Below are 112,572 nucleotides of genomic sequence, written 5' to 3'. Positions count from 1 at the left end.
CGCCGGAGGAGGTGGTCGTCTCCGTCGGCAGGCCCGTGACCGGGTCGATGACGGTCTCGGTGCTGCTCGGCACGTTGAGGGCCGCGAGCAGCAGTCCGCGGGTGGCGGAGGCCTGCTGGACGGCGGTGTCCAGCTCGGCGAGGGCGTACGCCCCGGCACCGGCCCGGGGCGGCATCTGCTCGGCCAGCTCCTCGGCCAGCGCGTGGAGTTCGGTGATCGCCTCCGAGTACGCCTCATGCGCTTCGAGCGCGGTGCTCTTGCCGGTGAGGGCGGCCCGGCGCAGGGAGGCGATGGCGTCCAGGTCCTCGCGCAGGGAGGCGGGCGTGTCGGTGTCGGCCCGCAGCTCCTCCACCTGGCGGTCGACCCGGGCGCTGCGCTGCTCGGAGAGCGCCTTCGACTCGGGGCGGCCGGCGGCGATGTACGGGGTGACCTCGTCGCGTTCGTCGGCGAGGGAGTGGGCGAGGGTCAGCGCGCCCTGGGTCCGCTCGGCGAGCGTCACCAGTTCCTGGGAGTCGTGCAGTTGCCCCGAGGCGGCAACGACGGACGGGGCTCCGGCTCCGGCGACCGCGGCGGCCACGACCGCCACGGCGACGATGAGCCGGTTGCGTACGTGGGTGGGGCGGCCCTTGCCGACGGGAACCGCCGGCGGCGCCGGGGTGGAGGTGCCCGGGGTGCGCTCCGCGCTCCCCGCGGGGGCCGTCTGCTTGTCCTTGCGACGAGGCCGCGTCTTCTGCACCGGTGCTCGCATTCCTGACTCGTGTACCCGTGGGCGCGGGTGGCGCTCCGTCAACTGGCCGGCCGGCGCGTGCACCCTCCGCCACGCTCCGGGTTGCTCCCCGACCGCCGACTGCGCTTCGGACGGGGGCACCGCGTGAGCAGGGCAGGCCCGCCACCGGTCCCCGACCCTCCCAGTGCCGGTGGGCGGTGGGCGCGCATCATCCGACCCGCCACCCGAAGGAGTGAACCTCGGACGGGAGTTGGTGGGCAAGTTCCGGTGGCTCTTGCGACTCGCCCGCGCGGCGCGCCGGTTGGACGTCTGCGACGGGCGGTGGCACTATGTGCCGCCACGCGTTGACGGAGTGTCGTATTCCGCCCCAAAAGCGGCGGCTGACCTGCACCACAGCGTCGATTCCGGGAGATCCCGCGGAAGATGCCGACCTTTCGCGGACAGCGTGAAGGGGTCGTGCAGACTGGCTGGATGCGCACGGAACTCGTCTCGGAACCCGGACTCGCCGACCACCCCAACGAGGACTTCGCGAGCGTCGGACTACCGGCCTCGGGACAGGGTGGTTCGCTCGTCGTGCTGGACGGCGTGACGCCGCCGAGGAGCGAGACGGGTTGTCTGCATTCCGTACCGTGGTTCACCGCGCGCCTCGGCGGAGCACTGACCGAACTGACCGTTTCACTCCCGGATGTTCCCCTCGCCGAAGCCCTGTCCCGCGCCATCTCGCGTACCTCGGCGGCACACGCGGAAACCTGTGACCTTTCTCACCCGCGCACGCCGCAGGCAACCGTGGCGCTGGCCCGCTGGTCCCCCGCGTCCGTCGAGTACCTGGTCCTGTCCGACTCCGCCCTGCTGGTGGAGGCTCCCGACGGCACGGTCACGCCCGTCCTGGACGACCGGCTGGCCCGGCTGCCCCGCTCGGCCCTCGCCACGGACGCGCTGGTGGACGCCCATTACCGCAACAAGGAGGGCGGTTTCTTCACGGCCGCGGCCGACCCGTCGGTGGCGGCGCGGGCCGTGACGGGGGCGCTGCCGCGCTCCGAGGTGCGGACGCTGGCGGCGCTGACGGACGGGGCCGGGCGGTGGGTGGAGAAGTTCCGCGAGGGCGACTGGGCGGACTTCCTGGCGCTGGTGCGCAAGCAGGGCGCACAGGCTCTGGTGGACCGGGTGCGGGAGCTGGAGCGCGCGGACGCGGCGGGCTCGCGGACGTACCTGGGCCGCAGCAAGACGCACGACGACGCGACGGTGGCGTACGCGGAGCTCTAGAACGCGCGCGAGGGCGGCGGCGCTCGGCGGCGCTACCTCTCCATCCCCCGGTTCAGCTCGTGCAGCAGCCGGGCCAGTTCGGTCACCTCGCGCGGGTCCCAGTCGGCGAGCCGGCGGGCGTAGCGGGCGCGGCGGGCCTCGCGTACCCGGCCGACGCGGGCCTTGCCCTCCGGGGTCAGGGTGACCAGCCAGGCCCGGCCGTCGGCGGGGTCGGGCTCCCGGGCGACGAGGCCGAGTTCCTCCAGGGCGCGCAGCTGGCGCGACATCGTGGCCTTGCCGACGCCGATGTAGGCGGCGAGCTCCGTGGCCCGCTGGCCGCCGCACTCGCCGAGCCGCACGAGGAGACCGTACGCGGACGACTCCAGGTCGGGGTGGACCTCGCGGGCCATCTCGCCCTGGTTGGCCCGGGCCCGTCGCAGCAGCACCGTCAACTCCCGCTCGAGCGCCAGGAATTCGGGTTGGTTCACACCACTGCCGGACACCGCGGATTCGACTCCGCGACCGTCGCCGTTCCCGTCCTCGTGCACGTCAGCCCCTGCCTCGATTTTCCCGGTCCTGAAAGTTTCCGCCACGGGACGCCATCACCGCAGCTCGGCAAGTATTTCGCAGGCTTAGACCAACGGCAGCTCCCGACCCCTCTTCCCACCCGCCGTTCTACGTGCGTAGCGTTTCCCCGGGCCAGGCGGATGGCATGCGCACGCCACACCGGCACGTCCCGCCGGGTCCCTCCCCACCCGCGCATCCCCCACCGAGCACCACCGAGCCATCGGAGGCACGTCATGCTCGTGCACAGATCGGGATCGGCCCGCGGGCGGCGCTTCGCCGTCACCGGGATTCTGCTCGCCGCGTTCTCCCTGGTGTTCACCGTCCCCGCCCACTCCTCACCGGACGCCGACACCCCGCCCCGCGGCTCCGCCCACATGGGCATGGGCGTCGTGGAGCATGACGGGCGGCACGGCACGCCGGTACCGGGCGGCGCCACCCAGACGGAGGGCGTGGACGTCTCCAGCCACCAGGGCAACGTCGCCTGGTCGACCCTGTGGAACAGCGGGGTCAAGTGGGCCTACGTCAAGGCCACCGAGGGGACGTACTACGAGAACCCCTACTTCGCCCAGCAGTACAACGGCTCGTACAACGTCGGCATGATCCGCGGGGCGTACCACTTCGCCACGCCGGACACGACCAGCGGCGCCGCCCAGGCCAACTTCTTCGTCGACAACGGCGGCGGCTGGTCCCGCGACGGCAAGACGCTGCCGGGCGCGCTGGACATCGAGTGGAACCCGTACGGGGCCACCTGCTACGGCAAGACGCAGAGCCAGATGGTCTCCTGGATCCGCGACTTCCTGAACACCTACAAGGCCCGCACCGGCCGCGACGCCGTGATCTACACGGCGACCAGCTGGTGGACCCAGTGCACCGGCAACTACGGCGGTTTCGCGGCGAACAACCCGCTGTGGATCGCCCGCTACGCCTCGACGGTGGGGACACTGCCGGCGGGCTGGTCGTACTACACGATGTGGCAGTACACCTCGTCCGGGCCGACGGTCGGGGACCACAACAAGTTCAACGGGGCCCTGGACCGCGTCCAGGCTCTCGCGAACGGCTGACGCTCCCGGCGCGCACGGCGAGGGCCCGGACTCCGCGCGGAGTCCGGGCCCTTCCCTTCACTCGTCCGGCCACGCGTCCGTCACGCGGCGACCGGAACCTCCGGCTCCGCACCGCTCGTCGCGGGTGCGAGGGCCAGCTCGAGGACCTGCCGGACGTCGGTGACGGTGTGGACGTCGAGCTTGTCCAGCACCTCCGCCGGGACGTCGTCCAGGTCGGGCTCGTTGCGCTTGGGGATGATCACCGTGGTGACGCCCGCCCGGTGCGCCGCGAGCAGCTTCTGCTTGACCCCGCCGATCGGCAGCACGCGGCCGGTCAGCGACACCTCGCCGGTCATCGCCACGTCGGTGCGGACCAGCCGTCCGGAGAGCAGCGAGGCCAGCGCCGTGGTCATCGTGATGCCGGCGCTCGGGCCGTCCTTCGGCACCGCGCCCGCCGGGAAGTGGATGTGCACGCCCCGGTCCTTCAGGTCCGCCACCGGCAGCTCCAGCTCGGCGCCGCGGCTGCGCAGGAAGCTCAGCGCGATCTGCGCCGACTCCTTCATCACGTCGCCCAGCTGACCGGTCAGGGTCAGACCCGACGCGCCCGTCTCCGGGTCGGCCAGCGACGCCTCGACGTACAGGACGTCACCGCCCGCCCCGGTGACCGCGAGGCCCGTCGCGACACCCGGCACGGACGTGCGGCGCTCGGCCGGGTCCTGCGCGGACTCCGGCACGTGGTGCGGCCGTCCGATCAGGTCGCGCAGGTCGCCCTCGGTGACCGTGAAGGGCAGCTCCCGCTCCCCCAGTTCGTGCTGGGCCGCGACCTTGCGCAGCAGCCGGGCGATCGACCGCTCCAGGGTGCGCACGCCCGCCTCCCGGGTGTACTCCCCGGCCAGTTTGCGCAGCGCGCCCTCCTCGACCTTGACCTCGTCGCCGTCGAGCCCGGCCCGCTCCAGCTGGCGCGGGAGCAGGTGGTCGCGGGCGATGACGATCTTCTCGTCCTCGGTGTAGCCGTCGAGACGGACCAACTCCATGCGGTCGAGCAGGGCCTCCGGGATGGCCTCCAGGACGTTGGCGGTGGCGAGGAAGACCACGTCGGACAGGTCCAGCTCGACCTCCAGGTAGTGGTCCCGGAAGGTGTGGTTCTGCGCCGGGTCGAGGACTTCCAGCAGGGCGGCGGCCGGGTCGCCCCGGAAGTCCGAGCCCACCTTGTCGATCTCGTCGAGGAGGACGACCGGGTTCATGGAGCCCGCCTCCTTGATCGCCCGTACGATCCGGCCGGGCAGCGCGCCGACGTACGTACGCCGGTGGCCGCGGATCTCGGCCTCGTCGCGCACGCCGCCGAGGGCGACGCGGACGAACTTGCGGCCCATCGCGTGGGCGACGGACTCGCCGAGCGAGGTCTTGCCGACGCCGGGCGGGCCGACCAGGGCGAGCACGGCACCCCCGCGCCGCCCGCCGACCACGCCGAGGCCCCGGTCGACGCGCCGCTTGCGCACCGCCAGGTACTCGGTGATGCGCTCCTTCACGTCCTCCAGGCCCGCGTGCTCGGCGTCGAGCACCGCCTGGGCGCCCTGGATGTCGTAGGCGTCCTCCGTGCGCTCGTTCCACGGCATCTCCAGGACCGTGTCGAGCCAGGTGCGGATCCAGGAGCCCTCCGGCGACTGGTCGGAGGAGCGCTCCAGCTTGTCGACCTCCTTGAGCGCGGCCTCGCGGACCTTCTCGGGCAGGTCGGCGGCCTCCACGCGGGCGCGGTAGTCGTCGGACTCCTCGCCCTCCTGCTCGCCGTTGAGCTCACGCAGCTCCTTGCGCACGGCCTCCAACTGGCGGCGCAGCAGGAACTCGCGCTGCTGCTTGTCGACGCCCTCCTGGACGTCCTTGGCGATGGTCTCGGCGACGTCCTGTTCGGCGAGGTGGTCGCGCAGCTGACGGGTGGCGAGCTTCAGGCGCTCGACCGGGTCGGCGCTCTCCAGCAGCTCGACCTTCTGCTCGGTGGTGAGGAAGGGCGAGTAGCCGGAGTTGTCGGCGAGCGCGGAGACGTCCTCGATGGCCTGGACCCGGTCCACGACCTGCCAGGCGCCGCGCTTGCGCAGCCAGGCGGTGGCCAGCGCCTTGTACTCCTTCACCAGTTCGGTGACCTGGCCGGGCAGCGGGTCGGGCACGTTCTCCTCGACGCGCGTGCCCTCGACCCACAGGGCGGCGCCGGGGCCGGTGGTGCCGGCGCCGATGCTCACCCGGTGCCGGCCCCGGATCAGGGCGCCCGGGTCGCCGTCGGCGAGGCGGCCCACCTGCTCGACGGTGCCGAGGACGCCGGTCTTGGCGTAGGTGCCGTCGACGCGCGGGACGAGCAGGACCCGGGGCTTGCCGGGCTCGGACCTGGCGGCGGCCTGGGCCGCCTCCACCGCGGCCCGTACCTCGGCGTCGCTCAGGTCCAGGGGGACGACCATTCCGGGCAGGACCACTTCGTCGTCGAGCGGCAGCACGGGCAGGGTGAGCGGTGTGAAGGCGGCGGACTCAGCAGCCATGATCTCCCCTTCGGCAGTCAAGTTGAGTTACATCGACTCAATGAAAGAGAGTCCATGATTGTTCCCCAAGGCGTGTTCGCTCTGAGCGATCAAGCGCGGGCACCGCGTCTCTCCGGGGAGCACCGCCGGACCGTCCGGCATTCCTTTGCCAGGATGGGCCGATGCCCACCACTTCCCACGCCCCCTACGACACCCCCGAAGTCCTGGACCGTCGCGAGGGCCCGCACGGCGAGGTCGTCCTGCGCCGGCACGGGGCACTACTGCAGATCATCGCGAACGGCTGCTTCCTGATGGACACCTCCGACGGGCGCTCCGAGCGGCGGCTGGTCGACGCGGCGGCCGAGGCGCTCGCCGCCTCCGCCGGGCCGTCCGCGCCGCACCTGCTCATCGGCGGTCTCGGCGTCGGCTTCTCGCTCGCACACGCGGCCGCCGACCCGCGCTGGGGCCGGATCGCGGTCGTCGAACGCGAGCGCGCCATCATCGACTGGCACCGGGACGGCCCCCTGGCCGCACTGTCCGCCGAGGCACTGGCCGACCCCCGCGCGCAGATCGTCGAAGCGGACCTGGTGCGTTACGTCAATGAGACTTCCGACACGTACGACGCCCTCTGCCTCGACATCGACAACGGCCCCGCCTGGACCGTCACCGAGGACAACGACGGGCTGTACACACCGGCCGGACTGGCAGGCTGCGCACGGGTGTTGAGGCCCGGCGGGGTGCTTGCCGTATGGTCCGCCCAGCCCTCTCCGGAATTCGAAGAAACCTTGCGTAATGCCGGGTTCCAGCAGGTGCGTACCGAAGAGATCCCCGTTGCCCGGGGCGTTCCGGACGTCGTCCACCTCGCCGTCGGGCCTGGATAGCAAAGCCGCGGCCGATCCCCGTACGCTGCTGCCCTGACGCGGTCATTCAAGCGTCAATCGCAGTCATGCGCAGACAAGGGATCACCCCACTGATTCCGGTAAGCACACCTCAGGGGCGGGCGATGGAGCAGACACAGACCTCCCACAACGGCACGGCGACGGCGACCCAGGGCGCGCAGCGCCGGGTGCTGGTGGTCGAGGACGACCAGACGATCGTCGACGCCATCGCGACCCGCCTGCGCGCCGAGGGGTTCCTGGTGCAAACGGCGGGCGACGGTCCGGCCGCCGTCGACACGGCCGAGGCATGGCAGCCCGACCTGCTGATCCTCGACATCATGCTGCCGGGCTTCGACGGCCTGGAGGTCTGCCGGCGCGTGCAGGCCCAGCGCCCGGTGCCGGTGCTGATGCTCACCGCGCGGGACGACGAGACGGACATGCTGGTCGGGCTCGGCGTCGGCGCCGACGACTACATGACCAAGCCGTTCTCGATGCGCGAGCTGGCCGCGCGCGTGCACGTGCTGCTGCGCCGGGTGGAGCGGGCCGTGGTGGCCGCCTCCACGCCGCGCAGCGGCATCCTGCGCCTCGGTGAACTGGAGATCGACCACGCGCAGCGCCGCGTGCGGGTGCGCAGCGAGGACGTCCACCTCACGCCCACCGAGTTCGACCTGCTGGTCTGCCTGGCGAACACGCCCCGCGCGGTGCTCTCCCGGGAGCAGCTGCTGGCCGAGGTCTGGGACTGGGCGGACGCCTCCGGCACCCGGACCGTCGACAGCCACATCAAGGCGCTGCGCCGGAAGATCGGCGCCGAGCGCATCCGCACCGTGCACGGCGTCGGGTACGCGCTGGAGACGCCGACGCCATGAGCGAGGGACGGGAGGCCGCACGGAGGAGCCCCGGCCCCCGGAGCGCCGGGGAACCCTGGGGCGGCGTACGCCCGTTCTCGATCAAGACCAAGCTGGGCGCGCTGGTCGTCACGTCGGTGCTGATCACCACGGGTCTGTCGGTGATCGCGGTGCACACCAAGACGGAGCTGCGCTTCATCACGGTCTTCTCGATGATCGCCACGCTGCTGATCACCCAGTTCGTGGCGCACTCGCTGACCGCGCCGCTGGACGAGATGAACGCCGTGGCCCGGTCCATCTCGCACGGCGACTACACCCGCCGGGTCCGCGAGAACCGCCGCGACGAGCTGGGCGACCTGGCCGTCACCATCAACCGCATGGCCGACGACCTGGAGGCCCAGGACCTCCAGCGCAAGGAGCTGGTCGCGAACGTCTCGCACGAGCTGCGCACTCCCATCGCGGGCCTGCGCGCGGTGCTGGAGAACATCGTCGACGGGGTCACCGAGGCCGATCCGGAGACCATGCGCACGGCGCTCGGCCAGACGGAGCGGCTCGGCCGGCTGGTGGAGACGCTGCTCGACCTCTCCCGCCTGGACAACGGGGTCGTACCGCTGCGCAAGCGGCGCTTCGAGGTGTGGCCGTACCTGTCGGGCGTGCTGAAGGAGGCCAACATGGTCGCCTCCGCGCGGGCGGGCATCGCCACCGGTTCCGGCAGTCACACCCGCACCGACGTGCACCTGGCCCTGGACGTGTGCCCGTCCGACCTCACCGCCCACGCCGACCCCGAGCGCATCCACCAGGTCGTCGCCAACCTCATCGACAACGCGGTCAAGCACAGCCCGCCGCACGGCCGGGTGACGGTCCGGGCGCGGCGCGGGGAGCTGCCGGAGTCGCTGGAGCTGGAGGTCCTCGACGAGGGTCCCGGCATCCCGCGCTCGGAGTGGCGCCGGGTGTTCGAGCGGTTCAACCGGGGTTCGGTGTCCCGGCCGCACGGTCCGGGCAGCGACGGCGGCACCGGACTGGGCCTGGCGATCGCCCGCTGGGCGGTGGATCTGCACGGCGGCCGGATCGGTGTGGCCGAATCCGAGCGGGGATGCCGGATTCTCATCACTCTTCCGGGCCTGCCGTCGACTCCGAGTTGACGTAGGGTTCGAAACGGAGCGTCAAGATCCACTGGCGTCCGCGCTGACGGACACGTGTGATCAGGCACAGGCCCGCGCCTTCCCGGCGCCGGGTCGCGGTCTCCCCTTCCCGCACGCAACGGAACCTCGCTTGTTTCCCGCCATTTCCAGCGCCGAAACGCAGTCTGCGATGTGACTTACGCGACGATGAACGGGCCCGGTCTGACCTTCCGGGCCGGGGAGGCGTAGCCTTGATTCCCGCTGTCCACCATCTTGTGAAGCGGAAGAGGGCGGTTCTCGCCGTGTCGCCACAGTCCCCCAGTAACTCGAGCATCTCGACCGACACCGACCAAGCGGGCAACGCGGGCAAGAACCCCGCGGCCGCCTTCGGTGCCAACGAGTGGCTCGTCGACGAGATCTATCAGCAGTACCTCCAGGACCCGAACTCCGTGGACCGAGCCTGGTGGGACTTCTTCGCCGACTACAAGCCCGGAGCGGCCGCTGCCCAGCCCGCCCCCGGCGCCGCGGCCCCGGAGTCCGGCAGCGCCCCCCAGGCCGCCCCCGCGCCGCAGGCGCAGGCAGCAGCCCCGGCCGAGCCGAAGGCGGCCCCCCAGCCGGCCGCCCCCGCGAAGCCGGCCGCGCAGCCCGCCGCTGCCGCCCCCGCGGCTCCGGCCGCCCCGGCCGCGAAGCCCGCCGCCGCGCCGGCCAAGCCCGCCGCCAAGCCGCAGGCCAAGGCCGCCGCGCCCGCCGCGCCCGCCAAGGACGCCGACTCCGCGCCCGAGGGCCCGGAGCTGGTGACCCTGCGCGGCCCCGCCGCCGCGGTCGCGAAGAACATGAACGCCTCCCTGGAGCTGCCCACGGCCACGTCCGTGCGCGCGGTCCCGGTGAAGCTGCTGTTCGACAACCGCATCGTCATCAACAACCACCTCAAGCGCGCCCGGGGCGGGAAGATCTCCTTCACGCACCTGATCGGCTACGCGATGGTGCAGGCCATCAAGGCCATGCCGGCGATGAACTACGCGTTCGGCGAGAAGGACGGCAAGCCGACGCTGATCAAGCCGCCGCACGTCAACCTCGGCCTCGCCATCGACCTGGTCAAGCCCAACGGCGACCGCCAGCTGGTCGTCGCGGCGATCAAGAAGGCCGAGACCATGAACTTCTTCGAGTTCTGGCAGGCCTACGAGGACATCGTCCGCCGCGCCCGCGACGGCAAGCTGACGATGGACGACTTCACCGGCGTCACGGTCTCCCTGACCAACCCGGGCGGCCTCGGCACCGTCCACTCCGTGCCCCGCCTGATGCCCGGCCAGTCGGTCATCATGGGCGTCGGCTCCATGGACTACCCGGCGGAGTTCCAGGGCACCTCCCAGGACACCCTGAACAAGCTCGGCATCTCGAAGGTCATGACGCTCACGTCGACCTACGACCACCGGGTCATCCAGGGCGCCGCGTCCGGCGAGTTCCTCCGCCAGGTCGCCAACCTGCTGCTCGGCGAGAACGGCTTCTACGACGACATCTTCAAGGCGCTGCGCATCCCCTACGAGCCGGTCCGCTGGCTCAAGGACATCGACGCCTCGCACGACGACGACGTCACCAAGGCCGCCCGCGTCTTCGAGCTGATCCACTCCTACCGGGTCCGCGGCCACGTCATGGCCGACACCGACCCGCTGGAGTACCAGCAGCGCAAGCACCCCGACCTGGACATCACCGAGCACGGGCTTACCCTGTGGGACCTGGAGCGCGAGTTCGCCGTCGGCGGCTTCGCCGGCAAGTCCCTGATGAAGCTGCGCGACATCCTCGGCGTGCTGCGCGACTCGTACTGCCGCACCACCGGCATCGAGTTCATGCACATCCAGGACCCCAAGCAGCGCAAGTGGATCCAGGACCGCATCGAGCGCTCGCACACCAAGCCGGAGCGCGAGGAGCAGCTGCGCATCCTGCGCCGCCTGAACGCGGCGGAGGCCTTCGAGACCTTCCTGCAGACCAAGTACGTCGGCCAGAAGCGCTTCTCCCTGGAGGGCGGCGAGTCCGTCATCCCGCTGCTGGACGCGGTCATCGACTCGGCGGCCGAGTCCCGCCTGGACGAGGTCGTCATCGGCATGGCCCACCGAGGCCGGCTGAACGTCCTGGCCAACGTGGTCGGCAAGTCGTACGCGCAGATCTTCCGCGAGTTCGAGGGCAACCTCGACCCGAAGTCGATGCACGGCTCGGGCGACGTGAAGTACCACCTGGGCGCCGAGGGCACCTTCACCGGCCTGGACGGCGAGCAGATCAAGGTCTCGCTGGTCGCCAACCCCTCCCACCTGGAGGCGGTCGACCCGGTCCTGGAGGGCGTCGCCCGCGCCAAGCAGGACATCATCAACAAGGGCGGCACGGACTTCACCGTCCTGCCGGTGGCGATCCACGGCGACGCGGCCTTCGCGGGCCAGGGCGTGGTGGCCGAGACCCTGAACATGTCGCAGCTGCGCGGCTACCGCACCGGCGGCACGGTCCACGTCGTCATCAACAACCAGGTCGGCTTCACCGCCGCCCCGGAGTCCTCGCGCTCCTCGATGTACGCCACCGACGTGGCCCGCATGATCGAGGCCCCGATCTTCCACGTGAACGGCGACGACCCGGAGGCCTGCGTCCGCGTGGCGCGGCTCGCCTTCGAGTTCCGCCAGGCGTTCAACAAGGACGTGGTGATCGACCTCATCTGCTACCGCCGCCGCGGCCACAACGAGACCGACAACCCGGCCTTCACCCAGCCGCTGATGTACGACCTGATCGACAAGAAGCGCTCGGTGCGCAAGCTCTACACCGAGTCCCTCATCGGTCGCGGCGACATCACCCTGGAAGAGGCCGAGCAGGCGCTGCAGGACTACCAGGGCCAGCTGGAGAAGGTCTTCACCGAGGTCCGCGAGGCCGTCTCCCAGCCGGCCGCCGCGGAGCCCTCGGACCCGCAGGCCGAGTTCCCGGTGGCCGTGAACACCGCGGTCACCGCCGAGACGGTCAAGCGGATCGCCGAGTCCCAGGTCAACATCCCCGACCACATCACCGTGCACCCGCGGCTGCTGCCGCAGCTGCAGCGCCGCGCGGCGATGGTCGAGGACGGCACGATCGACTGGGGCATGGGCGAGACCCTCGCCGTCGGCTCGCTGCTCCTGGAAGGCGTCCCGGTCCGGCTGTCCGGCCAGGACTCGCAGCGCGGCACCTTCGGCCAGCGGCACGCGGTGGTCATCGACCGCGAGACGGGTGACGAGTTCACCCCGCTGCTGTACCTGTCCGAGGACCAGGCCCGGTACAACGTCTACAACTCCCTGCTCTCCGAGTACGCGGTGATGGGCTTCGAGTACGGCTACTCGCTGGCCCGCCCGGACGCGCTGGTGATGTGGGAGGCGCAGTTCGGCGACTTCGTCAACGGCGCGCAGACGGTCGTGGACGAGTTCATCTCGTCGGCCGAGCAGAAGTGGAACCAGACCTCCGGCGTCACCCTCCTGCTGCCGCACGGCTACGAGGGCCAGGGCCCGGACCACTCCTCGGCCCGCCCGGAGCGCTTCCTGCAGCTCTGCGCGCAGAACAACATGACGGTCGCGATGCCGACCCTGCCGTCGAACTACTTCCACCTCCTGCGGTGGCAGGTGCACAACCCGCACCACAAGCCGCTGGTCGTCTTCACCCCGAAGTCGATGCTGCGCCTGAAGGCCGCGGCCTCGAAGGCGGAGGAGTTCACGACGGGCCAGTTCCGCCCGGTCATCGGCGACGACTCGGTCGACCCGGCCGCCGTCAAGAAGGTCGTCTTCACCGCCGGCAAGGTCTACTACGACCTCGACGCCGAGCGGAAGAAGCGCGGTGTCACGGACACGGCCATCATCCGCATCGAGCGCCTCTACCCGCTGCCGGGTGCCGAGCTCCAGGCGGAGATCGCCAAGTACCCGAACGCCGAGAAGTACCTGTGGGCCCAGGAGGAGCCGGCGAACCAGGGTGCCTGGCCGTTCATCGCGCTCAACCTGATCGACCACCTGGACCTGGCGGTCGGCGCCGACGTCCCGCACGGCGAGCGCCTGCGCCGCATCTCGCGCCCGCACGGCTCGTCCCCGGCCGTCGGTTCCGCCAAGCGGCACCAGGCGGAGCAGGAGCAGCTGGTGCGCGAGGTGTTCGAGGCGTGAGCCGCTGACCGGCCTCGCCCACGCGCGAAGGGGCCCGGCCCCGAGTCCTCTCGACTCGGGGCCGGGCCCCTTTTCCGCGGTTCAGCCGAGGTAGGGCTCGAAGTCCCAGTACGGGCGGGTGCGCTGCCGGGCGGAGAGGGTGTGCGGGTGCTGGGCGCCCAGCGTCCGGGTCAGGGCCAGCAACGCGTCCTCCTCCAGCTTCGCCGCCTCCTCGTGTTCCCGGGCGGCCCGCAGATCGGCGGCCAGGGCCACCTGGCAGGACAGGGTCAGCGGGTGCTCGCCGCCCAGCGTGCGCCGGGTCCGGCGCACCGTGTCCCGGCCGAGTTCCACCGCGTCGGCGATCCGCCCGTTGAAGTTGCGCGCGCCGGTGGTGCACAGGGCGCAGCCGAGCACCCAGGGGTGGTCGGGGCCCAGGGTGGCGGTGAGTCCGGCCAGGGCCGCCTCGAACATCGACATGGCCTCGGCCCGCTCGCCGGCCGCCTGCATGATCAGCCCGGTGTTGGCGAGCATGCCGGTGGCGACGGGGTGAGCGGGCCCGAGCAGCGCCCGGTACCCGGCCTCGGCCTCCTCGATGAGCTCGCGGGCGTGACTGAGGTCGCCGTGTTCGCGGAGGTAGTTGCCGTAGTTGGTGAGGAAGGCGAGGGTGCGGTAGTGCTCACGTCCGTGGACCTGTGCCAGCTCGTCCAGCAGGCTCGCCATCTCGGGGCCGATGTCGTGCGTGGGCCCGCCCCCTCGGCGGCGGCTCATCACCAGTTGGGTGCGTGCTCCCAGGGTCTGCGGATGCTGCGGACCCAGCACCTGCAGGTGCAGCCGGACCGTCGGTTCCTGGCGTGCGAGCGCGTCCCGGTAGCGGCCGAGCAGCCGCAGGTCGTGCGTGACGGCGCTCGATGAGTTGAGCGTGCTGATGTGCCGGGCCCGCAGGACACTCTCGCGAATGCCGTAGTTCTCCAGGTCGAGTTCGTACGCCTCGGCGAACCGGCCGAGCAGGCGCAGGCTGACACCGAGGTTGTGCCGGGCGACCATCGTGGCGGTCTCGTTCGGGCCGAGCAGGCGGTCGGTGCCTTCCAGGACCTCGTGCTGCAAGGCGTATGCCTCGTCGTAGCGCCCCAGGTGGCGCAGGCAACTGGCCATCGCCCCCTGGGTGGTCAGCTCCGCCAGCGGGTTGGTGCCGGGCGCCGCCTGCAGCCGTTCCAGGACGGCTCGGTCGAGGTCGTACGCCTCCCGGAACCGGCCGCTGACCCGCACCATGGTGCTCTCCTCCCGCGTCAGGTCCAGCATCTGCGGGGACAGCGGGGGCAGGAACGCGGCCCAGCGCTCACGGGTCCGCCTGGCCAGGTTCAGACCGGTGGTGTACTCCCCGCTGCGGGAGCAGTAGCGCAGGCAGTTCAGCACGGTCTCCTGGACGCGGGGCCGGGTGCTTTCGAGCGCGCCCGAGGGCTCCAGGTGCGGCAGCAGTTCGGCGTACCGGGGCCAGTTCCGGCTGTCGTGGGGGTTCCCGGGGTCGGCTTCGGCCAGCAGGGTGCGCACCGCCCTGCGGTGGCTGTCGCGCTGATCGTCTCCGGTCAGCTTGGAGACGATGTCGTGGACGAGGCGGTGCATGTGCACCGACTCCTGGTGCGGGCCCATCTCCATGCCGGCCGGGCCCCGGGTCTCGCGGGTGAGGACCGAGTACTTCACCAGGGTGTCCAGCGCCCGGGACCAGGCGGGCAGGTCCGCCGTCATCCAGCGCAGGTTCTCGGGGAGATCGGCGTGCGGGTAGGCGCGGATCAGTCCGAGCGGGATACGCCCGGGGGCGAAGGAGGTGCACAGTCCCAGCACGTCGATGGCCTGCGGCTGGGCCCGGCGGAACCGGTTGAGCAGTATCGACCAGGAGGTCATGGAGGACTGGGGGAAGCCGTCGCCGGTGACGGGCTCGTCGACGGTGGAGAGCCGGCGCTCGCGCACCATCCGCAGGTACTCGGACACCTCCATGCCGGACTCGCCGAGCCAGGAGGCCGCCTGGACCAGCGGCAGCGGTACGTCACCGAACTCGGCGGCGACCTCCTCCGCCTCGGCGGCGTTGATGTGACCTGCCCTGCGCATCAGGTAGGCGACGGACTCGGCGCGCACGAAGCCGGGGACCTCCACGGCGTCCGTCCGCTCGCTCCAGGCCCGGTTGCGGGACGTGATCAGGACGTGGCCGGATCCCTGCGGGAGCAGGGAGTCGGCTCCGTCGGTGTCGTCCCAGCCGTCGAAGATCACCAACCACTTCTGGTACGGGTCACCGCGGCGCAGGGCGTTGCGGACCGCGCGGATGCGCTCGCCGGGTTCGCTGCCGCTGCGCAGACCGAGTTCGACCGCGAGTTCGCCGAAGCGGTCGCGCTGGATGTTGCGGTCGTCCGAGTTGACCCACCAGACCACGTCGTAGTCGGTGCTGAAACGGTGCGCGTACTCGGCGGCGAGCTGGGTCTTGCCGATGCCCGACATGCCCAGCAGCGTGCAGGCGGCCGCTCCGTGCTCGGCGTCCGCGAGGCGCTGGTGGATGGTGGTGAGCAGGTCGTCGCGGCCGGTGAAGCGCGGGTTGCGGCGCGGCACCTCGCCCCAGACGTCGCATCGCGTGTCGGGAAAGCGGACCCGGGTCGCCGGGTTCCGCGGGGTGGGCAGCGGCGCCAGACCCAGCCGGGCGAGCAGGCGCTCCTCGACGGCTTCCTCGCTCAGCCCCCACAGGCTGGCCGGTTCCAGTACGGCGGTGGCGGGCAGCAGCGGGCGGTTGGTGAGGTTGACGGCGGCGAAGCGGTCGGCGTGCGCGGCGACGAAGCCGCGCAGCGCGTCGTTCCACTCCCCCGCCGGGCGCGGACCGAGCTCGAAGAACCAGTCGTTGAGGACGAGAAGCACGCGTCCGCTGGACAGCAGCAGGTCACCGAGGGAGTCCTCCAGCGGGACCTCCCGCGGAGGGTCCCAGCGGTGAAGTGTGGCCCGGTGGCCGTGGCGTTCCAGGCACTGCTCGATCCACGCCGCCCATGAGCGGTGATAACCGGGGAAGACCACAAGAATGTGCTCGGAGGCCGTCGCACCGCCCCCGCCGGACCGCCGCTGTTCCGCCATCACCGCTCCCTGTCCCGCCGCGTCCGCCGCGCTCGCGCACACGCTAACGCAACGCGGTCACACTCGTGCGCTCCGTCATGTCGAGTTTCGGGCGGCCACACCGAGGCTCTCGTGGTGCCCGCGCATCTCCCGCACGAAACTCCGTCCCGCGCAGGTCAGTTCGTCGGATTCGCGCAGTACGGCCAAGGCTGCTCCGACCTGTTCCCGGTACCGCGCGAAACGCTCGGCGGCCCGCTGCCGCCACTCCTCGGGCACGGCGGCGGCGCGCTCCGCCCGCGACCACAGATCGAGCAGGGCCAGGTGGGCGTAAGCGCCCTGGAGCACCGCCGGGACGGGGCGGGGGTCCGGCCGCCACGCCACCTGGTGCAGGGTGCCGCCGGGACGGCACAGGCTCACGGCCTCGCCGAGGGCGGCCAGCTTGCTGTGGTGGGTCTCGTGCACCAGCGTCTCCGCCAGTTCCGGCGCGTCGGCGGGCATCTGGGTCAGCACGGCGCCCGGGGCGGCACGCAGTGTCGCGCCGGTCGGGATTCCCGCCCCGCGCCCGGTGGCGAGCGGTACCACGGAACGCACCAGCGCGTCCGTCTCGGTGACCCGCCCCGGGTCGGTCGCCGACAGCAGCGCGCGGGCCAGCCGCCACCGCCCCGCCCACGTGCGGTACTCGGTGCGGTCGCTGTCCGCCGCGGGAGCGGTCGCCCTGCCGATGCCCCGGGACGGCACCCGGTAGGGGTCGAGGTCGTCGAGGACCGTGTCACCGCCCGGCAGCTTCCGCAGCGCGCGCCAACCGCTTCCCTCCTCCTCCGGTCCCGGTGGCCCGGCGTCCGGCCCCGTCCGGCCGGTGCGCGGGTCCACGGCACCGGGGCCGGCATCCGCGGTGAGCCGCGGTGGCCCCGCGCCGCCGCTCGCCCGGGCCCACCCGGAGGTGCTGCGCAGCACGCCCAGGCCGGGCAGCGCCAGCAGGCCCGAAGGGGCCGTGAGCCTGCCGGACGGCGCCCGGCCGGACCGGACGGCGGCGGCGACCGCGACGCCCCGCAGGTGGGGCAGATGGGCCTCGAAGGCGGCCCCCGGCCGCGCGGCGAGGGCCTCCGTGAGCCAGGCGCCGACCGTGGGGTAGTCGAGGACGTCGCGCACCGCGGCGCCGTCGGCCCGTTCGGCACGCTCCAGCAGCGCCCAGTCGTCCTCGAAGTCCCGGTGCGCGGCAGGGGACAGCGAGGAGCTCTGCCGTTCGACCCGGACCAGGAGGGCTTTGAGGAGCAGCATGCGACGCGCGTGGATCGCGGCACGCAGTGCCGCCGTCGCGGCGGGCAGGGGGCGGGTCCTGGCGAGTGCGACGAAGACGTCGGGCGGTACGGACGCCGGAGTCATCCCCTGGACACCCGAGTCGGCGGGGACTCGGCGAGTTGGGCCGAAAACGTGCACTCCCCGGAGCCGTCCGGCATCAGCCGCTCGCTGTCACCGGAATGCCAGACCTGCTGGAACTCGTCGGAGCCCGCCAGCACCCGGTCGACGGCCGCGATGAGTTCCGGATCGTCCATGGCACGCAATGTCCGCAGGTCGGCATCGGTGAGACCGGGCAGCAGCACGGTCGGTCCGGCGCTCCCGCCGCGACCGGACGTTCCCATCCCCTGCTCCGCCACCCTCGGCTCCTCCCTGCCCACGTCCTGCCCCGTCCCCTCGCGATGGTTGCCCAGTTCTTCCCGACCGTCCGAAGACGGAAACCCTTTACGGATCAACTGCGCGCAAACTCAGCCCCGTTGACTTGCTCCTCCCAAGGATGCCAAGGGGGTGAGAGCCGCCTCCACTCCTCCTCGGGCACGGCCCGGGACGGGGCCGTGGGTGTCTGTCCCGCCGCGAGATCGCCCTCCGCACGGCGGGTCAGTTCCACGTCGTCCCAGTCGACCTCCCGCAAGGACCCGGTGAGCCGCTGCCACTGCTCCCGCGCCGCCCGGTAGGCCGCGCCGGCCGCGCTCGGCCGGCCCAGCAGCACCAGCACCGCCCCGCGCCCGTGCCGGGCCCGCGCCACCGTCACCGACCCCGGCCCGTCCGGGTACGCCTCCTGGGCCTCGCGCTCGGCGTTCTCGTACGCCTGCAGCGCCTCGAACAGCACGGGCGCCCCGGCCCGGTACCACCCTTCGAGCCGCACCCTGCCGAGCTGCAGCCAGGCCTCGGCCCGTACCCCCACGTCGGCCGCCGCCCGCACCGCCTGCCCCAGCAGGTGCCGGCTCTCGAACAGGTCCGGCAGGAAGCCGAGGTGGCGGAAGCGCTGGGCGAGGGCGCTGCCGACGAGTGCCTGCAGCCGTCCGCGCTGCGCGGATCGGGCGGGCAGGGCCTTCAGCGCCTCGCGCAGGACGTTCTCCGCGCGGTCCACCAGACCCGCGCCGTCCTTGCGGGAGGCGCGGCGCAGCAGCGACTCGCCCCAGGCCGTGAGGAGTTCGCAGCGTCGGGTGCTCTCGGCCGGGGCCAGCATGACGGCCGTCTCGTAGGCCGCGTCGGCCTCCCCCGGTTCGCCGGCCGTGTCGTGGAACGCGGCACGGGCGACGAGGCAGGGCAGTCTCAGGGCGGGGTCGTCGCCGGCGGCCCGCTCCGCCCGCAGCAGCGCTTCCCGTGTCGCCGCCTCGTCCGCTCCCGCGCCGCGCAGCGCCCGCACCAGGTCGAGCAGGGCCCGGCTGCGTACGGCGTGGGGGGCGCCTGAGTCGTCCAGCAGGGCGCAGGCCGGGCGCAGGTCGGCGGCGGCCTCGTCGTGGCGCCCCAGGTCCAGGAGGAGCCGGCCCCGGCGCAGCAGCCTGGCCCGGTGGACGGCGCGCCAGGTCTCGGCCTCCCGGTGGTCCGGGGCGGGCCCGGTCTCCGTGGCGGGCGCGGTGGCCCGGCGGGTGGCCTCGGGCCAGGGCGGCGTGTCGGGCGCCAGGACGGCGAGCGCGGTCGTGAGGTGGTCCGCGTCTTCGGTGACGCGCCACAACGCGTGCAGTCCGGCGGCCAGTTCGAGGGCGGACTCCGCTTGCGCGGGGCTCTGGTCGGGCGCCGAGCGGCGGGCGGCCGCCAGGTGCTCGGTGGCGGCGGTGAGGAGGTCCACCCGGCGCTCGTGGGCGCGGCCCGCGACCGTGTCGGCCTCGGCGCGCAGCACCCGGCCGAGGACCAGCCGGGCCCGTACGACGTCGCCCTCGTCGACCGTCGTGGCGTCGGTGCCGGTGGCGGCGCGTACCGCGGCCTCCGCGTGCTCCCTCGCCCGGTGCAGCACCTCGGGGTCGGCCAGCGTGCGCCACTGGCCGAGCAGCCGCTCGGCCTCCGTCAGGGGCTCGGGGGTGACCAACTCGGGCAGGTAGAAGCGCAGCACGCGGGCGGGGACGCGGGCGAAGAGTTCGGACTCGGGGGTGTCGCCGGCGGGCGGGCCGAAGCCGTCGTCGGTGACCGGCCCGGCGTCGTCGGCACCCGCGTCCTGGCCCGCGAGGCGGACCGCGGCCAGCGCGGCGAAGTTGCGGGTGCCCTTGCCGAAGCGGCGCTCCACGTACGCCGAGCAGTGCTTGAGGACGAGGCCGGCCGTGTCCTGGTCGAGGGTGCTGAGCAGCAGGTCCTGGACCCGCCCCGGGTAGGTGAAGCAGGGCTGTTCCTCGGTGCCCGGCAAGCGGCGCAGCAGTCCGCCCAGCAGGACCTCGGCCAGTTCCATGGGGCCGGTGTCGGGGAGCATGGCGCGCTGCACGAGTTGCATCACGGGAAGGGTGAGCGGCGCGGCGGCCAGGTACACGGCGAGGCGGAGGGCGCCGGGCGAGGCGGTCGCCCGGAACGCGCGCACGAGTTCGTCGTCGCCGCGCGGCACCCCGTCGGCCGGGGCCGCCGGTGCGGGGCGGTGCGCCGTCCTGGCCGCCCAGGCACGCTCCCTGGTGGGGCCCGTGCCGGCCAGCAGCCGCGCCCAGGTCTCGAACGCCTCGGGGGTCGGCTGGAGCACCGGTACGGCCGCGACGGGCGCGTCCGGCTCGTCCCACGGCTCCTCGTCCGGGTGGAAGGTGAGGCGCCCGCCGAGGTCGGCCGGGCGGACGAGCAGGCCCGGCTCAGCGGGCAGCGCCGTGCGGCCCCACAGCCGGGGCGGGAGGGGCTGGACGATGGCCAGGGGGGAGGAGCGCGGCCAGGACCGCAGGAGCCGTTGCGCCCCGCCGCTGTGCCACTGGGCGCCCACGCAATCGCTGATCAGCAGGGTGACGGAACGGCCCGAGGGATCGTGGAGTTCGTCCGGCGATCGCAGCCTGAGCGGCCTGCCGGGCTCGGCGGCCGGACCGATCGCCGGGTTCCCGGTGGCGTCGGCGTACAGGTGGTGGACCCGGACGGCGGCGAAGGCGCCGGACTGCCGGCAGGCCTGGCTCAGCTCCTCCGCCAGTTGTCCCCATACGGCCATGGTGGGGCCGGTGTCCATCAGGAGGTGGACGTCGCACCGGCGGCTGCGGCCCGGCCGCGGTACGGGCAGCAGGATCCCGCTCGCGGCGGCGCGCTCGGCCGTGGCCTCCTCGTCGACGCCGCCGTCGGCGGGCGGGGTGCCGGCGACCCGGTAGCGGCCGAGGGTACGCAGGGCCTTCTCCAGACCGAGGAGGCCGGGCAGCGCGTTGGCGGCGGGGGCGCGCACCGGGAAGGTGGCGTGGGCGCCACCGCCGTCCTGCGTCCGGCCGGTGGTGGCGGCGGCGCGCAGCGGCACCGGGGTGGACGCCCTTGTTCCGGGGGCGGTGGGCCCGGGGTCGGGCCGAGGCGTGCCGCGGTCGGTGGTGGCGGGTTCCCGGGGCTCCGGCGGCGGTGGGGCGACCTGCCCCGTCGCCTGCGCACCGGCCGGTTCGGAGCCGGGGCCGGTGAGGGGGTCACGGAGGGCGGCGTCGTGGGGCGGCGTCGCGCCGAGCCGTCGGGCCAGCCAGACGGCGTCCGCGACGTCCTCGGCGGTCACGTCGAGGCCGGCGCGGCGCAACCGGCCGATCAGCTCTTCCAGCGGCGCGCCCTGCATCGGGCCCTCACCTCGACCGGTCGAGCCGCTGCATGAGCATGTCCGCTATGCGCTCGCGGGTGAGCCGTTCCGCGTGGGGCGTGTGCTGGGTGAGGAAGAGGGCGTTGAGCAGTTGGTCGGCGGCCATCACCTCGCCGGGTTCGCGGTCGAGGAACCTGCCGATCAGGTCCTGCCCCGCCGCGACCCCTTCCTCGCCGAGGTGTGCCTCGACCATGGCGGTGAGCTGTTCCTCCCCCGGTGGCTCCAGTTCGAGCTGGACGCAGCGCCTCAGCAGCGGTGCGGGGAAGTCCCGTTCGCCGTTGGAGGTCAGGACGATCAGCGGGAATTCGGTGCAGGCGATCCGCCCGCCGTGGACGGCCACCCGGTCGCCGTCGTGCGACAGCACCTCGACGACGGGCTCCCGGTCGGCGACGCGTTCCAGCTCCGGGATGGCGAACTCGCCTTCCTCCAGCGTGTTCAGGAGGTCGTTGGGCAGGTCGAGGTCGCTCTTGTCGAGTTCGTCGATGAGCAGGACCCGGGGCAGTTCGGACGGCAGCAGGGCGGTGCCGAGCGGGCCGAGCCGGATGTACGCCCCGATGCCGGGGTCCCCGCTCTCGCCGTCCCGCCCGTCGCCGCGGGCGCGTTCCAACTGGACGTCCTGGAGCCGGCCGATCGCGTCGTAGCGGTACAGGCCGTCCTGCAGGGCGGTCCGGCTGACGATCGGCCAGCGCAGCACCCGGCCCAGCTTCAGCTCGTGGGCGACGGCGTAGGCGAGGGTGGACTTCCCGGTGCCGGGGTTGCCGGTGACGAGGAGCGGGCGGCGCAGGTACAGGGCCGCGTTGACTGCGTCGACCTCGGCGGGGCGGGGCGCGTAGTTCTCCACGGTACGGCGGCGGACGCCGAGCCTGCGGGCGCCGCTGGGGTCCTCCGACCCGGCCGGCGCGCCGTCCCGCGCCCGCGTGAAGTCCCGCCAGGGGGGCGGCTCCGGTAACCGCCGTACGCCGTCGTGCGGCTGACCCACGCCGCGGTAGATCCGCCAGTCGTTCACCATGGGCTCCTTCCGGCTCTGGTGATCTTGCAGCGGTCCGGGCCGTTCGCCTACGACGTTACCGTCCGGGCGCCCGGCCTGCCGAGTCTCCCGGACGCCCGCGCTTTCCCGATACCCGGACACGGGGCGATTCCAGACCTTGACACTCCGTCAGACGATCGGGGGGCCGGCCAATGGGGGCGGCCGCATCGCCTCCGTTCCGAACTGTGGCCGGTCCGGGGGGTCGTAGAGAACGGCGATTCTCCCCGTGAGTCCCTCGCTCTCGGCGATCTCGGGGTCCATGGCGCCGATCCGCAGGTCGCGCACGTGCCCGTGCAGGCCCTCTGCGCGGCCGGCGAGGGAGAGCAGGCGGGCCGCGCTCCGGTGGAACGCCCGGCACGCGGCATGGTCGTGGCCGTCCCGGCGCCACAGCACCAGCGGATGCCCGGCGGCGAGGGCGACGTCCATGGCCTCCCGCCCGGCGCCGCTGCCGACGGGCCCGCAGAAGACCGGGACGCAGCCGTCGCCGCTGCCCGACAGCCGCCGGAGGGTGCCGTACCTGCTCTCGCGGCGTCCGCCGGAGTGGTGCCCGGAGTCCGTCGACTCGCCGCGCAGCGGTATGCCGGAGAGGGGCCCGCGCGCGGCGGCCGTCCAGCGCCGGCGCCATTCCGGGATGGGGGGCCGGGCGTTGCGGCGGCGGTCGCGGAGGAGGACCGTACGGCGCAGTCCGAGCGGCATGGACTGCTCGTCGAAGAAGTCGGGGTCCTCGTACTCTTCGCCCGCACCGCTCCCGCCGTCCGCACCGTCGGTGACGAGCCGCCATTCGTCGATCGGTTCGTCGAGCAGGGCGCGGGGCAGGAACGCCTCGATCACCGCCAGGTGTTCGCCGCGGTCGCCCAGCCGCAGGGCTTCGGCCAGCGGCTCCCTGAGGTGCTCCTGGAGCTCGTGGCGCCGCACGCCGAGGTCGTTGCTGTAGACGGGGGTGACGTCACGGCCGTCGTAGAGGAGCCGCACGCTCAGCGGGTAGCGCTCCCCGTAGACCGGCTCGCCGATGTCGAGGAGGACGTCGGCTCCGGCGCCGGCCGGGGCCTCGCGCGCGAGGACGGGGCCCGCGGACCGGGCGGCGGCCGGCTCCCTCACGTCGGTCAGGAGCCGGTCGACGTCCTCGCGGATCGCGGGCTGGGCGTACAGGACGGCCTGTTCCGAGATCCACCGGGTGAAGTGCCGCAGCGGCTCCGGGTCGGTCTCTCCCGGCCGCTCCAGCGCCGCGTGCCGGACCACCTTGGCCGCGTACAGCAGTACCGCGTCGAGGTCGAGTTCGGGCCTGCTTCCCTTGTCGCCGAGGTCGCGCAGCCCGTGCAGCAGGGCCGCGCCCTCCCGCCAGGTGCGCAGGTCCTCGGGGAACGGGGAGCGGAAGTCCGACTGCACCACGCGGGCCTTGGCCTCCTGCACGAGGCCCGCGATCTCGCCGGGTCCGCCGGGTGGCGGCAACTGGGCGAGGTGGCCGTAGAGGTGGACGCGCTGGGCGGGGGTGAGTCCGGGGGTGCCGGGGTCGCGCAGCCCGGTCTGGACGCGCGTCCAGTCGGGGTCCGTCCCGGGGCGGTTGAAGCGCGCGAGGTGGTGCAGGTCGTGTTCGCGCAGGACGGTGTGGAGGATGTCGCCCCCGCGCATGTCGTGCAGCTTCCGCAGCGCGGTCATCGGGGTGGCGGCGCCCTCGGCGTGCCCTACGGACTGCTTGACGCCCTTGTTCATGGCGATGACGGAACCGTGGCGCAGGTCGACCACGGGGCCGCCCGACAGCCCCTCGACCGGCAGGCCGCCCGAGAGCAGCATGGCCGGTCCGTCCCAGCCGCTCGCCTCACCGACACGGTGCCGGATGCCCAGGGTGCCGGTCTGCCGCGACCAGCCGTGCAGTGAGACCGGGGCGGGCACGGCCGGGGTCCGGTCGCTCAGCCAGACGCACGGGGCGTCGTCCGCGCCGTGCACCCGCACCAGCGCGATGTCCGGGAACTCCCAGCGCCCGCGGCCCGCCTGTCCGGGCTCGGGCCGCGGCTTGGCGAGCACCACCTCGCCCGTGGTGGTGCCGCCCTGCCAGACGACCCCCACGGGGCCCCGACTCCGCCACACCTCCGCTCCCCCCTTCCCCACGACGTGGGCACAGGTCAACAGCCAGCCCGGCGCTATGAAGAATCCCGACCCCCAGTAGTCGCCACGCTCCGGTGCATACCCGTCACCCGGTGCGACGATGCGCGCGAGCGAGGGGCGCACCAGCTCTTCGAGGGCGCTCATTCGGCGCCGGAGGTCCGGGACCGGGACGGGACGCCGGCACCGCCCTCCGGCTCCGGCGCCGGTGCGCCGTCCCGCCGGGCCGGTTCGGTCCAGGTCAGCGACACGGTCAGCGAGGCGTTGCCACCGCCGCCCGCGATGGCGCCGACCACGGTGCCCGCCTGCGCCGACAGTTCGATGCCGAAGCCGACGGAGACCTCGACCGATTCCTGGGTGTCCAGTCCCGCGCGCAGGGAGCGCACGACGCCGCCGACCGTGTCGGCGAGGCCTCCCGCCATGTCTATGACGCGGTCGCGCACCCCGGTGTCCTCGAAACCGTCCCCGGTCACCGCGTCGTCGGTCGCGCTCACCCTTGCCCAGACGACGGTCCCGTCGTCGAGCCGTACCTGTTCGATTCCACCGGCCACGGCGCCCCCGTCCGTTCGCTTCCGGCTCCCCCGCCGCTGTGGAGGTGTCTTACCCCATCGGGGGGAGCAGACTAAACCCCGGTTCGCGCCCGGCGCGAGGGGACGGCCGGGTCGCCCGCCGGTTTCCGCCCCACCGGAGCGGCGCCCTGCTCCTGCGCCCTTCGCCCACCGGGGCCTGACTGCCCGCCCTCGCCCTCACTCGTCGTCGTCCTCGTCGTCCAGCCGGGCGAGCCAGGTGGCGAGGCGCTCGACGGGCACCTCGAAGTCGGGGTTGAGGTCGACGAACGTACGCAGTTGTTCGGCGAGCCACTCGAAGGTGACCTCCTCCTCGCCGCGCCGCTTCTCCAGTTCCTCGATGCCGCGGTCGGTGAAGTACATGTGGTGTTCTCCTGCGTGCGTCCGTGTTCCGAATCCGTCCCCAAGACTATGCAAACGGCGTCCCGCGGGCGCCGGGGGCGGTGGGGCCCGGCCCACGCCGGGCCGGGTCGCCGGCGCACCTCCGTCAGGGCCTCGGCGGTGCGGGCCGGACCAGGCCGAGCGCACCGCGGCAGGTCAGCACGGCGCCCAGCGCGGCCCAGCCGCCGCTGCGCCGCCGTGCGCCCCAGGCCATGAGCGGCACACCGGCCGCCACCTGGGCCAGTGCGAGCACACGGCGATCGGGCCGGTACGCGCACGGCAGCCGGAGGGCGCCGCGCCCTCGCGCCGGGCCGGCCCACCGGGCGTCGGGCAGGGCGCGGGCGCACTCGAGCAGCCGAGGGGCGGGGTGGCCGATGCCGAGTCCGGCCGGCAGCGAGACGCCCGCGCGCGTGAGCACCGCCAGCAGTCCCCGCAGCCTGGCACGGGCATCGGTCTCGCGGTCCGGCCGGGTCAGCCGGTCCAGTGACTGGAGGTCCAGTACGGGGTCCAGGCCGAGGCGGGCGGCGAAGGTGTGCATGGCCTCGTCCTCACCGGCCGGGGTGCCGTCCGCGAGCCACACGTAGCCGACGGGACGGCGGAAACCTGACGCGAGGGTGTAGCCGGCCCGGTCGGCGTCCCACCACAGGGCGAGTACGGGCCACGGGGCGCCGACGGCGAGCGCCGCGGCCCAGCCGGTGACCACGCGGTCGACGGGGTCCTCGCCGCGCTGCCAGGGCCGGCCCTCCGGGACGAGCACGCTCCACTTCTCCCCTGCCCGGACCAGTGGCATGCGCTCGCCCAGCAGCGGGGCCACGGCGGCGACGGAGTCCGGCTCGGCGCGGCACAGGAGCAGAGCACCGGGGGCGGCGCCGGAGCCGGGTGCGGATTCTTCCGCCTCTTCCGTCGACATGCTCACAAACTAGGTCAATCCCGCATCTTCGGCCGGTCACGGATCACTCGAGCGAGTGTCTTGACTTTCCGTTTCCGCGATATATCGTGAATAGAGAAGGACGCGATATGCCGCGTTCGGTCGAGGAGGTCTGCACCATGTCCGAGTGGTCCGTCGCGGAGCCCAGGAAGCTCACCTTCGACGAGTCCGTCAGCGAGCTCCAGGTGCGCATCGTCCATGGAACAGTGAACGTCGTGGGCACCGACGAGGGTTCCGCCCGCCTGGAGGTCTCGGAGATCGAGGGGCCGCCCCTGATCGTCACCCACCAGGACGGCGTCCTCACGGTCGCCTACGAGGACCTCCCCTGGAAGGGCTTCCTCAAGTGGCTCGACCGCAAGGGCTGGCGCCGCAACGCGGCGGTCTCCCTCGCTGTGCCCACCAGCACCCGCGTGGAGGTCGGGGTGGTCAGCGCGGCGGCCGTCGTCTCGGGGCTGGAGGGCCGTGCCGAGGTGAAGGGCGTCTCCGGGGACACCACGCTGGTGAGCCTCGCGGGCCCGGTCCGCGCCGACACCGTCTCGGGGAACGTGGAGGCGCAGGCCCTCGCCGGAGACCTGCGCTTCAATTCCGTTTCCGGTGACCTGACGGTGGTGGAGGCCGGTTCCTCCGTCCGGGCGGACTCGGTGAGCGGTTCGATGATCGTCGACCTGGACCCGGTGGGCGGTCCGACCGACATCAGCCTGAACAGCGTCTCGGGCGAGATCGCCATCCGGCTGCCCCAGCCGGCCGACGCGAAGGTGGAGGCCAACACGGCCAGCGGCAGCGTCTCCAGCGCTTTCGAGGACCTGCGGGTGACCGGCCAGTGGGGCGCCAAGCGGATCACCGGCCGGCTCGGCGCGGGCAACGGCCGGCTGAAGGCCACCACGATCTCCGGCTCCATCGCCCTGCTGCGCCGCCCGGCGGCGGAGGAGGGGCCGTGGGAAGAGGCCGCGCCGGCCCCCGGTCCGGGCCCGGCGGACGACGCGCAGGACGACTCGGGGGACAATTCCGCTTCCGGCCAGGACCACGGCACCACCGCCGCCCCGGCCGACGGCACGACCGACAAGAAGGTGCTCTGACATGCCCCCCGTCTTCGCCCACGGCCGCCTCCGCCTCTACCTCCTCAAGCTCCTGGACGAGGCGCCGCGCCACGGCTACGAGGTGATCCGGCTCCTCGAGGAGCGCTTCCAGGGCCTGTACGCACCGTCGGCGGGCACGGTGTACCCGCGCCTGGCCAAGCTGGAGGCCGAGGGCCTGGTCACCCACACCACCGAGGGCGGGCGCAAGGTGTACGCCATCACGGACGCCGGCCGCGCCGAGCTGTCCGACCGCAGCGGCGAACTGGCCGACCTGGAGCTGGAGATCCGCGAGTCGGTCGCCGAGCTCGCCGCCGAGATCCGGGCCGACGTGCGCGGCGCCGCGGGTGATCTGCGCCGCGAGATGCGGGCCGCGGCCAGCGCTGCACGCCGGGGCGCCGGCTCCGGGGCGCAGGGCGAGGGCGGCGGTTTCTCCACCGGTGCCGCGACCCCCGACGACAGTGAGGCCTGGCGCGCGGCCAAGGAGGAGATGCGGCGCGTCAAGCAGGAGTGGAAGGAGCAGGCCCGCCGCGCCAAGGACGAGAGCCGCCGCGCCCGCGAGGAGGCCCAGCGGGCCCGGCGCCAGGCCAAGGAGGCCCAGGAGCGGGCCCGGGCGCAGGCGCAGGAGGAAGTGCAGCGCATCGCCCAGCGAGTTCAGGAACAGGTGCAGGACCACTTCGCACGGGGTGACTGGCCGACCGGACTGCGCGAGGGCCTGAGCGAACTGGCCAGGGAGGTCGGTGACTTCGGCAAGGACTTCGGGAAGGAGTTCGGCCGGGACTGGGGTTTCGGCCGCTCCGACGCCGGGACGGCCACCCACCGGGCCGAGTACTCGTCCACGCCCGAGGACTTCCCCGCCGGTTACGAGCCCGCCTGGGCCCACGAGGACGCCGCGGAGTCCACCGGCGACCCCGCCCGCGACCTGGACCGGCTGCTCGACCGTTTCCGGGACGACATCCGGGACGCGGCCCGGGACCACGGGGTCACGGCCGACCAGCTCCGTGAGGCTCGCCGCCATCTCTCGACGGCCGCGGCCCACATCGGGGCGACACTGCGGACGCCCAAGTCCTGAACCCGGGCACGGCTCCCCCGGTGCGACACTGGGGGTGCCGCGTCGGGCTCCCCCGGTGCGACCCCGGAGGACTCTCGCCGGGGGGAGCCACGGGCAGCGCTCCGGAGGAGTCTCGTCGGGGGAGCCAAGGGCAGCGCCCGTCAGGCGCAGGCCTCCCCCGTGTCGCCACCCAGCACCCTGGTCAGCGACTCGTGCGTCACCCCGTGGTCGGCCAGCACCTCGGCGGGCACTCCGGGGCGGACGGTCAGGGCGAGGAGGATGTGCTCGTCCCCGATGCGCCGGTCGCGCCGGGCGACGGCGACCCGCAGGGCCTTTTCCAGCACCTCTTTGGCCCCCCTGCTGAAGCTGCGGTGTCCGGACCACCAGCGCGAGTCCTTCCGGTCGCCGGACATGGCGCCGACTCCATGGGCCTCCTCCACCCGGGCGACGATCTCGGAGACGTCGATCCCGAGACCGGCGAGGGCGTCGGTCTCGGCCTGCGACAGCCCCGCACGGCGCCGCGCCTCCGTCACTGCCTGCCGTACCGCGTCCCCCCGCCCTGCGACCCCCAGCGCCGCCAGCGCGAAGGATGCGCGGCTGCCCTCGCGGTCGAGCAGGGCGAGCAGCAGGTGCTCGGGGTCGACGGTCTGCGCCCGCGCCTCCTCGGCGTACCCGACGGCCCCCTGCACCACGTCTCGGGCGTCCTTCGTGAACCGCTCGAACATCAATGCCTCCCGTACTTCTTGTGCACGGCCTGCCTGCTGACCCCGAGTTCGGTGGCGATCTCCTGCCACGACCACCCCTGATTGCGCGCGCCGCGCACCTGCACCGCCTCCAGCTGCTCCAGCAGCCTGCGCAGTGCGGCGACGGCCCGCAGCCCGACCCGGGGATCGCGATCACCCGCGCGTGCGGCGAGATCGGTTGCTTCACTCATGCAGTCAACGTAGGTTGACACCCCGGAGTCTGTCAACACTGGTTGACACACTCCGGGGTGCGGGAGGCTCGCAGAACGCGTCAGGATCCGCTGAGCACGATCTTCCCGAACTGCTCGCCGGAAGCCATCCGCTCGAAGCCCTCGCGGGCGCGGTCCATCGGGAGCACCTCGTCGATGACCGGGCGGACACCCGTGGCGGCGCAGAAGGACAGCAGGTCCTCCAGCTCGTCCTTGGTGCCCATCGTGGAGCCGACGACCTTGAGCTCCAGGAAGAAGATGCGGGTCAGCTCGGCGTGCGAGGGCCGGTCACCGCTGGTGGCGCCGGAGATGACGAGGGTGCCGCCCGGCTTGAGCGACTTCACCGAGTGGGACCAGGTGGCGGCGCCCACGGTCTCGATGACCGCGTCGACCCGCTGCGGCAGCCGCGCGCCCGTCTCCACGGCCTCCACGGCGCCCAGCTCCAGCGCGCGCTTGCGCTTGGCCTCGTCCCGGCTGGTGGCGAAGACCCGCAGTCCCGCGGCCTTGCCGAGCACGATCGCGGCCGTCGCGACCCCGCCGCCGGCGCCCTGCACCAGCACCGAGTCACCCGGACGCACACCGGCGTTGGTGAACAGCATCCGGTACGCGGTCAGCCAGGCGGTCGGCAGACAGGCGGCCTCCTCGAAGGAGAGCTCCTTCGGCTTCGGCAGGATGTTCCAGGTCGGCACGGCGACCTGCTCGGCGAACGTCCCCTGGTAGCGCTCCGTGAGGATCGAGCGGGGCTCCTTCGGGCCGACGCCGTGGCCGGTCTGGCCGATCACGGAGTGCAGGACGACCTCGTTGCCGTCCTCGTCGACACCCGCGGCGTCACAGCCGAGGATCATCGGGAGCCGGTCCTCGGGGAGGCCGACGCCGCGCAGGGACCACAGGTCGTGATGGTTGAGGGAGGCGGCCCTGACATCGACGACGCTCCAGCCGGGGCGGGCCTCGGGAGCCGGGCGCTCTCCCAACTCCAGGCCGGTCAGCGGCTGGTCGCGGTCGATTCGGGCGGCGTAGACAGCGAACATGACCTTGACGATAGGTAACACCACCCGCCGACCGGAACCACGACGCCGTGTGACACACGCCCTCTTGCCTCCGGCCACCCCGGCTGCGGGCACCCCGCCCCACCACGACGCCGCCCAAGAAGCGAGCGGCCCCGCCCACCAGGGGACGAGGCCGCTCACCACAGGCAAGGCGTCACACGGTCACCGCCGCGCAACCCCCTCCGCACGGGCCGCCGCCGCCACCGCCGCCGTGACGGCCGGTGCCACGCGCTCGTCGAACGGGGACGGGATGACGTAGTCCGCGGCGAGGTCGTCGCCCACCACGGAGGCCAGCGCCTCGGCCGCCGCGAGCTTCATGCCCTCGGTGATCCGGGACGCCCGCACCTGCAGCGCGCCCGCGAAGATGCCCGGGAACGCCAGCACGTTGTTGATCTGGTTCGGGAAGTCCGACCGCCCCGTCGCCACGACCGCCGCGTACTTGTGCGCGACCTCCGGGTGCACCTCGGGGTTCGGGTTGGCCATCGCGAAGACGAAGGCACCCTTCGCCATCGAGGCGACCGCCGGCTCCGGCACCGTACCGCCGGAGACGCCGATGAAGACGTCGGCGCCCGCGAGGGCCGCCTCCAGCGAGCCGGACAGACCGGCCTTGTTGGTGAAGGAGGCCAGCTCCTGCTTGACCGGCGTCAGGTCGTCCCGGTCCGCCGAGACGACGCCCTTGCGGTCCGCGACCGCGACGTCCCCGATGCCGGCCTCGACCAGCATCTTGGCGATGGCGACACCGGCCGCGCCCGCGCCGGAGATGACCGCCCGCAGCTCGCCCAGCGTCCGCCCGCTCAGCCGCGCCGCGTTCCGCAGCGCCGCCAGCGTCACGACCGCCGTGCCGTGCTGGTCGTCGTGGAAGATCGGGATGTCGAGCCGCTCCTGGAGCTTGCGCTCGATCTCGAAGCACCGCGGCGCCGAGATGTCCTCCAGGTTCACTCCGCCGAAGGAGGGAGCGAGGCGCACCACCGTCTCGACGATCTCGTCGGCGTCCGTGCAGTCCAGCGCGATCGGAACCGCGTCCACACCGCCGAACTGCTTGAAGAGGATCGCCTTCCCTTCCATCACCGGAAGGGAGGCCTCGGGGCCGATGTCCCCGAGTCCCAGAACCGCCGTACCGTCCGTCACGACCGCCACGACCGAGGACTTCCACGTGTAGTCGTGGACGAGGTCGGGCTGCTCGGCGATCGCGCTGCACACTTTCGCGACGCCGGGCGTGTACGCCAGGGACAGGTCGTCCTTGTCGCGGACCGGCACGGTGGCCTGCACGGCCATCTTGCCGCCGCGGTGCAGCGCGAACGCCGGGTCGAAGGAGTCGAGGGGCTCCCCCGTCTCCTGCTCCGTACCGGCGTCGCTGTCGCTGCGAGGATTGACGATCTCCGCTGCCACTTTGTCTTACCCCTTAAGAGTTCATGGTTTGAGGGTTTGTCCACTCCTGGTGAGGAATGGGCGGGCACCGCGCAGGAGGATGGCCGACTGGGCCACAGGGAGGCCTGCGCGACGGGCGCGCCGCACACGCGCCCTGAGCCCCTGATGAGGGGTGTAAAGCACCTTCTTACCCGACGGACACCCCCCGCGACGAGTCGGATAAGCGCAAGCTCACATGTCGGACCCCGGACGCCGGATGCCGGTGACATGGCTCATAGCCAGGGATCAGGACAACTTCCCCAGACCTCTTGACAGGACTCCGCGGCAAGCACTCGAAAGCCCCACACACCGACGGACCGTCTCCCCATATCGGGGAATGCCGAAGATCTTTCGGCTGGAAGGGAAGATTCCCGTAAAGGTTCGGTCGTGATGTACCGACCTGGTGCGGTTCGGGGGGTCACCCGTTATCCGATTTTGACATGACGTCCCCCCTGAATGGCCGAGTCCGAATGGCAAGATGCCGTAATCACACGAGGTCGCGACACTCGAAGGCGTGTGCTCTCGTCGACCCACGACGCCTGCCGGTCCCCCGGCCGGCGTCCCGCTCCACCGGAACTCCACCGTCACCATCGGCATCTCCATTCATCCGCCGGAGGAACCACCATGACCGCAAGCTCCACCCGTCGTACGACCGCCGCGCATTCCCGGACAGCAGCGGTCGGTGCGATCGCGGTCGCAGGCGCCCTGCTGCTCACCGGATGCGGCGACCAGACCGAGAAGAGCGACTCCGGCAGCGACAACCAGTCCGCCGTGTCGGCCCCGCTGGCCGACAAGCTGCCGCAGGCCATTCGCGACAAGGGCGTCATCAAGGTCGGTTCCGACATCGCCTACGCCCCGGTCGAGTTCAAGGACAAGTCCGGCGAGACGGTCGGCATCGACCCCGATCTCGCGAACGCCATGGGCAAGCAGCTCGGTGTGACGTTCGAGTTCGAGAACGGCACCTTCGACACCCTGATCACCGGTCTGCGTTCCAAGCGCTACGACATCGCCATGTCCGCGATGACCGACACCAAGGACCGCCAGGAGGGCATCGACTCCGAGACCGGCAAGAAGGTCGGCCAGGGCGTCGACTTCGTGGACTACTTCACCGCCGGTGTCTCGATCTACACCAAGAAGGGTGACGACCAGGGCATCAAGACCTGGTCCGACCTGTGCGGCAAGAAGCTGGTCCTGCAGCGCGGCACGGTCTCCGAGGACCTCGCCAAGGCCGAGAACGAGAAGTGCCCGGCCGGCAAGAAGATCGCCATGGAGCCCTTCGACAACGACCAGCAGGCCCAGACCCGCCTGCGCGCGGGCGGCGCCGACGCCGGCTCCTCCGACTTCCCGGTCGCGGCCTACGCGGTGAAGACCTCGGGCGGCGGCAACGACTTCCAGCTCGTCGGCGAGCAGGTCGAGGCCGCCCCGTACGGCATCGCGGTGGCCAAGGACAACACCCAGCTCCGGGACGCCCTGAAGGCGGCGCTGGACGCGGTGATCGCCAACGGCGAGTACAAGAAGATCATGGACAAGTGGGGCGTGGCGGAAGGCGCCGTCACCGAGGCCACCATCAACGGCGGCAAGTGACCGCGCGCCGGGCGCTGAAAGGCAACATCCGTGACTGTTGACATCGACAAGACGGCGGGCGGACCGGCCGGCACGCCGCCCGCCGGGCCGGAGGCCATCAAGGCCATCCCGGTCCGGCACTACGGGCGGTACGTCTCCGCGGTCGTCGCGATCGCGCTGCTGGCCGCGGTCGTGTACGCGTTCTCCCAGGGCAAGATCAACTGGGGTGCGATCCCGGACTACTTCTTCGACGACCGTGTCCTGACCGGCATGGGCAAGACGCTGCTGATCACCGTCCTGGCCATGCTGATCGGCATCGTGGGCGGCATCCTGCTCGCCGTGATGCGGCTGTCGAAGAACCCGGTGACCTCGTCCATCGCGTGGTTCTACATCTGGTTCTTCCGCGGCACTCCGGTCCTGGTGCAGCTGGTCGTCTGGTTCAACCTGGGCCTGGTCTTCGAGTACATCAACCTGGGGCCGGTCTACCGCGACGAGTGGTCCGACTTCATGACGCCGTTCCTGACGGCGCTGCTCGGCCTCGGCCTCAACGAGGCCGCGTACATGGCGGAGATCTGCCGCGCCGGTCTGCTCGCGGTCGACGAGGGCCAGACCGAGGCGGCGCACGCGCTCGGCATGAGCCACACCAAGACGCTGCGCCGGATCGTGGTCCCGCAGGCGATGCGCGTGATCGTGCCGCCGACGGGCAACGAGGTCATCAACATGCTGAAGACGACCTCGCTGGTGTCGGTCGTCCAGTACGCCGAGTTGTTCCGGGTCGCCCAGGACATCGGCCAGACCTCCGGTGCCCCGGCCGAGATGCTGTTCCTGGCGGCGGCCTGGTACCTGCTGCTGACCTCCGTCTTCAGCGTCGGCCAGTACTACCTGGAGCGCTACTACGCGCGCGGCTCCAGCCGCAGCCTGCCGGCGACCCCGCTGCAGAAGATCAGGGCGAACCTGCTGTCCCTGTCGAACCGCTCCAGCACGACGGGAGGCACCGCATGACCGCCATGGTCAAGGCCGAGGGCGTCCACAAGTCCTTCGGCGCCGTCGAGGTCCTCAAGGGCATCGACCTGGAGGTGAAGCAGGGCGAGGTGTTCTGCCTCATCGGCCCCTCCGGCTCCGGCAAGTCCACCTTCCTCAGGTGTATCAACCACCTCGAGAAGATCAACGCCGGGCGTCTGTACGTCGACGGCGAGCTGGTCGGCTACCGCCAGAAGGGCGACAAGCTCTACGAGCTGAAGGACAGCGAGGTCGCGGTCAAGCGCCGGGACATCGGCATGGTCTTCCAGCGCTTCAACCTGTTCCCGCACATGACGGCCGTCGAGAACGTCATGGAGGCGCCGGTCCAGGTCAAGGGCGTCAGCAAGGCCCAGGCCAGGGAGCGCGCCACCGCCCTCCTGGAGCGCGTGGGCCTCGGCGACAAGGCCGGCAACTACCCCTCGCAGCTCTCCGGCGGCCAGCAGCAGCGCGTCGCCATCGCCCGGGCCCTGGCCATGGACCCGAAGCTGATGCTGTTCGACGAGCCGACCTCGGCCCTCGACCCCGAGCTGGTCGGCGACGTCCTCGACGTCATGCGGGACCTCGCCGAGTCGGGCATGACGATGGTCGTCGTCACCCACGAGATGGGCTTCGCCCGTGAGGTCGGCGACAGCCTCGTCTTCATGGACGGCGGCGTGGTCGTGGAATCGGGCAACCCGCGCGACGTCCTGACGGACCCGCAGCACGAGCGCACCAAGGCGTTCCTGTCCAAGGTCCTCTGAACACCCGCACGCACGCCGGAGGGGCGGTACGGACGTCCGTACCGCCCCTCCGGCCTGTCCGTGGGCTACTTCAGCGCCAGCAGCAGCGTGTCCGAAGGCGAGCACCACACCGGCCGCGCCTCGCCGAAGCCCTTCTCGCGCAGTACGCGCGCGTGCCACTGCGCCGAGGGCATGTCGCCGTCGGCGTGCTCGCCGTAGATCTCGAAGCGGCGGGCGGTGGGCCCGGCGAGCACCGGATCCTTGGCGGCGAGCTGCCACCACTCGGACCAGTCCAGCGCGCCCCCCGCCTTGGCGGCGTCCATCCGCGCGTGCCGCTGTGCGCGCTCGGCCGCGTTGATCCGGGGCGTCGTCTCGTCGATCATGTGGTCCGCGTTCATGAAGACACCACCGTCGCGGACGATCCCCGCGACCTGACCGTAGAGGGCCGCGAGGGGTTCGGCATGGAGCCAGTGCAGGGCCGTGGCGGTCAGTACGGCGTCGTAGGAGTCGTACGGCAGCTTCGCGGTCCAGTCGGGGTCCTTGAGGTCGGCGGTGACCAGGGAGACCCGTTCGTCGCCGGCGAAGGAGCCCTCGGCGATGGCCAGGAGCGCCGGGTCGAGGTCCACGCCGGTGCTGGTGGCCTCCGGGAAGCGGGCCAGCAGGCGGGCCGTGATGGTGCCGGTGCCGCAGGCGAGGTCGAGCACCCGGGGCGCGGGGCCCACCAGCGCCTCGACCATGTCCAGCATGATCCGGAAGCGTTCCTCCCGGTCGGGCATGTACCACTCCTGCTGCCGGTCCCAGCTCTCCTGCCAGGCCTGCCAGTCGGCGGCGGGTGTGGTGGCGGTGGTGATGTCCGCGTCCGTCATCGAGCCCCTCCATCGCGTGTCGTCACGTAATACCCTGGAAGCACGATCAGCCATTACCTGACCGCAGGCACGACCATAGAGCCCCTTCGTAAGGACTACAAGTGGAACTGGCCTATTACTCGGATTACGCCGTACGTCTCGTCAACACCGAGGAGCCGGCCCGGGGACAGGACTCCCTCACCTCGGTCGAGGCCGTCCGCGAACTCTTCGGCACCAACCAGTCGGCGGCCCGGCGCGCCACGGACGCGGACGTGACCCGCTTCCGCTCGGTCCGGGGACGGCTGCGCGCGGTCTTCGAGGCGGCCGACGGCGGCGACGAGACCCTCGCCGTGGACCTGCTGAACTCGCTCCTGCTGGAGTTCCCGGTGAGCCCGCAGATCTCCGGCCACGACCACCGCGACGACGACGGCAGCCCGCTGTGGCACATGCACCTGGCCGACCACCCGTCCAACGCGACCGCCGGTTTCGCCGCCATCGCGGCGATGGGCCTGGCCTTCCACCTCACCGAGTACGGCGTGGACCGCCTGGGCCTGTGCGAGGCGGCCCCCTGCCGCAACGCCTACCTCGACACCTCGACCAACCGCTCCCGGCGCTACTGCTCGGACCGCTGCGCCACCCGCGCCAACGTGGCGGCCTACCGCGCCCGCAAACGCCTGGAGGCCGACCGGTCCGCCGGCACCGGCCGGAGCGCGGACAGCGCCCAGCGGACCACGGCGAACGGCGAACGCTGACCGGGCTTCAGGGGCCGGTACCGCACCCGCACCCGCCCGAGCACGAGCTCCTCGGGCACGACCCCGTAGTCGGTGCTGTCCCCGCCCGCGAAGGCGTTGTCGCCGAGCACCCACCAGCCGGCCCCGCGCCGCTCGGCGGCCCGCTTGACCACGAGCAGGTCCTGCTGGAAGGGATGCCGCAGCACGACCACGTCGCCCGGCCTCACCCGCGCCCCCCAGTGCACGAGCAGCACGTCACCGTGGTGCAGCGTGGGCACCATCGACGGCCCGGTCACCTCGGCCGGCCCGAAGGGCAACGCCCCTCTCGCGCGTTCGGTCTCCTGCGACGACTGCTCCGGCATGACCCGGCACCTCCCCGGTCTTTCCTCCACCAGTCTCAGTCTCACCCCGGACTTTTGTCCTAAGCCCACGGGGGCACTCGCGAAAACGGGCCTCCCAGGGAGTAATGTCCCCCCTGAGAAGACGATCACGAGGAAGGAACGCTTCATGCTTTCCCGCCTGTTTGCCCCCAAGGTCACGGTCAGCGCCCACTGCGACCTGCCCTGCGGCGTGTACGACCCTGCCCAGGCCCGCATCGAGGCGGAGTCGGTGAAGGCCGTCCAGGAGAAGATGGCCGGCAACGACGACCCGCACTTCCAGGCCCGCGCCACGGTCATCAAGGAGCAGCGCGCCGAGCTCGCGAAGCACCACGTCTCCGTGCTGTGGAGCGACTACTTCAAGCCCCCGCACTTCGAGAAGTACCCGGAGCTGCACCAGCTGGTCAACGACACCCTCAAGGCCCTGTCGGCCGCCAAGGGTTCGACCGACCCGGCGACCGGCCAGAAGGCCCTGGACTACATCGCCCAGATCGACAAGATCTTCTGGGAGACCAAGAAGGCCTGACCCTCGTTCACGCCTTTGACCCGCGGTACCCCTTGCCGCACGGTTTTCAGATCCGCACCCGGTCCGCAGGCCGCCGAGCACGGCGCCGTCGCGGTCCGGGTGCGGTCGTGTCCGGCCTCAGACTCGCCTGAGACGGGAGACCAGGGCCCGGCGTGACCAGCCCGTCCTGCGCAGCCCCGCCCAGGCGCAGTAGGCGGCCACGGCCACCGCGAGCGCCGCGGCGCCGGGAGCGGAGGGGACGGCGTTCATCGCGGCGACGCCGATCACCACGGCGACCAGGCCGTCGAACTGCCACGCCAGGATCAGCAGGCCGGAGAGGTCGCCGAGCGGCGTGACCACCGGGAGCAGCAGCGACAGCGGCAGGTGCAGCTTCATCTCGCGCAGGAACCTCGCGCCGAGGACGAGCACCACCGACCCGGCGACGAGGAGCGCCGTCTCCGGCAGGCGCCCGCCGTACAGGGGCCACCGGGCCGCCACCGCCGCTCCGCCGCCCAGCAGGGTCCCGCCCGTCACGGCGACGACGGGCCAGAGCAGGGCACGGCCGAGCGCGCCGCCCCACCACTCGCCGAGCAGCGGAGCGAGCGTCAACTCGTCGCGCAGGCCGCGCCACGTCTCGCCCACCCATCCCGAGCCCAGGTACAGGCAGACGCATCCGGCCGTCCACAGCAGCGGGGCGAGACCGCCGTGCGCCCCGGCCGTCCCGAGGGTCAGCGCGGCGCCGCCGGCCGGCAGGAGCGCCGCGGCAGTGGCGGTCCGGCCGGGGGTGCGCAGGGCCCGGACCGCGCCCTGGTGCAGGGGCCCGCGCAGCCGGCCGTCGGGGCGGAGCAGTGCCGAGGTGAGTCCGCGCGGCTCCGGACGGTACAGGTCGAGCGCGTGATGCAGAGTGCCCGTCAGCACATAGGTCTGGGCCTGGGAGGCGCGTGCCGACTCGCGGGCGAGTCTGGCCAGGTCGACGGTGCGAACGGCCCGGAAGGCCGCCCGGCCCAGGCCCGCGGCGGCGGCCGCCGTGACGACCGCGACGAGCCAGAGCGCGCCCACGGCGTCCGGTGCGGTACGGCTCGTCACCCCCACGAGGAGCCCCGCGGCGCCTGTCGCGCAGGCGAGCGCGAGGTTGTCGAGGACCGTCCGCACCTGCCCCCAGAGCCACACCACGGCGCTGAGGGCACTGACGCCGGCCACCGCCGCGACCCCCTGAAGCGCGGTGTCGAGGTGGTCGAACAGGTCGGTCGTGAGGTAGGCCGCCGTGCAGACCGCCAGGAGCAGCGCGGTGCCCGCGTACGTCAGCCGACGGCGGGCGATCGTGCCGAGATAGCCCGTCGGGGGCAGGTCCGTGGACATGAACACGTGCAGCACGAAGGGCTGGAGCACCAACGGCCCCCAGAACCGCGCGGCGACCTGGGCGCCCCAGCACGCCGTCACCGCGAGCACGCAGGCCACGGGCGTCGCGTCGGTGGGAGTCCCCACGGAGACGGGCCCGGGCGAGTCGGCGGCGGCGAGCAGCGCCGGCACCAGGAAGAAGACGCCGAACAGCGCGACGAGGTAGACGGTGTACGCGCGTCCGCCCGCCGAGGCCCGGTCACCGCGGCGGGCGTACCGGTGCCGCACGGCGTGGACGCGGTCCCTGGCGTCGGCGTCGACGGTCACCGTCTCCTGCGCCGTCATCCCAGTTCCACACGGCCGTCGCAGGCGTCCACGAGGGCGGGTTCGTGGGTGGCGACGAGGAACGCGGTGCCCTCCCCGGCCCGCTCGGCGAGCAGGGTGGCCACCAGGTCGACGCGGTGCCCGTCCAGGTGCCGCTCCGGTTCGTCGAGCAGTACGACGCCGGAGGGCCGCACGAGGGTGAGCGCGAGGCTGAAGAGCTGGGACTGCCCGGACGAGACCTGGTGGGGAAACCGGTCCCCCAGGGACGACAGCCCCAGCCGTTCCATGATCCGCTCGGCGCGCTCGCCGGTCTCCGCGCTGTTGCCGTACCAGGAGGCCGCGACCAGCGTCACCTGCTCCCGCAGCGTCATGTCACGGGCCACGGGGATCGGTTCGACGAGTGAGGCCACCAGCCTGCGGTGCCGGGGCTCGGCCATGTCCACAGGTTCACCCGTCACGGTGACGGAACCCGCCGTGAGACCGCGGCTGCCCAGGAAGGCGCGCAGGAGGGTGGTCTTGCCCGTGCCGTTGCCGCCCGTGACGCACCACAGCTCGCCGGACGCCACCTCGAACGTCGTGGGGGCGAGCAGCATCGTGTCACCCAGCGTGACCGTCGCGCCGTCCGCCGCGAGTACGGGAACCACGGTCACTTCCGCTCCCGGACCACAGGCATTTCGCTGACGACCGAGCGCGGACCGCGGCGAGTACGCACCACGGCACACGCCGTCGCCGAAGCTCCGCGGGGACTGCGGGACCACATCGGTGACCTCGTATCCGCTGCCGGACATCGGCATGCCGGTGCCCAGCAGCACCGGGAGCCGTTCCGTTTCGCAGCACTCCGAGTGGGGCGGTTCACGCGCATCGCCGCGGCTCACGCCACATCGGCCACATCGTGGGTCCGTCCGGCAGGTCCAGGGCCCGGCCGGTGAACTCGAAGCCGAGCCGTTCGTACAGTTCCCGGCTGCGGCCGCTGCTCGCCTCCAGATAGGCGGGCAACCCCTCGCGGTCGCACCGGTCCAGGACCGACTCGATGAGCGCGGTGCCCAGCCCCTCGCCCTGCCGGTCGGGGGCGACGCCGATCATCCACAGGTACTCGTGGGCCCGGTCGGAGGGGTGGATGCCGTCCGTCAGCCGGGCTATCAGCTCCACCCGCTCGTTCTCCGGGTCGACGGCCTCGCGGACCAGGGCGGGGACGTCGTCCCCGCCGTCACCGGGCTCCTCGCCCAAGTCCCCGCCCCCGGGCACGGACAGCCAGAGCGCGCAGGCCGCGCCGTCCTCGGTGAGGTCGATACGCCCGTCTGCGAGCACGGCGTCGGTGAATGCGGCCATGAGCCGGTGGTGAGTCCGGCGTCGGTACTCCTCGCCGGGGAAGACCCAGCCGCTCACCGGATCGTCCTGGAACGCCTCGTCCAGCAGCCGGACGACCAGTTCCCGGTCGCTTTCCCGCGCCGTCCGGATCGCCACACCCATGCCACGCCCGCCCTTCCGCCTCAACCTCGTTCATGTGTACGGCGGTTGAGCCTATCCGCCGCCCCCGGCGGACGGTGGGGAGCGTTCCCGGACGAACGTCTTGAGGGCGGGCCCCGCACACCGTGGGGAAGTGCGGGACCCGCCGGGCCGGAGCCCTCGGCGGTGCGGCCGTACGTCGGTCAGGTCCGTACGGCCCTGTACGGGCTCCGGTGTCCTGCCGGGCCGCCCGGCGAACCGGAGCGCCGGACGGCCGGGGAGGATCAGGTGCTGCGCCGGGTCACGAACTCGGCCAGCGCGAGGAGGCCGCCCGCCGTCTCCGGGTCGGGCACGGCACGGGCCAGTTCCTGCATCGCCCGCGCCATGCGGTCGGCCGCCTGGGTCTGCGCCCAGTCCCGGCCGCCCGCCCGCTCCACGGCCAGCGCGCTGCGCTCCAGGTCCTCCTTGTCCTCGTCGTACGGTGCCGCGTAAAGCGCGGCGAGTTCGGCCGCGGCAGGGGTGCCGGAGGTGAGGGCGGCGACCACCGGCAGGGACTTCTTGCGGGCGGCCAGGTCCGCGCCGGCCGGCTTGCCGGTGCGGCGCGGGTCGCCCCATATGCCGATGACGTCGTCGATGAGCTGGAACGCCAGCCCGGCCTCCCGGCCGAAGGCGTCCAGGGCCTCCACGTCCCGGTCGGCGGCCCCGGCGTACAGTGCGCCCAGGGCGCAGGCGCATCCCAGCAGGGCGCCCGTCTTGGCCTCGGCCATGGCGAGCGTCTCGTCGAGGGTGACCTCGTCCGGGGCGCGCCGCTCCATGGCCGTGTCCGCGTGCTGGCCCTCGCAGAGTTCCATGACGCAGTCGGCGAGCCGGGCGGCGGCCGCCGCCGACGCCGGGTGCGGGTCCGCGGCGAGCAGCCGAAGGGCCAGCGCCTGGAGGGCGTCCCCGGCGAGGATCGCGTCGGCGTCGCCGAACACGGTCCACGCGGTGGGCCGGTGGCGCCGCGTGGTGTCACGGTCCATCACGTCGTCGTGGAGCAACGTGAAGTTGTGGACCAGCTCCACCGCCGCCGCGGCCGGCACCGCCGCCGCCCTGGCCGCGGGCCCACCGAGCGCGGCGGCCGAGGCGAGGACGAGCGCGGGACGGATCGCCTTGCCCGCGTTGCCCGCGGCGGGTGTGCCGTCCGCGTGCTGCCAGCCGAAGTGGTAGAGCGCGACCCGCCGCATCGACGCGGGCAGCGACGCGACGGCGGACCGCAGCCCGGGGTCGACCGACGCCCGGGACTCCCGCAGGAGCACCGCCGCCTCGTGTCCGTCGGACGGGCTGTCCGGTTCCTCGTCCCGCTGCGCTCCGATGCCCCCGTGCCTCTCCAGCGTGCCGGTGGGCCGGCTCGCTCCGGCGGTGCCGTGCGGAGCCTCCGTCATCGACTCACTTCCCCCCATGCGCCCGCGACCGTACCCCCGGGATCTACCCGCCCGGGCGGGCGGGAACACGGCGTACGGGAGAGCGGCGTCACCGCCAGCGGCCGATCTCGACGTTCTCCAGAACGCCGAGCGCGTCCGGTACGAGGACGGCGGCCGAGTAGTAGGCCGTGACCAGGTACTTGATGATGGCCTGCTCGTTGATGCCCATGAAGCGCACCGACAGACTCGGCTCGATCTCGTCGGGGATGCCGGTGGCCCGCAGGCCGATGACACCCTGGTCCTGCTCGCCGGTACGCATCGCGATGATCGACGTCGTACGGGCCTCGGTGACCGGGATCTTGTTGCACGGGTAGATGGGCACCCCGCGCCAGGTCGGGATGCGGTTGCCGGCGATGTCGATCGTCTCCGGCACCAGTCCGCGCCGGTTGAGCTCACGGCCGATCGCCGCGATGGCGCGCGGGTGGGCGAGGAGCAGCTTGGTGCCGCGCCGGCGGCTCAGCAGCTCGTCGAGGTCGTCCGGGCCGGGGACGCCGTCGTGCGGCTGGATCCGCTGGTCGTACTCGCAGTTGTGCAGCAGGCCGAACTCGCGGTTGTTGATGAGCTCGTGCTCCTGGCGTTCCTTCAACGCCTCGACGGTCAGCCGGATCTGCTGCTCCGTCTGGTTCATCGGCTGGTTGTAGAGGTCGGCCACGCGCGAGTGGATCCGCAGCACGGTCTGGGCGACGCTCAGCTCGTACTCACGGGGCCGTGCCTCGTAGTCGACGAAGGTGTGCGGGATGTCCGGCTCGCCGCTGTGTCCGGCGGAGAGGTCGATCGCCTTCTCGCCGTGCCTGTTGGTGGGCTGGTCGGGGAGCGAGCGGCGCTCCTCGAGGTGGGCGCGCAGGGAGTCCGAGCGCTCCGCGATCTGCTCCACCTCCTGGCGCGGCAGGACCAGCACCGTGCACGCGGTGACCGTGCGGGCGGTGTACTCCCAGATGGCGTCCCCGTCCAGCAGCGCCTCGTCGCCGAAGTAGGCGCCGTCGGCGAGGACGCCGAGCACCGCGTCGTCGCCGTAGGGGCCGGTGCCGACCTTCTCCACCTTGCCGTGGGCCAGCAGATACACCTCGTCGGCCTGGGCGCCGAACGAGGCGATCACCTCGCCGGGGCCGAACTCCCGCTGCGCACAGCGCTGCGCGAGCTCCGAGAGCACCTCCTCGTCCTCGTACGACCGCAGGGCCGGCAGTTCGCCCAGCTCCGCGGGGATGACCTCGACGCGGTCGCCGGTCTTGACGAACGTGACCCGGCCGTCGCCGACGGCGAAGGTCATGCGCCGGTTCACCCGGTACGTACCGCCCTGGATGTCGACCCAGGGAAGCGTGCGCAGCAGCCAGCGGGAGCTGATCTCCTGCATCTGAGGAACGGACTTGGTCGTGGTGGCCAGGTTCCGCGCGGCCGCCGTGCCGAGGCTCTGCTGCGGCCTGGTCTGCTCGGTGCGGACCTCTTCGCCTACCGACATAAGGAATTGCCCTCCCGGTCATGCCGGACGGCTGCGCCCGGCATCGATGTACGTGGGCCAGCCTTCCTCACGGAGCGTGCCGGTGCTATTACCCGAAAGAGCGGGAATGGATCACCGGCTGCCGGGGCAGACATCGGGACTTGTTCCGGCGTCTCGGCGACTTTTCGGGCGCGCGCCGGCGTCGGCCGGGGATGTCGGTCGGGACGAGAATGTCCGAAACGAATCGCACACGGCCCGAACAAGTCATAGGGAGCACTCCGTTTCGGTAGAAGCACCGTACGAGGCGGTCGCGCCGGGCGGTCGTCGCGCAGCGTGAAGGAGTCGGCCGTGGCCTCACCCATGTCCGCGAGCAGTTTCCTCAAGGCACTGAAGGCGGAGGGCCTCACCGTCGTCCAGGTCGGCGACTGGCGGGACCACAACCGCAACCACAAAGGCCCCTGGGGGCCCGTGCACGGCGTGATGATCCACCACACCGTCACCAAGGGCAGCGCGCGGACCGTGGAGATCTGCCGCAAGGGCTACGACGGGCTGCCCGGGCCGCTGTGCCACGGAGTCATCACCAAGGACGGCAAGGTCCACCTGGTCGGGTACGGCCGGGCCAACCACGCCGGGCTCGGCGACGACGACGTGCTGCGCGCGGTGATCGCGGAGAAGGCGCTGCCCAGGGACAACGAGGCGAACACCGACGGCAACCGGCACTTCTACGGTTTCGAGTGCGAGAACATGGGCGACGGCGAGGACCCCTGGCCGGCCGCGCAACTGGAGGCGATCGAGCGGGCCGCGGCCGCGGTCTGCCGGCATCACGGCTGGAACGAGCGGTCCGTCATCGGCCACCTGGAATGGCAGCCGGGAAAGGTGGACCCCCGGGGGTTCACGATGGCGTCGATGCGGTCGCGGATCCGCGACCGGCTGAAGTGACGGGTGCGCCGGTCGCGGGCGGCGTGACAATGGCGGGGTGCCCGGTACCGACACCTCCGACCTCGCCGCCCTGCGACCCCGCCTGCCCTCTCCGCTGCACGAGGTCTCCGACGAGCGGTTCGAACGGCACGGGGTGCGGCTGCTGCTGAAGCGCGACGACCTGATCCATCCGGAGCTGGTCGGCAACAAATGGCGCAAACTCGCGCCGAATCTCGCCACGGCGGCCGGCCGTACGGTCGTCACGTTCGGCGGCGCGTACTCCAACCATCTGCGTGCCACGGCAGCCGCCGGCCGACTGCTCGGACTGCCCACGGTGGGTGTGGTGCGCGGGCAGGAACTGGCCGGCCGGCCGCTCAACCCCTCACTGGCCCGGTGCGTGGCCGACGGCATGCGACTGCACTTCGTCGACCGCTCGACGTACCGCCGCAAGACGGAACCGGACGTCCTGGCGGCGCTCCTGCGCGCGGTCGCCGCCGAGGACGCGGTCGTCGTGCCCGAGGGCGGCAGCAACCCGGCGGCCGTGCGCGGCTGCCGGGCGCTCGGCGAGGAACTGGGCGAGCACGCCCACGTGGTCGCCCTCGCCTGCGGCACCGGCGGCACGCTCGCGGGGCTGGCCGCCGGTCTCCCCAGGGGGCGGCGGGCGCTGGGCATCCCCGTGCTCAAGGGCGGTTTCCTGGCCGACGACATACGGCGGCTCCAGGACCGCGCGTTCGGCGGCCCGCGCGGCGAGTGGAGCCTCGACGACCGCTTCCACGGCGGCGGCTACGCCCGCACCGGGCCCGGGCTCGACTCCTTCGCCGAGGACTTCGAACGCCGTCACGGCCTCCCCGTGGAGCGCATCTACGTCGCCAAGATGCTCCACGCCCTGGTCACCCTGGCCCAGGAGGGTGCCTTCGCACGCGGGGCGACCGTGGCCGCGGTCATCACCGGCCGCCCCTTCTCCTGACCCGGGACGCCCTGCCCGCCCGGCCCCGCGTGTGCTTCAGCGGGACGCCCGCCCCTGTCCTTCAGCGGGACGCCCGGGACGCCCTACGTCGTCTCCCGGTACGCCGCCGCCTCCTCCAGGTCCAGCCGGCGCAGCAGGGTCCGCAGCATCTCGTCGTCGATGTAGCGGCCGTCGCGGAGCCGGACGAAGACCTCGCGCTCGGCGCCGATCATCTCCCGGGACAGCCGCCGGTAGGTGTCGTCGACGGACTCGCCGGTGACCGGGTTGACCTGGCCGAGCCGTTCCCAGACGGCGTTGCGGCGGCGTTCCAGGACCGTGCGGAGGCGGTCGGCGAGGGGGGTAGGAAGGGCGTTGCGCTCGTCGGCGAGGAGGTCGTCCAGACGCTGCTCGGCGGCGCGGGAGGCCTGCGCCTGGGCGTTGGCCTCCGCGAGCGTCTCGGCCTGTACGTCGTGGTCGGGGAACTTCAGCAGGCGGATCAGCGGCGGCAGGGTGACGCCCTGGACCACCAGTGTGCCGATGACCGTGGTGAAGGTGAGGAACAGGATGAGGTTGCGCTCGGGGAAGGGCTCGCCGCCGTGCACGGTGAGCGGGATGGAGAAGGCGATGGCCAGCGAGACCACGCCCCGCATCCCGGCCCAGCCGATCACGAACGGCCCTTTCCAGGAAAGCTCCCCCTCTCTCGCGCGCACGCGTGCCGACAGGCGCGGCAGGTAGGTCGCCGGGAACACCCACACGAAGCGGGCCACGGCGACCACCAGGAAGACGGCGACCGCGTACCAGGCGGCGTCGACGCCCTCGTAGTCCCCGAGGCCATCGAGGACCACGGGCAGCTGGAGTCCGATGAGGGCGAACACCGAGGACTCCAGGACGAACGCGACCATCTTCCACACCGCGTCCTCCTGGAGGCGGGTGGCGAAATCGACCTCCCACGCGCGGTGTCCCAGACAGAGCGCCACGACCACCACCGCGAGCACCCCGGACGCGTGCACCTGCTCGGCGACCGCGTAGGCGGCGAACGGGATCAGCAGGGAGAGCGTGTTCTGGAGGAGGGCCTCCTTCACGTGCGTGCGCAGCCAGTGGATCGGCACCATCAGCACCAGGCCGACGCCGACGCCGCCGACCGCCGCGATCAGGAACTCGACGACCCCGCCGGCCCAGGTGGCGCCCTCGCCGACCGCCGCCGCGAGCGCCACCCGGAAGGCGGTGATCGCGGTGGCGTCGTTCACCAGGGACTCGCCCTGGAGGATCGTGGTGATCCGGTTCGGCAGCCCCACGCGGCGGGCCACCGCCGTGGCGGCGACGGCGTCGGGCGGCGCCACCACCGCGCCGAGCACCAGGGCCGCGGTGAGGGGCAGCCCCGGCACGATCAGGTACGCGGCGGCGCCGACGACGAAGGTCGCGAAGAGCACGTAGCCGACGGACAGCAGCGCCACGGGGCGCAACTGCGCCCGCAGGTCGAGGTAGGAGCTGTCGGTGGCCGCGGTGTGGAGCAGCGGGGGCAGCAGCAGCGGCAGGACGATGTGCGGGTCGAGGGTGTAGTCGGGCACGCCCGGCACGTAGCTCACCGCCAGGCCCACCGCCACCAGCAGCAGCGGTGCCGGCACCGGCAGCCGACGGCCCGCCGCGGCGATCGCGGCGCTGCCCGCCACCAGCAACAGCAGTGGCATCACGTCCATCGTCCTCGCCCGCCCTCGATTTCCGCGCGGTGATCCGCACACCCGTCGTAACCTGGCAATCATGAAACAGTGCACGCACGCCGACGCGCTGCCGCACCCGGAACCGGAGCCGCGCAGCGAGACCTGCCCGGAGTGTCTGGCCGAAGGCACGGACCCGGTGCAGCTGAGGCTGTGCCTCGTGTGCGGTCACGTCGGCTGCTGCGACTCCTCGCCGAGGCAGCACGCGACGGCGCACCACAAAGAGACCGGCCACCCGGTGATGCGCACCTTCGAGCCCGGCGAGAACTGGCGCTGGTGTTTCGTGGATCACGTACTCGTGTGACCTCGGTCGGGGACGGTTCGACCGTCTGAGGCCTGGGTACGTCAACCCGGCGCGCGCTCTTCCGATTTGAGCCCGACGAACCCCTAGCCACTGTACGTGTTCATGTGTTTACTATGAGTGACAGCAAGGGGTTGGGGTCTCGGGGACAGGAAAGTTCGGAGCGCGATAACGTCACCGCTGAACCACGTATCGCGTTACCCCGAGGGCGAGCCTCGGCCCTGTAACGCTTGTACCACCTTGGAGGTGAGGGTGTCCCAGAACGCAGGCGAGCCCGCGACCCAGGACTTCGTCGAAGTCCGGCTGCCGGCCGCGGGTGCCTACCTGTCGGTGCTGCGTACGGCCACGGCCGGCCTCGCGGCCCGTTTGGACTTCACCCTCGACGAGATCGAGGACCTGCGCATCGCAGTCGACGAGGCCTGCGCGATCCTGCTTCAGCAGGCCGTGCCCGGCTCGGTGCTCAGTTGTGTCTTCCGCCTCGTCGACGACTCGCTCGAGGTCACCGTCTCGGCGCCGACCACGGACGGCCACGCCCCCTCGCGAGACACCTTCGCCTGGACCGTGCTGTCCGCCCTCGCGGGCAAGGTCTCCTCCGCCGTGGACGAGGACAACACCGTTTCGATCAGCCTCTACAAACAGCGCGGCGCGGGACCCGGGCCGGCGTGAGGAACGGGGACGGGCCGGTGCGGGACGAAGAGCGCGGCACACGGGAGCGGCCGGCCGAGGGCACGCGTGCCGAGAACGAGACCCGACGCATGACGGACGGTATCGACGGCATCCCCGAGCAGGCCCGGCCGCATCCTCAGGACGAGGCCTCGCCCGAGGCCGTCGTCCCGGGCGACGGGCAGCGGACCGGGGACACCCCCGTCCGGCCCGTCCGAGCGGAGGCGAAGGCTCGGGAAAGGGCAACGGGCGGGACGATGAGCGAGCACGAGCGACACTCCGAGGACGACGCGCCGGGTGCACGGGGCACGCAGGGCACGCGCCACGACCCGCAGGACCGCAGCGGGGCGCGCCTGATGTTCGCCGAGCTGCGCACGCTGGAGAAGGACAGCCCCGAGTACGCGGAGCTGCGCAACCGGCTCGTCCGCATGCACCTCCCGCTCGTCGAGCACCTCGCGCGCCGCTTCCGCAACCGCGGCGAGCCCCTGGACGACCTCACCCAGGTCGCCACCATCGGACTGATCAAGTCGGTCGACCGCTTCGACCCGGACCGCGGGGTGGAGTTCTCCACGTACGCGACCCCGACGGTCGTCGGCGAGATCAAACGGCACTTCCGGGACAAGGGCTGGGCGGTACGGGTGCCGCGCCGGCTGCAGGAGCTGCGGCTGGCGCTGACGACGGCCACCGCGGAGCTCTCGCAGCTGCACGGCCGCTCCCCCACCGTCCACGAACTCGCCGAGAAGCTGTCGATCTCGGAGGAGGAGGTCCTGGAGGGCCTGGAGTCCGCCAACGCGTACTCCACGCTGTCCCTGGACGTCCCGGACACCGACGACGAGTCACCGGCGGTCGCGGACACCCTCGGCGCCGAGGACGAGGCCCTGGAGGGCGTCGAGTACCGCGAGTCCCTCAAGCCGCTGCTGGAGGACCTGCCGCCGCGGGAGAAGCGGATCCTGCTGCTGCGCTTCTTCGGCAACATGACCCAGTCGCAGATCGCGCAGGAGGTCGGCATCTCCCAGATGCACGTGTCGCGGCTGCTGGCGCGCACGCTGGCGCAGCTGCGGGAGAAGCTGCTGGTCGAGGAGTAGCCGCGACGCCGGGAGGGCCGCCCGGGCGGCGGTCGCGCCCACGCCCGTGCCGAGGATCGGTCGCCGGGCGGCGGCTACTTCTGCGCGTTGCCCGGTCCCCGGATGCCGAGGGCCTGGGTGGTCGCCGGGTTCACCAGCAGCACCAGCGCCGTGACCGCCACGACGGCGAGCACGATGCCCGCCGGAATGGCGACGCTGTCGGCGTTCAGCGCGTTGTAGGCCACGGGCAGCGCCATGATCTGCGTGATGATGGCGGGTCCCCGGCTCCAGGCCCGCCGCGCGAGCAGACCGCGGGCGGCGAGCAGCGGCAGCAGGGCGAGGACGATCAGGGTGACGCCGCCGGTGACGGCGGAGGTCCGGTCGTCGGGGTGGCCCGTGAGACCGCCCACGAGCATCCAGGCTCCGCCGACGACGAGCGCCAGCCCCTCCAGTGCGGCCAGAGCGGCCGCGGCGGTCAGCCGCCCGGGACGGGGGCCCGCCTCTTCGACGGCTTCGGGGGTGGGGTTCTGCTCACTGCTCACCCCAGAAGGGTAGCCCTCGGCACACCGGCGCCCGTGGGCGCGTCCCGCGCCGCGCTGCCGGCGGGCGCGCCCGGCCCGGCCACTCGCGTCCGCGGCCGCGGCGATCTCCCCCTCGGTCTGGGCCGGGTACCGCCCAGTAGGTACCCTGCACAGCATGCGTGCACTTCTCGTGGTCAATCCGGCGGCAACCACCACGAGCGCGCGCACGCGCGACGTGCTGATCCACGCGCTCGCCAGCGAGATGAAGCTGGAGGCGGTCACCACCGAGTACCGCGGCCACGCCCGGGACCTCGGCCGGCAGGCGGCGCAGAGCGACGACGTCGAGCTGGTGGTGGCCCTCGGCGGCGACGGCACGGTGAACGAGGTCGTCAACGGCCTGCTGCACGCCGGCCCCGACCCGGAGCACCTGCCCCGCCTCGCCGTGGTCCCCGGTGGATCCACCAACGTCTTCGCCCGCGCCCTCGGCCTGCCCAACCACGCGGTGGAGGCCACCGGCGCCCTGCTGGACGCGCTGCGCGACGGCAGCGAGCGGACCGTCGGACTCGGCCTGGCCTCGGGCACACCGGGCACGGAGGACGAGGCGGTGCCGTCCCGCTGGTTCACCTTCAACGCCGGCCTGGGCTTCGACGCGGGCGTGGTCGGCCGGGTCGAGCAGCACCGCGAACGCGGCAAGAAGTCGACGCACGCCCTCTACGTCCGCCAGGTGATGCGCGCGCTCATCGGGGAACCGCACCGACGCAACGGGACGATCACGCTGGAGCGGGCCGGCGAGGACCCGGTCACCGATCTGGTGCTGTCCATAGTCTCGAACACGTGCCCCTGGACGTTCCTCGGCAACCGCCCGATCTACGCGTCGCCCGAGGCCTCGTTCGACACCGCGCTCGACGTCTTCGGCCTCAGCCGCCTGTCGACGGCCGCGGTTGCCCGGTATGGCACCCAGTTGCTCACTTCGTCCCCCGAGCGCGGGCCCCGTGGCCGGCACGCCGTCTCCCTGCACGACCTGACCGACTTCACCTTGCATTCGAAGGTGCCGCTGCCCCTTCAGATGGACGGTGACCACCTGGGGCTGCGGACCAGCGTGACGTTCACAGGCGTACGCCGTGCACTGCGTGTGATTGTGTGAGCAGAAGGGGCTAAAGTCCTTTCACTCGAACGTTTAGACCAGGATCCACCCCCAGGAAGTACGGCTGTGACCTAGTCGACACCGACGAATCAAAAAAAACTTTCCGGAAGGGGTTGTATCCGCCGCCGAGGTTTGCGAGTCTCTTCTTGGCGATCGGGACGGCCCGCAAGACCGGCCTCCACAGATCACCGGAACCCCTCTTCAAATCACAGGACCACGCCGGGCAACCTGGCGGTAGGCCCTTCCCTTGTTGAGGGATTCGTGAAAGCGTTCACATTCACAAGCACCCTGCATGTAATACCAAGGAGAGGTAGCAGCCATGGACTGGCGTCACCGCGCCGTTTGCCGCGAGGAAGACCCCGAGCTCTTCTTCCCCATCGGCAACACCGGTCCCGCGCTGCTGCAGATCGAGGAAGCCAAGGCCGTCTGCCGTCGCTGCCCCGTCATGGAGCAGTGCCTGCAGTGGGCGCTCGAGTCCGGTCAGGACTCCGGCGTCTGGGGTGGTCTCAGCGAGGACGAGCGCCGCGCGATGAAGCGCCGTGCCGCCCGCAACCGGGCTCGTCAGGCCTCCGCCTGACCAGCCACCCCTGCTGACAGCCTGAGCTTGGCGGCGTGTACAGCGCGTACACAACCCCCGCTCCCGAGCCGCAGCGCGCAGTACCCCCGATGCGCATCGGACGATGGATCGCACGAGCACTGGCCCCGGACCTTCACCGGTCCGGGGCTTTTTGCTGTCCGGGCCTGTGAAGGTCCAGTCGCCGTACGGTCCGGTGAAGGCCCGATTGCTGTCCGGGCCGGTGCAGGTCTGGACCGGTGGAGGCCCGGACCGCGCCCTACTTCTGCGTGGGCACCGGGATGTCCAGGATCACCCGGGTACCGCGCTCGGGGGCGGGGACCATGTCGAAGCTGCCGCCGAGCTCGCCCTCGACCAGGGTGCGCACGATCTGCAGGCCGAGATTGCCGGAGCGGTGCGGGTCGAAGTCCTCGGGCAGACCGACGCCGTCGTCCTGGACGGTGACCAGGAGCCGGGCCTCCTTCGTGGTGCCGCCGCGGACGGCGGAGACCTCGACCGTGCCCGTGTCGCTCTCGCGGAAGCCGTGCTCCAGCGCGTTCTGCAGGACCTCGGTCAGCACCATCGACAGGGGGGTCGCGACCTCCGCGTCCAGGATGCCGAAGCGACCGGTGCGCCGGCCGGTGACCCGCCCCGGCGAGATCTCCGCCACCATGGCCAGCACACGGTCGGCGATCTCGTCGAACTCCACGCGCTCGTCCAGGTTCTGGGAGAGCGTCTCGTGCACGATCGCGATGGAGCCGACCCGGCGCACGGCCTCCTCCAGCGCCTCGCGGCCCCGGTCGGACTCGATCCGCCGCGCCTGGAGGCGGAGCAGGGCCGCCACTGTCTGGAGGTTGTTCTTCACCCGGTGGTGGATCTCCCGGATGGTGGCGTCCTTGGTGATCAACTCGCGTTCGCGGCGGCGCAGTTCCGTGACGTCGCGCAGCAGCACCAGTGAACCGATGCGCGTGCCCTTGGGCTTGAGCGGGATGGCGCGGAACTGGATGACCCCGTCGTGGGCCTCGATCTCGAACTCGCGGGGTGCCCATCCGCTGGCCACCTTGGCCAGCGCCTCGTCCACGGGTCCGCGGGACGGGGCCAGTTCGGCCGTGGTCCGGCCGAGGTGATGGCCCACCAGGTCGGCGGCGAGGCCCATGCGGTGGTAGGCGGACAGGGCGTTCGGTGAGGCGTACTGGACGATGCCGTCCCCGTCGACCCGGATCAGGCCGTCACCGACGCGGGGCGAGGCGTCCATGTCGACCTGCTGGTTCTCGAACGGGAAGGCACCGGCCGCGATCATCTGGGCGAGGTCGGAGGCGCTCTGCAGATACGTGAGTTCCAGGCGGCTCGGGGTCCGTACGGTGAGCAGGTTGGTGTTGCGGGCGATGACGCCCAGGACACGGCCCTGGCGGCGCACGGGGATGGACTCGACGCGGACCGGCACCTCCTCGCGCCACTCCGGATCGCCCTCGCGCACGATCCGGCCCTCGTCGAGGGCGGCGTCGAGCATGGGGCGCCGGCCGCGCGGGACGAGATGACCGACCATGTCGTCCTGGTACGAGGTCGGCCCGGTGTTGGGGCGCATCTGGGCGACGGAGACGTAGCGCGTGCCGTCACGGGTGGGGACCCACAGGACCAGATCGGCGAAGGAGAGGTCGGAGAGGAGCTGCCACTCCGACACCAGCAGATGGAGCCACTCGAGGTCGGAGTCGTCGAGCGCTGTGTGCTGGCGTACGAGTTCGTTCATGGAGGGCACGTGGCTGAGCGTACCTGGCGGTTCGGACGGCGATCGAGATCGGCCGGAGGCTCCGTGCGCGGTGCCGGCCCGGCGCGCTCACCGGCCTCGGAAACACCCGCGGGCCGCGGCGCCTGGGAGGGACCCTCAACCCTCCCGGCACCGCAGCCCGGAGCAACATCGGCCGTGGGGTGTGCGGTCCCGGTCGGCCGAAGGATGAGGAGCCGGGGCAGTCAGGGCAGAGAGCTCCGGATCCTCGGTCCGCCCTCCTGTGCGGGGAAGGCGGAAGTCTGTCGATCACTTCGCGCGAATCTCACGGTGAGTGCCTCAGTGGCCATTGTGGACTAGACCACTCATCGTGTCCATGCATGCGGTGGACGGTGTTTGCTGTTGTCGGGTCCGCTCCGCCGACCACTCGGGCGTCCGAGCGCCCGGCAGAAGCCTAACCCCGTTGGCTCAGACGCGGGGCCAGACGGCCAGGGCAATTTCCGCGAGTGCCTCCAGTTCCTCCCGGCTCGCGCCGTCGCGCGCCTGCTGGGACATGCCCTGGATCATGGCGCCGACGTACCGCGCCAGGGCGGCGGCATCGGTGTCCGGCGGCAGTACGCCCGCGGCGACGTCGGCAGCGATCCGGCTCTCGATCGCGGCGATGTTGGCGTTGCGCCGCCGGCGCAGGTCCTCCTCGACCTCGGCGGTGGAGCAGTTGGCGGCCGCGTGGATGACGAGGCAGCCGTGCGGCCGCCCGGGGGCCGTGTACTCGACCGCGGCCTCGCGCAGCATCCGGTCCACCCCCGCCCGGGCGGTGGGCTCCTCGGCGAGGGCACGCGTCCCGAAGGAGCCGTACCGGGCACCGTACTCCTGGACGACCTCCTCGAAGAGCGAGCGCTTGTCGCCGAAGGCGGCGTAGAGACTCGGCGCACCGATGTCCATGACGCGGGTGAGGTCGGAGACCGACGTGGCCTCGTAACCGTGCTCCCAGAACGCCATCAGCGCCTTCTCCAGGGCCGTCGCCCGGTCGAAGGAGCGGGGCCGGCCACGGGTCCTGCCCTTTCGGACCGGCACGCCCCCCTGCCCGCTCTTCTCACTGCTCACCATGGAGTGCATTTTATAGCGGGCGCTAGAGAAATGTCGTCGGCCTGTTGTACGGTCATTTCTGTAGCGACCGCTAGGGAATTGTGGAGGGGGCGCCGACATGGGCGTGCTTGCGGGCAGGACGGCTCTCGTCACGGGGGCGAGCAGGGGCATCGGGCGAGGGATCGCGGAGCGGCTGGGCCGCGACGGCGCGCGGGTCGCGGTGCACTACGGCAGGAACGGGGCCGCGGCGAGGGAGACGGTCGCCGCGATCGAGGCGGCGGGCGGCTCGGCGTTCGCGATCCGGGCCGACCTGCGGGCCCCCGGGGCGGCCGAGGCACTCTGGGAGGAGTTCGACCGGCACGCCGACGGAGTGGACGTCCTGGTGAACAACGCCGGGATCGGCAACACGCGCCCCATCGCCGAGATAGGCGAGGAGGAGTACGACGCGGTCTTCGCGGTCAACGTGAAGGCGCCCTTCTTCATCCTCAAGCACGGGATGGAGCGCCTGCGCGACCGCGGCCGGGTCGTCAACATCTCCTCGGGCCTGGCGCGTACCGCGGTGATGCCGGACAACGTGGCGTACGCGATGACCAAGGGCGCGTTGGACGTGCTCTCGCGCGACCTCTCCAAGGTCCTGGGCACCCGCGGCATCACGGTGAACTCGGTGGCGCCCGGGATCATCGAAACGGACAACACCGCCGAGCTGCTGCACGGGAGCGCGGACGGCTGGGACCGGGCGGCGGCGCTCTCCGCCCTGGGCGGGGTGGGGGCTCCGGCCGAGGTCGCCGACGTGGTCGCCTTCCTCGCCTCGCACGAGGGCCGGTGGGTCACGGGGAGCTGGGTGGACGCGACGGGAGGTTCCCTGACGTGACACCGGCGTGAGGCAGGCGTGAGGCAGGCGTGAGGCCGCCACCGGCCTGACCGTTCGACGCGCCCGCGGGGTCCAGCTCTGTTAGATTGGTCTAAACCACATAGCCAGTCCCGGACCCCGGGTTCGTCCTCTCTTCGAAACGGCAGGCCAGCGTGGAAGTTGTCATCGTTCCCGACGCCAGGGCAGGCGGCGAGCTCATCGCCGAGGCCATGGCGCAGCTGCTCCGGCGCAAGCCCGACGCCCTGCTCGGGGTGGCCACCGGCTCGACGCCGCTGCCGGTGTACGAGGCACTGGCGGCGAAGGTGCGCTCGGGCGCCGTGGACACCGCGCGGGCGCGGATCGCCCAGCTCGACGAGTACGTGGGGCTCCCGGCGGAGCACCCGGAGTCGTACCGCTCGGTGCTGCGGCGCGAGGTGCTCGAACCGCTGGGCATCGGCATGGACGCGTTCATGGGCCCCGACGGCACGGCGGCGGACGTGCAGGGTGCCTGCGAGGCGTACGACGAGGCGCTGGGCGCGGCCGGCGGGGTCGACCTCCAGCTGCTGGGGATCGGTACGGACGGGCACATCGGCTTCAACGAGCCGTGTTCCTCGCTCGCCTCCCGGACCCGGATCAAGACGCTCACCGAGCAGACCCGCGTCGACAACGCGCGCTTCTTCGACGGTGACATCGACCAGGTGCCGCACCACGTGATCACGCAGGGCATCGGCACCATCCTGGAGGCCAGGCACGTCGTGCTGCTCGCCACCGGCGAGGGCAAGGCGGACGCGGTGGCCGCGAGCGTGGAGGGCCCGGTCGCGGCCGTGTGCCCGGCGTCCGCGCTCCAGCTCCACCCGCACGCCACGGTCGTCGTCGACGAGGCCGCGGCCTCCAAGCTGAAGCTCGCCGACTACTTCCGGCACACGTACGCCCACAAGCCGGACTGGCAGGGCATCTGATCCGAGCCCGCGCGCGGTGCCTCACGGCTCCGTGCGGGAAGGGCGCCGCTCCCCCGCCGTCGGGGACGGCGCCCTTCGTCGTGCGTACCGCTGCCCGCCGTACGCACGGCGGCCCGCCCCGGACACCCCTCCCCACGCCGAAGGCGCCGACCTCCACAGCAGGAAGCCGGCGCCTTCGACGTACCGCTACACGCCCGCCACGGCCTCCGCCGCCGCCCGGCCGCAGACGCGGGCCGCGCCGTGGGTGGCCAGGTGGAGGGAGCCGCGGGGTTCGGCGCGGGGGACGCCCATCTCGACCACGATCGTGTCGGGACGGGCCGCCAGTACGGTGTCCAGGGCCGCCGCCATCCAGGGGTGCCGGTGCTCGTCGCGGACCACCGCGACGATCCGGCGCTTTCCGGCGGCGGCCAGCACCTCTCCCCCGGCGTCCGGGCCGGTGAAGCTGCCGGTCTCCGTCCCGGGCAGCAGACGGGAGAGCTCGGCGGCGATGCCCCAGGGCGTCTCGTCGCCGACCGCGATGTTCGCGACCGGGCTCAGCGCGGCGACGAACGGCGGCTCGGTGAGCGGCGTGAAGCCGTCGGCGCCGGTGAGCCGCAGGGCACGGCGGGCGGCGCGCAGGCCCACGTCGCCGTCGGCACCGTCCGCGACGCGGGCGGCGTCCGCCCGGTGCGCCGAGGTCCAGCGGGCCAGGGCACGGACGCGTTCGGCCGCGTCGGCCAGGCGCTCCTCGGCGAGTTCACCCGCGCGCACGGCCCCGACCAGGGCGTCGCACAGCCGCCGTACCGTGTCCTCGTCGGACAGGCCGCCGCCCACGCAGATCGCGTCGGCGCCGGCGGCGATGGCCAGCACGCTGCCGCGTTCGATGCCGTACGTGCCGGAGATGGCCCGCATCTCGATGCCGTCGGTGACGATCAGGCCCTCGTAGCCCAGTTCACCGCGGAGCAGGTCGGTCAGAATGCGCCGGGACAACGTTGCCGGTCGGTCCGGGTCCAGCGCCGGGGCCAGGATGTGAGCGCTCATCACCGCGCGGCTGCCGGCGGCGATGGCCGCGCGGAAGGGGACCAGGTCCCGTGCGGCCAGCACGTCGCCGTCCACGTCGATGCGCGGCACGGCGTGGTGGGAGTCGACGGCCGTGTCGCCGTGCCCGGGGAAGTGCTTGGTGCAGGCGGCCACTCCGGACGACTGGAGGCCGGTGACGTAGGCGGCGGTGTGCCGGGCGACGAGGTCGGTGCCGGAGCCGAAGGAGCGCACGCCGATGACCGGGTTGTCCGGGTTGGAGTTCACGTCGGCGGACGGGGCCCAGTTGAGGTTCACTCCGCACTCCGCGAGCCGGCGGCCCAGTTCCGCGGCCACCGCCCGGGTGAGCCCGACGTCGTCCACGGCGCCGAGGGCGAGGTTGCCGGGGAAGGAGGAGCCGGTGCGCACCTCCAGGCGGGTGACGTCGCCGCCCTCCTCGTCGATGGCGACGAGCACGTCCTCGCGTTCGGCGCGCAGCTGTGCGGTCAGCGCGGCCAACTGCTCGGCGCCGGCGACGTTGCGGCCGAACAGGCCGACGGAGGCCAGCCCTTCACCGAGGCGGCGCAGCAGCCAGTCGGGCGCGGCGGTGCCGGTGAAGCCGGGCTGGAGGACCGCGAGCGCGTCGCGCGTGAGGGTGTCGGTGGCCCGGGCGATGGTCGTCATCGGTGGCGTCATCCCTTCACGGCGCCGGAGGTGAGGCCGGCGGCCATCTTCTTCTGTACCAGCATGAAGAACGCGACGACCGGAATCGCGATCAGTGTCGAGGCGGCCATGAGCGCGCCGTAGTCGGTGCCGCGGTCGGTGGTGAAGTTCATGAGCCACACGTTGAGCGTGTACTTGTCGTTGTCCTGCAGCACGATGTAGGCGAGCAGGTACTCGTTCCACGCGTTGATCAGGGAGAAGATCGACGCCGCCGCCAGCCCGGGGGCGAGCAGCGGGAAGATGACCCGCCAGAAGGCGCCCATGCGGGAGCAGCCGTCCACCATCGCCGCCTCCTCCAGCTCCCTGGGGATGTTCACGACGAACCCGCGGATCATCCAGGTCGCGAACGGCAGCGTGGAGACGAGGTAGATGATGATCACGCCCCAGTACTCGTTGATCGCGCCGAGGTCGTTCAACTGGATGTAGAGGGGGATGAGCATGGTGGTCGGCGGCAGCAGCTGCACCAGGAGCAGCACGATCATGAAGACCTTGCGGCCGGCGAACCGGAAGCGCCCGATGGCGAAGGCCGCGATCGTGGAGAGGATCATCGCGCCGACGACCGCGGTCACACAGATGATGAGGCTGGACTGGATGGCGGTGCCGAAGTTGGGCGCGTCGATCGCCCGGGAGAAGTTGTCCAGGGTGAGGGAGGACGGCCACAGCGTCTGGTCGTAGGACCGGATCTCGTGGTTGGGGCGCAGGGCGCTGATCACCAGCCAGTACACCGGGAAGGCCATCACCACGAAGGAGACGAGTCCGACGAGGTTGTAGAAGTGCCGGCTGCGCTTCTTGCGGTCGGGCCGCAGGGCGGTGTCGAGCGCGGGCTCCGTCGCGCCCGGGGCGGTCGTGGCGGTGGTGGTGCTCACTCGACGTCTCCGATCTTGATCAGCTGGCGCAGGTAGTAGACGGCCACGCCGGACAGGAGCAGCACGGTGATCAGCGCGATGGCGGCGCCCTGGCTGAAGGAGTTCGACTCGAAGGCCTTCTCGTAGGAGTACAGGCCGAGCAGGTTGTACTCCGGCTCCGGCTTGTTGCCGCGCATCAGGAAGACCTGGCCGAAGACGTTGAAGTCCCAGATCACCGAGAGCGTGGCCACCATCTGGAAGACGGGCTTGATGACGGGCCAGGTGACGTAGCGGAAGACGCCCGTGCGTCCGGCGCCGTCGAGTTCCGCGGCCTCCTCCAGCTCGGCGGGCACCTGGGTGAGCGCCGCGTACAGGGTGACTGCCACGAAGGGCACCGCTCCCCACACCACCACGGCGCCGATCACGAGGAAGCCCTGCTTGGGGTCGAGGAACCAGTTGTGGCCCTGGAAGTCGAGACCGAGGTACTCGGTCAGCACCATGTTGGCGACGCCGTAGTCGGAGTCGGCGAACCAGCGGAAGATCGAGGTGGCCACGAGCAGCGGCAGCGACCAGGCGGCGATGAGCGCGCCGGTCAGCAGCAGCCGTACGGCCTTGGTCATGCGCTGCATGGAGTGGGCGAGGAAGAGCCCGATGGCCATGGTGGCGACGACGCACACGACCATGAACAGGACGGTGCGCCACAGGACGTCGTAGAACTCGCTCTCGCCGAGGATGTTGGTGAACTGCTCCAAGCCGACCCACTCGGCGGCCTGACCGGTCCACAGTTCCTTTCTGCCCACGTCCTGGAAGGACATGATCACTGTCTTGACCAGCGGCCAGACGAACACCGCGGCGAGTGCCACGACGGCCGGCGCGATCAGGAGATAGGGCAGCAGGGGCCCGTTCGTCCACCGGCTTCGCCGGGGTGCGGACGGTGCCGGGCCGTCACCGGCGGGTGGCCGCGGGGCGGGCACCTCCGGGCCGGCGGTCTTGATGTCGGCGGCACTCACTGTGCTGGCCTTCCGTTCGAAGGGTTCTGCATCGGAGCGGTGGCCGGTCCGCCGAAGGCGGCCGGCCACCCAACCGGCCCTGCCCGGCCGCGTGGCCGGACAAGGCACCGGAGGTCAACGGGAGTCGAGCGGGGAGGCTCAGGCGCTCTCGTTGATCAACGAGTTGATCTCCGCGTCGGCCGCCTTGGTGGCGTCGGCGACCGACTTGCCCTTGAGGATGTCGAGCAGCATCGTCTCGAGCGTTTCCTTCTTCTCGATCGCGGCCCAACCGGGGGCGATCGGGGTGAACCAGGCGTCGGGGACCGCGTTGGCGATCGGGGCCGTCTCCGGCTTGGCCTTCAGCGGCTCGAGCTGCTTGGTGTTGTTGGGCAGGATGTCCTTCTCGGCCAGCGCGGCCTGGGACTTCTCGTTGGTGAACATCGAGATCCAGTCCTGCGCCATGTCCTGCTGGTCGGACTTGGAGACGGTGGCCAGGTCGGACCCGCCGATGAAGGAGGGCAGGGTCTTGCCCTCCGGGCCGGGCATGCCCGCGACGCCGATCTTGCCTTCCAGCTTCGGGTTGCCGTTCGTCTTGGAGTCGACGACGCTGCCGGCCTCCCAGCCGTTGCCGTAGAGCAGGGCCGCCTTCTCGTTGGCCATGACGTTGGCGTGGTCCTGCTCGTCCTTGGTCTGGTCGCCGTTGTTGTACTTCTTGACCAGGTCGACGAAGTGCTGGATGCCCTTCTGGGCCTCCGGCGTGGACAGGGCGGCCTTCCACTCCTTGCCGCCCTCGTCGTACGTGGCGATCTCACCGCCGTACGCGGCGACGTAGGACATGGCGGCGTACCAGTAGCGGCCCGGCAGGTACAGCGAGGAGAAGGCGTTGTCCTTCTTGTACTTGTCCTGGACCTTGTCGAGGGCCTTGAGCAGGTCGGCCTCGGTCGTCGGCAGCTGGTCCGAACCGGTACCGGCCTTGAACATGTCCTTGTTGTAGATGGCGACGCGGGCACCGGCGTAGTACGGGACGCAGTACAGCTTGCCCTCGTACGAGCAGGTGTCCTTGAGACCCTCGATCCACGTGTCCGAGTTGTCGTACTTCTTGGCGTCGATCTCGCCGAGGGCACCGTTGAGGATGTAGGTCATCGTCTCGGTGTTGCCGAGCTCGACCACGTCGGGGAACGAGTCGCCGGACAGGGCGGCGTCGAGCTTCTTGGTCTTGTCCGCCCACTGCTGGTACTGGACGTTGACCTTGACCCCGGGGTACTTCTTGTTGAACTCGTCATTGGCCTGCTTGACCAGTTCGGGCCAGCTGCTCTGGGCGTCCACCATGAGCCAGACGGTGAGTTCGCCCTTGCGGTCCTTCGGGTCCTGCTTGGACGAGCCGTTGTCGTCGGAGCCCCCGCACGCCGCGATGGATGCCATCATGCCCGCGATACCGATCGCGGCTATCAGCTTGCGCTTCACGCCACCCTCCTCAGGGATGCCACAAACCCCCCTGCCTCCCTGCGGTTCGAGCGTGAACGCGTACCGCTCCTGGGGCCGGGACCTGGACCAATGGTGTAGACCAGTACGGGGAGCTTGGCCCAGACCAATAGGGCTGTCAAGGGTGTGCAACGGGGCTCCTCGCGTCCGTGATGGGACCGAGATATGCAGGGACCTTTCATTGCGCAAGCGGCAGATCGGGCGGACCGGGACCGGGTGTACCACTGCCCACCGAACGACGTGCCGGTACGGTCCCGAACGCGCGTACCAGCGCTGTCTGGCGGCGCTGTGGACTAGACCAACAACGGTCCCGGAGGTATACAGAGGGGATCACGGAGCGTGCCGGGCCCTACCGGCGCGAAGCCGTGCCACGATGTGAGCCGTGGCCGACAGGGATATCGGTCGCTTCGGCATCCGGAGCCGGGAAGGCAGAGCATGAGCACCGACGTCAGCAGTGCGGAGAACGAGGGTGGGACGACGGTCCGTACCGCGCGCGTGCCCAAGTACTACCGCCTGAAGAAGCACCTGCTCGACATGACCCGGACCCAGGCCCCGGGCACCCCCGTCCCGCCCGAGCGCACGCTGGCCGCGGAGTTCGACACCTCGCGCACCACCGTGCGCCAGGCCCTCCAGGAGCTGGTCGTCGAGGGCCGCCTGGAGCGCATCCAGGGCAAGGGCACCTTCGTCGCCAAGCCCAAGGTGTCGCAGGCCCTGCAACTCACCTCGTACACCGAGGACATGCGCGCCCAGGGCCTCGAACCCACCTCGCAGCTGCTGGACATCGGCTACATCACCGCCGACGACCGGCTCGCCGGGTTGCTGGACATCACGACCGGCGGGCGCGTGCTGCGCATCGAGCGGCTGCGCATGGCCAACGGCGAGCCGATGGCCATCGAGACCACCCACCTCAGCGCCAAGCGCTTTCCGGCCCTGCGCCGCTCCCTGGTGAAGTACACGTCCCTCTACACCGCCCTCGCCGAGGTGTACGACGTCCATCTCGCCGAGGCCGAGGAGACCATCGAGACCTCGCTGGCCACGCCGAGCGAGGCCGGCCTGCTCGGCACCGACGTCGGCCTGCCCATGCTGATGCTGTCCCGGCACTCGCAGGACCGGACCGGTCAGCCGGTGGAGTGGGTGCGCTCGGTCTACCGGGGCGACCGCTACAAGTTCGTCGCCCGCCTCAAGCGGCCCCAGGACTAGACCAAACCCTCCGCTGCGCGCCCCTGACATTGCGGTTGGGGACCGATATGCGGACGAGGGCTTCCGCCGTCCTGAACCCGTCACCTACATTTCGTGCGCACTGCACGAGGTGATCAGCGAGGGGACGGAGCCACCGCATGTCACAAGCCCCACCACAGAGCAGAGAACCGGTGGTGACGCCGGTGCGCGTCGTCATCGGCCTCTGCCTGCTCGCACCGTTCGTCGCCATGATCTGGGTCGGGTCGTACGCGAAGTCCGACCCCACCTTCATCGGCATCCCGTTCTTCTACTGGTACCAGATGGCGTGGGTACTCATCTCCACCGCGCTGACGATGATCGCCTACAAGCTGTGGCAGCGTGACCAGCGCGCCCGCCGGAAAGGCGGTTCGCAGTGAACGACGGCGTGAACGGCGTCGCACTCGCCGTCTTCATCTTCTTCTTCGTCCTCGTCACCGCCATGGGCTTCCTGGCCGCCCGCTGGCGCAAGGCCGAGAACGAGCACAGCCTCGACGAGTGGGGCCTCGGCGGCCGCTCCTTCGGTACCTGGGTCACCTGGTTCCTGCTGGGCGGCGACCTGTACACGGCGTACACCTTCGTGGCCGTCCCGGCGGCGATCTACGCGGCCGGCGCGGCCGGCTTCTTCGCGGTGCCGTACACGATCCTGGTCTACCCGCTGATCTTCACCTTCCTGCCCCGCCTGTGGTCGGTCTCCCACAAGCACGGGTACGTGACGACCTCGGACTTCGTGCGCGGCCGGTTCGGCTCGAAGGGGCTGTCGCTGGCGGTCGCGGTCACCGGCATCCTCGCCACGATGCCGTACATCGCGCTCCAGCTGGTCGGCATCCAGGCCGTGCTGGACGTGATGGGCGTCGGCGGCGGCGAGGACACCAACTGGTTCATCAAGGACCTGCCGCTGCTGATCGCCTTCGGTGTGCTGGCGGCGTACACCTACTCGTCGGGGCTGCGCGCGCCCGCGCTGATCGCGTTCGTCAAGGACACGCTGATCTACATCGTGATCGCGGTGGCGATCATCTACATCCCGATCAAGCTCGGCGGCTTCGACGACATCTTCGCCTCGGCGAACGACAAGTTCACCGAGTCGGGCAGCGGCGGACTGGTGCCGGACCACGGCGGCCAGTGGACGTACGCCACCCTGGCGCTCGGCTCGGCGCTCGCGCTCTTCATGTACCCGCACTCGATCACCGCGACGCTCTCCTCGCGCAGCCGTGAGGTGATCCGCCGCAACACCACCATTCTGCCGCTGTACTCCCTGATGCTGGGCCTGCTGGCGCTGCTGGGCTTCATGGCGATCGCGGCCGGGGTGAAGGTGGAGAACGGGCAGCTGGCGATCCCGCAGCTGTTCGAGAACATGTTCCCGGACTGGTTCGCGGGCGTGGCCTTCGCGGCGATCGGCATCGGCGCGCTGGTCCCGGCGGCGATCATGTCGATCGCGGCCGCGAACCTCTTCACCCGCAACATCTACAAGGACTTCATCAAGCCGGACGCCACCCCGGCCCAGGAGACCAAGGTCTCCAAGCTGGTGTCGCTGCTGGTGAAGGTGGGCGCGCTGGTCTTCGTCCTGGGCATGGACAAGACGGTCGCGATCAACTTCCAGCTGCTCGGCGGCATCTGGATCCTGCAGACCTTCCCGGCCCTGGTCGGCGGCCTGTTCACCCGCTGGTTCCACCGCTGGGCGCTGCTCGGCGGCTGGGCGGTCGGCATGGTCTACGGCACGGTCGCGGCGTACGGCGTGGCCTCGCCGACGCAGAAGCACTTCGGCGGCTCCTCCGACGAGATCCCCGGCATCGGCGAGATCGGCTACATCGGCCTCACCGCCTTCGTGCTGAACGTCCTGGTCACCGTCGTCCTGACCTTCGTCCTGCGGGCGGTCAAGGCACCCGACGGCGTCGACGAGACCAAGCCGAGCGACTACACGGCGGACGCGGGCGACCCCGGCGTCCAGGTGGAACTGCCGCCGGCCACGGCGGGCTCCTCGCACTGACCCCTGGTACGCGGCGGGCCGTCGGAGAAATCCGGCGGCCCGTTGTCGTACCCGTCCGGCACACTCGGCGACATGGACTTCGCTATCCGGCGGGCGGCCGCCGACGAGTACGAGACCCTTGGCGAGATCACCGCGCGGGCCTACCTCCAGGACGGACTCCTGGACTTCGGCGAGAGCGACGCGTACCTCGGCGAGCTGCGGAACGTGGCCCAGCGGGCGGCGGCCGCCGAGGTGCTGGCCGCCGTGGCGGACGGCCGGGTGCTCGGCGGCGTGACCTTCGTGCCGTCCGGCGGCCCCATGGCCGACATCGCCCGGCCCGGCGAGGCCGAGATACGCATGCTCGCCGTCGCTCGCGAGGCACGCGGACGCGGGGTCGGCGAGGCCCTGGTGCGGGCCTGTGTCGACCGCGCGCGGGCCGTCGAGGGCTGCGTGCGCGTCGTGCTGTCGACCCAGCGCACCATGCGCCCCGCCCACCGCCTCTACGAACGGCTGGGCTTCGTCCGCACCCCCGACCGCGACTGGAACCCGCTGCCGGAGCTGGACGACATCACGCTCCTCACCTACGAACTGACGCTCTGACACCGGCGCGACACGGCACCGGGCCACACCCCCGGACACCCCCGGGGACACAACAGCTGGGGGTGCTCGCCAAGCCCGGCACAAGATGTATGCTCATGCTCGCTGTCGCCGCAGGGGAATCCGGTGCGAATCCGGAACTGTCCCGCAACGGTGTACTTGCGTGCATCCGTACGTCTTCGCACGTGCGCGCACGCCTGTTCAGTCCGAGGACCTGCCGACAGTGCGCCCGGCCGCCCTGGCCCGGGCGCCATGACGTCCGGGCCTCGTGGAGTGGGCCGGTGGACGCGACGCCGTGCGCGCTCGTGAGCTGCCCCCTGCCCTCCGCCAGGCCCCGTGCCGAGCGAGGGAGTGCTCCACGTGACCATCGCGCCAGCCGATCCGGCTTCAGCGACCCCGGTGACGGCGACCGGGGAACCCGACGGACCCGGTGCCGCGCTGCTGCGGACCCTGACGGGCCTGACCGCCGACCTCCCCGACGCCGACCCCGGCCGGGTGGCCGCCGCCGCGCTGCGCGGCCGGTCCGCCCGCGCGGACGAGGCCGAGCTGCGCGAGCTCGCCACCGAGGCGGCGGCCGGGCTCATCTCCGAGGACCCGGTCTACTCGAGGCTCGCCGCCCGCCTGCTGACCATCGGCATCCGCGCCGAGGCCGCCTCGCAGGGCGTCACCTCCTTCAGCGCGTCGGTCGCCACCGGTCACCGCGAGGGCCTGATCGCCGACCGCACCGCCGAGTTCGTACGACTGCACGCCGACCGGCTGGACGCGCTCGTCGACCCGGCCGCCGACGACCGCTTCGGCTACTTCGGGCTGCGCACCGTGTACAGCCGCTACCTGCTCCGGCACCCGATCACCCGCAAGGTCGTCGAGACGCCCCAGCACTTCATGCTGCGCGTCGCCGCCGGACTCGCCGAGGACGACACCACACGGTCCGTGGACGAGGTGGCCGCGCTCTACGGACTGATGAGCCGCCTCGACTACCTGCCCTCCTCCCCCACCCTCTTCAACTCCGGCACCCGGCACCCCCAGATGTCGTCCTGCTACCTCCTGGACTCCCCGAAGGACGAGCTGGACTCCATCTACGACCGCTACCACCAGGTCGCCAACCTCTCCAAGCACGCCGGCGGCATCGGCATCGCCTACTCCCGCATCCGTTCCCGCGGTTCCCTGATCCGCGGCACCAACGGCCACTCCAACGGCATCGTCCCGTTCCTGAAGACGCTGGACGCCTCGGTCGCCGCCGTGAACCAGGGCGGCCGGCGCAAGGGCGCCGCGGCGGTCTACCTGGAGACCTGGCACGCGGACGTCGAGGAGTTCCTGGAGCTGCGGGACAACACCGGCGAGGACGCCCGCCGCACGCACAACCTCAACCTCGCGCACTGGGTGCCGGACGAGTTCATGCGCCGGGTGGACGCCGACGGACCGTGGTCGCTGTTCTCCCCGGCCGACGTACCCGAGCTGGTCGACCTGTGGGGCGAGGAGTTCGACGCCGCCTACCGCAAGGCCGAGGCGGCGGGGCTCGCCCGCAAGACGCTGCCCGCCCGCGAGCTGTACGGCCGGATGATGCGCACCCTCGCACAGACCGGCAACGGCTGGATGACCTTCAAGGACACCGCCAACCGCACCGCCAACCAGACCGCCGAGCCGGGCCACGTCGTCCACTCCTCCAACCTCTGCACGGAGATCCTGGAGGTCACGGACGACGGCGAGACGGCGGTCTGCAACCTCGGCTCGGTCAACCTCGGCGCGTTCGTCGACGCGGCCGGGGGCGACATCGACTGGGAGCGGCTGGACGCCACCGTCCGCACCGCCGTCACCTTCCTGGACCGGGTCGTCGACATCAACTTCTACCCGACCGAGCAGGCGGGCCGCTCCAACGCCCGCTGGCGCCCGGTGGGCCTCGGCGCGATGGGCCTCCAGGACGTCTTCTTCCGGCTCCGCCTGCCCTTCGACTCCCCCGAGGCCAAGGCCCTCTCCACCCGTATCGCCGAGCGGATCATGCTCGCCGCCTACGAGACCTCCGCCGACCTCGCCGAACGCAACGGCCCGCTGCCGGCCTGGGAGAAGACCCGCACCGCGCGGGGTGTGCTCCACCCCGACCACTACGGCGTCGAGCACACCTGGCCGGAGCGCTGGGCGGCCCTGCGCGAGCGCATCGCCGCGACCGGCCTGCGCAACTCCCTGCTCCTCGCGATCGCCCCGACGGCGACCATCGCCTCCATCGTGGGCGCCTACGAGTGCATCGAGCCGCAGGTGTCCAACCTGTTCAAGCGCGAGACGCTGTCCGGCGAGTTCCTCCAGGTCAACTCGTATCTGGTGGACGACCTCAAGCGGCTCGGCGTGTGGGACGCCCGCACCCGCGAGGCGCTGCGCGAGGCCAACGGGTCGGTGCAGGGCTTCACCTGGATCCCCGAGGACGTGCGCGCGCTGTACCGCACCGCCTGGGAGATCCCGCAGCGCGGCCTGATCGACATGGCCGCCGCCCGCACGCCGTACCTCGACCAGGCCCAGTCGCTGAACCTGTTCCTGGAGACGCCGACCATCGGGAAGCTCTCCTCGATGTACGCGTACGCCTGGAAGCAGGGCCTGAAGACCACGTACTACCTGCGCTCCCGCCCGGCGACCCGCATCGCCCGCGCGGCCGGCGCCCGAGCCACCGCCCCCGTGCAGCAGACCCCCGACCCCGAAGCGGTCGCCTGCTCCCTGGAAAACCCCGAGTCCTGCGAGGCCTGCCAGTAATGACCACCGAGACCCCTCAGACCCCCGCCACGAAGAACCTGCTCGACCCGGGCTTCGAGCTGACCCTGCGCCCCATGCGCTACCCCGACTTCTACGAGCGCTACCGGGACGCCATCAAGAACACCTGGCACGTCGAGGAGGTCGACCTCCACTCGGACGTCGCCGACCTCGCGAAGCTCAGCCCCGAGGAGCAGCACCTGATCGGGCGGCTGGTGGCCTTCTTCGCCACCGGCGACTCGATCGTCGCGAACAACCTGGTGCTCACCCTCTACAAGCACATCAACTCCCCCGAGGCGCGGCTGTACCTGTCCCGCCAGCTCTTCGAGGAGGCCGTGCACGTCCAGTTCTACCTGACGCTGCTGGACACCTACCTGCCCGATCCGGACGACCGCGCCGCCGCCTTCGCGGCCGTGGAGAACATCTCCTCGATCCGGGAGAAGGCCGAGTTCTGCTTCAAGTGGATGGACTCGGTCGAGTCGATCGACCGCCTGGAGACCCAGGCCGACCGCCGCCGTTTCCTGCTCAACCTCATCTGCTTCGCCGCGTGCATCGAGGGCCTGTTCTTCTACGGCGCCTTCGCCTACGTCTACTGGTTCCGCAGCCGGGGCCTGCTGCACGGCCTGGCCACCGGCACCAACTGGGTGTTCCGGGACGAGACGATGCACATGTCCTTCGCCTTCGACGTGGTCGACACCGTGCGCAAGGAGGAGCCGGAGCTGTTCGACGACCGGCTCCGGCAGGAGGTCACCGACATGCTGCGGGAGGCCGTCGAGGCCGAGCTGCAGTTCGCGCGCGACCTGTGCGGTGACGGCCTCCCGGGGATGAACACCGACTCGATGCGGCAGTACCTGGAGTGCGTGGCCGATCAACGCCTGACGCGGCTCGGCTTCGCCCCGGTGTACGGCTCCGAGAACCCCTTCTCCTTCATGGAGCTGCAGGGCGTTCAGGAGCTGACCAACTTCTTCGAGCGGCGCCCCTCGGCGTACCAGGTGGCGGTGGAGGGCACCGTCGACCTGGACGAGGACTTCTGAGTCTCCTTCCCGGTCCCCTCGCCCTCCTGGGCCTCCCTGATCTGACGGTCGATGCGCCGGTCGCGCACGATGCCGATCACCGAGGGGAGGACCATGAGGACCAGGAGTCCGAAGGTCACGAGCATTCCGATCAGGGCTTCGATCTGGTTTCCGGTCATGACACCACTGTCACGCCGGACACTCCTGACCGGGAGTGGCAGGACTGCCGTAGGGCCTCGATTTCCTGCCACTTCCGAGGCACACTGGCGGCATGCTGCGGAACGTGGCCGCCGTCCTGCTGGACGGCGTGCACCCCTTCGAACTCGGCGTCCTCTGCGAGGTCTTCGGCATCGACCGGACCGACGAGGGCCTGCCGAAGTACGACTTCGCGGTGGTGTCGGCGGAGGGCCCGACGCTGAACACCCACGTCGGCGGGCTCTCCGTCTCCACGCCGTACGGGCTGGACCGACTGGAGGAGGCCGACCTGATCGCCGTCCCGGCGGGCAGCGACTACGCGCGCCGGGATTACCCGCCCGAGCTGCTGGCCGGCCTGCGGCGGGCGGTGGACCGGGGCGCGCGGGTGCTGAGCGTGTGCTCCGGGGTGTTCGTGCTGGGCGCCGCCGGGCTGCTGGACGGGCGGCGCTGCGCGGTGCACTGGCACCACGCGGACGAGCTGGCCCGGCAGTACCCGACGGTGGCCGTCTCGCCGGACGTGCTCTACGTGGACGAGGATCCGGTGATCACCAGCGCCGGCACCGCCGCCGGCATCGACGCCTGTCTGCACATCGTGCGCAAGGAGCAGGGCCCGGAGGTGGCCAACAAGATCGCCCGGCGGATGGTCGTGCCGCCGCACCGGGACGGCGGCCAGGCCCAGTACATCGAACGGCCGCTGCCCCGCTCCTCCTGCGACACCGTCGGAGAGGTGCTGGCCTGGATGGAACAGCACCTCGACGAGGAGGTCACCGTCGACCAGCTCGCGGCCCGGGCGCACATGTCCCCGCGCACCTTCGCCCGCCGCTTCCAGCAGGAGACGGGTACGACTCCCTACCGCTGGATCCTGCGCCAGCGCGTACTGCTGGCCCAGCGGCTGCTGGAGGCGACGGACGAGACGATGGACACGATCGCCTGGCGCACCGGCTTCGGTACGGCGGCGGCCCTCAGGCACCAGTTCGTCAGGGCCCTGGGGACCACCCCGCACGCCTACCGGCGCACCTTCCGGGGGCCGGAGGCGGTCGGAGCGGCCTGAGCGTCACCGAGCCACGGGCCTGACCAGCAGGTCGTGCGGCCGGAGCGTGATGCCCACGCGGACCGCGTCGTTGGAGCCGGCCACCTGCTCGAAGCGGTACTTCGTGGCGAGCGCCGCCGTGATGAGGGTCAGCTGCGCCATGGAGAAGTGGTCACTGGGGCACTTCCGCTTGCCCGCGCTGAACGGCTTCATGGCGTATTTCGGCACATTCGCCGCGCGTTCCGGCAGCCACCGGTCCGGGTCGAACTCCAGGTTGTGGGCGTACGACTTCGGATCGCGTTGGATTGCGTACGGACTGTAGATGATGTCCGCCCCGGCCGGAATGCGATAGCCACCGAGTTCGGTCTCGACCACGGCGCGGCGCGTCAATACCCATACGGCGGGCCGCAGCCGCATGGCCTCCACGATGACATTGCCGGTGTGGGTGAGCTTGCGTACGTCCTCGAATGCCACAGGACGCCCGCCGGTGACCGCTTCGACTTCATCGCGTATGCGGTCGGCATGTTCCGGGTGGTCGGCAAGTGCCTGCAGCAACCACATGATCGTGGAAGCGATGGTTTCACTGCCTGGAGTGAGTATCGCGACCACTTGGTCGTGGATCTCCTGTTCCCCGATCGGATCGCCATTGTCGTCCTTCGCCTCCAGCAATGCCGTCAGCAAATCGTCCGGCTTTTGACCGCTTGCACGGCGCTCGGCGATGATCTCGTCGACCAACCGGTGCAGATCGGCCAGCGCGTCGTTGAAGGCGCGGTTGGCCGGAAGCGGCAGCCGGTACAGCGGCCCCAGCGGGACCACCATCCGCCGGTACATGCCCCGGAAGACGGTGGCGAGGGCGACGCACAGCCGCTCGGCCCGCTCGTCCATGTACTGGCCGCGCAGCAGGCAGCGGGCGGCGACCCGCACGGCGACGCGGAATGACTCGGAGGTGGCGTCGACGGTCCGCCCCGGCTGCCAGCGCTCGGTGAGCGCGTGCGCCTCCTCCTCCATGATCGGCCCGTAGGCGGGGATGGCGTCGAGCCGGAACGCCGGCTGGATGGTGCGCCGCTGACGGCGGTGGAGCGGGCCGTTGGCGGTCGCCACGCCCTCCTTGCCGAGCAGGCCCTCCAGCGACTCCCACAGCGGGCCGGCTATGTGGTAGTCGGGGCTCAGGGCCAGGGCGCCGGTGAGCTCCGGGGTGGTGACCGCGTAGACGGTCTTGGGGCCGAGCTTGATGCGAACGATGTCACCGTGGTCGCGCAGCTGGGACATGAAGGCCAGCGGGTCGCGGGCCAGCCGCCAGCCGTGGCCCAGGAGCGGGACGCCGCCGCCCGCGACGGGCGGCTCGCGCAGTTCCGGAGCCGGATCGGTCCGGGTCTCGGGGTTGACGGACTCGACGGTCATTTCTCACCTGCCGCTTCGTTGTTGACGTACGGGGGCGTGGACCGGTCGTCCCAGCTGTCGACCATGTACCGGCCGGACTCGTGGTGGAACCAGTAGACGGAACTGAACCAGTTCCGCATATTGCCGACGCTCGCCCGTACGGCGCCGCTCAGTTCCTTTCCGCGCACGGTTCCGTCGGCGAGCCCGTCGGCGAAACGTAACGCGTCCTGTTCCACGGCGAGGAATTCGGTAATGCATTCCTCGACGCGTCGCCTGACTTCCCCGACAGCTTCTTCGAGGGTCAGTCCGTGATGCGCGATGAGACTGATTCCGAGATTGTGCACCTCGTCGCCCGCTATTTCCTTGGGAAGCGAGCAGAGGTCGTTGTACCAGGCGGCGAATTCCTGACTCAGCAGTGCCGCCCGGCGATATGCCGGATGCTTTCGAACGGCGTCCGGCAGTTCGCACCCCGCGCTCGGCTCCAGCAGATCGGTCCAGATCCAGTGGGCGAACGTGAGCCGGCGCAGTTCGAGGTACTCCTCGACGCCGGGCACGATTCCGTGCGTGCGGTTGTGGAATTCGCGGTCGTACGCCTCGATCACCGCGTGGAAGTGCCGGGCGAACCGGGCGTTCCAGGCCGCCGGCGCCGGCAGGAAGGAGTACAACCGCCGCACACTGTCGGCGAACCCCGCTACCAGCGTGTCCTCGTGGTGCAGGTGGTCCCCGGGCGAGTCGAGTGCCGTGTGCAGTCGGTCCCGCAGCCGTCGCCAGGCGGCGGGCCGGCCGTGGACGATGTCCCGGTCGTGCCGGTCGTCCCAGACGAAGAACCACGCGCTGTAGTCCGCTATCGCCTGCATGACCTCGTCGGGGGCGCCCAGGTAGTACCCCGCCATGAGGTCGGTGTAGCACAGGCCATCGGCATATTCCTCGATCTTGTCCGCCGGCATGAGCCGTTTTTCGAGCAGCCAGGTTCGGGTGTTCTCCTGGAGCTTCGGCCAATACGGGTGCAGTTGCCGGGGAAATGCCGCCTCGATCACCGGGAGGCGGAGCGATGAAGGTACTGCGATCGCGGTCGGTGTCGCTGTGGTGCCCTGTGAGAAAGCGTGCACGGACAAACCCCTCTCAGCCGCCGGTGGCGCACCCCCCGCACCGAGCGGGGCGTGCGCCGTTGCGTATCCCCGCGCTTCCTATTCAGCACTACAACTGACCGTTCTGGGAACGGATTTGCTCTATTCGCTACCCCGGCGTGCCGGGATTCTCCTGGTGTGTGGCGGCTTTCGGCAAACGAACGGCGCCCGCCCGGGAGGAGGCCCGGGCGGGCGCCGTACGCACGCGGAGGGTGTGGCGGGTGATGCGCCGTCAGTCGTTGGCGACCACGGGGTAGCGCGGCTCGTTCTCGGCCATCTGCCGCAGCGCGTCCTTGCGTTCGCGCTTGGAGAGCCGGTCGATGTACAGGTACCCGTACAGGTGATCCGTCTCGTGCTGCAAACACCGTGCGAAGTACCCGGTGCCGCGCACGCGGATCGGGTTGCCCCGCTCGTCCTGGCCGGTCACCTCGGCGTAGTCGGGGCGGGCGAGCGGCGCATAGGCGGTCGGCACGGACAGGCAGCCCTCGTTGCTGTCGTCCAGGCTGCGCCGGTCGGCGGGGAGTTCGACGAGCTTCGGGTTGCAGACCACGCCGACGTGGCGGACGCCCTGGTCGTCGGGGCAGTCGTAGACGAAGACCTTCTTGGACACCCCGATCTGGTTCGCGGCCAGGCCCACGCCCTCGGCGGTGCGCTGGCTGGCGAACATGTCCGCGACCAGCTGCTGGAACTCGTCGCCGAAGTCGGTGACGTCCGCGCACTCCTTGTGCAGTACCGGGTTGCCGACCACCGTGATCGGCCGCGAGGTGCCGCGCTCACGCCAGGCGCTCTCGCGCTCCTCGCAGTCCTCGGTGTCGACGACGAACCCCTCGTCGTCGACGGGGAGCACGCCCGCGTGCTGCTGATCGGTGTCCTGCTGGGCCATGACCGACGTATGCCTTCCTCGTACAACCAAGGGGTGGTGCTGATGGGGACCGCTGCTGGAGTGTCCTGGTGGAGTCGTCCTGGTAAAGACTACGGGGCCGCTCAGCAGACCTCTTCCAGGTCCCGCCAGTCCCGGGAGTCGGGACTGTCCGCGACCCAGCCGTCCAGCAACCCCTTCACCAGCCCCGCCGGCGCGGCCACCCCGCACTCCCGCTCCGGCACCCACAGCTGCCCGTCGGTGCGGTGGCCGAGCGGCCCCGGATGACCGGGCTCACTGTGGTCGTGCGGGTCGAGGTGCTCGCCGTCGCCCTCGTCGGAGGGCATCCGGGACTCCGAGCACATCCGGCACAGCAGCCGCACGGACGACGACCAGTCCTCGGCGGCGAAACCGGCGTCAGCGGCGAGCTGCTCCAGGGCGTCCCGGTCGGACTCGGTGGCGGCCTCCAGGAGAACCACCCAGGTCGGCACGGGCGAGGGTGCCCACAGCTCGATCTCGTCGAAGACGGGGTAGGCGTGCCCGGCGGTGGTCGTCCGTTCCCCGTGCGGCACCCCGTCGTGCAGGACGACCTCGCCCCAGCGCCGGCCGGAGGACGGCAGCGGGATGGACAGCACCTCGATGCGGGCGGGGTCCAGCCGCCGCCCCCACACGACCTCGGCCTCCCCCTCCGGGGACAGCCGTACGGCCGCGCTGCCGAGGTCCATGCCGAGCGGCTCGCCGGCGGCGGTCGCGTCCCCGGGCGTGCGCAGCCCGTACGCCTGCCAGGCGCGGCGCGCCAGCGGCCAGTCCTGGAGGGCGGTCGCGGCGATGCCGACGTTCCACCAGTCGGGCGCGCCGGTGTCCCGGTCGAGCAGCGCCACGGCCCGCAGGCCCGCCGCTCTGGCCTGCTCCCAGTCGTGCCGGAACTTGTGCAGGAGCGCGAGGTTGAACCACGACTCCGACAGCCACGGTTCCAGGTCGGCGGCGCGCGTCAGCAGTGCGCCCGCGTCCTCGTAGCGACCGTCGCCGATCAGCGTGAACGCGCGGTCGGTGGCCTGCCGCCAGGAGGCGGAGGGCCGGTGCCGTCCCTTGCCGAAGATCCTCACGATTCCCGCCTGCCAGTTCCGTTCAGTGGGCTGGCTGTGCCTTTCGCGCCCCCGGACACCTTCTCCTTCGCATCCAACCACGTACGGCCACGAGGTCGCTCATTACCCATGGGTTACCCAGCCGCGGGCACGCTAAGGCTGCCTCGGGACAGCACTCGGGCCAGGGCTTCCACGACGTCGGGAGCGTAGTCGTCCGCGGGGGCCAGCCGCAGCTCCTCCAGTGCCGTGAGGCCGCCGCCCGGCCCCGCGCCCCGCGCCTTCTCCTCATAGGCGTTGACGGCGCGCACGATGCGCGCGGCGACCGGCTGCTCCCGGCAGGGGTCGGCCTGCCGCTCGACCACCACCGCGACCGCCGCGTCGACCCCGGTCTGGCGGACGACGGCTCCGCCGAGCAGTGCGATCCGCCGCTGTTCGGTGACGGGAAGGCCGGCGGTGGCTCCCGCCGGGACGGGGTCGACCAGGCTCAGCTGGCCGATGTCGTGCATGAGGGCCGCGTACTCCAGGACGGTCAGCTCGGTGCCGGACAACCCCAGGTCCCTGCCGACGGCGCGGCTGAGTTCGGCGACGCGGCGGGCGTGCCCGGCCGGGGTGTACCCGGCGATCTCGGTGGCCCGGGCCAGTGAGGCGATGGTCTGCCGGTAGGTGGCCCGGACCGCGGCGTAGCGCCGGTAGGACAGCTGGGTGAGCAGCAACGGCACGCTGAAGACGGGCAGCGCCCACAGTCCCGCGACGGCCACCGCGAGCGCCATCACCGCCCCGGTCGCGCAGACCGCGGAGGTGATGCCGACCATGCCGCGCAGTTCCTCGCGCAGCAGCGGGCCGAAGGGCCACCCGGTGCGGGCGTACGCGGGTACCGCCGCGAGCAGGGCGTCACACAGTGCGGTCAGGACGAGCAGCGCGATCAGCAGCAGCGCCTGGGCGGGGCCGCCCCAGTCGCGCCAGACGCCCTGGGCGGACAGCGGCTGGAAGCACACGGCGGCGAAGGCGACGGTGAGCACGCGCCGCGCCAGGTGGTCGAGCACGGGCCCGCCACCGCGCGCGATGTGCGGCACGCTGCCGAGCAGCGAGGCGGCGAGCACGACGGTGACGGTCTGGGCGACGCCGTGGTGGGTGGGCACCCCGGCGACCTGCCCGAGCAGCGCGTACGCCAGCGCCCCGGCGGCCGCGAGGGGCGCGGCCTCCCGGGTCTCGGCGCCGGTGCGCCGGGTGAGTTCGCCGAGGGCGACGAGGACGCCGAAGGCGAGCGCGACGGGCCGCTGGGCGAGCCCCGACCACAGCACCCAGGCGAGACAGGCGAACGCGAGGAGCCCGGCGCCGACGAGGATCAGGAGGGGCGGCGCCGGGCTGCGCGGGCGGGCGGGCGTCACGACGCCCCCTTGCCCACGCTGTCCCGTGCCTCCCCGGTCCGGCCCGCGGGCACTCCCGCGGGAAGCGGCGGTCCACCGTCGGACGTCACCGCCGGGTGCCAGCCGTGCCGTCCCAGGGCCCGGACCAGCGCCCCGACCATCCGCGGGTCGAACTGCGCCCCGGCGCACCGCTGGAGCTCCGCCACCGCCACCTCGACGGGACGCGCCCTGCTGTAGGAGCGGGTCGACGTCATCGCGTCGAAGGCGTCGGCGACGGCCACCACCCGGGCCGACTCGGGGATGCGGTCGCCTGCCAGCCCGTAGGGGTAGCCGCTGCCGTCCAGCCGTTCGTGGTGGTGGAGGACGGCGGCCCTGGCCTCGCCGAGGAAGCGGATGCCGCGCACCATCTCGTGCCCGTACTCGGGGTGCAGTTCGATCACCCGGCGCTCCTCGGGCGTCAGCGGTCCGTCCTTGCGCAGCAGCCGGGTGGGGACGCCGAGCTTGCCCACGTCGTGCAGGATCCCGGCGAAGCGGAGCGTCTCGACGCGCTCGTCGTCCATGCCCAGCTCGCGGGCGATCATCATCGAGGCGCGACCGACGCGCTCGCTGTGCCCGCGCGTGTAGCCGTCCTTGATGTCGACGGCCTGCACCAGTGCGCGGATGGTCGCCTGGTGCGCGGCCTGCTCCCGGTGGTACTGGGCGAACGCCCACCACGCCACGCACATCGGCAGCAGCACGAGGAGCGCGGCGACGGGACCGTACGGGCTGCGCCACAGGACGGCCATCATGAGCCCGGCGAGCCCGTGCACGGCGATCGGCCCGAGCGAGCGGGAGAGCAGCCCCCGCCACGCCCGCCGTGCCGGCACCCGGTCGGCCAGGTGCAGGATGCCGCCGTCCAGCAGGGTCAGCACCAGGCAGAACGCCAGTACCGCGGCCCCGGCCGGGACGAGCGCGTAGGGGAAGTCGGGGGCGGCGACCGCGTCCCGGCCGCCGCACTCCCAGTGCACCCGGGCGGCGGCCCACACGGCGAGCGTCAGTTGCGCGGCCCGCCAGACCCGCCGCAGTACGAAGGGCCGCTGTGCCACCGGTGACAGCAGCGCCCCTGGCAGAGCCACGAGCGCGGCGGCCGGCGGCGGCAGCAGGAACGCCCCGGCGAGCAGTACGGGGTAGCAGGTCCCGACGAAACGGGACCTGGCGACCAGTTCCGAACCCGCGTACAGCCCGGCGAGCAGGAGCACGGCCCACCAGGGGGTGTGTACGTCCGGCAGCGGGCACAGGCAGACCAGGGCGAGGAGGACGACCCCGGCGACGTACGCACGCGCCCGCACCGGTACCGCGTCCATGAGCCCCTCCCCGGCCATGCCAGTCAGGCTCCGGAGCCTAGGGCGGTGGCAGGGGGGCGCGGGCGGACAACCCGCGGATTAGCACGTTCGGGTGATGCGAGCCGTACGGCCGATACGGCCTCCGGATGCGCGGACCGGCGGCTCAGGACTCCTGGGGAGTCGGCGGCGCGGCCGTGACGTCGTGCTCGGGCACGGACTGCCCGGAGCGGATCAGATCGATCCGGCCCATGACCTTGGAACGCAGGTCACCCGGCACGTCGTCCTGTCCGCAGCACCGCTTGACCAGCTTCTTCACGGCCTGCTCCAGCCCGTACTTCTCCAGGCAGGGCGAGCACTCCTCGAAGTGGTGCTCGAACTTCACGCAGTCCGAGTCCGGCATCTCTCGGTCGAGGAACTCGTAGAGATGATCGAGGATTTCGCTGCAATCCGTCTCGTGCGGCTCTCCGCAGCTCATGACCCCGAGCCTTTCGCTTCGTTCGACTTGCCGGCGCCGGCCGGGACCAGGCCGCGGTCGCGGGCGTAGTCCTCCAGCATGCCGCGCAGCTGACGGCGTCCACGGTGCAGCCGGGACATCACCGTACCGATGGGTGTCCCCATGATGTCGGCGATCTCCTTGTAGGCAAACCCCTCGACGTCCGCCAGGTACACGGCGATACGGAACTCCTCGGGGATGGCCTGGAGGGCTTCCTTGACGTCCGAGTCGGGCAGGTGGTCGAGCGCCTGCGACTCCGCGGAGCGCAGACCCGTCGACATGTGCGACTCGGCACGCGCGAGCTGCCAGTCCTCGATCTCCTCGGCCGCGCTGCGCTGGGGTTCGCGCTGCTTCTTGCGGTACGAGTTGATGAAGGTGTTGGTGAGGATGCGGTACAGCCATGCCTTGAGGTTGGTGCCCTCGCGGAACTGGTGGAAGGACGCGTACGCCTTGGCGTAGGTCTCCTGCACCAGGTCCTCGGCGTCGGCCGGATTACGCGTCATGCGCAGCGCGGCCGAGTACATCTGGTCGAGGAACTCGAGCGCGTCCCGCTCGAAGCGCGCGCTGCGCTCCGCGGTCGACTCCGCGCCCGTTCCCCGGCCCTCGGGCTGCTCCGCCTGGCCGTGTTCGGTCCCTGCGTCGGTCCCAGTGACCGGACCCACCTCCTCCAAAGATGTCGCGAGACCGAGTCCGGCCCCACTCGAATCGGAGGATAGACGACGATCCGGTCCGCCCGCCGCCCGAATGGGCGCGGTCTTCGCCGCGTGCAGCACCGTCCAGTCCAGGTCGGCGCGGCTGCTGCGACTTGGGCAGAAGGCTGAAGCCATGCGGCGGACTTCCTCTCGTACGGCGTCGGTGCTGATTCTCAGCAACGTATGTCCGCCACAACAGTGGGCGCCCGCCGGTCATTCCCGGGCCGTCAGCCGAGTGAGCGGGTCCACTCCGCGACGCCTTCGGCGATCAGTTCCAGTGCCCTCTCCTGGCTGATCTCCGCCCGCTTGGGGACGGCGAAGCCGTGGTCGCCGTGCGGGATCTCGATCAGGTCGTACGTCTCCCCGGGGGCCTCGGGGAACTCCTCGGGCCGGCCGAAGGGGTCGTTGCCGCCCTGGACGACGAGTGTGGGGACGCCGGCGCCGAGCAGCTCGTCGGCGCGGGACTTCTCGGGCTTGCCCGGCGGGTGCAGCGGGAAGCTCAGGGCGAGCACGGCGTGGGCGCCCAGTTCGGCGGCCGTGCGGCAGGCGACGCGGGCGCCGGCGCTGCGTCCGCCGGAGATCACCGGCAGCCCGGGCGCCCGAAGCGCGGGCCAGAGTCCGCGCCAGCCGGTGTCCAGGGTCTTCGGCGCGGGCGCCAGCTTCTTGCCGGCCACCCGCCAGGGCTGCTCGACGAGGGCGACGGTCACTCCGTGCGCGGGCAGCGTCGCCGCCAGTGCCCGCAGGTCGCGCGCCTCGATGCCGCCGCCGGCGCCGTGGCTCGCGGCGAGGACGAGGCGGGGCTGCTCCGCCGGGTGCCAGGTGATGCGGGCGGGCCCGGCGCCGGTGTCGACGGTCTCGGTGGTCGTCTCGGTGTTCTCGCTGGTCACGTCAGAAGAGTGTGCCCTCTTCGGGCCCCTCCAGCTCCTTCAGCAGCTCCGGCCCGTTGTTGCGGACGTTGCTCACGGCCGTGGAGACCGGGAACGCCCGCATCAGTCCGGCGGGCGGGGGCGTGAGGAGGGAGGTCAGCTCGTCGGGGTCGGTGCGCGCGGGGTCGAGCCAGTCGTCCCAGCGGTCCGGCGTCAGCATCAGCGGCATCCGGGGGTGGATGTCGGCGAGGGCGTGCGGTCCGTCGGCCGGGGCGACCGCGAGCGGCGTGGTCTCGGCCTCCGTGGTGATCACCGAGCAGGTCACCCACCAGGCCTGCGGGTGGTCGTCCGGCAGGGTCCTGTCCCGCCAGAACTCGTACAGACCGGCCATCGCGAAGACCGATCCGTCGGCCGGGGTCACGAAGTACGGCTGCTTCCGCGGGCGCTTCTTGCGTCCCTCGACCTCCAGGTCGCGCTCCTGCTTGCCGGTGACCCACTCGTAGTAGCCGTCCGCGGGGAGGATGCAGCGCCGGGTGGCGAAGGCCCGGCGGAAGGAGGGCTTCTCGTGGACGGTCTCCGCGCGGGCGTTGATCATCCGGGCGCCGCCCTCGGGGGTCTTGGACCAGGACGGGACGAGACCCCACTTCAGTTTTCGCAGCTGGCGAACCGGCTTCGGGTCCTCCACGTCTTTCAGAGGACGGTCCAGGACGGCGTGGACCTCCTTGGTCGGGGCCACGTTGTAGTCGGGCTCCAAGGTCTCCTTGGGCTCCCACTTCTCGATTTCGAAGATTCCCGCGAGATCCTCGGGTCGACGACTCGCCGCATACCGTCCGCACATACGTGCCACACTGCCAGGCCCGCCCGTCTCCCTGCCACCACCCCCGACGAGGCGCTTCGCGCCGCACCCGCTGAACCGCGCTCACGAGGAGCCCGCACCGAACATGGACCACCTCGCATCGGCCTCGCTCGCCTCCCTCTGGGACGAGGTCTCCGGCACCCAGCCCGACCCCGACCTGTGGGTGGTGATCGCGACCCTGGTCGCCGCGCTCGCCGTCGTCGTGCCGCACGGGCTGTGGCGGATGGCGCGCAACGCCATCACCATCGCCCACGAGGGCGGCCACGGGCTGGTGGCACTGCTGACCGGGCGGACGCTGACCGGCATCACGCTGCACTCGGACACCAGCGGTCTCACCGTCAGCCGCGGCAAGCCGCACGGGCTCGGGATGATCCTCACGGCGGTGGCCGGCTACACCGCTCCCCCGCTGCTGGGCCTCGGCGGCGCCGCGCTGCTGGCCGCGGGGCGCATCACGCTGCTGCTGTGGCTGGCGACGGCGCTGCTCGTCGCGCTGCTGGTGATGGTCCGCAACGCGTACGGGGTGCTCACGGTGGTGCTGACCGGCGGCACGTTCGTCCTGGTGTCCTGGCTGGCGGGTCCGCAGGTGCAGGCGGCGTTCGCGTACGCGGTGGTGTGGTTCCTGCTGCTGGGCGGGGTGCGCCCGGCCTTCGAGCTGCAGGCCAAGCGGGCACGGGGCGGAGCCGGGGACTCGGACGCGGACCAGCTGGCCCGGCTGACGCACGCGCCGGCGGGCGTGTGGTTCTTCCTGTTCCACGCGGTGTCGCTGTGTTCGCTGATCGGCGGAGGGCGCTGGCTGCTGGAGCTGTGACGCACGGACCCATGCCGACGCATATATGCACGGCAAGTGCACAGTCGCGATTTCGGTCCGGTTTCGGCGCTTTTGATCAAGATCTCCGATCGTCCTCAGCCATTAAAGTGGGGCCCATGACCGTGAACCCCGCGCACACCGCCCTCTGGCCCGCCCCGCACGCGAGCGGAGCCGTCGACGCGACCGTCCACGTGCCCGGGTCGAAATCGGTCACCAACCGCGCCCTGGTGCTGGCCGCCCTGGCCTCCGAGCCCGGCTGGCTGCGCCGCCCGCTGCGCTCCCGCGACACCCTGCTGATGGCCGAGGCGCTGCGCGCGATGGGCGTCGAGATCGAGGAGGGCGTCGGCCCGGAGGGCACCGGCGAGTTCTGGCGGGTCATCCCGGCGGGCCTGCGCGGCCCGGCCACGGTCGACGTGGGCAACGCGGGCACGGTCATGCGCTTCCTGCCGCCGGTCGCCACGCTCGCCGACGGCGCCATCCGCTTCGACGGCGACCCCCGCTCGTACGAGCGCCCCCTGCACGGCGTGATCGACGCGCTGCGCGCCCTGGGCGCCCGCATCGACGACGACGCGCGCGGCGCGCTCCCGATGACCGTGCACGGCGGCGGCGCCCTGGAGGGCGGCCCGGTCGAGATCGACGCGTCGTCGTCCTCGCAGTTCGTCAGCGCCCTGCTGCTGTCCGGCCCGCGCTTCAACCAGGGGGTGGAGGTCCGCCACACCGGCTCCGCGCTGCCGTCCATGCCGCACATCCGGATGACCGTCGACATGCTGCGCTCGGTCGGCGCCCAGGTCGACACCCCGGAGTCCGGCGGCGAGCCGAACGTCTGGCGGGTGACGCCGGGAGCGCTGCTCGGCCGCGACCTCACGATCGAGCCGGACCTGTCCAACGCCCAGCCGTTCCTGGCGGCGGCCCTGGTGGCCGGCGGCAAGGTCGTGATCCCCGACTGGCCGTCCCGCACCACCCAGCCCGGCGACCGGCTCCGCGAGATCTTCACCGAGATGGGCGGTTCCTGCGAACTGACGGACTACGGTCTCGTCTTCACCGGTTCGGGCGCCGTGCACGGCATCGACGTGGACCTCGGCGAGGTCGGCGAGCTGACCCCGGGCATCGCGGCCGTCGCCGCTCTCGCGGACTCCCCGTCCACCCTGCGCGGGGTGGCGCACCTGCGGCTGCACGAGACGGACCGCCTGGCCGCGCTCACCAAGGAGATCAACGAGCTGGGCGGTGACGTCACCGAGACCGCCGACGGCCTGCACATCCGCCCGCGCCGCCTGCACGGCGGCGTCTTCCACACCTACGAGGACCACCGCATGGCCACCGCCGGAGCGATCATCGGCCTCGCGGTCGAGGGCGTGGAGATCGAGAACGTGGCGACGACCGCCAAGACCCTCCCCGAATTCCCCGACCTGTGGACCGGGATGCTCGGGGCGTAGGGACGGTTCGCCATGCGCCGCTACGGCAAGCACACCGACGAGGACGACATCCGCTCCCGCCCCAACCGCAAGGGCAACCGTCCGCGCACCCACACCCGCCCCAAGCACGAGGACGCCGCCGAGGGGCTGGTCCTCACCGTGGACCGGGGCCGGCTGACCTGCCTGGTCGAGGACCGGGTCGTCATGGCGATGAAGGCCCGGGAGCTGGGCCGCAAGGCGGCGATCGTCGGCGACCGGGTGGCGCTGGTCGGCGACCTGTCCGGCAAGAAGGACACGCTCGCCCGGATCGTGCGCATCGAGGAGCGCACGTCGGTACTGCGCCGTACGGCGGACGACGACGACCCGTACGAGCGCGTCGTCGTCGCCAACGCCGATCAGCTCGCCATCGTCACCGCCCTCGCCGACCCGGAGCCGCGCCCCCGCCTCATCGACCGCTGCCTGGTCGCGGCGTTCGACGGCGGCCTCACCCCGCTGCTGGTGATGACCAAGTCGGACCTCGCCCCGCCCGACGAACTCCTGGAGCTGTACGGCGCGTTGGACATCCCGTACGTCGTGACCAGCCGCGAGGAGCTGGAGAACGGCGCCGCGGCCGACCTCGTACGGCAACACCTGGACGGCAAGATCACGGCGTTCGTCGGCCACTCCGGTGTCGGCAAGACGACCCTCGTCAACACGCTGGTGCCCGAGGACCGCCGTCGCGTGACAGGTCACGTCAACGCGGTGACGGGCCGCGGCCGGCACACGACGACCTCGGCCCTGGCCCTCCCCCTGTCCTCCGAGACGGGCGGCTGGGTCGTGGACACCCCGGGCGTGCGGTCGTTCGGGCTCGCGCACGTCGACCCGTCCCGGGTGATCAACGCCTTCCCCGACCTCGTGCCGGGTACGGAGGGCTGCCCCCGCGCGTGCAGCCACGACGAGCCCGACTGCGCGCTGGACGCGTGGGTCGCCGAGGGGCACGCCGACCCGGCGCGGCTGTACTCGCTGCGCCGGCTGCTCTCCACCCGGGAGCGGACGGAGGGCGACTGACCTTCGCGTCGTTCGCCGTGCTGACCTTCGCGTTGTTTGCCGTGCGTCGGGACCGGTAAGGGCATAATCGCACCAAGCCGGTTCCAAGCCTGAGCAAAGCCGGACGCAGCGGTCACGGTACGACGGGACTACGGGAGGACATGACATGGCGTGGCTGCTGGTCATAGTGGCCGGGGTGCTCGAAACCGGATTCGCCGTCTGCCTGAAGCTGTCGCACGGCTTCACCCGCCTCTGGCCCACCATCGCCTTCTGCGTGTTCGCGCTGGGCAGCTTCGGTCTGCTGACGATGTCGCTGAAGAAGCTCGACGTCGGTCCCGCGTACGCGGTGTGGACCGGCATCGGTGCGGCCGGCACCGCCATCTACGGCATGGTCTTCCTCGGCGACCTGGTCTCCACGCTGAAGATCGTCTCGATCAGCCTGGTCATCATCGGCGTGATCGGGCTGCAGTTGTCGGGCTCGGCGCACTGACCCCTGGTCAGGACGCCGACCGGCGCGGCAGGACGGTGCGCACGAGTTCCGCGACCCCACCCTCTCCGGGCGGAGCCACGACGCAGGACAGGGCGAGGCGTACCGCGAGCTCGCAGGAGCGGGCCAGGTCCGGGGAGTCCGGTGACGGGGCGCCGTTCAGGGCGGCGACGGCACGGTCGCGGACCAGGGCGACGAAGTCACCGGGCGAGGGCAGTGGGCCGTCGGCCCGGCGCTGGGCCGGCACGACGGAGGCGGACGGCGCCGCCGTCAGGGGCGGGGAGGGCAGGCGCTCGCTCCAGCAGCCGGTGAGCATGGCCCGTACCAGGGCGTTGTCGCGGGCGGCGGAGACGGTCCATTCGGCGGTCGCGGTGAGCCGTTCGCGAGGGGTGCCCGGACCGTCACCGGCGAGCGCGCGCTCCACACCGGCCAGATACCCGTCCGCCTCCCTGCGGACGAGCGCCCGAGCGAGGCCCTCCTTGCTTCCGAACTCGTTGTAGAGCGTCTGCCGGGACACCCCGGCCGCCGCCGCCACGTCCACCATCCGCACGGCGGACCAGGGCCGACACGCCAGGGCCGTGCAAGCGGCATCGAGCAGGGACTCCCGGGCTGCAGGCACCATCGCCTCCTCGGGCCGAGCGGCTTCCCGCCAGATTTGACGGGTATGCGACCACTGTCAAGGCCCTTCGCACACTCCTGCGGGCAGCCATCCGACGTAGCTACCGGCAGTCGTGCTGACGTAGCTGCGGACAGTCGTGCCGCTGGGGCGGCACGGGTGGGCGGTGGGGGCACCTCCCGCTCGAGCGAAGCCGAGAGTGGGGGAGGCACCCCGCCACGCCGGGCCGCGACACCCACCCCCGCCCAGCACCCACGGACCCGCACCTCACCGGCGCCGAGTCACCGGCCCCGCCCTCACCTCCACGCACCCGCGCCCGCCACGCCCGCCAAACCCCTGGTAGCCCCGTGCCACCCCCGCCAGATACCGTGACCCGCATGCCCGACTACCTCGACGACCTCCGCCTCGCCCACGTCCTCGCGGACGCCGCCGACGCCGCGACGATGGACCGCTTCAAGGCCCTCGACCTCAAGGTCGAGACCAAGCCGGACATGACCCCGGTGAGTGAAGCGGACAAGGCCGCCGAGGAACTGATCCGCGGTCACCTCGCCCGTGCCCGCCCCCGCGACGCCGTCCTCGGCGAGGAGTACGGCACCGAGGGCACCGGCCCACGCCGCTGGATCATCGACCCCATCGACGGCACCAAGAACTACGTCCGCGGCGTCCCCGTCTGGGCCACCCTCATCGCCCTGATGGAGGCGGGCGAGGGGGGCTATCAGCCCGTCGTCGGCCTCGTCTCCGCCCCCGCCCTCGGCCGCCGCTGGTGGGCGGTGAAGGACCACGGCGCGTTCACCGGCCGCAGCCTGACCTCGGCCTCCCGGCTCCAGGTCTCCCAGGTCTCCGCACTCTCCGACGCCTCCTTCGCGTACTCCTCGCTCAGCGGCTGGGAGGAGCAGGGCCGGCTGGACGGCTTCCTCGACCTGACCCGCGAGGTCTGGCGCACCCGCGCGTACGGCGACTTCTGGCCGTACATGATGGTCGCCGAGGGCTCGGTCGACATCTGCGCCGAACCGGAGCTGTCCCTCTGGGACATGGCGGCGAACGCGATCATCGTCACCGAGGCGGGCGGCACCTTCACGGGCCTTGACGGCCGCCCCGGTCCGCACAGCGGCAACGCGGCGGCGTCGAACGGCCGCCTCCACGACGAGCTGCTCGGCTACCTCAACCAGCGCTACTGATACCCCTCAACGCGCTCCGCCCGCCCCCTTGTTGACCCGCCCTTTACCTGCCACTCTGAGAGTCCCCCCACTTGTGAACTTGTGAATCCATGAACTAACTCATGGATCACGGCAGGAGGTGGCTCCACCCATGCTCGTCCGAGAAGCCATGAGCACGGTCGTCCTCACCATCGGCCCGGCCCACACCCTCCGCCAGGCCGCCGCCCTGATGTCCGCGCGCCGCGTCGGCGCGGCGGTGGTCCACGACCCCGACGCCGGCGGCATCGGCATCCTCACCGAGCGCGACGTCCTGATCTCCGTGGGCCTCGGCCAGGACCCGGACACCGAGCGCGCCCACGCCCACACCACCACCGACGTCGTGTTCGCCGCGCCGTCCTGGACCGTGGAGGAGGCCGCACGGGCGATGGCGCACGGCGGCTTCCGCCACCTGATCGTCCTCGACCGCGGCGAGCCGGCCGGCATCGTCTCGGTCCGCGACATCATCCGCTGCTGGGCCCCGGCCCGGGAGAGGGCACAGCAAGTACCGGCCTGAGCCCGGCGCCCGGTCCCGGAACGCGAAACGGGCCGGACCCCCGTCCCCGGGGATCCGGCCCGCCGCCACGACAAGCGGTCCAGTGCTGGATGTGTCAGCCGCGCAGGGCCTGGACCGCGGCCTCCAGCCGCTTGCCGAAGTCACCGTCGGCCTGACGGAAGTTGTTGATCGCGCGCTCGATGATGTCCTCGCGCGAGACCTTGGAGATGGCGCCCGCCAGGTTGTCGATCAGGCGGCCCTTCTCCTCGTCCGTCATCAGCCGGTAGAGGTTGCCCGCCTGGACGAAGTCGTTGTCCTCGGCGTGCGACGGGGCCTCGGTCTCGCCGGTGACACCGGAGACCGCGACCGGCTGCCACAGCGCACGGTCCGTCTGGAACGGGCCGCCGAAGCTGTTCGGCTCGTAGTTCTTCGCTCCCTTGTGGCGGCCGTCGTACAGGTAGCCGTCACGGGAGTTGGTGCGCGCCTCGGTCGCGTGCGGACGGTTCACCGGCAGGTGGTCGGCGTTGATGCCGACGCGGTAGCGGTGGGCGTCGCCGTACGCGAAGAGACGGCCCTGGAGCATCTTGTCCGGGGACGGGCCGATGCCGGGCACGAAGTGCGCCGGGGAGAAGATCGACTGCTCGACCTCGGCGAAGATGTTCTCCGGGTTGCGGTTGAGCTCCAGCTTGCCGAACCAGACGATCGGGTAGTCCGCGTGCGGCCACACCTTGGTCAGGTCGAACGGGTTGAAGCGGTACGTCGCGGCCTCGGCGACGGGCATGATCTGCACGCCGACGGTCCAGGACGGGTAGTCACCGCGCTCGATGGCCTCGCGCAGGTCGCGCTGGTGGGAGTCGGGGTCCTCACCGGCGAGCTTGTCGGCCTCGGCCTGGGTGAGGCACTTGATGCCCTGGTCCGTCTTGAAGTGGTACTTGACCCAGAAGGCCTCGCCCGCCTCGTTGTTCCACTGGTAGGTGTGCGAACCGAAGCCGTCCATGTGGCGGTACGACGCCGGGATGCCGCGGTCACCGAACAGCCAGGTCACCTGGTGCGTCGACTCGGGCGACAGGCTCCAGAAGTCCCAGACGTTGTCCATCTCGGTCGAGCCCGTGTACGGGTCGCGCTTCTGCGTGTGGATGAAGTCGGGGAACTTGATGGCGTCCTTGATGAAGAACACCGGGGTGTTGTTGCCGACGAGGTCGTAGTTGCCCTCTTCGGTGTAGAACTTCAGCGCGAAGCCGCGCGGGTCGCGGACGGCGTCCGCCGCACCGAGGTTGCCGGCCACGGTGGAGAAGCGGAGGAAGGTCTCCGTCTCCTTGCCGACCTCGGAGAGGAACGCGGCGCGCGTGTACTTGGTGACATCGGCGGTGACCGTGAAGGTGCCGTAGGCACCGGCACCACGGGCGTGCACGACACGCTCCGGGATGCGCTCACGGTTGAAGTGGGCCAGCTTCTCCAGGAGGAGCTGGTCCTGGACGAGCACGGGGCCGCCGACGCCCGCAGTCTCACTGTTCTGATTGTCGGCTACCGGAGCACCGGCCTCCGTCGTAAGCGGTCCCTGAGTCACGTACGCCTCCTGCGCCAATCCTGCAAAACCTGTCCCTTGGCTAATGCCGTTCCCGATCCTACAATGGACAATGTCTAAGTCAAGTAAGACTCCAAAGTCACACCCGTTCGGGACCTGGTCCCCCTTGCTGTTAGGCTGGCCTGTATGAGTGACCTACTGGAACGGCTGCGTGGACGCGGATGGCGCATGACCGCGCAGCGGCGCGTGGTGGCCGAGGTCCTCGACGGCGAACACGTCCACCTGACGGCCGACGAGGTGCACGCCCGGGCCGTGGACAAGCTCCCCGAGATCTCCCGGGCGACCGTCTACAACACCCTCGGCGAGCTGGTCACCCTCGGTGAGGTGCTGGAAGTCGCGACGGACAAGCGCGCCAAGCGGTACGACCCGAACGCGCACCGGCCGCACCACCACCTGGTCTGCGCCCAGTGCGGCGCGATCCGCGACGTCCACCCGACCGGCAATCCGCTGGCCGACCTCCCCGACTCGGAGCGCTTCGGCTTCACCGTCTCGGACGTCGAGGTCACGTACCGCGGCACCTGCCCGAACTGCGCGGCGGCGTAGGGCCCACGACACTCGCGCGAAGCCCCGGCACCGATGGGTGCCGGGGCTTTCTCGTACCCTCGAGGGTCCGCTGCGGCCCAACGCGCCGAGGGCCGGAACCCTTTCGGATTCCGGCCCTCGGCCTTCAGTAGCGGGGACAGGATTTGAACCTGCGACCTCTGGGTTATGAGCCCAGCGAGCTACCGAGCTGCTCCACCCCGCGGCGATGAACGAAACATTACGTCAACCCGACGACCAGAAGCAAATCGCCCCCCACCCAGGTGCGGGCACCCGCCATGCCGCCGTAGCTGCGGGCAGTCGTGCCGCTGGGGCGGCACGGGTGGGCGCAGCGCCACCCCGCCACGCCGGGCCGCGACACCCACCCCGGGTCCACGCCCTCGCCGACGAGCCCACAACCCGCCTCAGCCCAGCGCAGCGTCAGGCCGACAACTCCTGCCGCAACGCGTCCCGCAACCGGGCCGCCCGCTCCCCCACTTCCCGCGGCCCCAGCGACACCGCCCGGTCCGCCCACCGCTGCCCCTCCGCCAGCTCCCCCCGGCGCGCGCACACCAGCGCCAACCGCAGCGCCGCCCGCCCGTGCCCGGCGTCGGCGGCCCGCCGCCACCACACGACGGCCTCCGGTTCGCTCCCCTCGCGGGCCAGCAGCAGCCCCAGATTGAAGGCACCGTTGCGCGACCCGGACTCGGCCGCCTCCCGGTACCACCGGGCCGCCTCCACCACGTCGCCCCGCGCCGCGGCCATCATCCCGACCCGCACCTGGGCCCGGCGGTGCCCCTGGGACGCCGCCCGCTCGTACCACTCCTCGCACTCGGACTTCTCCTGCGCCGGTTCACCGAGCTCGTGCTCGGGCGTCGGCGGCCGGCGTGCGTCGAGCACCGTCGCCAGCCGGTACGCGGCTTCCGCGCTGCCGCCGCCCGCCGCGCACCGCAGGAACCGTTCGGCCTCGCGCTCGTCACCGTCGCGCAGGCGCGCCATTCCCACCTGAAGCGCCGCTTCCGTGTGCCCGGCGGCGGCGGCCCGCTCGTACCAGCGCAGCGCCGCCCGCTCCTCGCCCCGTCCGGCGTGCAGGATGCCCAGGTTGAAGGCGGCGTCGACACTGCCTGCCTCGGCGGCCTTGGAGAACCAGGGCTCGGCACCCGTCTCGTCCCCGGCGCGCAGCAGCAGGATCGCGAGCGCGTTGGACGCCTCCCGGTGCCCGGCGTACGCGGCCCGCCGGTACCACTGCTCGGCCTGTGTGGTGCGGCCCTGGTCGGCGCAGAGGAGCCCGAGGTTGTACGCCCCGTTGTCGTCCCCGGCATCCATCGCGGCGCGGTACCAGCGCTCCGCGGTCTGGGTCTCGCCGCGCTCGGCGTGCAGCGCGCCCAGGGCGTTGGCGGCGTTGCCGTCACCGTCCTGGGCGGCCCGCAGCCACCACACGGCGGCGCTCTCGGTGTCGCCGGCGTCCCGCAGCAGGAAGCCGAGCGCGCAGGCGGCGCGGGCCTCGCCGTCCTTGGCGGACGTGAGGTACCAGCGACCGGCCTCCTTGAGCTCGCCCCGCTTCTCCAGGATCGTCCCGAGGTGCAGTGCGGCCCGCCGGTGGCCGCGTGCGGCGGCCTGGCGGTACCACTGCTCGGCCTCGTCGGCCGCGTCGGTGTCACCTTCGTCACGCTTCTGCCCGGCGCGCCGGTCCAGCGTCCGGGCCAGCCGGTACGCGGCCTCCCGGTGCCCGCGTTCGGCCGCGGCCCGCATCCACCGCTCGGCGCCCGCCTCGTCACCACGGTGTTCCAGCAGGTCGGCGAGTGCGTAGGCGCCGAGGACATGGCCCTGCTCGGCGGCCTGGCACAGCCAGTACTCGGCGGCGGGCTCGTCCCCGCGCTCGCGGAAGTGCCGCCCCAGCGCGTGGGCGGCCGGGGCGGAACCGGCGACGGCGGCGATCCGCCACCACCCTGCGGCCTCGTCGGCGTATCCACGCTGGTGCAGCAGGACACCCAGGTTGTTGGCGGCGGCCCGGTCACCGGCGGCGGTGGCGGCACGCAGATGGGACTCGGCTCCGTCGAAGTCGCCGCGACGCAGCAGCATCGCGCCGAGGACGCTCATCGCCTCGACGTCACCGGCTTCGGCGGCCAGCCGTCGGCGTACTTCCTCGGCGGCCTCGTCGGCGGCTTCCTGAGCCTCGTCCGTGGCCTCCTCCTGATCGGACGGCTGCGCAAAACGCCCTGTCCCGAACAGATTTGCCATGTCCCCCATAACGTCCATCGTCGCACCACCTGCAACCTGGGTACATCCGGTATACCGCAGCCAGTGAGGTCACTTCAGCGTTTTGTCGACATGCCCACAGGGAGACAAGTCAAACACAGATCCCCCCAACTTCCCCTGGCGGCGCGGCCGTCGACCTCACCGGCACATGCGTTCGCACACCACGAAGGCCCGGATCCCTTTCGGAATCCGGGCCTTCGTGGTCGTTCGCACAAAGCTCACGAACTTCAGTAGCGGGGACAGGATTTGAACCTGCGACCTCTGGGTTATGAGCCCAGCGAGCTACCGAGCTGCTCCACCCCGCGCCGTTGTGTTCACAACCCTAGCACGGCGCGGGATGGGCTCTGACCAGCTCTGACGGCCGGCTCGGAAAGGCGGTCAGCCGCTGCCCGAGCCCCCGCCGCCGGTATCGCCGGACGGCGTCGCGCTCGGATCGGCCTCGCCGTCCCCTGCCTTGTCCCCGCTCTTGTCGTCACCGTTCTTGCCGCCGGCGCCCTGGTCGGCCTTGGCCTGGGCGTCCTCGGCCCGCTTCAGCGCCTCCTCCAGATCCTTCTGCGCCTCGGCGTACGCGGCCAGGTCCTTCTGCTCCAGCGCCTTCTGGCCGGCGTCGAAGGCCTCCTGCGCGTCACTCAGCGCTTCCCGGACCGTCGGGTTGGTGGACGTCGGCGGTGGCTCGGTCGTGCCCTCGCCCTCGTCCGCCGGCGGATCGGTCTCGGCCGCCTGCGCTCCGAACACCTTGTTCAGGGCCTCGTCGAGGGTGTTCTCGAAGGCGGTGTTGCCCCCGTAGCTCACCAGCACCTTGCGCAGCAGCGGGTACTTGAGGTCGCCACCGCGCACGTAGACCGGTTCCACGTACAGCAGTCCCCCGTCGAGCGGCACCGTCAGCAGGTTGCCGTACTCGACCTCCGAGTCACCGCCTCTCAGGAGCCTGATGGACTCGGCGATGTCCTGTTCGGAGTTGAACTGGCTCTGCACCTGTTTGGGACCGTTGACGGTGGTGCTCGTCGGCAGTTTCAGGATTCTGATCTTGCCGTAGCCCTCCGTCCCCGCCTCTGCGTCGACCGCCATGAACGCGCTCAGGTTGTCGCGTCCGTTGGGCGTGAACGTCGTCGTCAGCGAGAACGCCTGCTGGTCCTGGTCGGGCATCTTCATGCTCAGGTAGTACGGCGGCACCGCGTCACCCGACTTGTTGGTCGGGTCGTCCGGCACCTGCCACACCTCACTGCCGCTGAGGAACGTGTTGGCGTCCTTCACGTGGTAGCGGGTGAGCAGCTCGCGCTGGACCTTGAACAGGTCCTGCGGATAGCGCAGGTGCGCCATCAGCTCGTCCGAGATCTCGCTCTTGTCCTGAACCGTGTTCGGGAAGGCCTTCATCCAGGTCTTGAGGACCGGGTCCTTCTCGTCCCACTGGTAGAGCTTGACGTCACCGCTGTACGCGTCGACGGTCGCCTTCACGGAGTTGCGGATGTAGTTGACCTGGTTCTGCTGGGCCACCACCGCACGTTGGTCGTTGGCCGCGGTGAGCGAGTCGGCGGTGGTGTCGCCGAGCGTCGTACGGGAGGCGTACGGGTAGCCGTTCGTCGTCGTGTACGCGTCGACGATCCACTGGATACGGCCGTCCACCACCGCCGGGTAGGCGTCACCGTCGATGGTCAGCCACGGGGCGACCGCCTCGACGCGCTCCTTGGGCGTGCGGTTGTACAGGATCCGCGAACCCTCGCCGATGGCGCCGGAGTAGAGGATCTGCGGCTCGCTGAACGCCGCCGCGTACGCCGCCCGGTTGATCGGGTTGGACAGGTCGACACCGCCGTCACCCTTGTAGCTGAACGTCTTCTCCCCGGAGTCGTCGGAGTAGTCGATCTCCTTCTGGGGGCCGCCGACGATCGAGTACGTGGTGGTCTTCTCGCCGTAGTAGATCCGCTGCTCGTACGTCCCGAGGTCGCCCTCGGACGGCAGGTTGGACTCGGTGAAGACCGGGCGGCCCTCGGAGTCCACCTCGGTGCCCTTGGCCGCGACCACGCCGTAGCCGTGGGTGTAGCGGAAGTGGTTGTTGATCCAGTTCTTCTTCGGGATGCCGGCCAGGTTCAGCTCGCGCAGACCGATGACCGTGTCCTGGTCCTTGCCGTCCTTGGAGTAGCGGTCGACGTCCAGGTTGGTCGGGAACGCGTAGTAGTTACGCATCTGCTGGAGCTGCTGGAAGGTCGGCGAGATGACGTTCGGGTCCATGATCCGGATGGACGCGGCGGCGTTCGCGTCGTCCCGGAGCTTGGTCTTGTCCTTGGTCTCGCCGACACCGGGGTACTCGGCGACCTGGGTGCCCTCGATGCCGTAGGCCTCGCGCGTCGCCGCCAGGTTCTTCTCGACGTACGGCGCTTCCTTGGCCTGCTCGTTCGGCTGGACCTGGAACTTCTGGACGAGCGCCGGGTACAGACCGCCGATGAGGATCGCGGACAGCACCATCAGGCCGAAGCCGATCACCGGGAGCTGCCAGGTGCGACGCCAGATGGTGGCGAAGAACAGCAGGGCGCAGATGACGGCGATGCAGAACAGGATCGTCTTGGCCGGCAGGTACGCGTTGGCGTCGACGTACCTCAGACCCGTCCAGTTGTCCGTGGCCTTGAAGTCGCTGGACTTCACGGCCAGCCCGTACCGGTCCAGCCAGTAGGCGACCGCCTTGAGGGCGACGAAGATTCCGATGAGCACCGACAGGTGACCGGTGGCCGCGGCCGTGGCACGGGCGCCCGGGCTGGTGACGCGGAGCCCGCCGTACAGATAGTGGGTGAGCGCGGCGGCGATCACGGAGATGATCACGGCTGCGAAGCCGAAGCCGAGCAGGAACCGGTACCAGGGCAGGTCGAAGGCGTAGAAGGCGACGTCCAGCTTGAACTGGGGGTCCTTCTGCCCGAAGGGGACGCCGTTGACCCACATCAGCCAGGTCCGCCACTGCCCGGACGCGGAGGCGCCGGCGATGAGGCCGACCAGCGCGGTGATGCCGAGCAGCAGCCACTTCTTGTACGGGGCGATGCCCATCCGGTACCGGTCGAGGTTCTGCTGCTCCATCGACATCGCGCTCAGCGGCGGGCGCAGCCGGTGGGCCATCCAGATGTTGAACCCGACGGCGAGGGCCATGAGCAGGCCGAAGACGAAGAAGAGACCGATCTTGGTCCACAGGGTCGTCGTGAAGACCGACGAGTAGTGGACCGACCGGTACCAGAGCCAGTCCGTCCAGAACCCGGCGAACATGGTGAACGCCATGCCGAGCACGGCGAGGACACCGAGTGTCATCAGCAGGGTTCGGACACGCCGGGACGGGCGGCCCACTCTGATCCGCGGCCCCGTCGGGGGGCCTCCGCCGCGGTCCGGCATCTGGAAAGCCAAGGTGCGCACCTCGAAGTTCGCTGTTGATCCGTCAGGCCCTCGGGTTCGTGGGCCCCCCGTGCGCCCCCGTGATCGTGGGCCCACACTTATGCAACTTACTCATCGTTTACTCGGTTCCCGATTCGGGCCAGTAACGAGGCAGGATTGTGACCATGTCCAACACCCCCATGGCAGCGAGCCCCCTCACCCGGGCCGTACTCGAGATCGACGAGTACGTCTCCGGACTCGGCTGGGACCAGCCCGCACGCCTCTTTGCACTTGTCGACACCGCGCGGCTGAGGGCCGATCAGCCCTCGCTCGCGGACCGGCTCGGTCTTCAGAACGAGTCGGAGAGCTCCGGCCTGACCCCGATCGAGCAGGACGAGATTCCAACGGACCAGCCGCTCGACGAGTTCCTGGGCACCATCGCCTGGCCGGACGCGGTGGTCGGCTGTGCCCTCGTCGTGGAACGCCTGATGCTGCCGCCGTCCGCCGAGGCGCAGGTTCCGCAGGGCCTGAACGACGCCAAGCTGGCGCAGTGGGTGGCGGAGCACCCGGATCGCCAGGAGGTCCGCATGACGGTCGCGGTGCTGCGCGACGGTGCCCGCGACTCCGCCCTGCGGCTGCGGGAGAAGGACTCCGCCACGGAGGTCCTCACGGGCTCCGACCTGGTGCCGGGTCTGGCCCAGGCGCTGTCGGCGACCTTCGAGGAGTAGGTCCGGGGCCTTGCCCGGCGGTCCTGCCGGTCAGCCCTTGGCGCAGGTCGGCAGGTCGGCCGTCTTCCCGGAGCGGATGTCCTCCAGCGCGCCGAGGGCGTCTTCGATGGTGTCCACCTTCACCAGGGTGAGCCCGTCGGGGGTGTCCTCGGCGGCGGCCGCGCAGTTGTCCTTGGGCGTCAGGAAGTACTTGGCGCCCTTGTCACGCGCGCCGATGGTCTTCATCCCGATGCCGCCGATCGGCCCGACCTTGCCGGTGTCGTCGATCGTGCCCGTGCCGGCGACGAAGTTGCCGCCGGTGAGGTCGCCCGGCGTGAGCTTGTCGTAGATGCCGAGGGCGAACATCAGACCGGCGCTCGGGCCGCCGACGTCGGCCAGTTTGATGTCGATGGTGAACGGGAACGTGTGATCGGTCCCGGCGGAGATCCCCACGATGGCGCGCTCCTCGCCGCCGTCGTCGGAGGCCGCGGTGGGGACCGTGATCTTCTCCGTCCTGGTGGGCGTCCGGCCCTCCTTCTCCGCGTCGGCCTGCTCCTTGGCGGGCACGATCGTGAAGACGACGTCCTGGCCGGGCTTGTGCTTGGTCACCAGTTCGGCGACGTCGGCGGGCTTCTGGACGGTCGTACCGTCCACGGCCTTGATCACGTCACCGGCGTGCAGCCGGCCCTCGGCCGGGGAGTCCTTGACCACCGTGGAGACGACCACCCAGGACTTCACCGGGATGTCCAGGGCCTTCAGAGCGGCCACCTTGGCGCTCTCCTGGGACTGGCTGAACTCCTCGGCGTTCTCCTGGGTGGCCTCTTCCTCGGTCTTGCCGTCCGGGTAGAGGGTCTCGTGCGGCACCACGCGGTTGTCGTGTGCCAGCCAGCCGTAGACCGCTTCCACGAGGTTCATCTTGTACTCGGCGCTGGTGACCCGGACCGTGGTCATGTTCAGGTGACCACTCGCCTCGTAGGTCTTGTGACCGTCGATCTGCAGCACCGGCTCGCCGTCGTGATCCCCAAGAGTGTTCACCGTCGGCCCCGGGGACATCTCCGAGTACGGCACGGGGATGAACACACCCGCACACAGGAGCGCGATCAGCATCAGGGTGGAGGCGAGCATCGTTGCGGTACGGCGTGGCATGGCACGACAGTACGGGACGCGGCTGTCAGAACACCGTCAGGGCGTTCGGTCAGGCTCCGGTCCGGGGTCGCTCCATCGCCTCGCGGAAGCGGGCGTACCCGTCCAGTTCGGGGCCGTCGCTGCGGACCTTGCGCGTCCGGTTGGCCCAACTGCCCCACAGCCCCGCGCCGACAGCAGCCACAAGCGGAATCAGCAACCAGGCAAGCGCTGCCATGCCGACCTCCCAACCCCATGAGCGTCCGCTACTGACTGATCAGCAGATTAACCATCCGCAGTGACAACGCTCACGCCGGGGGGTCGGTTACGCAACCGGAGCAACGAGAGGGGCACGGGAGTATTCGATTCGCGTTCGGGTGCACCGGGCCGCCCGGGGCCCTTCAGCAGGCGCCCACCCACTCCTCGGTTCCGTCGGAGAACGTCTGATGCTTCCAGATCGGCACCTCGTGCTTGAGGTCGTCGATCAGCTTCCGGCATGCCTCGAATGCCTCGCCGCGGTGCGGACAGGACACGGCGACGACCACGGCCAGATCGCCGACCTCCAGATCCCCCACACGGTGGACGGCCGCGAGCGCCCGTACCGGGTACTCCGCGACGACCTTCTCGGCGATCCGCCGCATCTCGGCCTCCGCGCTGGGATGGCAGGAGTACCCGAGCCGGTCCACGTCGGTGCCCCCGTCGTGGTTGCGCACGGTGCCCACGAACAGCGCGGTGCCTCCGGCCGCGTCGTCCCCGACGGCCCGGAAGACCTCGTCCACGGAGAGGGGTGTCTCCCGGATGCCGATCAGCTTCACGGGGTCGGGTGCGGCCAGCTCACCGGGATGGTCGTTCGTGGTTGCCATACGCCCATCGTGCCCCACGGCACGGCGCCGCGGAATAGCGTGATCGCCCGGCACGCGCGCGTACCGCCTGGAGCCTCCTACAGCGCCGCCGGCCCGGACGACGGGGCGGCGAACCGGCGGCCACCACGATCAGATCCGGCGCCGGGCCTTCCGCGCCCGCCGCACCACCGCGGCCGCGCCCAGCAGCGCCACCGTCGCTCCGGCGGCTCCCGCAGCCGTCGCGTCCTTGCGCCCGAGGCGCCGCCCGGCGACCGTGTGCCGCCCGGAGACCTCGTCCAGCAACTCCGCCAGCACCTCCTCGTTGGTGTACTTCGGCCGCCATCCCGCGTCGTGCAGCCGGCTGCCGCTCACCACCCAGGGGTACATCGTGTACGCGAGGTCCCCGGCCGGGGAGGGCGTCAGGCCGATGCGGTGCAGGCGGGCCGCCGCACCGAGCGCGACCGTCGAGGGCAGCTCCATACGGCGGATGCCGCTGAGCTCCTCGACCTCCTCCTGCTCCAGCCAGCCGTCGCACCCGACGGCCAGCTCGCCGTCGGCCTTCTCCAGCACCGCGTACTCCAGGGCGCTGCAGAGGTCGTCGACGTGGCAGAACTGCCAGGCCGGCCGCGACCCCGCCACCACGAGCAGGCGGGGCGACTCGAAGTACCTGGTCAGCGCGGTGTCCATGCCTCCGACCAGCACCGCCGGCCGGACGACGGTCACATTGAGACCGGGATGCGCCCGGGGCGCGCGCCGCGCGAGCCGCTCGATCTCCAGCAGGTCGCCGACGCCCGTGGCCTCGGCCGTGGCGCGCAGCTCGGCGTCCTCGGAGAGCGGGAGCTCGTTGTCCGGGAGGGCGCCGTAGACCATGGCGGAGGTGCAGAGCACGACCCGGTGCACGCCGGCCGCCGCGGCGGCGGTGAGGACGGTCTGCGTCCCCCGGACGTTGTAAGCGGTCCGGGCCGCCGCGTCCGTCTCCAGGTCCAGGTCGAGCGCCAGGTGCACGACCACGTCCGCGCCGCGCAGTTTCTCGGCGATGGCCGGGTCCCGCACGTCCAGGACCTGCCACCGGGCCGCAGCGCAGTCCCCACGCCGTTCGTCGATGGCCACGACCTGTCTGACCTCGTCGGAAGCGGCGAGCCGCTCGGTGAGCAGCGCCCCGATCCCTGACGCGGCACCGGTCACCGCGACGACGGGTCCGCGCGCGCCGGGGCGGGCGGAACTGGTTGACTGGTTTCGCGCTGCGCGAACCTGCGGATCTGGGGAACTCACCGGGCGTCTCCAGCGGTTGTCTTCAGTACGGGCGCGCTCGACGCGTACGTACCAGGTGGCATCCATCCTGCCGCAGGCCGTCAGTCGGCGAAGCACCGAGGCCCGAACCGCCCCGGGTGTCTACGCTGGGTGGTGAAGTCGGGCAGCCGTGCCGCCGGAAAGAACCGGCGGCCTTACCAGCCGAGGAACCCCGTGAGTGACACCCCATTCGGATTCGGCCTTCCGCCGGAGGAGCCGGACGACGGCGACGAGGGCAAGAAGAAGGACCAGCAGAGCGGCGGTGGTCAGGGACCGGCCAACCCGTTCGGTTTCGGGATGCCCGGGGCCGGAGGCCTTGGCGGCCCCGGCGGCCCGGGTGCGGACAACCCGTTCGCCGCCATGTTCGGTTCCATGAACCCCAACGACCTGGGCGCCGCGTTCCAGCAGCTCGGCCAGATGCTCTCCTACGAGGGCGGCCCGGTGAACTGGGACATGGCCAAGCAGATCGCCCGCCAGACGGTCGCCCAGGGCACGCCGGACGGCACCAAGGACGCCAGCGTCGGCCCCGCCGAGCGCAACGCCGTCCAGGAGGCCGTCCGCCTCGCCGACCTGTGGCTGGACGACGCGACGGCCCTGCCCTCGGGCGCGGGCACCGCGGTGGCGTGGAGCCGCGCGGAGTGGGTCGAGGCGACCCTGCCCGCCTGGCGCGAGCTGGTCGACCCGGTCGCCGAGCGCGTCGGCACCGCCATGGGTGACGTGCTGCCCGAGGAGATGCAGGCCATGGCCGGCCCGCTGATCGGCATGATGCGCTCCATGGGCGGCGCCATGTTCGGCACGCAGATCGGGCAGGCTGTCGGCGTCCTCGCCGGCGAGGTCGTCGGCTCGACCGACGTGGGCCTGCCGCTCGGCCCGGCCGGCAAGGCCGCGCTGCTGCCGGCGAACGTCGAGGCGTTCGGCAAGGACCTCGGCGTGTCCCAGGAGGAGGTGCGGCTGTACCTGGCCCTGCGCGAGGCCGCCCACCAGCGCCTCTTCGCGCACGTGCCGTGGCTGCGCTCGCACCTGTTCGGCGCCGTCGACGGCTACGCCCGAGGCATCAAGGTGGACACGGCCAAGCTGGAGGACGTGGTCGGCCAGTTCGACCCGCAGAACCCCGAGCAGTTGCAGGAGGCTCTCCAGCAGGGCATGTTCCAGCCGGAGGACACCCCGGAGCAGAAGGCGGCCCTGGCTCGTCTGGAGACGGCCCTGGCGCTCGTCGAGGGCTGGGTGGACGCGGTGGTGCACGCCGCCGCCAAGCCGCGCCTTTCCTCCGCCGACGCGCTGCGCGAGACGCTGCGCCGCCGACGCGCCTCGGGCGGCCCGGCGGAGCAGACGTTCGCCACGCTGATCGGCCTGGAGCTGCGCCCGCGCCGCCTGCGCGACGCCTCCCGTCTGTGGGCGTCCCTGACGGACGCGCGCGGTGTCGACGGCCGGGACGGCCTCTGGGCCCACCCGGACATGCTGCCGACCGCGACCGACCTGGACGACCCGGACGGTTTCGTCCACCGCGAGCAGCTCGACTTCTCCGAGCTGGACAAGATGCTCGGCGAGGCGGCGGGCAAGCCCGACCTGAAGAAGGACGAGAAGGGCTCGGACGAGGCCGACGGCAAGAGCGACGACAGCGAGTGAGCCTCCACGACGACGCGGTCCTGGTCCTGAAGGCGTACGAGGGCCAGGACGAGCTGCGCCAGGTGTACCTGGACCATCTCGCGACGCATCCGGACGGCATGTGGAAGGCCTGCGCGGACGGGCACATCACGGCGAGCGCCATGGTGATCGACCCGTCCCGCGAGCGGGTCCTGCTGACCCTCCACAAGAAGCTGCGCATGTGGCTCCAGATGGGCGGCCACTGCGAGCCGGGGGACACCTCGCTGGCTGCCGCGGCTCTGCGGGAGGGGACCGAGGAGTCGGGTATCGCGGGTCTGACCCTGCTGCCCGGGGGGCCCGTGCGGCTGGACCGTCATCTGACGCCCTGTGCCTGGCACCTGGACATCCAGTACGCGGCGCTGGCCCCGCCCGGGGCCCTCGAGGCGATCAGCGACGAATCCCTGGACCTGCGCTGGTTCCCGTACGGCGAGGTGCGGTCCGTGGCGGACGACTCGGTCGTACGCCTGCTGGAGGCCACGCGCGCGAGGCTCGCGACCTGAAACCGAGGGTGGGACCGCGCCCCGGAAGGGGCGCGGGGAACTGCGCGACGTGCCACGGACCACCCGCGGTCGAAAGCGTCCCGCGGTCCCCGGACTGCCCGGCCCCACCCGCGGAGCGCTCAGCTCCAGACGTTGCCCTGGTTCTGACCGCGGGCCCCCTGCTGGCCCATGCCGTACTGGGCGGCGACGCCCGAGCCGATCTGCGCGTTCTGCGGCGGCAGCAGCTCGCTGGGCTGGACCAGCGCGAAGCCGCTGCCCATGAAGCTGAGCTCCCAGCCCTCACCGGTGCTGCCCCGGCGCCGCCACACCCCGGTCGAGTGCGTCTGAGCCTGCATCTGCACGCGCAGGCCGGTGGACCAGGCGACGATCGCGTCGGCGTCGCAGTTGACGTACTTGTCGGGCGTCACCTGCATCAGCAGCGGGGAGCCGGAGGTCATCAGGGCGACCTTGCCGCGCCCGGTGATGTTGAGCTGGTACTTCCCCGAGCCGGAGATACCGTACAGGCTGTCGACCGCGATGACCTCGTGGTGCAGGGAGGAGTCCATCGCCAGCACGTAGCTGCTGTCGACGGTCAGACCGTCCTGGTCGACGTCCATCACGTGGACGCACTGGGCGAGGTTGGCGAAGAAGACCGTGCCCTGCCCGTGGCAGCGCATCAGGTCCAGGCCCTCACCGGTGTGCGCACGCGCGCGTGACTGGTTGTTGCTCTGGTACTCGGCGTCGAACTCGACAAGCCCCTGGTAGGCGACCATCGTGCCCTTGCGGGCGAGCACGTCGTCGTGGCCCTCCAGGGCGACCCGGAGCATGTGCTTGTTCTGCAGGCTCCAGGCTTCCTGGGTCTGCTGGTCGTTGTAGGCGAAAAGCGGGCTCTGCATGGTGTTCTGGCTCCCCCTCAGCCCCGGACCCGGAGACGGTCGGTGCTGTCCTCGCTGGGCTGGACGACGACGATGCCCTGACCGGAGAAGGCCATCTGGTAGGCCTCGCCGCTGCCGCGGCCGATCAGTGACTGCGCCTTGAAGCTGCGCTTGCCCTTCACCTTCAGGTTCGGGGACCAGGCGACGAGGGCGTCGGGGTCGACGTACGTCTCGTCCTCGCCACCGCCGCAGTCGACCACGATCGGCTTGCCCCGGGAGGTGAGGGCGACCCAGCCCTGCCCGGAGATCTTCGTGTTCCACAGTCCCTGCCCGGCGAACTTGGCCAGGCCCTTGACCCGCTCCACGCCCCACGTCAGGTGGGCGTCGAAGGCGAGCAGGTTGGTGGCGTTGACGGAGATCCCGTCGCCGTTGAGGTTGATGACGACGACGTTCGCGCCGTAGTCGGCGAGGTAGAGCAGGCCGTCGCCGGAGCACTTCATCAGGGGCGCGCCCTCGCCGGTCATCCAGTCCTTCGCGATCTGGCGGACGGCCGGCGGGTTGGGCTCGTACTGGACGAAGCCCTCGTAGGCCACCATCGAGCCCACGCGCGCGAGGAGGTCGTTTCCGGTCTGCATGGCGACCTTCAGCATGTGGTTGCCGTGGTTCTCCATGCGGGCGGCGACCGGTGCGGGAGCGTAGCCCGCGAGCGGCTGGTTCATGTCGGGCTCTCCCTCAGATCTCGTACGGCTGGACGATGACGAAGTTGCCGGGCGCGGCCCGGAACTGCAGGTTGACGCTTTCGCCCGTGTCGCCCGCGTAGGAATTGCGGCGCATCCGCACCTGGCTGGAGACGACCACCTGTGCGGCGGCCGACCAGGCGACGACCGCGTTGCAGTCGGCGAAGGTGGTGGGCGTGACCGGCAGCACCACGGGCACACCGTGCGTCTTGACGACGATCGTGCCGGTGCCCTGGAACTGCATCGTGAACAGCGCGCCGCCGGGGATGCCGTGTCCCTCGATGCGACGGACCTCGTACTGGAGGCTCTCGTCGAAGGCGAGGACGTTCTCCGCGGAGACGCAGATGGCGTCGCCCTGGAGCTCGATGGGGTGCAGCATCGCGGAGCTCTCGGCGAGGAAGACCTGGCCCTTGCCGGTGCAGCGCATGAGCTGCATCTCCTGGCCGGTGGCGTTGCCCACGACCCGGCCGGCGAATCCGGCGCCCTTGTAGCTGAAGTCGACCTTGCCCTGGTAGAGCACCATGCTGCCCTGCCGGGCGAGCACGGGCTGACCGTCCGCGCCGAGGTCGACGCGGACCAGCTTCTTGTTCTGCTGGGTCCAGCGCTGCCCGGTCGCGGTCTCGCGGAACTGCTGGAGTGCGGCGGTCACACCGGCGCCCTGCGGCGCGCTCTGGGGCACACCCTGGGGTGCTGCGCCCGGAGGCATGCCCTGCGGGGCTCCGTAGGGTGCCTGCTGGCCGTAACCGGGGGGCGGGGTCGGCTGGCCGTACCCGGCGGGAGGAGCCTGCTGGCCGTAACCGGCGGGCGGAACCTGCTGGCCGTACCCCGGAGGCGGAGTCGGCTGGCCGTACCCGGGAGGCGGGGCCGGGGCCTGGGGCGGCTGAGGCGCTTGAGGTTGGTGTGGCATTTGTGGCGCTTGCGGCTGGCCGTAACCGGGAGGCGGCGGGGCGGTCTGGCCCGGCACCTGACCGTGCGGCGGCTGCTGGCCCGGTTGGCCGTACGGCGCGGGCGCCGGGGCCGGCGGAGACACCTGGGAGCCGCCCGGCGGCGTGTTCATGGGCGCGACGATCGTCTGCGCGGCGTGCACGTCGGAGCCGGGTGCCGGGGCGGGCGCCGGGGGCGGAGTGGCGCCGGCCGGCGGGGCGAAGCCCTGCGGGGCAGCCTGAGGCGCGGGCGCCGGGGCCGGCGCGGGAGCGGCAGGAGCACCGAAGGCGGGGGGAGCCGACGCCTGGGCCGGCGGCGCGAAACCGGGGGCGGCCCCCTCGGCACCGGCCTGCGGCTGCTGCGGCGCGGGAGCCTCTTCCTCGGCCACCTCGCCGCCGAAATTCCTCAGCAGCGCGTCCAGCCCGCCGTCGAAGCCCTGTCCGACGGCGGCGAACCGCCACACGTCCTTCAGATAGAAGTCGCCCAGCATCACGGCGCGCTCGGTGGAGAACTCCGAGCCGCTGAACGGATACCGGGCCACCTCCTCGCCGCCCGCGACGATCCGGATGTATCCGGAGGCGACCTGCGACATCTGCCCCGCACCGTCGATCGTCGCCGTGAAGGACAGCTTCTGGATCTGCGGCGGGATCTTGTCGAGGGTGACACGGAACGACTCAGTGTCGCCCGCCTGCGCACCCAGGAGCTGGATGGACTCCTCGGGGGTCTTCGGCTGGTTGAAGAACACGAAGTACCGGTCGTCCGACAGCCGTTCGTCGGCGTCGAGACCGAAGCAGCTGATGTCGAAGCTCAACCCGGGGCCCGAGATCTGCACGCCTACGTACAGATCCGTGCCCGCGGTGAGATCACTGATCCTGGCCTTGTGGCCGCGTTGGAATTCCCTGGCCATGCGTTACGACCGTCCCCCATCCGAATGCGAGTGCGTCGCGCCAGGCTAACGGCAATCCCGGACACCGGAAGAAGTCGGTACAGACCCGGTACAGAACCCGTGCGGGGCCGTGGCGTACCGACCGCCGGGGCGTACCCCGGGGGCGCGCACTACTCGCTGCGGGCGCCGGGTACGTGCGGAAGCCGGTCGGCGGCGACCACGCCCTCGAGGTATCCCCGGGCCCGCTCGGTCCGCGGATACGCCTCCAGCAGCCGCCAGAACCGGGGCCCGTGGCCGGGAACGAGCAGGTGTGCCAGTTCGTGCAGGAGGACGTAGTCGACGACGTACTCGGGCATGCCCTGGAGGCGGTGCGACAGCCGGATGCTTCCCTCGGACGGGGTGCACGAGCCCCAGCGCGTGTTCTGGTTGGTGACCCAGCGAACCGAGACGGGCCGCGCCCGCCCGTCGAAGTACTGGTTCGAGAGGCGCTCGGCGCGCTCGGCGAGTTCGGCGTCGCCGAGAACGCGTTTGCTCTCCTGGGCGGCGAGCTTGTCCAGCATGACGCTCACCCAGCGTTGCTCCTCCGCCTCGGACATGCGGGCGGGGATCAGCACGACGGTGCGATCGCCCTCGCGGTACGCGGAGACCGTCCGGCGTCGCCGGGTGCTCCTGCGGACCTCGATCGCGCTCGTCGCCGAGCCGTTCGGCGGCGGATTCGTCGGTGTGCGCTGGGGCGCCCCGGCGCGGTGCAGTGGGTCGGCGGACACGCCACGACGTTACCCGCTGCACACGGGGAAGTCCCGGCTCCGGGACGCTTCGGCCCCGATCCGGCGCCCCTCGCCCGACGTGTACGAGGGATTCGTACGACGAATACCCACCGCCTGTGGACAACTTTCGACGCCTCGGCGCCCGTCCGGGCATGCTGGCACTCGCCGGCGGATCCGCGACCGATCACGCGGCCGATCACGCGGACCGGCACGCGGCCGACCCGCCGGACCATGACGACGTTCGAGGCAGGACCGGAAGACCTACGGGGGGTCTGGCATGCATCCGATGGTGAAGCCCGCGCTCAGGCGCGGCTGGCGCGATCTGAACACCGTGCAGTTCGGGATGACGCCCGCACACGCGCTGACGCTAGGTCCGGTGGACACGGCGACGGGCAGCTTCCTGGAACTGCTCAACGGCACCCGCGGGCCGGCTCTCCTGCGTGAGGAGGGGCGCCGCATGGATCTGCCGGACGGACACGTCGACCGGGTGGTCGAGCGGCTCGCCCGTGCCGGGCTTCTCGACGACTCCAGAGGCGGCGGGCCGGACGCCGACGCCCTGCGGGAGAAGAGCGAGGTGCTCGACCGGCTCCGACCCGACCTGGCCTCCCTTTCCCTGACCACGTCCGCACCGGGGGAAGCGATGAGACACCTGGCCGCGCGGCGAGCCCTGCGGGTCCGGGTGAGGGGCGCGGGACGGGTGGGCGCGGTGCTGGCCGGCCTGCTGTCGGGCGCCGGCGTCGGCGAGGTCGACGTGCTCGACGGCGGGTGCGTCGAACCGTGGGACGTCGCCCCGGGCGGGCTTCCCACGGAGTCCGTCGGCGACCGCCGGGACGAGACGGCGCGTCGTGTCGTCCGCCGGGCTGCCCCCGGCCGGCCGCCGCGCCGTGGGCCCGCGACGCCGCCGGAGGAGGGCGCCCCGGGATTCTCCCTGGTGATCGTCGCCCCGCGCGACGACGTCGCGGTGCACGCCCCCGACCCCGCCGCCGCGGAAGCCCTCATGGCCTCCGGTACGCCCCATCTGTACGCCGGCGTCGTCGAGGGGACCGGCGTGGTCGGTCCCCTGGTCCTGCCCGGTGAGACGGGGTGCGCCGGGTGCCTTCAGGCGGACCGCACCAACCGGGACCCCGCCTGGCCCCGGCTGGTGGCCCAGTGGCGCTCCGGCGGCCGCCGGCAGGTTCCGCCCTGCGACCTCACCCTGGCCGCGACGGTCGCCGGGCTGGCGGCGGCCCATGCCCTCGCCTTCCTGGACGGCGGGACGCCCTCCAGCGTCGGCGCACGCTGGGAAGTGTCGCTGCCCGGTCTGCGGTGGCACACGCGGCCGGTTCCGGCCCACCCCGCGTGCCCCTGCGAAGCCGCCGGAAAAGGTAAGCGGGAACACACCTCCGAGGATGGGGACCGGCGCGCGACAATGGCTGGGCAAGGGCCGTCAGCGGGAGTGCGCCGTGAGGCAGAACCCGCCCGGCCGCCTGGGATTTGGAGGGCGCATGTCTGATCTTCCGCGCAAGGCGGTCACCCGGACCGCCAAGCTCGCCGCGCTCCCGCTCGGCTTCGCCGGACGGGCGACCTGGGGGCTCGGGAAGCGAATCGTGGGCGAGTCCGCGGAGATCGTCGGCCAGCAGCTGCAGCAGCGGACCGCGGAGCAGTTGTTCAAGGTGCTGGGCGAGCTCAAGGGCGGGGCGATGAAGTTCGGGCAGGCGCTGTCCGTCTTCGAGTCGGCGCTGCCCGAGGAGGTCGCCGGGCCCTATCGGGCGGCGCTGACCAAGCTGCAGGAGGCGGCACCGCCCATGCCGACCCGCACGGTGCACGCCGTCCTCGCCGAGCGGATCGGCGAGGACTGGCACGATCTCTTCCTGGAGTTCGAGGACAAGCCGGCCGCGGCGGCCTCCATCGGCCAGGTGCATCGCGCGGTGTGGCACGACGGGCGCGAGGTGGCGGTCAAGGTGCAGTACCCGGGCGCCGGCGAAGCCCTGCTGTCCGACCTGAACCAGCTCAGCCGCTTCGCCCGCCTGCTCGGCCCGCTGGTGCCCGGCATGGACGTCAAGCCCCTGCTCACGGAGCTGAAGGACCGGGTCTCCGAGGAACTGGACTACGACCTGGAGGCGCAGGCCCAGCGCACCCACGCCGAGGAGTTCGCGGACGACCCGGACATCGTGGTGCCGGACGTGGTCCACCAGTGCGAACAGGTGCTGGTCACCGAATGGATGGACGGCATCCCGCTGTCGGAGATCATCGCGGACGGCACGACGCGGCAGCGCGACCGGGCCGGTCAACTGCTCGCGCACTTCCTCTTCTCGGGCCCGGCTCGTACCGGCCTCCTGCACGCCGACCCGCACCCCGGCAACTTCCGGCTGCTGCCCGGTGGGCCGGAGGGTGACGACGACTGGCGCCTCGGTGTCCTGGACTTCGGCACGGTCGACCGCCTCCCGGGCGGTCTGCCCGAGCCCATCGGAGATGCCTTGCGCATGACACTGGACGGCGAGGCGGACGCCGTCTACGAGATGCTCTGCTCCGAAGGCTTCGTCAAGGAGTCGATAGAGCTGGACCCCGACGCCGTCCTCGACTACCTTCTGCCGATCATCGAGCCGGCCCGGGTCGATGAGTTCACCTTTACCCGCGGCTGGATGCGGAGCCAGGCGGCCCGTATCGGTGACCCGCGCTCCCCCGCGTACCAACTGGCCAAGCAGCTCAACCTGCCGCCCGCCTACCTCCTGATCCATCGCGTGACCCTGAGCACCATCGGTGTGCTGTGCCAACTGGGCGCGACGGTGCGGCTGCGCGACGAGCTGGAGGACTGGCTGGTGGGTTTCCTCCCCGAGGACGGCGAAGGGGAAGCGTGCGAGGAGGAGGCGTGCGAGGTGGAGGAGACGGCAGCGGAGGCGTGAGCGACCGGGCGTGAAAAGACCCCGGGGGCCGGTCCGTTCGGACGGACCGGCCCCCGGGGGGAAGGCTTCGCCTCCCGCGTCGGGAGGCCACCGCTTCGGGTGATCGGTTACTGCATGACGGCCATGGCGAGCGCCCGCCGGGCACGCATCGAGGCGCGCTCGGCCCGGCGCTGCATCCGGCGAGCGGTCGCCAGGCGCAGTGCCCGGCGCTCCTGCTCGGCCTCGTGCAGCCGGTCGTGCATATGCGCACGAGCCAGGGCTTCTGGGATGAGTTGCATCTCGCGGGTCCTGTTCTGACGCGAGTCCTTCGCGTCGCTGGTGGTGAAGTCTTCAGGCGCGGAGCCTGCGATGTCGTGGGTGGACGGCTTCATCGGGGCCTGCTTCTTGGGGTCGTGCGTGAGGGGGCGGTCGATCGTTCCTGCGGTGTTCATGCCGTGACCGGGTTCTTGCGCGGGCGGCCACGGGGCCGCTTCCGGGCGACGACGACACCCTGGACGAACAGCTCGCCACCCCAGACGCCCCAAGGCTCACGCCGCTCCTTGGCGCCGGCGAGGCAGGCCTCGATCAGCGGGCAGGTACGGCAGAGGGACTTGGCGTACTCGACGTCCGCCGGCGACTCCGCGAAGAAGACCTCCGGGTCGTAGGAGCGGCAGGGGACGGGCACGCCGAGGTTCTCGATGGCGTCGTCGAGCGCGGTGAGCGCGGTGAGCGGGGTCAAGGTGGGGTCCTCCGTGGGGCCGGGCTTGGGGATCGTGTCGGAAGGCGGTACGGACGGGGCGTGCGCTTCGAGTTGCACGGTTGGTCTTCCTCGTCTGGTCGTTCCGGCCGGTCGGCCGGTTGGCGGCTTGGTACCGGGTTCTTTTCTTGTCCCGAGGCTCCTTCGTGCTGTCGTCCCCGTTCGGGGACAAACAGAAGGGCCGCGGATCCCGGATGGGGTTCCGCGGCCCTGAAGGCGCCGGCCTGATCGACGATCAGGCTGGATCACTCCAGGGTTCTGGCCCACGGAAGGCCCACATCAGGTGGTGCTGCGTCGTCTGCTTCCGGAATCCGGCACCGGTCGCGGTAAAGGCATAGGCCTGCGCCTGTGCCACTACTGCTGCTTCCAGTGCCTGGGTCGGTCGCTCATTGCGCTCACGGACGGGAAGGCCCGCGGGGGCAACGGAGGCGGACGCCGGACGCACGGCACGAATGCCGGACAGACCGGTGCCCGGGTTCGAGGCGCCGAGCATGCACAGGGAGACGGCCGAGCGATCGGTCATTTTGGCGGTGGAGCTGACGGTGGAGCTGAAGTTGATGCTGATCACTGGACTCGCCTCCTCTCGGCGTCTAAGGGGACTGGACGAACCAGTCCGCGGATATGCAAGTACAACACGGATTCAGGGCCTCCGGGAAGGCCACCGTTCCCGTGACCAAGAACCTATGGGGATTCCCGGGGCATGCGCAAACTATTTTTTCGACGAGTTTGTATCAGCCGTCCTCGTCAAGCCCCGCACCCTCCTGGCCTGCACAGATGGCGAGGACATCGGTTCCGTAGCGGTTGAGCTTGCGCATCCCGACCCCCGGGATCCGTGCCAGCTCGTGCTCGTCCTCCGGGACGGACTCGGCGATCGCCATCAGCGTCTTGTCGGTGAAGACGCAGAACGCGGGCTGCCCGCTGAGCCCCGCCTGGACCGCCCGCCACTCGCGCAACCGCTCGTAGACGCCCTCGTCCATGTCGGACGGGCAGTCCTCGCAGCGCATCAGCTTCATCTCACCCGCGTCGGTGAGCGTGCGCCCGCAGACCCGGCAGCGAGCAGGCGTCCGACGGGTCCGTCTCGGGGCGACGGCCGGGGCACCGCTGCTGCCGTAGCCGCGCTCCACGCCCCCGGAGCCGCCGGCTGCCGTTCTCCCGCCGGAGGGCCCCGAGCCGGGCCGCAGACCCTTCAGGAAACGGCTGGGACGGCGGCCCGCCCGCCCGCCGGGCGAGCGGGCCAGAGCCCAGGACAGGTGCAGGCGCTCCCGGGCGCGGGTGACGCCGACGTACAGGAGGCGGCGCTCCTCCTCGATCTGCTCGTCGGTCTTTGCGTAGGTGATCGGCATCATGCCCTCGGCGACGCCGACCAGGAAGACGACGTCCCACTCCAGGCCCTTGGCCGAGTGCAGGGAGGCGAGGGTGACGCCCTGCACCGTCGGGGCGTGCTGGGCGCCCGCCCGCTCGTCGAGTTCGGCGACGAGGTCGCTCAGCGTGGCGCCCGCTCCGGCCGCGGCGAAGTCCTGGGCGAGGTTGACCAGGGCGGCCAGCGACTCCCAGCGCTCACGGACGGCACCGGAACCGGCCGGTGGCTCGGGTGTCCACCCCTCCCCGGACAGCACCGCGCGCACCTGGGAGGGCAGATCCACGGCGTCGTCGAGCAGGGAGTCGTTGCCGCCGAAACGCGCCGCGGCCCGCAGGGCGCTGTGGGCCTTGCGCACCTCCGGGCGGTCGAAGAAGCGCTCCGCGCCGCGCAGCTGGTAGGGAACCCCGGCGTCGGCGAGAGCCTGTTCATAGGTCTCCGACTGGGAGTTCGTGCGGAACAGCACGGCGATCTCCGCGGCCGGCACGCCCGAGTCGATGAGCTCGCGGATGCGGCGGGCGGCGCCCTCCGCCTCGGCCGGTTCGTCGGGGTACTCGGTGTAGACGGGTTCGGGGCCCGCGGGACGCTGGGAGACCAGCTCCAGACGGTGGTCGGCGGCCCGGCCGCGGGCCTGGGCGAGCAGGCCGTTGGCGAGGTGGACGACCTGCGGGGTGGACCGGTAGTCACGGACCAGTTTGACGACGGTGGCGCGGGGGTGGCGGCTACGGAAGTCGAGCAGATGGTCGGGGGTTGCTCCCGTGAACGAATAGATGGTCTGGCTAGCGTCACCGACCACGCACAGGTCGTCGCGGTCACCGAGCCAGAGTTCCAGCAGGCGCTGCTGGAGGGGGCTGACGTCCTGGTACTCGTCGACGACGAAGTGCTGGTACTGGGCGCGGACCTGTTCGGCGACGTCCTGCCGGTCCTGGAGGACGGCGACGGTCAGCAGCAGCACGTCCTCGAAGTCGATCACCCCGCGACCACGCTTGAGATCCTCGTAAGCGGCGTAGAGCTGGGCGATCTCGGCCGGGTCGCGTGGCGCCTCGCGACCGGCTCTGGCCGCCGCGAGGGCGTAGTCGGCGGGGACGGTCTGGGTCACCTTGGACCACTCGATCTCGGCGGTGGCGTCGCGCAGCTCGCCACGGTCGAGACGGATGCGGCACGCGGCCGCCGCGTCGGCGACGAGCTGGATCTTGCGGTCGACGAGCCTGGGCAGGGAGCCGCCGATCGCTTTCGGCCAGAAGTACTGGAGCTGGCGCAGCGCCGCCGAGTGGAAGGTACGGGCCTGCACGCCGGCGGCACCGAGCTGGCGCAGCCGGCCGCGCATCTCCCCGGCGGCACGATTGGTGAAGGTGACGGCGAGCACGCTGGTGGGCTGGAGGATGCCGGCGCGTACCCCGTAGGCGATGCGATGGGTGATCGCCCGGGTCTTGCCGGTGCCGGCGCCCGCCAGTACGCACACCGGACCGCGCAGGGCGGTCGCCACCTCGCGCTGCTCGGGGTCGAGCCCTTCGAGCACCGCGTCGGCCGAGTCCGGTACCTGCGGGAAGAGGGTGGAGTGCGTTGCTGCTGTCACACCGCCATGCTGCCAGGTCGCGCGTGACGGGTGCGTCGGTTGTCCACAGGCACGCACCGATAGTCGTACCGATGCGACAAGCGTCACGTGGCGGCATCGGCGCGGGCGGGACGCGGGAATGGTGGAGTCACCGCGGACGTTCCCTTCGTGCGGCCTTCGGGGCCGCCGATTTTGCCGAGCTGCCGAAGGAGCGCGAGAGACATGCCGGGCACTGTGACGATGTACAGCACCACGTGGTGCGGCTACTGCCGTCGGCTGAAGAGCCAGATGGACCGCGAGGGCATTGCGTACACCGAGATCAACATCGAGCAGGACCCGGAGTCCGCGGCGTTCGTGGAGAAGGCGAACGGCGGGAACCAGACGGTGCCGACCGTGCTGTTCCCGGACGGCTCCACGCTGACGAACCCGTCGCTGGCGCAGGTGAAGCAGAAGATCGGCGCGTAAGCGGTACGGCAGGACGTCCGGAACGCGGTGATGCAGAGGGGTGGCCCTCCCCGACCGGGGAGGGCCACCCCTCTGTCCGTGTCTCGCCTCAGAAGGCGCCGCGGGTGGGCAGCGGCTTGCCGTACCAGAGCTCGATCAGGCGGGCCGCGATGGAGATGCCGTAGGGCGGGAGCACCTCGCCGGACTCGAAGGCGGCCCCCAGTTCGTCGCGGGAGAACCAGCGGGCCTCGTGGATCTCCTCGCCGTCGACGTTGATCTCTTTCGAGGTGGCGTGGGCCATGAAGCCCAGCATCAGGCTGGACGGGAAGGGCCAGGGCTGGCTGGCGACGTACTCGACGGGACCGACGGTGACGCCGACCTCCTCCTGCACCTCGCGGCGTACCGACTGCTCGATGGACTCGCCGGGTTCCACGAACCCGGCGAGCGTCGAGAAGCGTCCCTCGGGCCAGTGGACCTGGCGGCCGAGCAGGAGGCGGTCGTCGGCGTCCGTCACCGCCATGATCACCGCGGGGTCGGTGCGGGGGTAGTGCTCGGCCCCGCAGGCGGGGCAGCGGCGGATGTGGCCGGCCGCGGCGATGACGGTGCGCTCGCCGCAGCGGGAGCAGAAGCGGTGCAGGCGCTGCCAGTTCTCCAGGGCGACCGCGTGGGCCATAAGGCCGGCGTCGCGGGGCGACAGGAGCAGGCCCGCCTCGCGGAGGCCGGCCGGACGGGCGGACTGGTCCATGCGTCCGGGCAGGGAGTCCTTCTGGAGGGCGAAGTAGCTGACGCCGTCCTCATCGGTGCCGAGGAAGTAGCGGTGGGCCTCGGTCAGCGGCGCCTCGAAGGACGGGGTCATGACGAGTTCGGTACGCCCGTCGGGCGTCTCGTCGATCAGGACCTGACCGCCGGAGACCACGAAACAGCGCGTCGAGGGGTGGCTCCACGCCGCCGCGAGCCAGGCCTCGTCGAGACGGTGGTGGGCGGCACGGTCGATGCCGCTCGGGGCGGTGAGCGAGATGGGACGGTCGGCGGTGTGGTCGGTCCAGGTGGTCACGGGTGCTTCCAACTCCCCCGGTGGCGTTTCGGTTCGGCAGGCGGTTCAGCGGGTCGTGCGGCGGTGGCGACCGGGTCCGGGAGGGCTCGGCGTTGCGGCGGCCTTTCCAGTGTGCCGCGCGCGGTGCCGGTCCGGTCCTGGACCGAACGGCCGCTCAGGGTGCGTGGCGCCAGTGCTCCGCCAGGTCACCCCACAGGTGGGCGGAGGTTTCGACGCCCTTGAGCAGCAGGTCCAGTTCCACCTTCTCGTCAGGGGCGTGCCAGCCGTCGGACGGGACGGAGATGCCCAGGAAGAGGACCGGCGCGCCCAGCACCTCCTGGAGGTCGGCGGCCGGTCCGGAGCCGCCCTCGCGGGTGAAGCGGACCGGTTTTTCGAAGGCACGGCTCATGGCGCGGACGACCGACTGAAGCGCCGGGTGGTCCAGCGGGGTCAGGCACGGTCGGGTGGCCGCGCCGAAGGTGATCTCGCTGCGGATCCCGGCGGGCACCTGCTCGGCGGCCCAGGCGCGGACGGCCTTCTCGACGTGGTCAGGGTCTTGGCCCGCGACCAGCCGGAAGGAAAGCTTCACCATGGCGGACGACGGGATGATCGTCTTGCTGCCCGCGCCCTGGTAGCCGCCGCCGATGCCGTTGACCTCGGCGGTGGGGCGTGCCCAGACGCGCTCCAGGGTGGTGTGGCCGACCTCGCCGTGCGCCGCGCGGGACTTGGCCGTGCGCAGCCACTGCCCCTCGTCGAAGGGCAGTTCGGCGAAGAGGGCGCGCTCGTGATCGGTGAGCTCGATCACGCCGTCGTAGAAGCCCGGGATCGC

General features: G+C 71.5%; 102 protein-coding genes, 2 tRNA genes and 1 riboswitch (2 of these 105 only partly in view). Of the genes, 42 read left to right on the top strand and 62 right to left on the bottom strand.

Annotated elements, in window-relative coordinates; translation table 11 throughout:
• Positions 1-748 carry the beginning of a nitrate- and nitrite sensing domain-containing protein gene (locus ACLIN4_RS23820; protein ID WP_411576183.1) on the bottom strand. The gene continues 2,273 nt to the left of window position 1, outside the view, so 748 of the gene's 3,021 nt are visible here — the first part of the coding sequence; it begins with the start codon at positions 746-748; its stop codon lies beyond the left edge, outside the window.
• 450 nt (positions 749-1,198) lie between these two features.
• Between ACLIN4_RS23820 and ACLIN4_RS23815 the strand changes: the two genes are divergently transcribed.
• Complete coding sequence (locus tag ACLIN4_RS23815; RefSeq protein WP_289908762.1) at positions 1,199-1,990, top strand: protein phosphatase 2C domain-containing protein; 792 nt, start codon at positions 1,199-1,201, stop codon at positions 1,988-1,990.
• Between the two features lie 32 nt (positions 1,991-2,022).
• On the opposite strand, the gene ACLIN4_RS23810 is transcribed toward ACLIN4_RS23815, so the two are convergent.
• On the bottom strand, positions 2,023-2,517 hold the full coding sequence (locus ACLIN4_RS23810; RefSeq protein ID WP_043379991.1) for a MarR family winged helix-turn-helix transcriptional regulator: 495 nt from the start codon (positions 2,515-2,517) through the stop codon (positions 2,023-2,025).
• A gap of 252 nt (positions 2,518-2,769) precedes the next feature.
• Here ACLIN4_RS23810 and ACLIN4_RS23805 point away from each other — a divergent pair, with 252 nt between their 5' ends.
• Entirely contained in the window at positions 2,770-3,597 is an 828-nt protein-coding gene (locus tag ACLIN4_RS23805; RefSeq protein WP_100046681.1) for a lysozyme, read from the top strand.
• Positions 3,598-3,677: 80 nt separating this feature from the next.
• Here the strand turns inward: ACLIN4_RS23805 and lon are convergent, their stop codons facing one another.
• Positions 3,678-6,101, bottom strand: coding sequence for an endopeptidase La (lon, locus tag ACLIN4_RS23800; protein ID WP_100046682.1), 2,424 nt, complete (start codon positions 6,099-6,101; stop codon positions 3,678-3,680).
• Between the two features lie 161 nt (positions 6,102-6,262).
• Here lon and ACLIN4_RS23795 point away from each other — a divergent pair, with 161 nt between their 5' ends.
• From ACLIN4_RS23795 to ACLIN4_RS23780, 4 genes are all read left to right on the top strand, one after another.
• Positions 6,263-6,961 carry a spermidine synthase gene (locus ACLIN4_RS23795; protein ID WP_269957289.1) on the top strand — a complete coding sequence of 233 codons (699 nt, stop codon included), beginning with the start codon at positions 6,263-6,265 and terminating at the stop codon, positions 6,959-6,961.
• Positions 6,962-7,083: 122 nt separating this feature from the next.
• Positions 7,084-7,824, top strand: coding sequence for a response regulator transcription factor (locus ACLIN4_RS23790; RefSeq protein ID WP_043380000.1), 741 nt, complete (start codon positions 7,084-7,086; stop codon positions 7,822-7,824).
• Positions 7,821-8,945, top strand: coding sequence for a sensor histidine kinase (locus ACLIN4_RS23785; protein ID WP_107478587.1), 1,125 nt, complete (start codon positions 7,821-7,823; stop codon positions 8,943-8,945). Before ACLIN4_RS23790 ends, ACLIN4_RS23785 begins: the two co-directional genes overlap by 4 nt.
• Positions 8,946-9,226: 281 nt before the next feature.
• Positions 9,227-13,072, top strand: a complete 3,846-nt coding sequence (locus ACLIN4_RS23780) for a multifunctional oxoglutarate decarboxylase/oxoglutarate dehydrogenase thiamine pyrophosphate-binding subunit/dihydrolipoyllysine-residue succinyltransferase subunit (protein WP_289908764.1) — start codon at positions 9,227-9,229, stop codon at positions 13,070-13,072.
• An 81-nt stretch (positions 13,073-13,153) separates the two neighbouring features.
• On the opposite strand, the gene fxsT is transcribed toward ACLIN4_RS23780, so the two are convergent.
• The 9 genes from fxsT to ACLIN4_RS23735 all read right to left on the bottom strand — a co-directional run bounded on the left by fxsT (position 13,154) and on the right by ACLIN4_RS23735 (position 26,133).
• Positions 13,154-16,156, bottom strand: a complete 3,003-nt coding sequence (gene fxsT, locus ACLIN4_RS23775; protein WP_289908765.1) for an FxSxx-COOH system tetratricopeptide repeat protein — start codon at positions 16,154-16,156, stop codon at positions 13,154-13,156.
• 75 nt (positions 16,157-16,231) lie between these two features.
• Complete coding sequence (locus ACLIN4_RS23770; RefSeq protein ID WP_289908766.1) at positions 16,232-17,518, bottom strand: aKG-HExxH-type peptide beta-hydroxylase; 1,287 nt, start codon at positions 17,516-17,518, stop codon at positions 16,232-16,234.
• Positions 17,515-17,775, bottom strand: coding sequence for a hypothetical protein (locus ACLIN4_RS23765; protein WP_143657507.1), 261 nt, complete (start codon positions 17,773-17,775; stop codon positions 17,515-17,517). The genes ACLIN4_RS23770 and ACLIN4_RS23765 overlap by 4 nt, the downstream gene beginning before the upstream one ends.
• A gap of 107 nt (positions 17,776-17,882) precedes the next feature.
• Positions 17,883-21,128, bottom strand: a complete 3,246-nt coding sequence (locus tag ACLIN4_RS23760) for an SAV_2336 N-terminal domain-related protein (protein WP_411576182.1) — start codon at positions 21,126-21,128, stop codon at positions 17,883-17,885.
• A gap of 7 nt (positions 21,129-21,135) precedes the next feature.
• Positions 21,136-22,155 carry an AAA family ATPase gene (locus tag ACLIN4_RS23755; RefSeq protein ID WP_100047913.1) on the bottom strand — a complete coding sequence of 340 codons (1,020 nt, stop codon included), beginning with the start codon at positions 22,153-22,155 and terminating at the stop codon, positions 21,136-21,138.
• Positions 22,156-22,305: 150 nt separating this feature from the next.
• Positions 22,306-24,423 carry a trypsin-like peptidase domain-containing protein gene (locus ACLIN4_RS23750; RefSeq protein WP_289908768.1) on the bottom strand — a complete coding sequence of 706 codons (2,118 nt, stop codon included), beginning with the start codon at positions 24,421-24,423 and terminating at the stop codon, positions 22,306-22,308.
• On the bottom strand, positions 24,420-24,827 hold the full coding sequence (locus ACLIN4_RS23745; protein ID WP_257101477.1) for a CU044_2847 family protein: 408 nt from the start codon (positions 24,825-24,827) through the stop codon (positions 24,420-24,422). Before ACLIN4_RS23745 ends, ACLIN4_RS23750 begins: the two co-directional genes overlap by 4 nt.
• A gap of 195 nt (positions 24,828-25,022) precedes the next feature.
• Positions 25,023-25,205, bottom strand: a complete 183-nt coding sequence (locus ACLIN4_RS23740; RefSeq protein ID WP_019075209.1) for a DUF6104 family protein — start codon at positions 25,203-25,205, stop codon at positions 25,023-25,025.
• A 124-nt stretch (positions 25,206-25,329) separates the two neighbouring features.
• Complete coding sequence (locus ACLIN4_RS23735) at positions 25,330-26,133, bottom strand: hypothetical protein (protein ID WP_289908769.1); 804 nt, start codon at positions 26,131-26,133, stop codon at positions 25,330-25,332.
• Positions 26,134-26,270: 137 nt separating this feature from the next.
• Between ACLIN4_RS23735 and ACLIN4_RS23730 the strand changes: the two genes are divergently transcribed.
• Together ACLIN4_RS23730 and ACLIN4_RS23725 are read left to right on the top strand one after the other, a co-directional pair.
• Entirely contained in the window at positions 26,271-27,227 is a 957-nt protein-coding gene (locus ACLIN4_RS23730) for a DUF4097 family beta strand repeat-containing protein (protein ID WP_411576778.1), read from the top strand.
• Position 27,228: 1 nt separating this feature from the next.
• The gene (locus tag ACLIN4_RS23725; RefSeq protein WP_307652129.1) at positions 27,229-28,296 is read left to right on the top strand and encodes a PadR family transcriptional regulator; all 1,068 of its coding nucleotides are present in this window, start codon (positions 27,229-27,231) and stop codon (positions 28,294-28,296) included.
• Positions 28,297-28,436: 140 nt separating this feature from the next.
• On the opposite strand, the gene ACLIN4_RS23720 is transcribed toward ACLIN4_RS23725, so the two are convergent.
• The 4 genes from ACLIN4_RS23720 to ACLIN4_RS23705 form a co-directional block, all read right to left on the bottom strand.
• Positions 28,437-29,000, bottom strand: coding sequence for a Clp protease N-terminal domain-containing protein (locus ACLIN4_RS23720; RefSeq protein ID WP_289908770.1), 564 nt, complete (start codon positions 28,998-29,000; stop codon positions 28,437-28,439).
• Complete coding sequence (locus ACLIN4_RS23715) at positions 29,000-29,209, bottom strand: HTH domain-containing protein (protein ID WP_043383227.1); 210 nt, start codon at positions 29,207-29,209, stop codon at positions 29,000-29,002. The genes ACLIN4_RS23720 and ACLIN4_RS23715 overlap by 1 nt, the downstream gene beginning before the upstream one ends.
• Before the next feature lie 80 nt (positions 29,210-29,289).
• Positions 29,290-30,255, bottom strand: coding sequence for a zinc-binding dehydrogenase (locus tag ACLIN4_RS23710; protein WP_100047907.1), 966 nt, complete (start codon positions 30,253-30,255; stop codon positions 29,290-29,292).
• 180 nt (positions 30,256-30,435) lie between these two features.
• The gene (locus tag ACLIN4_RS23705; RefSeq protein WP_107476778.1) at positions 30,436-31,662 is read right to left on the bottom strand and encodes an NAD(P)-dependent malic enzyme; all 1,227 of its coding nucleotides are present in this window, start codon (positions 31,660-31,662) and stop codon (positions 30,436-30,438) included.
• 642 nt (positions 31,663-32,304) lie between these two features.
• On the opposite strand from ACLIN4_RS23705, the gene ACLIN4_RS23700 reads away from it, so the two are divergent.
• Genes ACLIN4_RS23700 through ACLIN4_RS23690 form a run of 3 tightly spaced genes read left to right on the top strand, consistent with a single transcriptional unit; the run spans position 32,305 to position 35,003 of the window.
• Positions 32,305-33,264, top strand: coding sequence for an ABC transporter substrate-binding protein (locus ACLIN4_RS23700; protein ID WP_107476780.1), 960 nt, complete (start codon positions 32,305-32,307; stop codon positions 33,262-33,264).
• Positions 33,265-33,294: 30 nt separating this feature from the next.
• Positions 33,295-34,245, top strand: a complete 951-nt coding sequence (locus ACLIN4_RS23695) for an amino acid ABC transporter permease (RefSeq protein ID WP_100047911.1) — start codon at positions 33,295-33,297, stop codon at positions 34,243-34,245.
• Entirely contained in the window at positions 34,242-35,003 is a 762-nt protein-coding gene (locus tag ACLIN4_RS23690) for an amino acid ABC transporter ATP-binding protein (RefSeq protein WP_100047912.1), read from the top strand. The genes ACLIN4_RS23695 and ACLIN4_RS23690 overlap by 4 nt, the downstream gene beginning before the upstream one ends.
• A gap of 65 nt (positions 35,004-35,068) precedes the next feature.
• Here the strand turns inward: ACLIN4_RS23690 and ACLIN4_RS23685 are convergent, their stop codons facing one another.
• Entirely contained in the window at positions 35,069-35,848 is a 780-nt protein-coding gene (locus ACLIN4_RS23685) for a class I SAM-dependent methyltransferase (RefSeq protein WP_107476782.1), read from the bottom strand.
• 101 nt (positions 35,849-35,949) lie between these two features.
• Between ACLIN4_RS23685 and ACLIN4_RS23680 the strand changes: the two genes are divergently transcribed.
• Entirely contained in the window at positions 35,950-36,579 is a 630-nt protein-coding gene (locus ACLIN4_RS23680) for a CGNR zinc finger domain-containing protein (protein WP_100045846.1), read from the top strand.
• Here ACLIN4_RS23680 and sodX read toward each other — a convergent pair.
• On the bottom strand, positions 36,483-36,920 hold the full coding sequence (sodX, locus tag ACLIN4_RS23675; protein WP_100045847.1) for a nickel-type superoxide dismutase maturation protease: 438 nt from the start codon (positions 36,918-36,920) through the stop codon (positions 36,483-36,485). The genes ACLIN4_RS23680 and sodX overlap by 97 nt on opposite strands.
• A 145-nt stretch (positions 36,921-37,065) precedes the next feature.
• Between sodX and sodN the strand changes: the two genes are divergently transcribed.
• Positions 37,066-37,461, top strand: coding sequence for a superoxide dismutase, Ni (gene sodN / locus ACLIN4_RS23670; protein WP_064729779.1), 396 nt, complete (start codon positions 37,066-37,068; stop codon positions 37,459-37,461).
• A 117-nt stretch (positions 37,462-37,578) separates the two neighbouring features.
• Here the strand turns inward: sodN and ACLIN4_RS23665 are convergent, their stop codons facing one another.
• The 5 genes from ACLIN4_RS23665 to ACLIN4_RS23645 all read right to left on the bottom strand — a co-directional run bounded on the left by ACLIN4_RS23665 (position 37,579) and on the right by ACLIN4_RS23645 (position 43,464).
• Positions 37,579-39,123: a hypothetical protein gene (locus ACLIN4_RS23665; protein ID WP_411576181.1), complete on the bottom strand. Its 1,545-nt coding sequence runs from the start codon at positions 39,121-39,123 to the stop codon at positions 37,579-37,581.
• Entirely contained in the window at positions 39,120-39,752 is a 633-nt protein-coding gene (locus ACLIN4_RS23660) for an ABC transporter ATP-binding protein (RefSeq protein ID WP_100045879.1), read from the bottom strand. The genes ACLIN4_RS23665 and ACLIN4_RS23660 overlap by 4 nt, the downstream gene beginning before the upstream one ends.
• A 202-nt stretch (positions 39,753-39,954) precedes the next feature.
• Positions 39,955-40,572, bottom strand: coding sequence for a GNAT family N-acetyltransferase (locus tag ACLIN4_RS23655; protein WP_107476784.1), 618 nt, complete (start codon positions 40,570-40,572; stop codon positions 39,955-39,957).
• Between the two features lie 260 nt (positions 40,573-40,832).
• Entirely contained in the window at positions 40,833-41,969 is a 1,137-nt protein-coding gene (locus ACLIN4_RS23650) for a family 2 encapsulin nanocompartment cargo protein polyprenyl transferase (protein ID WP_411576180.1), read from the bottom strand.
• A gap of 88 nt (positions 41,970-42,057) precedes the next feature.
• Positions 42,058-43,464, bottom strand: a complete 1,407-nt coding sequence (locus tag ACLIN4_RS23645; protein ID WP_107476785.1) for a family 2B encapsulin nanocompartment shell protein — start codon at positions 43,462-43,464, stop codon at positions 42,058-42,060.
• Positions 43,465-43,803: 339 nt separating this feature from the next.
• On the opposite strand from ACLIN4_RS23645, the gene ACLIN4_RS23640 reads away from it, so the two are divergent.
• Together ACLIN4_RS23640 and ACLIN4_RS23635 are read left to right on the top strand one after the other, a co-directional pair.
• On the top strand, positions 43,804-44,382 hold the full coding sequence (locus tag ACLIN4_RS23640; protein ID WP_100045852.1) for an N-acetylmuramoyl-L-alanine amidase: 579 nt from the start codon (positions 43,804-43,806) through the stop codon (positions 44,380-44,382).
• Positions 44,383-44,419: 37 nt separating this feature from the next.
• Positions 44,420-45,328 (top strand): 1-aminocyclopropane-1-carboxylate deaminase/D-cysteine desulfhydrase, encoded by a 909-nt coding sequence (locus ACLIN4_RS23635; RefSeq protein ID WP_411576179.1) that lies wholly within the window; start codon positions 44,420-44,422, stop codon positions 45,326-45,328.
• Positions 45,329-45,411: 83 nt separating this feature from the next.
• On the opposite strand, the gene ACLIN4_RS23630 is transcribed toward ACLIN4_RS23635, so the two are convergent.
• The gene (locus tag ACLIN4_RS23630; RefSeq protein ID WP_100045854.1) at positions 45,412-47,004 is read right to left on the bottom strand and encodes a Na+/H+ antiporter; all 1,593 of its coding nucleotides are present in this window, start codon (positions 47,002-47,004) and stop codon (positions 45,412-45,414) included.
• 61 nt (positions 47,005-47,065) lie between these two features.
• Between ACLIN4_RS23630 and ACLIN4_RS23625 the strand changes: the two genes are divergently transcribed.
• The 3 genes from ACLIN4_RS23625 to ACLIN4_RS23615 all read left to right on the top strand — a co-directional run bounded on the left by ACLIN4_RS23625 (position 47,066) and on the right by ACLIN4_RS23615 (position 49,071).
• Entirely contained in the window at positions 47,066-47,326 is a 261-nt protein-coding gene (locus ACLIN4_RS23625) for a UBP-type zinc finger domain-containing protein (RefSeq protein ID WP_043380062.1), read from the top strand.
• 249 nt (positions 47,327-47,575) lie between these two features.
• Entirely contained in the window at positions 47,576-47,989 is a 414-nt protein-coding gene (locus tag ACLIN4_RS23620; RefSeq protein ID WP_043380065.1) for an anti-sigma regulatory factor, read from the top strand.
• A 17-nt stretch (positions 47,990-48,006) separates the two neighbouring features.
• On the top strand, positions 48,007-49,071 hold the full coding sequence (locus ACLIN4_RS23615) for an RNA polymerase sigma factor SigF (protein WP_179342324.1): 1,065 nt from the start codon (positions 48,007-48,009) through the stop codon (positions 49,069-49,071).
• A 74-nt stretch (positions 49,072-49,145) separates the two neighbouring features.
• On the opposite strand, the gene ACLIN4_RS23610 is transcribed toward ACLIN4_RS23615, so the two are convergent.
• Positions 49,146-49,592 (bottom strand): hypothetical protein, encoded by a 447-nt coding sequence (locus tag ACLIN4_RS23610; protein WP_107476787.1) that lies wholly within the window; start codon positions 49,590-49,592, stop codon positions 49,146-49,148.
• Between the two features lie 154 nt (positions 49,593-49,746).
• On the opposite strand from ACLIN4_RS23610, the gene ACLIN4_RS23605 reads away from it, so the two are divergent.
• Positions 49,747-50,715 (top strand): diacylglycerol/lipid kinase family protein, encoded by a 969-nt coding sequence (locus ACLIN4_RS23605; RefSeq protein WP_107476788.1) that lies wholly within the window; start codon positions 49,747-49,749, stop codon positions 50,713-50,715.
• A 319-nt stretch (positions 50,716-51,034) separates the two neighbouring features.
• Positions 51,035-51,292 (top strand): WhiB family transcriptional regulator, encoded by a 258-nt coding sequence (locus ACLIN4_RS23600; RefSeq protein ID WP_003973730.1) that lies wholly within the window; start codon positions 51,035-51,037, stop codon positions 51,290-51,292.
• Between the two features lie 256 nt (positions 51,293-51,548).
• Here the strand turns inward: ACLIN4_RS23600 and ACLIN4_RS23595 are convergent, their stop codons facing one another.
• Both ACLIN4_RS23595 and ACLIN4_RS23590 read right to left on the bottom strand, forming a co-directional pair.
• Entirely contained in the window at positions 51,549-53,024 is a 1,476-nt protein-coding gene (locus ACLIN4_RS23595) for a sensor histidine kinase (protein ID WP_100045857.1), read from the bottom strand.
• Positions 53,025-53,459: 435 nt separating this feature from the next.
• On the bottom strand, positions 53,460-54,098 hold the full coding sequence (locus ACLIN4_RS23590) for a TetR/AcrR family transcriptional regulator (protein ID WP_289908777.1): 639 nt from the start codon (positions 54,096-54,098) through the stop codon (positions 53,460-53,462).
• Between the two features lie 97 nt (positions 54,099-54,195).
• On the opposite strand from ACLIN4_RS23590, the gene ACLIN4_RS23585 reads away from it, so the two are divergent.
• Complete coding sequence (locus ACLIN4_RS23585) at positions 54,196-54,948, top strand: SDR family oxidoreductase (RefSeq protein ID WP_107476789.1); 753 nt, start codon at positions 54,196-54,198, stop codon at positions 54,946-54,948.
• A 152-nt stretch (positions 54,949-55,100) separates the two neighbouring features.
• Positions 55,101-55,886: a glucosamine-6-phosphate deaminase gene (gene nagB, locus ACLIN4_RS23580; protein WP_107476790.1), complete on the top strand. Its 786-nt coding sequence runs from the start codon at positions 55,101-55,103 to the stop codon at positions 55,884-55,886.
• A gap of 186 nt (positions 55,887-56,072) precedes the next feature.
• Here nagB and ACLIN4_RS23575 read toward each other — a convergent pair whose 3' ends face one another.
• The 4 genes from ACLIN4_RS23575 to ACLIN4_RS23560 all read right to left on the bottom strand — a co-directional run bounded on the left by ACLIN4_RS23575 (position 56,073) and on the right by ACLIN4_RS23560 (position 60,903).
• Positions 56,073-57,566: a glycoside hydrolase family 3 protein gene (locus tag ACLIN4_RS23575; protein ID WP_100045860.1), complete on the bottom strand. Its 1,494-nt coding sequence runs from the start codon at positions 57,564-57,566 to the stop codon at positions 56,073-56,075.
• 8 nt (positions 57,567-57,574) lie between these two features.
• On the bottom strand, positions 57,575-58,471 hold the full coding sequence (locus tag ACLIN4_RS23570) for a carbohydrate ABC transporter permease (protein ID WP_373420271.1): 897 nt from the start codon (positions 58,469-58,471) through the stop codon (positions 57,575-57,577).
• Entirely contained in the window at positions 58,468-59,460 is a 993-nt protein-coding gene (locus ACLIN4_RS23565; RefSeq protein WP_107476791.1) for a carbohydrate ABC transporter permease, read from the bottom strand. The genes ACLIN4_RS23570 and ACLIN4_RS23565 overlap by 4 nt, the downstream gene beginning before the upstream one ends.
• A 138-nt stretch (positions 59,461-59,598) precedes the next feature.
• Entirely contained in the window at positions 59,599-60,903 is a 1,305-nt protein-coding gene (locus tag ACLIN4_RS23560) for a sugar ABC transporter substrate-binding protein (RefSeq protein ID WP_382021869.1), read from the bottom strand.
• Between the two features lie 453 nt (positions 60,904-61,356).
• Here ACLIN4_RS23560 and ACLIN4_RS23555 point away from each other — a divergent pair, with 453 nt between their 5' ends.
• The 6 genes from ACLIN4_RS23555 (at position 61,357) to ACLIN4_RS23530 (ending at position 68,466) form a co-directional block, all read left to right on the top strand.
• Entirely contained in the window at positions 61,357-62,121 is a 765-nt protein-coding gene (locus ACLIN4_RS23555) for a GntR family transcriptional regulator (RefSeq protein ID WP_411576178.1), read from the top strand.
• 137 nt (positions 62,122-62,258) lie between these two features.
• On the top strand, positions 62,259-62,516 hold the full coding sequence (locus ACLIN4_RS23550; RefSeq protein ID WP_107476792.1) for a DUF3311 domain-containing protein: 258 nt from the start codon (positions 62,259-62,261) through the stop codon (positions 62,514-62,516).
• The gene (gene mctP, locus ACLIN4_RS23545) at positions 62,513-64,123 is read left to right on the top strand and encodes a monocarboxylate uptake permease MctP (RefSeq protein WP_179342320.1); all 1,611 of its coding nucleotides are present in this window, start codon (positions 62,513-62,515) and stop codon (positions 64,121-64,123) included. Before ACLIN4_RS23550 ends, mctP begins: the two co-directional genes overlap by 4 nt.
• 72 nt (positions 64,124-64,195) lie before the next feature.
• Positions 64,196-64,702, top strand: a complete 507-nt coding sequence (locus tag ACLIN4_RS23540; RefSeq protein WP_107476797.1) for a GNAT family N-acetyltransferase — start codon at positions 64,196-64,198, stop codon at positions 64,700-64,702.
• 114 nt (positions 64,703-64,816) lie between these two features.
• Positions 64,817-64,914, top strand: a riboswitch (cobalamin riboswitch).
• A 145-nt stretch (positions 64,915-65,059) separates the two neighbouring features.
• The gene (locus ACLIN4_RS23535) at positions 65,060-67,435 is read left to right on the top strand and encodes a ribonucleoside-diphosphate reductase subunit alpha (protein WP_382021867.1); all 2,376 of its coding nucleotides are present in this window, start codon (positions 65,060-65,062) and stop codon (positions 67,433-67,435) included.
• Positions 67,435-68,466: a ribonucleotide-diphosphate reductase subunit beta gene (locus ACLIN4_RS23530; RefSeq protein WP_107477310.1), complete on the top strand. Its 1,032-nt coding sequence runs from the start codon at positions 67,435-67,437 to the stop codon at positions 68,464-68,466. The genes ACLIN4_RS23535 and ACLIN4_RS23530 overlap by 1 nt, the downstream gene beginning before the upstream one ends.
• On the opposite strand, the gene ACLIN4_RS23525 is transcribed toward ACLIN4_RS23530, so the two are convergent.
• Positions 68,379-68,624, bottom strand: a complete 246-nt coding sequence (locus tag ACLIN4_RS23525; RefSeq protein WP_290014656.1) for a hypothetical protein — start codon at positions 68,622-68,624, stop codon at positions 68,379-68,381. The two genes, ACLIN4_RS23530 and ACLIN4_RS23525, sit on opposite strands and share 88 nt — an antisense overlap.
• Positions 68,625-68,716: 92 nt before the next feature.
• Here ACLIN4_RS23525 and ACLIN4_RS23520 point away from each other — a divergent pair, with 92 nt between their 5' ends.
• Complete coding sequence (locus ACLIN4_RS23520; RefSeq protein WP_289908781.1) at positions 68,717-69,691, top strand: GlxA family transcriptional regulator; 975 nt, start codon at positions 68,717-68,719, stop codon at positions 69,689-69,691.
• Between the two features lie 3 nt (positions 69,692-69,694).
• Here the strand turns inward: ACLIN4_RS23520 and ACLIN4_RS23515 are convergent, their stop codons facing one another.
• The 10 genes from ACLIN4_RS23515 to ACLIN4_RS23470 all read right to left on the bottom strand — a co-directional run bounded on the left by ACLIN4_RS23515 (position 69,695) and on the right by ACLIN4_RS23470 (position 79,699).
• Positions 69,695-71,071 (bottom strand): cytochrome P450, encoded by a 1,377-nt coding sequence (locus tag ACLIN4_RS23515; protein WP_107477309.1) that lies wholly within the window; start codon positions 71,069-71,071, stop codon positions 69,695-69,697.
• Positions 71,068-72,159: an epi-isozizaene synthase gene (gene cyc1, locus ACLIN4_RS23510; RefSeq protein WP_107477316.1), complete on the bottom strand. Its 1,092-nt coding sequence runs from the start codon at positions 72,157-72,159 to the stop codon at positions 71,068-71,070. Before cyc1 ends, ACLIN4_RS23515 begins: the two co-directional genes overlap by 4 nt.
• A 250-nt stretch (positions 72,160-72,409) precedes the next feature.
• The gene (gene def / locus ACLIN4_RS23505) at positions 72,410-73,060 is read right to left on the bottom strand and encodes a peptide deformylase (RefSeq protein WP_100045869.1); all 651 of its coding nucleotides are present in this window, start codon (positions 73,058-73,060) and stop codon (positions 72,410-72,412) included.
• Positions 73,061-73,161: 101 nt separating this feature from the next.
• Complete coding sequence (locus tag ACLIN4_RS23500) at positions 73,162-74,142, bottom strand: tetratricopeptide repeat protein (RefSeq protein ID WP_107477308.1); 981 nt, start codon at positions 74,140-74,142, stop codon at positions 73,162-73,164.
• Between the two features lie 113 nt (positions 74,143-74,255).
• Positions 74,256-75,509, bottom strand: coding sequence for an HD-GYP domain-containing protein (locus tag ACLIN4_RS23495; RefSeq protein WP_290014655.1), 1,254 nt, complete (start codon positions 75,507-75,509; stop codon positions 74,256-74,258).
• Entirely contained in the window at positions 75,506-76,831 is a 1,326-nt protein-coding gene (locus tag ACLIN4_RS23490; RefSeq protein ID WP_307653548.1) for an HD-GYP domain-containing protein, read from the bottom strand. The genes ACLIN4_RS23495 and ACLIN4_RS23490 overlap by 4 nt, the downstream gene beginning before the upstream one ends.
• 142 nt (positions 76,832-76,973) lie before the next feature.
• Entirely contained in the window at positions 76,974-77,285 is a 312-nt protein-coding gene (gene rsrA / locus ACLIN4_RS23485; protein ID WP_100045871.1) for a mycothiol system anti-sigma-R factor, read from the bottom strand.
• Positions 77,282-77,965 carry an RNA polymerase sigma factor SigR gene (sigR, locus tag ACLIN4_RS23480; protein ID WP_019326972.1) on the bottom strand — a complete coding sequence of 228 codons (684 nt, stop codon included), beginning with the start codon at positions 77,963-77,965 and terminating at the stop codon, positions 77,282-77,284. Before sigR ends, rsrA begins: the two co-directional genes overlap by 4 nt.
• A gap of 257 nt (positions 77,966-78,222) precedes the next feature.
• Positions 78,223-78,882 carry an alpha/beta family hydrolase gene (locus tag ACLIN4_RS23475; RefSeq protein ID WP_107477306.1) on the bottom strand — a complete coding sequence of 220 codons (660 nt, stop codon included), beginning with the start codon at positions 78,880-78,882 and terminating at the stop codon, positions 78,223-78,225.
• A gap of 1 nt (position 78,883) precedes the next feature.
• A complete protein-coding gene (locus ACLIN4_RS23470) occupies positions 78,884-79,699 on the bottom strand; it encodes an SOS response-associated peptidase (RefSeq protein ID WP_100045873.1) in 816 nt (271 codons plus the stop codon).
• Between the two features lie 103 nt (positions 79,700-79,802).
• Between ACLIN4_RS23470 and ACLIN4_RS23465 the strand changes: the two genes are divergently transcribed.
• From ACLIN4_RS23465 to ACLIN4_RS23450, 4 genes are all read left to right on the top strand, one after another.
• Positions 79,803-80,525: a M50 family metallopeptidase gene (locus ACLIN4_RS23465; RefSeq protein ID WP_307652140.1), complete on the top strand. Its 723-nt coding sequence runs from the start codon at positions 79,803-79,805 to the stop codon at positions 80,523-80,525.
• Positions 80,526-80,641: 116 nt separating this feature from the next.
• The gene (gene aroA, locus ACLIN4_RS23460) at positions 80,642-81,958 is read left to right on the top strand and encodes a 3-phosphoshikimate 1-carboxyvinyltransferase (protein ID WP_411576177.1); all 1,317 of its coding nucleotides are present in this window, start codon (positions 80,642-80,644) and stop codon (positions 81,956-81,958) included.
• A gap of 12 nt (positions 81,959-81,970) precedes the next feature.
• Positions 81,971-82,984 carry a ribosome small subunit-dependent GTPase A gene (gene rsgA / locus ACLIN4_RS23455; RefSeq protein ID WP_100045876.1) on the top strand — a complete coding sequence of 338 codons (1,014 nt, stop codon included), beginning with the start codon at positions 81,971-81,973 and terminating at the stop codon, positions 82,982-82,984.
• A gap of 145 nt (positions 82,985-83,129) precedes the next feature.
• Positions 83,130-83,453 carry a DMT family transporter gene (locus ACLIN4_RS23450; protein ID WP_019326978.1) on the top strand — a complete coding sequence of 108 codons (324 nt, stop codon included), beginning with the start codon at positions 83,130-83,132 and terminating at the stop codon, positions 83,451-83,453.
• Between the two features lie 7 nt (positions 83,454-83,460).
• On the opposite strand, the gene ACLIN4_RS23445 is transcribed toward ACLIN4_RS23450, so the two are convergent.
• Positions 83,461-84,072 carry a TetR/AcrR family transcriptional regulator gene (locus ACLIN4_RS23445; protein WP_179342376.1) on the bottom strand — a complete coding sequence of 204 codons (612 nt, stop codon included), beginning with the start codon at positions 84,070-84,072 and terminating at the stop codon, positions 83,461-83,463.
• Between the two features lie 371 nt (positions 84,073-84,443).
• Here ACLIN4_RS23445 and hisN point away from each other — a divergent pair, with 371 nt between their 5' ends.
• Both hisN and ACLIN4_RS23435 read left to right on the top strand, forming a co-directional pair.
• Positions 84,444-85,244: a histidinol-phosphatase gene (gene hisN / locus ACLIN4_RS23440; protein WP_100045877.1), complete on the top strand. Its 801-nt coding sequence runs from the start codon at positions 84,444-84,446 to the stop codon at positions 85,242-85,244.
• A gap of 130 nt (positions 85,245-85,374) precedes the next feature.
• Entirely contained in the window at positions 85,375-85,776 is a 402-nt protein-coding gene (locus tag ACLIN4_RS23435) for a cyclic nucleotide-binding/CBS domain-containing protein (RefSeq protein WP_019326981.1), read from the top strand.
• A gap of 94 nt (positions 85,777-85,870) precedes the next feature.
• Here ACLIN4_RS23435 and ACLIN4_RS23430 read toward each other — a convergent pair whose 3' ends face one another.
• A complete protein-coding gene (locus tag ACLIN4_RS23430) occupies positions 85,871-87,322 on the bottom strand; it encodes a catalase (RefSeq protein WP_100045878.1) in 1,452 nt (483 codons plus the stop codon).
• 144 nt (positions 87,323-87,466) lie between these two features.
• Between ACLIN4_RS23430 and ACLIN4_RS23425 the strand changes: the two genes are divergently transcribed.
• Positions 87,467-87,883, top strand: coding sequence for a Fur family transcriptional regulator (locus tag ACLIN4_RS23425; RefSeq protein WP_029393677.1), 417 nt, complete (start codon positions 87,467-87,469; stop codon positions 87,881-87,883).
• Between the two features lie 128 nt (positions 87,884-88,011).
• Here the strand turns inward: ACLIN4_RS23425 and ACLIN4_RS23420 are convergent.
• The 4 genes from ACLIN4_RS23420 to ACLIN4_RS23405 form a co-directional block, all read right to left on the bottom strand.
• A tRNA-Met gene (locus ACLIN4_RS23420) sits at positions 88,012-88,085 on the bottom strand.
• Positions 88,086-88,300: 215 nt separating this feature from the next.
• A complete protein-coding gene (locus tag ACLIN4_RS23415) occupies positions 88,301-90,109 on the bottom strand; it encodes a tetratricopeptide repeat protein (RefSeq protein ID WP_289908785.1) in 1,809 nt (602 codons plus the stop codon).
• Positions 90,110-90,349: 240 nt separating this feature from the next.
• Positions 90,350-90,423: transfer RNA gene (locus ACLIN4_RS23410), tRNA-Met, on the bottom strand.
• A 73-nt stretch (positions 90,424-90,496) separates the two neighbouring features.
• Positions 90,497-93,484: a UPF0182 family protein gene (locus tag ACLIN4_RS23405; protein WP_411576777.1), complete on the bottom strand. Its 2,988-nt coding sequence runs from the start codon at positions 93,482-93,484 to the stop codon at positions 90,497-90,499.
• Positions 93,485-93,648: 164 nt separating this feature from the next.
• On the opposite strand from ACLIN4_RS23405, the gene ACLIN4_RS23400 reads away from it, so the two are divergent.
• Positions 93,649-94,191: a PPA1309 family protein gene (locus tag ACLIN4_RS23400; RefSeq protein WP_411576176.1), complete on the top strand. Its 543-nt coding sequence runs from the start codon at positions 93,649-93,651 to the stop codon at positions 94,189-94,191.
• Positions 94,192-94,221: 30 nt separating this feature from the next.
• Here ACLIN4_RS23400 and ACLIN4_RS23395 read toward each other — a convergent pair whose 3' ends face one another.
• From ACLIN4_RS23395 to ACLIN4_RS23380, 4 genes are all read right to left on the bottom strand, one after another.
• The gene (locus ACLIN4_RS23395; RefSeq protein ID WP_107477303.1) at positions 94,222-95,316 is read right to left on the bottom strand and encodes a YlbL family protein; all 1,095 of its coding nucleotides are present in this window, start codon (positions 95,314-95,316) and stop codon (positions 94,222-94,224) included.
• 49 nt (positions 95,317-95,365) lie between these two features.
• A complete protein-coding gene (locus tag ACLIN4_RS23390) occupies positions 95,366-95,530 on the bottom strand; it encodes a hypothetical protein (RefSeq protein WP_167343791.1) in 165 nt (54 codons plus the stop codon).
• A 163-nt stretch (positions 95,531-95,693) separates the two neighbouring features.
• Positions 95,694-96,155, bottom strand: a complete 462-nt coding sequence (locus tag ACLIN4_RS23385; RefSeq protein ID WP_043380156.1) for a molybdenum cofactor biosynthesis protein MoaE — start codon at positions 96,153-96,155, stop codon at positions 95,694-95,696.
• Positions 96,156-96,284: 129 nt separating this feature from the next.
• Positions 96,285-97,406 carry an SDR family oxidoreductase gene (locus ACLIN4_RS23380; protein ID WP_100048344.1) on the bottom strand — a complete coding sequence of 374 codons (1,122 nt, stop codon included), beginning with the start codon at positions 97,404-97,406 and terminating at the stop codon, positions 96,285-96,287.
• Between the two features lie 192 nt (positions 97,407-97,598).
• Here ACLIN4_RS23380 and ACLIN4_RS23375 point away from each other — a divergent pair, with 192 nt between their 5' ends.
• Together ACLIN4_RS23375 and ACLIN4_RS23370 are read left to right on the top strand one after the other, a co-directional pair.
• On the top strand, positions 97,599-99,050 hold the full coding sequence (locus ACLIN4_RS23375; protein WP_107477302.1) for a zinc-dependent metalloprotease: 1,452 nt from the start codon (positions 97,599-97,601) through the stop codon (positions 99,048-99,050).
• A complete protein-coding gene (locus ACLIN4_RS23370) occupies positions 99,047-99,568 on the top strand; it encodes an NUDIX hydrolase (RefSeq protein WP_289908787.1) in 522 nt (173 codons plus the stop codon). Before ACLIN4_RS23375 ends, ACLIN4_RS23370 begins: the two co-directional genes overlap by 4 nt.
• 119 nt (positions 99,569-99,687) lie before the next feature.
• On the opposite strand, the gene ACLIN4_RS23365 is transcribed toward ACLIN4_RS23370, so the two are convergent.
• From ACLIN4_RS23365 to ACLIN4_RS23350, 4 genes are all read right to left on the bottom strand, one after another.
• Entirely contained in the window at positions 99,688-100,443 is a 756-nt protein-coding gene (locus tag ACLIN4_RS23365; protein WP_100048341.1) for an AIM24 family protein, read from the bottom strand.
• Between the two features lie 17 nt (positions 100,444-100,460).
• Complete coding sequence (locus ACLIN4_RS23360; protein ID WP_019326994.1) at positions 100,461-101,141, bottom strand: AIM24 family protein; 681 nt, start codon at positions 101,139-101,141, stop codon at positions 100,461-100,463.
• A gap of 13 nt (positions 101,142-101,154) precedes the next feature.
• Positions 101,155-102,990 (bottom strand): TerD family protein, encoded by a 1,836-nt coding sequence (locus tag ACLIN4_RS23355; RefSeq protein ID WP_307652143.1) that lies wholly within the window; start codon positions 102,988-102,990, stop codon positions 101,155-101,157.
• A 149-nt stretch (positions 102,991-103,139) separates the two neighbouring features.
• Positions 103,140-103,736 (bottom strand): M48 family metallopeptidase, encoded by a 597-nt coding sequence (locus ACLIN4_RS23350; RefSeq protein ID WP_107477299.1) that lies wholly within the window; start codon positions 103,734-103,736, stop codon positions 103,140-103,142.
• A gap of 277 nt (positions 103,737-104,013) precedes the next feature.
• Between ACLIN4_RS23350 and ACLIN4_RS23345 the strand changes: the two genes are divergently transcribed.
• Positions 104,014-105,228, top strand: a complete 1,215-nt coding sequence (locus ACLIN4_RS23345; protein WP_411576175.1) for a TOMM precursor leader peptide-binding protein — start codon at positions 104,014-104,016, stop codon at positions 105,226-105,228.
• On the top strand, positions 105,221-106,618 hold the full coding sequence (locus tag ACLIN4_RS23340; RefSeq protein ID WP_107477297.1) for an ABC1 kinase family protein: 1,398 nt from the start codon (positions 105,221-105,223) through the stop codon (positions 106,616-106,618). The genes ACLIN4_RS23345 and ACLIN4_RS23340 overlap by 8 nt, the downstream gene beginning before the upstream one ends.
• A gap of 107 nt (positions 106,619-106,725) precedes the next feature.
• On the opposite strand, the gene ACLIN4_RS23335 is transcribed toward ACLIN4_RS23340, so the two are convergent.
• The 4 genes from ACLIN4_RS23335 to ACLIN4_RS23320 form a co-directional block, all read right to left on the bottom strand.
• Positions 106,726-107,049, bottom strand: a complete 324-nt coding sequence (locus ACLIN4_RS23335; RefSeq protein WP_100048336.1) for a hypothetical protein — start codon at positions 107,047-107,049, stop codon at positions 106,726-106,728.
• Positions 107,046-107,414 carry a WhiB family transcriptional regulator gene (locus tag ACLIN4_RS23330; protein WP_073724386.1) on the bottom strand — a complete coding sequence of 123 codons (369 nt, stop codon included), beginning with the start codon at positions 107,412-107,414 and terminating at the stop codon, positions 107,046-107,048. The genes ACLIN4_RS23335 and ACLIN4_RS23330 overlap by 4 nt, the downstream gene beginning before the upstream one ends.
• Before the next feature lie 175 nt (positions 107,415-107,589).
• On the bottom strand, positions 107,590-107,922 hold the full coding sequence (locus ACLIN4_RS23325; RefSeq protein WP_100048335.1) for a hypothetical protein: 333 nt from the start codon (positions 107,920-107,922) through the stop codon (positions 107,590-107,592).
• A 163-nt stretch (positions 107,923-108,085) separates the two neighbouring features.
• A complete protein-coding gene (locus ACLIN4_RS23320; RefSeq protein ID WP_179342682.1) occupies positions 108,086-110,287 on the bottom strand; it encodes an ATP-dependent DNA helicase UvrD2 in 2,202 nt (733 codons plus the stop codon).
• 201 nt (positions 110,288-110,488) lie between these two features.
• Between ACLIN4_RS23320 and ACLIN4_RS23315 the strand changes: the two genes are divergently transcribed.
• On the top strand, positions 110,489-110,731 hold the full coding sequence (locus ACLIN4_RS23315) for a mycoredoxin (RefSeq protein WP_004983675.1): 243 nt from the start codon (positions 110,489-110,491) through the stop codon (positions 110,729-110,731).
• Positions 110,732-110,819: 88 nt separating this feature from the next.
• On the opposite strand, the gene nudC is transcribed toward ACLIN4_RS23315, so the two are convergent.
• Entirely contained in the window at positions 110,820-111,764 is a 945-nt protein-coding gene (gene nudC, locus ACLIN4_RS23310; protein WP_411576174.1) for an NAD(+) diphosphatase, read from the bottom strand.
• Between the two features lie 154 nt (positions 111,765-111,918).
• Positions 111,919-112,572: the 3' portion of a dipeptidase gene (locus tag ACLIN4_RS23305; RefSeq protein WP_411576173.1), read on the bottom strand. It continues 750 nt past the right edge of the window; only the last 654 of its 1,404 coding nucleotides appear in the window; its start codon lies beyond the right edge, outside the window; the stop codon is at positions 111,919-111,921.

The sequence above is a fragment of the Streptomyces mutabilis genome (assembly GCF_046628145.1).
Classification (GTDB): domain Bacteria; phylum Actinomycetota; class Actinomycetes; order Streptomycetales; family Streptomycetaceae; genus Streptomyces; species Streptomyces mutabilis.
This window is presented reverse-complemented; position numbering and strand designations above follow the sequence as displayed.

Excerpts from the sequence above, each read along its gene's own strand:
- ACLIN4_RS23785 (WP_107478587.1), top strand. The coding sequence starts at position 7,821 with ATGAGCGAGGGACGGGAGGCCGCACGGAGGAGCCCCGGCCCCCGGAGC.
- ACLIN4_RS23405 (WP_411576777.1), bottom strand. The coding sequence starts at position 93,484 with ATGCCGGACCGCGGCGGAGGCCCCCCGACGGGGCCGCGGATCAGAGTG.
- lon (WP_100046682.1), bottom strand. The coding sequence starts at position 6,101 with ATGGCTGCTGAGTCCGCCGCCTTCACACCGCTCACCCTGCCCGTGCTG.
- hisN (WP_100045877.1), top strand. The coding sequence starts at position 84,444 with ATGCCCGACTACCTCGACGACCTCCGCCTCGCCCACGTCCTCGCGGAC.
- fxsT (WP_289908765.1), bottom strand. The coding sequence starts at position 16,156 with ATGGCGGAACAGCGGCGGTCCGGCGGGGGCGGTGCGACGGCCTCCGAG.
- ACLIN4_RS23415 (WP_289908785.1), bottom strand. The coding sequence starts at position 90,109 with ATGGGGGACATGGCAAATCTGTTCGGGACAGGGCGTTTTGCGCAGCCG.
- ACLIN4_RS23730 (WP_411576778.1), top strand. The coding sequence starts at position 26,271 with ATGTCCGAGTGGTCCGTCGCGGAGCCCAGGAAGCTCACCTTCGACGAG.
- ACLIN4_RS23435 (WP_019326981.1), top strand. The coding sequence starts at position 85,375 with ATGCTCGTCCGAGAAGCCATGAGCACGGTCGTCCTCACCATCGGCCCG.
- ACLIN4_RS23550 (WP_107476792.1), top strand. The coding sequence starts at position 62,259 with ATGTCACAAGCCCCACCACAGAGCAGAGAACCGGTGGTGACGCCGGTG.
- ACLIN4_RS23590 (WP_289908777.1), bottom strand. The coding sequence starts at position 54,098 with ATGGTGAGCAGTGAGAAGAGCGGGCAGGGGGGCGTGCCGGTCCGAAAG.
- ACLIN4_RS23515 (WP_107477309.1), bottom strand. The coding sequence starts at position 71,071 with ATGACCGTCGAGTCCGTCAACCCCGAGACCCGGACCGATCCGGCTCCG.
- ACLIN4_RS23520 (WP_289908781.1), top strand. The coding sequence starts at position 68,717 with ATGCTGCGGAACGTGGCCGCCGTCCTGCTGGACGGCGTGCACCCCTTC.
- rsgA (WP_100045876.1), top strand. The coding sequence starts at position 81,971 with ATGCGCCGCTACGGCAAGCACACCGACGAGGACGACATCCGCTCCCGC.
- ACLIN4_RS23355 (WP_307652143.1), bottom strand. The coding sequence starts at position 102,990 with ATGGCCAGGGAATTCCAACGCGGCCACAAGGCCAGGATCAGTGATCTC.
- ACLIN4_RS23645 (WP_107476785.1), bottom strand. The coding sequence starts at position 43,464 with ATGTCGGTAGGCGAAGAGGTCCGCACCGAGCAGACCAGGCCGCAGCAG.
- ACLIN4_RS23725 (WP_307652129.1), top strand. The coding sequence starts at position 27,229 with ATGCCCCCCGTCTTCGCCCACGGCCGCCTCCGCCTCTACCTCCTCAAG.
- ACLIN4_RS23690 (WP_100047912.1), top strand. The coding sequence starts at position 34,242 with ATGACCGCCATGGTCAAGGCCGAGGGCGTCCACAAGTCCTTCGGCGCC.
- ACLIN4_RS23665 (WP_411576181.1), bottom strand. The coding sequence starts at position 39,123 with ATGACGGCGCAGGAGACGGTGACCGTCGACGCCGACGCCAGGGACCGC.
- ACLIN4_RS23385 (WP_043380156.1), bottom strand. The coding sequence starts at position 96,155 with ATGGCAACCACGAACGACCATCCCGGTGAGCTGGCCGCACCCGACCCC.
- ACLIN4_RS23445 (WP_179342376.1), bottom strand. The coding sequence starts at position 84,072 with ATGGTGCCTGCAGCCCGGGAGTCCCTGCTCGATGCCGCTTGCACGGCC.
- ACLIN4_RS23600 (WP_003973730.1), top strand. The coding sequence starts at position 51,035 with ATGGACTGGCGTCACCGCGCCGTTTGCCGCGAGGAAGACCCCGAGCTC.
- ACLIN4_RS23365 (WP_100048341.1), bottom strand. The coding sequence starts at position 100,443 with ATGCAGAGCCCGCTTTTCGCCTACAACGACCAGCAGACCCAGGAAGCC.
- ACLIN4_RS23390 (WP_167343791.1), bottom strand. The coding sequence starts at position 95,530 with ATGGCAGCGCTTGCCTGGTTGCTGATTCCGCTTGTGGCTGCTGTCGGC.
- ACLIN4_RS23555 (WP_411576178.1), top strand. The coding sequence starts at position 61,357 with ATGAGCACCGACGTCAGCAGTGCGGAGAACGAGGGTGGGACGACGGTC.
- ACLIN4_RS23465 (WP_307652140.1), top strand. The coding sequence starts at position 79,803 with ATGGACCACCTCGCATCGGCCTCGCTCGCCTCCCTCTGGGACGAGGTC.
- ACLIN4_RS23770 (WP_289908766.1), bottom strand. The coding sequence starts at position 17,518 with ATGACTCCGGCGTCCGTACCGCCCGACGTCTTCGTCGCACTCGCCAGG.
- ACLIN4_RS23530 (WP_107477310.1), top strand. The coding sequence starts at position 67,435 with ATGACCACCGAGACCCCTCAGACCCCCGCCACGAAGAACCTGCTCGAC.
- ACLIN4_RS23795 (WP_269957289.1), top strand. The coding sequence starts at position 6,263 with ATGCCCACCACTTCCCACGCCCCCTACGACACCCCCGAAGTCCTGGAC.
- ACLIN4_RS23815 (WP_289908762.1), top strand. The coding sequence starts at position 1,199 with ATGCGCACGGAACTCGTCTCGGAACCCGGACTCGCCGACCACCCCAAC.
- aroA (WP_411576177.1), top strand. The coding sequence starts at position 80,642 with ATGACCGTGAACCCCGCGCACACCGCCCTCTGGCCCGCCCCGCACGCG.
- ACLIN4_RS23585 (WP_107476789.1), top strand. The coding sequence starts at position 54,196 with ATGGGCGTGCTTGCGGGCAGGACGGCTCTCGTCACGGGGGCGAGCAGG.
- ACLIN4_RS23490 (WP_307653548.1), bottom strand. The coding sequence starts at position 76,831 with ATGGACGCGGTACCGGTGCGGGCGCGTGCGTACGTCGCCGGGGTCGTC.
- ACLIN4_RS23735 (WP_289908769.1), bottom strand. The coding sequence starts at position 26,133 with ATGTCGACGGAAGAGGCGGAAGAATCCGCACCCGGCTCCGGCGCCGCC.
- ACLIN4_RS23400 (WP_411576176.1), top strand. The coding sequence starts at position 93,649 with ATGTCCAACACCCCCATGGCAGCGAGCCCCCTCACCCGGGCCGTACTC.
- ACLIN4_RS23340 (WP_107477297.1), top strand. The coding sequence starts at position 105,221 with ATGTCTGATCTTCCGCGCAAGGCGGTCACCCGGACCGCCAAGCTCGCC.
- ACLIN4_RS23760 (WP_411576182.1), bottom strand. The coding sequence starts at position 21,128 with ATGCAGGGCGCGCCGCTGGAAGAGCTGATCGGCCGGTTGCGCCGCGCC.
- sodN (WP_064729779.1), top strand. The coding sequence starts at position 37,066 with ATGCTTTCCCGCCTGTTTGCCCCCAAGGTCACGGTCAGCGCCCACTGC.
- ACLIN4_RS23790 (WP_043380000.1), top strand. The coding sequence starts at position 7,084 with ATGGAGCAGACACAGACCTCCCACAACGGCACGGCGACGGCGACCCAG.
- def (WP_100045869.1), bottom strand. The coding sequence starts at position 73,060 with ATGGCCCAGCAGGACACCGATCAGCAGCACGCGGGCGTGCTCCCCGTC.
- ACLIN4_RS23750 (WP_289908768.1), bottom strand. The coding sequence starts at position 24,423 with ATGAGCGCCCTCGAAGAGCTGGTGCGCCCCTCGCTCGCGCGCATCGTC.
- ACLIN4_RS23395 (WP_107477303.1), bottom strand. The coding sequence starts at position 95,316 with ATGCCACGCCGTACCGCAACGATGCTCGCCTCCACCCTGATGCTGATC.
- ACLIN4_RS23640 (WP_100045852.1), top strand. The coding sequence starts at position 43,804 with ATGTCCGCGAGCAGTTTCCTCAAGGCACTGAAGGCGGAGGGCCTCACC.
- ACLIN4_RS23685 (WP_107476782.1), bottom strand. The coding sequence starts at position 35,848 with ATGACGGACGCGGACATCACCACCGCCACCACACCCGCCGCCGACTGG.
- ACLIN4_RS23630 (WP_100045854.1), bottom strand. The coding sequence starts at position 47,004 with ATGGACGTGATGCCACTGCTGTTGCTGGTGGCGGGCAGCGCCGCGATC.
- ACLIN4_RS23765 (WP_143657507.1), bottom strand. The coding sequence starts at position 17,775 with ATGGGAACGTCCGGTCGCGGCGGGAGCGCCGGACCGACCGTGCTGCTG.
- ACLIN4_RS23625 (WP_043380062.1), top strand. The coding sequence starts at position 47,066 with ATGAAACAGTGCACGCACGCCGACGCGCTGCCGCACCCGGAACCGGAG.
- ACLIN4_RS23715 (WP_043383227.1), bottom strand. The coding sequence starts at position 29,209 with ATGAGTGAAGCAACCGATCTCGCCGCACGCGCGGGTGATCGCGATCCC.
- ACLIN4_RS23700 (WP_107476780.1), top strand. The coding sequence starts at position 32,305 with ATGACCGCAAGCTCCACCCGTCGTACGACCGCCGCGCATTCCCGGACA.
- ACLIN4_RS23345 (WP_411576175.1), top strand. The coding sequence starts at position 104,014 with ATGCATCCGATGGTGAAGCCCGCGCTCAGGCGCGGCTGGCGCGATCTG.
- ACLIN4_RS23315 (WP_004983675.1), top strand. The coding sequence starts at position 110,489 with ATGCCGGGCACTGTGACGATGTACAGCACCACGTGGTGCGGCTACTGC.
- ACLIN4_RS23425 (WP_029393677.1), top strand. The coding sequence starts at position 87,467 with ATGAGTGACCTACTGGAACGGCTGCGTGGACGCGGATGGCGCATGACC.
- ACLIN4_RS23450 (WP_019326978.1), top strand. The coding sequence starts at position 83,130 with ATGGCGTGGCTGCTGGTCATAGTGGCCGGGGTGCTCGAAACCGGATTC.
- ACLIN4_RS23805 (WP_100046681.1), top strand. The coding sequence starts at position 2,770 with ATGCTCGTGCACAGATCGGGATCGGCCCGCGGGCGGCGCTTCGCCGTC.
- ACLIN4_RS23650 (WP_411576180.1), bottom strand. The coding sequence starts at position 41,969 with ATGACGGAGGCTCCGCACGGCACCGCCGGAGCGAGCCGGCCCACCGGC.
- ACLIN4_RS23575 (WP_100045860.1), bottom strand. The coding sequence starts at position 57,566 with ATGACGACCATCGCCCGGGCCACCGACACCCTCACGCGCGACGCGCTC.
- ACLIN4_RS23335 (WP_100048336.1), bottom strand. The coding sequence starts at position 107,049 with ATGAACACCGCAGGAACGATCGACCGCCCCCTCACGCACGACCCCAAG.
- ACLIN4_RS23605 (WP_107476788.1), top strand. The coding sequence starts at position 49,747 with ATGCGTGCACTTCTCGTGGTCAATCCGGCGGCAACCACCACGAGCGCG.
- ACLIN4_RS23720 (WP_289908770.1), bottom strand. The coding sequence starts at position 29,000 with ATGTTCGAGCGGTTCACGAAGGACGCCCGAGACGTGGTGCAGGGGGCC.
- ACLIN4_RS23710 (WP_100047907.1), bottom strand. The coding sequence starts at position 30,255 with ATGTTCGCTGTCTACGCCGCCCGAATCGACCGCGACCAGCCGCTGACC.
- ACLIN4_RS23470 (WP_100045873.1), bottom strand. The coding sequence starts at position 79,699 with ATGTGCGGACGGTATGCGGCGAGTCGTCGACCCGAGGATCTCGCGGGA.
- ACLIN4_RS23740 (WP_019075209.1), bottom strand. The coding sequence starts at position 25,205 with ATGTACTTCACCGACCGCGGCATCGAGGAACTGGAGAAGCGGCGCGGC.
- ACLIN4_RS23360 (WP_019326994.1), bottom strand. The coding sequence starts at position 101,141 with ATGAACCAGCCGCTCGCGGGCTACGCTCCCGCACCGGTCGCCGCCCGC.
- ACLIN4_RS23540 (WP_107476797.1), top strand. The coding sequence starts at position 64,196 with ATGGACTTCGCTATCCGGCGGGCGGCCGCCGACGAGTACGAGACCCTT.
- sodX (WP_100045847.1), bottom strand. The coding sequence starts at position 36,920 with ATGCCGGAGCAGTCGTCGCAGGAGACCGAACGCGCGAGAGGGGCGTTG.
- ACLIN4_RS23655 (WP_107476784.1), bottom strand. The coding sequence starts at position 40,572 with ATGGGTGTGGCGATCCGGACGGCGCGGGAAAGCGACCGGGAACTGGTC.
- rsrA (WP_100045871.1), bottom strand. The coding sequence starts at position 77,285 with ATGAGCTGCGGAGAGCCGCACGAGACGGATTGCAGCGAAATCCTCGAT.
- ACLIN4_RS23525 (WP_290014656.1), bottom strand. The coding sequence starts at position 68,624 with ATGACCGGAAACCAGATCGAAGCCCTGATCGGAATGCTCGTGACCTTC.